This window comes from Streptomyces sp. NPDC002386 (genome assembly GCF_053593175.1).
Map to the genome: position 1 here is coordinate 57,672 of NZ_JBSFBX010000007.1, position 115,343 is coordinate 173,014.

Here is a 115,343-nt window from a genome sequence, read left to right on the forward strand (position 1 = left end):
CGGCGCTGGATTCGCCGGGGGTCCCGTTCCTGCACTGCGGGCCTAACAGACGCGTGACGCGCCGACCTCCACACCGTGTTCGGCGGCGAGGCGGCGCAGGTCGTCGAGCTCGGCCTGTTCCACTTCGGCAAGGAAGTCGTCGCCCTCGTCACGAGCCCGCGACAGGTCGGACTCGGTCGCCTTTATGCGCTGCAGAAGTCCTGCGGTGAATGCGTCCATGCTGCGCCCCCTCGTCCTGGGTCGTGGGTCGGGTGGCACGGGGGTGTGCCGTTCGGAGGGAAACGATCACGTCTGCCGCGGGTGCCCAGCGCAGCCCGGCCGGGCGGCGACGGTGCCGGACACCCACGCCCACTCTGCGGATGCGGAGGCTGATCGCGATGTGCCGCATGGTGCTGCGGCACATGCAGAGCGTGATCGCGGGGTGTACCTGCCGTCCTCCCCCCGCTCTCCCCGCGGGAAACCTTCCGCGCCGGAGAAAATCCCGCGCCGCCGCGCCGTCGCACCGGTCCCTGCGATGCGGGACCCGCCTTACAGCCGACTTATGGCCGAAAAGGGCAGGATGGAGGTCACATCCCACGGACACCCCTGCCCGCGCGCGCCTCACCGCGCGCTACGCGGGTGGACACAGGAAGGACAAGCGACGTGCGCGTACTCGTCGTCGAGGACGAGCAACTGCTCGCCGATGCGGTGGCCACCGGACTGCGCCGGGAGGCCATGGCCGTCGACGTCGTGTACGACGGTGCGGCCGCCCTGGAGCGCATCGGCGTCAACGACTACGACGTGGTCGTCCTCGACCGGGACCTTCCGCTCGTGCACGGCGACGACGTCTGCCGCAAGATCGTGGAGCTGGGCATGCCCACGCGCGTGCTCATGCTCACCGCCTCCGGTGACGTCAGCGACCGCGTCGAGGGCCTGGAGATCGGTGCCGACGACTATCTGCCCAAGCCGTTCGCGTTCAGCGAGCTGATCGCGCGCGTCAGGGCCCTCGGGCGCCGCACGAGCGTGCCGCTGCCGCCGGTCCTGGAGCGGGCCGGCATCAAGCTCGACCCGAACCGCCGCGAGGTCTTCCGCGACGGCAAGGAGGTCCAGCTCGCGCCCAAGGAGTTCGCGGTCCTCGAGGTGCTGATGCGCAGCGAGGGCGCGGTGGTCTCGGCCGAGCAGCTCCTGGAGAAGGCCTGGGACGAGAACACCGACCCGTTCACCAACGTCGTGCGCGTGACCGTCATGACGCTGCGCCGCAAGCTCGGCGAGCCGCCGGTGATCGTCACCGTGCCCGGCTCCGGCTACCGGATCTGATCCGCCGTGGCCACGACGCCCGCGCCGCCCCAGGCGCCACCGAAGCCCACCTGGGACCCCCGGAGGCCGCAGCCCCCCTTCCCGTGGCTGCGCCCGACCATCCGGATACGGCTCACCCTGCTGTACGGCGGCATGTTCCTGATCGCCGGCATCCTGCTGCTGTCGATCATCTACCTGCTGGCCGCGCAGGCCATCACCAACGGCAACGCGCCGCTGTTCAAGATCGTCAGCTTCCAGGAGCTGAAGGTCTCCAGCGACAACTGCCCCGCGATCACCAACCAGGTCCCGCTCGCCGACTTCAACGACGCGATCAGCCGGTGCGCCGACAGCCAGCGCCACGCGGCCCTGGACAACCTGCTCAGCCGCTCGCTGCTGGCCCTGCTGGGCCTCGCCGTCATCGCCTTCGCGTTCGGCTACGCGATGGCGGGCCGGGTGCTCTCCCCGCTCGGCCGGATCACCCGCACCGCGCGCCAGGTGGCCGGCTCGGACCTGTCCCGGCGGATCGAGCTGGACGGCCCGGACGACGAGCTGAAGGAGCTGGCGGACACCTTCGACGAGATGCTGGAGCGCCTGGAGCGGGCCTTCACCGCCCAGCAGCGCTTCGTCGGCAACGCCTCCCACGAGCTGCGCACCCCGCTCGCCATCAACCGCACGCTCCTCGAGGTGCACCTGTCCGACCCGAACGCGCCGGTGGAGCTGCAGCAGCTCGGCAAGACGCTGCTGGCCACCAACGAGCGCAGCGAGCAGCTCGTGGAGGGCCTGCTGCTGCTCGCCCGCAGCGACAACCAGATCGTCGAGCGCAAACCGGTCGACCTGGCCGAGGTGGCCGGACAGGCCATCGACCAGGTGCACGCCGAGGCCGAGGCCAAGGGCGTCACCGTCCGCGGCGAGCGCAGGCCCGCGGTGGTGCAGGGCAACGGCGTCCTGCTGGAGCGGATCGCGCTGAACCTCGTCCAGAACGCGGTGCGCTACAACGTGGCCGAGAACGGCTGGGTGGAGGTGACCACGGAGGTGCTGCACGGCCAGGCGGTGCTGACCGTCTCCAACACCGGCCCGGTCGTGCCGGCGTACGAGATCGACAACCTCTTCGAGCCGTTCAGACGGCTGCGCACGGAGCGCACGGGCAGCGACAAGGGGGTGGGCCTCGGCCTGTCCATCGTCCGGTCCGTGGCCCGCGCGCACGGCGGCCACATCGTGGCGACGCCGCGCGAGGGCGGGGGTCTGGTGATGCGGGTCACGCTGCCGGTGTGACCGGGATCCGACACACGCGGGGGTTGTTCGCTTCGCGCGGAATTTTCTACCCCCGGTCGGCGGTTGATCCTGTGTGATCGATCACATGGACGGATTTCCGGCCATGTACTCCGCGTGATCATGACACGGTGCGTAAAGCCCGGAAAATCCCAGTTTTCAGGGCTCTAGATCACGGGAAGTACACGGTGAGGCGCCTTTGAGGTGCGACATTCGAACCGTGTACGGTCCTCACCGCCATCCAAGCCGATCGCTCGCGAGCGGCCGGCTTGGGTGTCGATTGAGTAACAGACCTTGATGTGAGGCAAAATCTCCGCCTCAGGTCGGGCACAAGTCCGGCCTCTCACGCGTTACGTGCGCTGAAGACACCGCAGACACCCAGAGGGGGAGAGCGACATGGCAACCGATTACGACACTCCACGAAAGACCGACGACGACGTCGACTCGGACAGCCTTGAAGAACTGAAGGCCCGCCGGAACGACAAGTCCACCTCCGCGGTGGACGTCGACGAGTTCGAGGCCGCTGAGGGCCTCGAGCTGCCCGGTGCCGACCTCTCGAACGAGGAGCTGGCCGTCCGGGTGCTGCCCAAGCAGCAGGACGAGTTCACCTGCATGAGCTGCTTCCTGGTGCACCACCGCAGCCAGCTGGCCCGCGAGAAGAACGGCCAGCCGATCTGCCGCGACTGCGACTGAGGACGGGTCGGCCGTGACTGGCTCGACCCCTCCGCGGAAGCGCCGCTTCTCCCTGCGGGGAGCGGACAAGGGGCCGCACGGCGGCCCGCACGGTGCGCGTGACGACGAGCGGGGCTCACCCTCGACGGGGGCCTCGCTCGAACCGGCGTCCGGCCGGGCCGACCACCCGACGGCGCCGGAGCCGCAGCCCCTCGCCAGGCGACGGGCCGCGGTGGTCCGTGACAAGACCCGGCAGCTGGCCCGGGAAGGCGCCCGCAGGGGCGGCAGCCGAGCCCGCGCGGGCCTGGCGTACATCGCGGACCGCATCCTCGACATCGCCCCGCGTGTGCCCGTACGCGACCTCGCGGCCCTGCGCCGCCAGTTCCCCGGCCTCGGGCCCGAGGAGCTCGCCGACAAGCTGGTGGCGGGCGCGGCGGCCGGCACCTCGACGGTCGGAGCCGGTATCGGGGCGGCGGCGATGCTGCCGGTGCCGCCGGCCATGCCGACCGAACTGGCGACCGAGATCACCGGGGTCGCCGCGATCGAGCTGAAGCTCATCGCCGAACTGCACGAGGTCTACGGCGTACGGCCGCCGGGAAACCTCCGGGCCCGCAGCAGCGCGTACCTGTCCTCGTGGACGGGGGAGCGCGGCATCAAGGTGACCGAACCGGCCACCGTCGACGCGGCCCTGGGCGGCCGGATGAAGCGCGAACTGCGCCAGCAGATCATGAAGCGGATGGTCCGGGACCTGCCGAACCTCATGCCGTTCATGGTGGGCGCGGCGGTGGGCGCGGTCATGAACCGCCGGGACACCAGAAGACTCGCCGCCCGGATCCGCGCCGACCTGCGGAAGGTCCAGGTGCCGTGGGACGAGCTGCCCGAACTGCCGCCGCTGGACGAACCCGAGCACCCGATCAGACTCGGTGAGCTGCCCGGGAATCCCGAGGACTGAGGACGCTACGCCGCCGTCCGCCGGGCCGCCTCGATCGCGGCCGCCAGGCGTTCCGGCTCCCGCGTCGACAGGTACAGGTACGGCGTCGGGTCCTGCGGGTCCGTGACCTCCACGCGCAGCGCGGTGGGGATGTAGGAGCGCAGCAGCAGGAAGGCGCGGGTGTCGGCCTTGTACGTGCGCCAGGCGCGGGCCTCCTCGGGGCCGAGGACCTCCGAGTCGCCGAGCGCCGACACCGGGACACTGGCCTCGCCCGCGATCAGCGAGCCGCCCACGACCCGGATCCGCGGGGCGCCGTAGGCACTGGCCACCACGGCCGCGGCGGCCGTACCGCCGACCAGGCCGCCGAGCAGCGGCAGGGTCCCGAACGGCAGCAGGATCAGGGCGAACGAGACGCCCACGAGGAAGCTGATCAGCCACCACGAACGAGGGGTGGTGAGGCGTTCTTCGTAGGGGGTGGCGGAGAGCTGCATGAGCCAAGCTTGGCACGGTGTCGGAACAACGCCGACGCGCGGGTAAGGTCTGCGCCTGTGAGTGGTAGTTCCGCAGCTCTTCAGCCCCCAGCCGACGCGGTGAAACCGGTACGGCACCCCGACGCGCCCGCGCCCGGCGAGCTTCTCGGCGCCCACTACGAACAGTGTTTCGGATGTGGCGGTGGGCAACAGCACGGGCTGCACCTGGAGGCGCGCGCCGGTGAGGGTGTCTCGCTGACCGCCGAGTTCACCGTGCAGCCCGCCCACCAGGGTGCCCCGGGCCTCGCGCACGGCGGCGTGCTGGCCACCGCCCTCGACGAGACGCTGGGCTCGCTGAACTGGCTGCTGCGGACCATCGCGGTCACCGGCCGGCTGGAGACCGACTTCGCGCGGCCGGTTCCGGTGGGCACCACGCTGCATCTCCAGGCCGAGGTCACGGCCGTCGCCGGGCGGAAGATCTACTCCACCGCCACCGGCCGCATCGGCGGCCCCGACGGACCGGTCGCGGTCCGCGCCGACGCCCTGTTCATCGAGGTCAAGGTGGACCACTTCATCGACCACGGCCGCACGGAGGAGATCCGGGCCGCCATGGACGACCCGGACCAGGTCCGGCGGGCCCGCGCCTTCGAGGTGAACCCGTGAGCCGCCCCCCGCTGGACGTGCGGCTGCGCCGCGTCGACCCCGAGGTGCCGCTGCCCGCGTACGAGCACCCGGGCGACGCCGGGGCCGATCTGCGCACCACCGAGGCCCGCGAGCTGGCGCCCGGTGAGCGGGCCGTGCTGCCCACGGGTGTGTCGATCGCCCTCCCCGAGGGGTACGCGGCCTTCGTGCACCCGCGTTCCGGCCTCGCCGCCCGCTGCGGTGTCGCCCTCGTGAATGCCCCGGGGACGGTTGATGCCGGGTACCGTGGGGAGATCAAGGTGATCGTGGTGAATCTCGACCCGCACGAGACGGTGCGGTTCGAGCGCTTCGACCGGATTGCCCAACTGGTCGTCCAGCAGGTCGAGAGGGTCCGCTTCCAGGAGGTGGCGGAACTTCCCGGCTCGGCGCGGGCCGAAGGGGGCTTCGGGTCCACCGGTGGCCATGCCGCGGTGGGCGACGAGAGCGGCACAAGCGGTCAGGCCGCCGTGCGTGGCCTGGCGGGTGGGAATCGATACGCTTCGGTCGTATCCGACCGGGAAGGACAGTGACGTGTTCGGACGTCGCAAGAAGAAGGGTGCCGCCGAGGACGCGGCCGGCGAGGCCGAGCAGGTCGTCGACAGCGTCGACACCGAGGCGGACGAGGAAGAGGCCGAGCGCGAGCGCGTCCGGCTCGAGCCCGAGCCCCGGCCCGACGGCCCGTGGGACAGTACCGAGGTGCGCGACCCGGCCGAGGGCCGTGTCGACCTCGGCGGTCTCTTCGTGCCGGGCGTCGACGGCATGGAGCTGCGGGTGGAGGTCGCGGGTGACGCGATCGTCGCGGCGACCGTGGTGCTGCGTGACAGCGCCGTCCAGCTCCAGGCCTTCGCCGCGCCCAAGCGCGAGGGCATCTGGGGCGAGGTCCGCGAGGAGATCGCGGGCGGCATCACCCAGCAGGGCGGCATCGTCGACGAGGTCGAGGGTCCGCTGGGCTGGGAGCTGCGCGCCCAGGTGCCGGTCCAGCTGCCGGACGGCACCGGCGGCTTCCAGGTCGTCCGGTTCATCGGCGTGGACGGCCCGCGCTGGTTCCTGCGCGGTGTGATCTCCGGCCAGGGCGCGGTGCAGCCGCAGGCGGCCGGTCTGCTGGAGCAGATCTTCCGGGACACGGTCGTGGTCCGCGGCGAGGGCCCGATGGCGCCCCGCGACCCGATCGTCCTGAAGCTGCCGAACGACGCCCAGATGGTTCCCGAGGGCGTTCAGCAGGAGGAGGGCTCGCGCTTCTCCGGCGGCATGGGCCAGCTCCAGCGCGGACCCGAGATCACCGAGGTCCGGTAACAACGGGACGAAAGAGGGCCGTACCCCCCCCGGGGTGCGGCCCTTTCGCATGCGTGCCCCCTTGACGGGCCAATGGTCTGTACCTACGGTCTCCGAGCCAACGTCTGTTCATAAAGGCGCCCTGCGTTCACATACAAGAACGGAGTCACCGTGCGTCGTACCCCACTGCTCGCCGTCGTGGCCTCCCTGCTGGCCGGTGCCCTCGCGGCACCCACAGCGCACTCCGCCCCCGCCGCCTTCGCCCACCCCGGAGTCACCGTCTCCCGGAGCCAGCTGGACTTCGCCCGCGCCGAGGTGCAGGCCGGTGCCCAGCCCTGGAAGAGCGCCTTCGACCAGATGAAGGCGAGCAAGTACGCCGACCTGAACCGCACGCCCAAGCCGCGCGCCACCGTCGAGTGCGGCTCCTACTCCAACCCGAACCACGGCTGCACCGACGAACGCGAGGACGCGATCGCCGCGTACACCGACGCCCTCGCCTGGTACATGACCGGGGACGCGCGCTACGCCCGGAAGGCCATCCAGATCATGGACGCCTGGTCGGGCACCATCACCGGCCACACCAACAGCAACGCGCCCCTGCAGACCGGCTGGGCGGGGTCCTCCTGGCCCAAGGCGGCCGAGATCATCAAGTACACCTACACCGGCGGCTGGGCCAACCAGAGCCGCTTCTCCACCATGCTCCGCGACGTGTACCTGCCGGTGGTGATCAAAGGCTCCAACTCCAACGGCAACTGGGAGCTGTCGATGACGGAGGCAGCCGTCGGCATCTCCGTCTTCCTGGAGGACAAGGCGTCGTACGACACCGCGATGGCCAGGTTCCGCACCCGCGCGGCCGCCTACGTCTACCTCGCCTCCGACGGCGACCTGCCGAAGACCGTGCCCGGCCAGAACCTGAACACCCGCGACAAGATCGTCTCCTACTGGCAGGGCCAGTCCACCTTCGTCACCGGGCTCACCCAGGAGACCTGCCGCGACCTCACCCACACCGGGTACGGCATCTCCGCGATCTCGCACATCGCCGAGACCAGCCGGATCCAGGGGCAGGACCTCTACGGCACCGACGTCGGCGAGCGGCTGCGCCAGGCGCTCGGCTTCCAGTCCAGGTACCAGCTCGGCGCGGCCGTCCCCGACTGGCTGTGCGGCGGCTCTCTGAAGCTCGGCCTCGGTCCCGTCACGGAGGTCGGCTACAACGCCCTGCACAACCGGCGCGGCGTCGCCATGACCAACACCCAGAGCCTGACCCTGGCCAACCGTCCGGCCGGCACCGACAACCTCTTCGTCGCCTGGGAGACCCTCACCCACGGCGACAACCCGAACTGAAACCGTTGAACGGCCGGGCGCCCCGCGGTGATACTGGCGCCCGGCCCGCGTGGGCACGGGGGAGCGACGGGGAGGCCGCATGAACCGGGTGATCACCGAGACCATGGTGCGCGTCGAGGACGTGCACAGGTCCTACGGGCGGGGGGCCGCCGCCGTGCACGCCCTGCGCGGGGTCTCCCTGGAGATCCCGCGCGGCGAACTCGTCGCCCTCAAGGGGCGCTCGGGCTCCGGGAAGACCACCCTGCTGAACATCGTCGGCGGACTCGACAGCCCCGACCGGGGCCGGGTCGAGGTCGACGGGCAGGACCTGGCCGGGCTCGGCGAGAGCGGGCTGCTGGAGCTGCGCCGGGACCGGATCGGCTTCGTCTTCCAGTCCTTCGGCCTCATCCCGATCCTGACCGCCGCCGAGAACGTCGGCGTGCCGCTGCGGCTGCGCCGCGCCGAGCCGCGCGAGCGCGAGGAGCGCGTCGAGCTGCTGCTCTCCCTCGTCGGGCTCGCCGACCACGCGGCCCAGCGGCCCGGCGAACTGTCCGGCGGCCAGCAGCAGCGGGTGGCCATCGCCCGGGCCCTCGCCAACCGCCCCGCCCTGCTGATCGCCGACGAGCCGACCGGCCAGCTCGACGCCGAGACCGGCCACGCCGTCATGGAGCTGCTGCGGGCCGTCGTCCGCGGCTGGGGGCACCTCCCAGGCCCGATGGGGCACTGGGGGAAGGCCACCGCCCTGGTCGCCACGCACGACGCGAACCTGCTGGACCTCGCCGACCGGGTGCTCGAACTGCGCGACGGGGAGATCATCGAGCACTGAGCCGCCCGTGCCGGGCCGTCAGGGTTGCGTCAAAGACCCCCCTTGACCGGCACCTTGCCCGGTTTGTCCGCGTCGCGGGACGTAGGGTCGACGCTGCGTAGGCGGTAGTCGGCGGAAGACAATGGGGCCATGGCACGCGGCAAGCTTCGGATCCACCTCGGCGCGGCACCGGGCGTGGGCAAGACCTACGCCATGCTGTCCGAGGCGCACCGCCGCATCGAGCGGGGCACCGACTGCGTGGTGGGGTTCGTCGAGCACCACGGCCGGCCGCGCACCGAGGTGATGCTGCACGGCCTGGAACAGGTGCCGCGCACTCGGCTGGAGCACCGGGGCACCACCTTCGAGGAGATGGACGTCGACGCGGTGCTGCGCCGCGCACCGGCCGTCGCCCTCGTGGACGAGCTCGCCCACACCAACGTCCCCGGCTCCCGCAACGCCAAGCGCTGGCAGGACGTCGAGGAACTGCTCGCCGCCGGCATCGACGTCGTCACGACCGTCAACATCCAGCACCTGGAGTCCCTCGGCGACGTCGTCGAGTCGATCACGGGGGTGCGGCAGCGCGAGACCGTCCCGGACGAGATCGTGCGCCGGGCCGACCAGATCGAGCTGGTCGACATGTCCCCGCAGGCCCTGCGCCGCCGTATGGCGCACGGCAACATCTACCAGCCGGACAAGGTCGACGCGGCCCTGTCCAACTACTTCCGGCCCGGCAACCTGACCGCGCTGCGCGAGCTGGCCCTGCTGTGGGTGGCCGACCGGGTCGACGAGCACCTGAACGAGTACCGCAGCGAGCACCGGGTCTCCCGGATCTGGGGTTCCCGCGAGCGCATCGTGGTCGGGCTGACCGGCGGACCCGAGGGACGCACCCTCATCCGGCGGGCGGCACGGCTCGCCGAGAAGGGCGCCGGCGGCGAGGTGATGGCCGTCTACATAGCGCGCAGCGACGGCCTGACCGCGGCCTCCCCGAAGGAACTGGCCGTCCAGCGCACCCTGGTGGAGGATCTCGGCGGCACCTTCCACCACGTCGTCGGCGACGACATACCCGCCGCCCTGCTGGACTTCGCGCGCGGTGTCAACGCCACCCAGATCGTGCTCGGCTCCTCGCGCCGCAAGGCCTGGCAGTACGTCTTCGGGCCCGGCGTCGGCGCCACCGTCGCCCGCGAGTCGGGCCCCGACCTCGACGTGCACATCGTCACCCACGAGGAGGTCGCCAAGGGCCGCGGACTGCCCGTCGCCCGGGGCGCCCGGCTCGGCCGGGCCCGGATCGTCTGGGGCTGGCTGGTGGGCCTGGGCGGCCCCGTCGTCCTCGCGGTGCTGCTGAACACCGTCGACCTCGGCCTCGCCAACGACATGCTGCTGTTCCTGGCCGTCACGGTCGCCGCGGCCCTGCTCGGCGGCCTGCTGCCCGCCCTCGCCTCGGCCGCCCTCGGCTCCCTGCTGCTGAACTACTTCTACACCCCGCCCCTGCACCGGCTGACCATCGCCGACCCCAAGAACATCGTCGCCATCGCGATCTTCTTCGGTGTCGGCATGTCGGTCGCCTCCGTGGTCGACCTCGCCGCCCGGCGCACCCACCAGGCCGCCCGGCTGCGCGCCGAGTCCGAGATCCTCTCCTTCCTCGCGGGCAACGTGCTGCGCGGCGAGACCGGCCTGGAGGAACTGCTCGAACGGGTCCGGGAGACCTTCGCCATGGAGTCCGCGGCCCTGCTGGAACGGGCCGGCGACGTGGAACCGTGGACCTGTGCGGGCCGCGTCGGCCCCGGCCCGCGACCGGAGCGGCCCGAGGACGCCGACGTCGACATGCCGGTCGGCGACCACATGGCCCTCGCGCTCACCGGACGGGTGCTGCCCGCCGAGGACCGCCGGGTGCTCGCCGCCTTCGCCGCGCAGGCCGCCGTCGTACTGGACCGCAGCCGGCTCCAGGAGGAGGCCGACCGGGCCCGGGCGCTCGCCGAGGGCAACCGCATCCGCACCGCCCTGCTCGCCGCCGTCAGCCACGACCTGCGCACCCCGCTGGCCGGGATCAAGGCCGCGGTCTCCTCCCTGCGCTCCGAGGACGTCGACTGGTCCGAGGAGGACCGGGCCGAACTGCTCCAGGGCATCGAGGAGGGCGCCGACCGGCTCGACCACCTCGTGGGCAACCTGCTGGACATGTCCCGGCTGCAGACCGGCACCGTGGCCCCGCTGATCCGCGAGATCGACGTGGACGAGGTGGTCCCGATGGCGCTGGGCGGCGTGCCCGAGGACAGCGTGGAACTGGACGTCCCCGAGACCCTGCCCATGGTCGCCGTCGACCCCGGACTGCTGGAGCGCTCGGTGGCCAACCTGGTCGAGAACGCCGTCAAGTACAGTCCCCCCGGCCGGCACGTCCTGGTGTCCGCCAGCGCCATCGCGGACCGGGTCGAGGTGCGGGTCGTGGACCGCGGGCCCGGCGTGCCGGACGACGCGAAGGACCGCATATTCGAGCCCTTCCAGCGGTACGGGGACGCCCCGCGCGGTGCCGGGGTCGGCCTCGGACTCGCCGTCGCCCGGGGCTTCGCCGAGGCGATGGGTGGCACCCTGAACGCCGAGGACACCCCGGGCGGCGGGCTCACGATGGTGCTGAGCCTCCGCGCGGCCCGCGGACCCCTCCGCCCCCTGGAGGACACCGCAGAACCCGAAAGGCAGGCCCTATGACGACCCGGGTGCTCGTGGTCGACGACGAGCCGCAGATCGTGCGCGCCCTCGTGATCAACCTCAAGGCACGCCAGTACGAGGTCGACGCGGCCCACGACGGCAGGACCGCCCTGGAGCTCGCCGCCTCCCGCCACCCCGACGTGGTCGTGCTGGACCTGGGCCTGCCCGACATGGACGGCGTCGAGGTGATCCGCGGGCTGCGCGGCTGGACCCGGGTGCCGATCCTGGTGCTCTCCGCCCGCCACTCCTCCGACGAGAAGGTCCAGGCGCTGGACGCGGGCGCCGACGACTACGTCACCAAGCCCTTCGGCATGGACGAACTGCTGGCCCGGCTGCGCGCCGCGGTGCGCCGGGCCGAGCCGGTCGGACCCGGCGAGGACGACGTGACGACCGTGGAGACCGCGGGCTTCACCGTCGACCTGACCGCGAAGAAGGTCAACCGTTCGGGCAGGGACGTCCGTCTCACCCCGACCGAGTGGCACCTGCTGGAGGTCCTGGTCCGCAACACCGGCCGCCTGGTCAGTCAGAAGCAACTGCTGCAGGAGGTCTGGGGACCGTCGTACGGCACCGAGTCCAACTACCTCCGGGTGTACATGGCGCAGCTCCGGCGCAAACTGGAGACGGACCCGTCGCACCCGGAGCACTTCATCACGGAGCCCGGGATGGGATACCGGTTCGAGAAGTGACCGGCCGGGGGTCCGGGGGTCGGCCCCCGGGGAATGCGGCATCACGGAGCCCGGGATGGGATACCGGTTCGAGAAGTGACCGGCCGGGGGTCCGGAACGGGATACCGATGCGAGAAGTGAGCTGGGCTACGGCGGTGTCGGCGCACCCCGGTACGCTTCCTGTATGAGTGCTGTTCCTCGTTCCCAGAAGCCGGCCGGCCGGTTCCGGCGCATGCTCGACCGGCTCTCGACCTCCCAGGAGGACCTGGAGTCGGAGGAGCTGCGGGAGGATGCCGAGACGACGGGATGCACCCGGATCGGTGACTGCCGCGACCGGCAGATCGTCACCGTAACTGGTACCTTGCGCACGGTCACCCTGCGGCCACGCGCGGGAGTCCCGGCCCTGGAGGCCGAGCTGTTCGACGGCTCCGCGGCCCTGGACGTGGTGTGGCTCGGCAGGCGCTCCATCGTGGGGATAGAACCCGGACGCAAGCTGATCGCATCGGGCCGGATCTCGATGAGCCGGGGCCGCCGGGTGCTGTTCAATCCGAAGTACGAACTGCGACCCCTTGGACGGGAGTAGCCGGTGACGTCCCTCGACAAGCCGACCCAAGACACCGATCAGACCCCGCCGGACGACGCACGCGCGGTCACCGAGGCCGCCCTGTTCGAGGCGTTCGGCGGTGTCCGCGGCATGGTCGAGACGGTGCTGCCCGGTCTCCTCTTCGTCGCGATCTTCACGATCAACAAGAACCTGCACTTCTCGGCGATCGCCGCCCTGGCCCTGTCCCTGGTGCTGGTCGTGGTCCGGCTCGCCCGCAAGGACACCGTCAAGCACGCCTTCAGCGGCGTCTTCGGCGTGGCGTTCGGCGTGGTCTTCGCGATGTTCACGGGCAACGCCAAGGACTTCTACCTCCCCGGCATGCTCTACACGCTGGGCCTGGCGCTGGCCTACATCATCACGACGCTCGCCGGTGTCCCGCTGATCGGCCTCATCCTCGGCCCGGTCTTCAAGGAGAACCTCTCCTGGCGGACCCGCAACCCCGGCCGCAAGAAGGCCTATGCCAAGGCCAGTTGGGCCTGGGGCCTGATCCTGCTCGCCAAGTGCGCGATCCTCTTCCCGCTGTACTGGTGGGCCGACACCGCCCAGCTCGGCTGGGTACTGGTCGCCCTGAAGATCCCGCCGTTCCTGCTGGCGGTCTACCTGACCTGGGTCTTCCTGGCGAAGGCGCCCGCGCCGATCGACGTGTTCGCGGAGATGGAGGCGCAGGAGCAGGCGGAGAAGGCGGAGAAGGAGCGCCTGGCCGCCCTGGCCGCCGAGAACGGCGAGCCCGCCGGCGGACGGCACCGCCGCGAGGCCTGACGAGCCGCCGTACGGCCTTCGTACGAAGAGGAAGGGCGCCCTCGATGCCGAGGGCGCCCTTCCTTCTGTCTTCCGGGCGTCAGTCCTCGCGGCGGACCGACAGCAGTTCCTCGAGCTGCTCCTCGCGGGCCTGCGCGGCCACGAAGAGGAGCTCGTCGCCCGGCTCCAGGGAGTCCTCCCGGGACGGCGTCAGCACCCGGGTGCCGCGGATGATCGTGACCAGGGAGGTGTCCTGCGGCCACTCCACGTCGCCGACCTGGGTGCCGGCCAGGGCCGACTCCTCGGGCAGGGTCAGCTCCACCAGGTTGGCGTCGCCGTGGCTGAAGCGGAGCAGCCGGACCAGGTCGCCGACGCTCACCGCCTCCTCGACCAGGGCGGACATCAGGCGCGGGGTGGAGACGGCCACGTCCACGCCCCAGGCCTCGTTGAACAGCCACTCGTTCTTCGGGTTGTTCACCCGGGCGACGACGCGCGGAACGCCGTACTCCGTCTTGGCGAGCAGCGAGACGACCAGGTTGACCTTGTCGTCACCGGTCGCGGCGATCACCACGTTGCAGCGCTGCAGCGCCGCCTCGTCCAGGGAGGTGATCTCACAGGCGTCGGCCAGCAGCCACTCCGCCTGGGGCACCCGTTCCACCGAGATGGCGGTCGGGGCCTTGTCGATGAGCAGGACCTCGTGGCCGTTCTCGAGCAGTTCGCCCGCGATCGAGCGGCCCACGGCGCCGGCTCCGGCAATGGCGACCCTCATCAGTGACCGCTCTCCTCTTCCGGGCCCCCGGCGAACGCCGCCTCGACCTTCTCGACGTCGTCCGTCCGCATCATCACGTGCACCAGGTCGCCCTCCTGCAGCACCGTCTGCGACGTGGGCACGATCGCCTCGCCCAGGCGCGTCAGGAACGCCACCCGGACGCCCGTCTCCTCCTGCATCGTGCTGATCTTGTGGCCGACCCACTTCGCGGAGGCGTGCACCTCGGCGAGCTGGACGCCGCCGGTGGGGTCGCGCCACAGCGGCTCGGCGCCCGAGGGCAGCAGCCGGCGCAGCATCTGGTCGGCGGTCCAGCGGACCGTGGCCACGGTGGGGATGCCCAGGCGCTGGTAGACCTCGGCCCGGCGGGGGTCGTAGATGCGGGCCGCCACGTTCTCCACACCGAACATCTCGCGGGCCACGCGGGCGGAGATGATGTTGGAGTTGTCACCGCTGGAGACCGCGGCGAAGGCGCCGGCCTCCTCGATGCCCGCCTCGCGCAGGGTGTCCTGGTCGAAGCCGACGCCGGTCACACGGCGGCCGCCGAAGCCCGGGCCCAGCCGGCGGAAGGCGGTGGGGTCCTGGTCGATCACGGCGACCGTGTGCCCCTTTTGCTCCAGGGTCTGGGCGAGAGCGGAACCCACTCTCCCGCAGCCCATGATGACGATGTGCACGACCGTCCTTCCGGTGTCCAAAAGTTACTGCTCAGCCTCAGGGTCTCAGACCGACGCCCAAAGCTACACACGGGCGGTTCGGGGTGGGCACCCCCGGTGCGGAGGTTTCCGGGACCACCGCCGCCGGTCACCGCCGCGGATCTCCGGCGGCGCCCCTGCGGCGCGTGATGCTGCGCACGCTGCACAGGGTCAGGATTCCGAGGCCGACCACGGCGACGGTGGCCCCGATCAGCTCTGCGGGCGCGGTCATGGGACCTCCGAGGTGCGGTGACGGCCGGGATCTGCCATCTAGGCACGCGGAGCGCACGGACCACGGAATCCGCAGTTCAGTGGCCTTACGATTTCACTCGGGAGGCAGAACCGGGATGCCGGGTGGGCGGGTGCCTGTTCGAAGCCCTACGATCCTCTGTCGTGTCCAAACTGACCGACGTGCCCAAACGGATCCTGATCGGGCGCGCACTGCGCAGTGACCGGCTGGGCGAAACGCTCCTGCCGAAGCGCATCGCCCTCCCCGTCTTCGCCTCCGACCCGCTGTCCTCCGTCGCCTACGCGCCGGGGGAGGTCCTGCTGGTCCTGTCCATCGCGGGCGTGTCGGCGTACCACTTCAGCCCCTGGATCGCCGTCGCGGTCGTCGTGCTGATGTTCACCGTGGTCGCCTCCTACCGGCAGAACGTGCACGCCTACCCGAGCGGCGGCGGCGACTACGAGGTCGCCACCACCAACCTCGGGCCCAAGGCCGGCCTCACCGTGGCCAGCGCGCTGCTCGTCGACTACGTGCTGACCGTCGCCGTCTCCATCGCCTCCGGCATCGAGAACCTCGGCTCCGCGGTCCCCTTCGTCGTGGAGCACAAGGTGTTCTGCGCGACCGCCGTGATCGTCCTGCTGACGCTGATGAACCTGCGCGGCGTGAAGGAGTCGGGCAAGCTCTTCGCGATCCCGACCTACGTGTTCGTCGGCGGCGTCTTCATCATGATCGCGTGGGGTGCGTTCCGGGGCCTGGTCCTCGGCGACACCATGTCCGCGCCGACCGCCGACTACCACATCAAGGCCGAGCACCAGGGCCTCGCGGGCTTCGCCCTCGTCTTCCTGCTGCTGCGCGCCTTCTCCTCCGGCTGTGCCGCCCTGACGGGCGTGGAGGCCATCTCCAACGGCGTCCCGGCCTTCCGCAAGCCCAAGTCGAAGAACGCGGCGACCACGCTGGCCATGATGGGCCTGCTGGCCGTCACCATGTTCTGCGGCATCATCGCGCTCGCCATGGCGACGAACGTCCGCATGGCCGAGCACCCGGCCACCGACCTGATCCACAACGGCAGCCCGGTCGGCTCCGGCTACGTCCAGAACCCGGTGATCTCCCAGGTCGCCGAGGCGGTGTTCGGCAAGGGCAGCTTCCTGTTCATCCTGCTGGCGGCCGCCACCGCCCTGGTGCTGTTCCTGGCGGCCAACACGGCCTACAACGGCTTCCCGCTGCTCGGCTCGATCCTCGCCCAGGACCGCTACCTGCCGCGCCAGCTGCACACCCGCGGCGACCGCCTCGCCTTCTCCAACGGCATCGTGCTGCTGGCGGGCGCCGCCGCGCTGCTCGTGATCATCTACGGCGCCGACTCCACCCGCCTCATCCAGCTCTACATCGTCGGCGTGTTCGTGTCCTTCACGCTCAGCCAGACCGGCATGGTCCGGCACTGGAACCGCCACCTCGCGGTCGAGAAGGACCAGGCGGCCCGCAGCCACATGATCCGCTCCCGCGCGATCAACGCCTTCGGCGCCTTCTTCACCGGCCTGGTGCTGGTCGTCGTCCTCGTCACCAAGTTCACGCACGGCGCCTGGGTCGCCCTGCTGGGCATGTGCATCTTCTACGCGACGATGACCGCCATCCGTAAGCACTACGACCGCGTGGCCGACGAGATCGCCGCCCCCGAGGGCCCGAGCGACGACAGCGTCCGCCCCTCGCGGGTGCACTCGGTCGTCCTGATCTCCAAGATCCACCGCCCGACCCTGCGCGCCATGGCCTACGCCAAGCTGATGCGCTCGGACACCCTCGAGGCGCTCACCGTCAACGTCGACCCGGCGGAGACCAAGGCGCTGCGCGAGGAGTGGGAGCGGCGCGGGATCGACGTACCGCTGAAGGTCCTCGACTCGCCCTACCGCGAGATCACGCGGCCGATCATCGAGTACGTCAAGGGCCTGCGCAAGGAGTCCCCGCGCGACGCGGTCTCCGTGATCATCCCCGAGTACGTGGTCGGCCACTGGTACGAGCACCTGCTGCACAACCAGAGCGCCCTGCGCCTGAAGGGCCGCCTGCTCTTCACCCCCGGCGTGATGGTGACCTCCGTGCCCTACCAGCTGGCGTCCTCCGAGGCGGCCAAGCTGCGGGCCCGCAGGCGCCAGGACTGGAACGCGCCCGGCGCGGTCCGGCGCGGCCCGGCGGTGGAACGCCCGAAGGAGCCGGCCGCCAAGGACTGAGGCGTCGAGGCGTCCGGGAGAGGCCGTAGACTGGTGGGCTGTTGTCAGGCCCACCGGCCGCGGCCTCTTCCCCTTCCCGATCTGGAGTCACCCCACCATGCAGACAGAACCGACGAAGTCTCTGGTGGGGGAGGAGTACGAGGTCGAGATCGGCCCCGTCGCCCACGGCGGCCACTGCATCGCCCGTACCGCCGAGGGCCAGGTCCTGTTCGTCCGGCACGCGCTGCCGGGCGAGCGGGTGGTGGCCCGGGTGACCGAGGGCGAGGAGGGCGCCCGCTTCCTGCGCGCGGACGCCGTCGAGATCCTCGACCCGTCCAAGGACCGCGTCGAGGCGCCCTGCCCCTACGCCGGCCCCGGCCGCTGCGGCGGCTGCGACTGGCAGCACGCCAAGCCGGGCGCCCAGCGCCGCCTGAAGGGCGAGGTGATCGCCGAGCAGCTCCAGCGGCTCGCGGGCCTCACCCCGGAGGAGGCCGGCTGGGACGGCACGGTGATGCCCGCCGAGGGCGACAAGCTGCCCGCCGGCCAGGTGCCGCAGTGGCGGACACGGGTGCAGTACGCGGTGGACGCCGACGGCAACGCCGGACTGCGCCGCCACCGCTCCCACGAGGTCGAGCCGATCGACCACTGCATGATCGCCGCGCCCGGCGTCAGCGAGCTCGGCATCGAGGAGCGGGACTGGGCGGGCATGGCCTCCGTCGAGGCGATCGCCGCGACCGGTTCCCAGGACCGCATGGTGATCCTGGAGCCGCGTCCCGGTGCCCGGCTTCCCCTGGTCGAGCTCGACCGGCCGGTCTCCGTGATGCGCGTGGACGAGAAGGACGGCGGCATCCACCGTGTCCACGGCCGCGCGTTCGTGCGCGAGCGCGCCGACGACCACACCTACCGCGTCGGCAGCGGCGGCTTCTGGCAGGTCCACCCGAAGGCGGCCGACACCCTCGTCAAGGCCGTCATGCAGGGCCTGCTGCCCCGCAAGGGCGAGATGGCCCTCGACCTCTACTGCGGCGTCGGCCTGTTCGCCGGCGCCCTGGCCGACCGTCTCGGCGAGAAGGGCGCGGTCCTCGGCATCGAGTCCGGCAAGCGGGCGGTGGAGGACGCGCGGCACAACCTGGCGGGCTTCCCCCGGGTCCGCGTCGAGCAGGGCAAGGTCGAGTCGGTCCTCCCGCGCACGGGCATCACCGAGGTCGACCTCATCGTCCTCGACCCGCCCCGCGCCGGCGCCGGCCGCCGGACCGTCGACCACCTCACCTCCCTCGGCGCCCGCCGCATCGCCTACGTGGCCTGCGACCCGGCCGCCCTGGCCCGCGACCTGGCCTACTTCCGCGACGGGGGCTACCGGGTGCGGACGCTGCGGGCGTTCGACCTGTTCCCGATGACGCATCACGTCGAGTGTGTAGCGATCCTAGAACCCGCCGCGAAGGGCTCCTGACCTGCGGTTTTGTGTGTGCGCATTATGTGCGGTGTGGGCGTTACGGGCGATATCTTGACGCTGAAATGACGCTCGTGACGCTCATTTGACGCTGGTTCTGATGGGGTGTCAGGCGCGTTGGGGCGCTGGTTAAACGGCCGGTAGCGGCGGGGAAATGGGTGGCTCCATGCATAGCAGCGGGCTCGTGCCCGCCGGAACCACCTACCTGACGTCCTGCCGCGCAGGGACCTCACCACCGAGATGCGACGCCCGCCGCTCCGCACCCCTCTCAAGCGATCGGAGCTCCTCCTGCCGCACCTCCATCTCAGTGGGCGGAGCGGCTGGCGGCTGGCCCGTGCGCCAAGCCGAGTACAGGCCCGCCAGGGCGATGGTCACGGCAGCGAGGGACTCCGGTGACAACCCCAAGGCCACCAGCGTGACCCCGGTTGCGAGCACCATGACGAACGCAACGAGGTCCAGGGCGGGGGAGCGGCGGAGCGGGGTGGGACGGCGCACGGGCGGATTCCTCTCGGTTCAGGCTATGGTGATCAGCTTTCCTGAGGGCGCCCTCGCTCGCTAGATTTTCCCAGTTCTATCGGAGAAAATAGCCGTCTTGCCGAGAGAATTGTGAGCCTGATGTCCCCATTCCGCGCCAGCGGACGGCCCACCGTGCCTCCATCGACAGGTTCGGATGCCGTAGATGCGCTTGTGCTGCTCCTGCTGGACATACGCACGCAAGCTCGGCTATCCGTCGAGGACGTCCACGAACTACTCAGGACCAGCGGCCAGTTTGATGGTCAACTGCCCGCCCGATCGACGCTCTACCGCAAGCTGAGCGGCGTCGGGTTGAAGAACGAACGGCGTCTGATCGAGGCCATCGTCAGGGTCTGCATCCCCGACGCCCAGCGTGCCAACACGCTCAGGGAACAGGCCATCTCCCTACTACATCAGGCTTGGTCGGAGGATGCCGAGCCAGATCAGCCGGAGCCCGGAGCGGTTCCGGACGACGGAGGCTCGCTGGCAGAACTGGTCAGGGTTCAGCGCGAGTTGATCGATACTCAGGCCCAGCTCACTGCCGCGCTCCAAACCGCTACCGAGGCTGAGAAAGAATCTGCCAAGTCACGCGCGCTCGTTACCACGCTGTTGGTACTTGGAGCTTTGGGGCGCCCCGCAGCCGGACGAGTCTCGACTCCTTCCCCTGATGGCCCTTCCTATGCCGTCTCCGGAATCGAGCTGTCCAGACTGCGGACCCGCCTCGCGGCCGCCGAGGCCGAACGAGACGAGGCTCAGCAAGTCGCTCGCGCAGCACAACATCGACTGGCCGAGGCAGAGAACCTGCTTACCGCCCACGGCACTGGCTCCACAGACCCCACGGGTCTTTCAGCTCCTACCCCTACAGGTCCCGTGGAATGGCCGACGACTCGGACCGATCCCGCCGGCCAGGCTGCCCCAGCAGATACGCTCCGCAGCTCCCGTCAGGCACTGCCGGACACCACCGCCATCGAGCGGGAGGTAGAGCAAGGGGAGGGGGTGTCGTCGTTCGAGGGGCACGAGCGCGTCCGGTCACTAGAACAGGATCCGGAACTGGCCGAGGTCCTCGCCGAGATGCTGCGTTTGGACCCAGATGGCAGCCGCATGGGATCCGTGATCGACGGAGCGGGACGGCACCTGCTTGACCCCGCACACACCGGCCGCTACCTATGGTCCCAGCTCACCAAGGTCGAGAAGACAGGCTTGGGCACCGCCGTGTATCACCGGATGCAGCGCGAGTTGGGCCTCCCTGACGGACTGCACCTGGACTTCATGGTGGCCGGGCACGACGTCGACATGAAGTTCACCCGGGGCAGTAACTGGATCTTCCCGCCTGAACTGCAGGGTGGCCTGTGCCTGGTCGTACGCGCTGATGACGCCAGTGGCCTGTGGAGCATCGGCCTGCTGCGGGTGAGGGCCGAACTGATGCATACGGGTTCGAACCGCGACGGGAAACGCGGGCTAAGCGCGCAGGGCCGGGAGGCAATCCACTGGATCCACTCCAACCTTCCCCTGCCCGAGCATGCCCTGCGTCGACTGTCTGCTGACACGGTGAGTTCGATCTTCGCCAAGGCTTCAGGGCAGGCTCGGACCGAGGAGCTGTTCCTGCAGGCACAGCTCACTCCGATCACCACTGCGGACCTCTCCGCCGTCACCATGCAGGCTGATGGGGTTAAGCGAGCGCGGGAGGCACGGCGGACGCTCGCGCATCGGGGCGTGCTCGTCCTTAATGGCACTCGCCCCCGCGACGTCGAGTGGGCTTGGGGCCTCGGTCTACCTGCCCTTGAACCAAGCACGTGGATGAGTGTCCGGCTCACCCCGGCACAGCCCGGACACGAAGGCACTCCCACAATCATGCTCGACGGTACCCCGTGGTGCGTGGCTCACCTGGAGGATCTAGAAGTCCCCCTGCCCACAGCTGCCTTCGCATGACTGGCGCCAGCCGGACTGGCGGTGCACACGCTCCAGGGCCTTTTCAAAGGACCCTAGCGGCCCGAAGCACGGAAGGCGTAGAGCAGGCGGGCAGCCAGTTCCTCGGCCAGGTCGCTGCCACGGCTGGCAACCGCCGCCGCAGTGACAGCTTCTTCGGGTTGCACGCGGACAGGACTATCCGACATACGCATCCCGCTGGACCGGTGGGGATCGACTTCGCTCAGACGTTCGACCGTGACCATCATGGTCTTTTCGATACCGGCCGCCGGTGCATACGACGGAGCGACCTGTCCAGCGACAGCTTCCAGCACCTCCAGCAGAGTCGTGATCCGTTCGCGAACATCGTCCTCGTCGAGTACGTACGTGATGCCTGGTTTGGGAAGCGAGTCCCAGGCACTCCTCTGCCCGGATCGAGTGATCGCCAGTCCAGCCGAGCGCCCCCGAGGATTGGCAACGGCGACCACCGTCATCTCAGCGGTGTTGTGGACGTCGACCTCCTCAGCGTTCGTAAACAGCCCCTTCGAACGGCCCAGGTTTACCATTTTCCCGGCCAGCTCCCGCATGCGCGTCGCGGTGATCCTGCTTGTCACCGGAATGGGCACCAAGTGGATCTCCAGCAGGGAAGGACCATTGGTGTAGCCACTCGACGGCACGAGGTCCCTGTACCAAGCCACGCTGGCCGGTTGATCGAGGGGCTGCCAGATCAGCTCGTCTGTGGGCTGTCCGGAAGAAGGCGCCTTCGGCAGGGATGCTGCGTTCGCGGGTTTGAACTGGGTGATCACTTCCGTCAGGAAGAGAGCCGCGTGCTGTGCTGCGGTTTCCTGCATGCCGGCATCGTCGGCGCTCCGCTTGGTTCCGTTCGCCAAATCACTGATCCCCCGGACCAGAAGGAAGGGGACCCCCGCCTTGGTCGCGGCTTGGCGAAACCAGCACCTTCCATCTCCACAGCTACGGCGTCGTTGAAGTTGCGGTCCAAGTGGACTCGGGACGGCGACTCGGCCGGAGCGTCCAGCACGAGGTCGCCCGCCGCGATGGGTTTGAAGTGCACCTTGGTCGTGGCTCGTTCCGCCTCCGACAGGGCTCCCCGCCATTCATCCACGCTGTGGACGTACATGGCCACCTGCTGGAGCGGATGGGAAGTTTCCCAGCTGCGCGGGCGCCCCTTGAACCCTTCCGGACTCTCCTTGCCCCCGTGGTACGCGTACACCTCAAGGGCAACCACCACGTCGCCTGGGGAAACGTCGGACTTGAGCGATCCCGCGATTCCGACGAAGAAGACGGCTTGAGGGCGCACGAAATTGATGGCCCGCTCGGTGATCACCGCCGCAGAGTCATTCCCCGGCCCGGTGGCAGCCAGATACACCGTCCAGGACGTGCCCGGGAGCCGACCTCGCTCGAACACCGTTCCTGCTTGATCGACTCTCTCCAGCCCCTCCAACAGCCGACGCACCGCCTTGTACTCCAGCGGCAGTGCAGTCAGTACAACGAGCGTTTCCCCAGTTGCGTCCATGACCGCCCCCTTGCCGCCACCGCTGTGTGCGTCTCGCGCTCATACCGTACGTAGATCCAGTGAGCCTCACGGAACGGGGTGGTCACCGGCGTGTCGGCGGCCACGCCGATCCCCGACCAGCTGTTGCGCAGGCGCCGACGGGCGGGCATCCCGAACTTCCGCTCACGCAGAACCCCGAAAACGCCACAGCGCCCGACCCGACCGAAGCCGACCCGAGCGCTGCGTAGCAGGTCAGAAGGGGTTTCCCCTCCCCGCATCCGTAGGCCCTGTGGGACTCGAACCCACAACCAATGGATTAAAAGTCCTGGCCAAAGCTTGCTGGGTGGTTCCGGACGGTTCTTCGGTGTCCGGAACCACCAGGTCAGAGCGCATGCGCCGTAAGCGGCGATCCACCTACCGATGGGTCGTGCCACACCGTCCGCTCACGCATCGCTCACGCAGGGCACCCCGCATGAACTGCATGGAACACTCTGGGCGGGCCACGCTTGCGGATCCATCCAAGATCGAAAAAAGTGGGCTCGACCCTACAGACGCCAGCCCGTTCGACGGGCAGCCTGGGTGTATCGGCTCAGCCACGTTCCCGTGGCGCAGATCTTCAAGATCAGCAAAGGCATCAACCCTGATGCTGACCCGCGCCCTCACGGCGGCAAGTGTTGTACGTGGTGCCTCAAAGTGGCTCGGCTCGTTGAGTTCAGCCGCGTGTCCGTCCAATCGTGCGGGTGAAGCCGAGGGTGATCACGAAATGTACCCAGCGGGGTACAGACTTCGCGGTGTGAGACGGAGAGGCTGGTGCCCGAGGTGGGGAGCAGCCGATGAGCGGGCTCGCGGTGGAATTCGAAGTAGCTACTGCCATTTGTGCTGCGCGGGTTCTCATTCGCCAACTTCGAGGGCTGTTGATGGACATCGGTAACGCAATCCGCGCCTGGCGCTCCGTGCGCGACGCCTTGCGGGACGATCAGGAGGAAGACCAGGGCTGACCTCTGCCCTCGCACCGCCTGGGCGGTGACAGGCGGGCGAACGGCGCCAGTCCCAGGGCGCTCAGCAGCCGAGACCGCTGTCACCGCCGAGCTGAATCTCTGCGGCCGGCCTGGTGACGAAAGGGCGCGGCGTTCCGTTTCGGAACAGCCGCAGGTGCTGGTCAGTTCTGAACGGGCACTGCTGATCATTTGCTCCGCGTCTCCGTCGGCAGCGAGTGACGGCGCACGATCATCAAGGGCGTGCGGACGACGGCGACAGCTCGGACTCAACCCAAGCGTCGCCGGGACGCTGCAGAAAACCCGTGGGAGCAGCGCACGGAGCAATCTATGATCGTTCGTCATGGGCGTGTACATAAGCCGACATCGGACAGATGCGACACCGAAGCGAGCATCGGAGTCGGATGCCGAATTCTTCGAACGGATCGCCGGTCCGTTCTGGGACCAGGTTCGAGATGTGATCAACGAGTGGTGGTCACACCTGCCCCCCGATGCTCAGCCCGGCCTGCGCAGTCGGCTACGCGATCGCAATTCCGACGCGAACGTCTTCTCCGCGCTGTGGGAGCTGTACGTGCACGAGATGCTGCGCGGATCCGGTTGCACCGTGGAGATCGAGCAGCAAATAGGCACAGGGGGAAAGTATCCAGACTTCCTGGTCACCCGTGGCGACCAGCAATTCGTTGTCGAGGCGATCTGGACGGCCGAGAATCTGGACGCAACCGGGAGCCGCTCGCTCCCGCCTCAGGTGGTGGACGTGATTGACCGCGTTCCGAGCCCAAACTTCTACGTGGCGTACAAGGTTGACAGCGTTGGCTCGACCACACCGCAGCAACGGCGGTTGAAGAACGAGTTGACACGATGGCTGGCAAGCTTGGACCCCGACCAGGTCACTGCCGAGTATGAGCAGAAGGTGCCGCTACCCAGGCATACCTGGCAGGAGGCAGGTTGGCGCCTCAGCTTCGAGGCGATCCCCCGCAGCCCCGGCAGGCGAGGCGATCCGACGAGCAGGACAATCGGCTTCCATCCCTCGGTGTGGGTCGCCGATGACTCAGATCGGGTACTCAAAGCCGTGAGAAAGAAGGGCAGGAAGTACGGCGAATTGGGGCTGCCATTCATCGTGGCGGTTGGCAATTCAGCGGTCTTTCCCGAGGATGAGGACACCGAAAGCGCGTTGTACGGGACCTCGGTCGAGTACGCCCACCACACCGGATCGACCTTCGGTCGCAATGCCGACGGCTACTGGACTGCTGCGCAAGATCAGACCCATAGCCGGGTCAGCGGCGTACTGACCGTCGACAATCCGGCACCTTGGACATGGGCGAAGAAGGCCCCAGTCCTATGGCAAAGCCCCGCACCTGACTCGCTCCCGGCCCCCGTTCTCCCGACCTGGGAAACAGTACAATTGGTTGATATTCACGTCGAACGTCAGTCAGCGGCTCGCCCCATCCACACGTCTCTTGGTCTGTCTGAGGACTGGCCGATCGGAGATGCTTTCCCCCGGCGTCGGCCAAGCGCCGAAAGCTGAGAGCTCGACGCAAACGGGCGGATGCCCCACGTATGTAGAGTGCCCGGGGACCAGAGCAGGTCCCCTCGTCATACCGAGCAAGGGTGTCTTCACAGCCCAGTAACCGGCTGCCCTGTGGGCGCCCGGGCGATCTGCCAGACGGCAGCATGCTCCTGCACTTTACGTGGGATCGCGGACTTGTCGGCCGGCTACTGCTCACCGTCGTAGGTGCCGACCGCATCTATACCAAGACAGGGGCCACCGTTCCCAATGCGTCGCTACAGGTCGCATCTCCTCCTGTATGCCCTACCTCGCACCCCCCAACTGCCCCACTGCAAAGTTCTGTTGTGCGCCCTCAGCAGGCTGACCTCGCTGCTCGGCGCGACCCAGGCACTGTTCGGCTCGTAAACTTCGCTGTCCACTACTACGGCACCAACTCCTCGTGCATCATGGCCTCTTGTGGATGAGGGAATCGTCGCACTGATAGCGGCAGGTTGCGGGCTTCTCGGCTCGATACTGGGAGCTGCTTTCACGGCATGGGCCACCAAGGCCGGAGCAGACAAGAGTGCTGATGCTGTGCGTGGACAGGCACACGACCAGGCTGCGAACGAACACGCCCATTGGCTACGGCAACAACGTCTTTCCGCCTGCGAGGGATTCCTCGACGCTTGGGACGAGTGCACCCGCAGGCGAAAGGAGCTGGCCCGTCCAGCAGAGGAGGGCCAACATAGGTCCCATCGTACAGAACTGCATCAAGCTGCCACTCGCATGCTGGAACGTGCGCGTCGCGTATCTATTCTTGGCCCTGAAGAAGTCGCTCAAGCCTCTCAGGCGATCTCTGATGCAACAATGGAGAATATCGAGAGAGAAGAAAAGTTCGGCCAATACATCGAGGCAGCTATCGCACGCCTACGGGAGCAGGAAAGACATATCCGCGAACTCTCGCCAGATCTCAAATTTGAGCAGCTGAATCAGGTACTCGCCCACGCTGGCGACCTAGAGAGCTTGCAGGAACTCTATTCCATAGAGGATCTGGAGCGGATTCTGGAAAATGCGGAGCACTCCATGGGAGAGGGGGAAGAGTGGCTCAGCAGGATGACCGCATTCGGGGAACTAGGGGACGAAATAAACAACGAAGGAGCGCGCTTCCTGGAGGACTTTAAACACAACATTCAGGTGACCGAAGAGAATAGGGCGGTATTCGTTCGCACCGTGCGGAACTCAATCGCAAGTCCGCCGATGCCTAACGACTGATCAGCCTCGTTCTGCCGCAGGAGATGAGCGCATACCCATCTCCCTCAACTCGTCGAAGACCACGCGGGAGTCACCCGTGGTCTGTACACGGACACCAGGAACTGGCTCCTGCAGCCCAACGCGCGGCAGCTCGGCGAGGTCGCCGCCACCACGGTCTCCGACCACTGCGGAACACCGGTGTTGTCGAGTTCTCCATGTACGGCGCCGCCGGCAACCTCGCGCTGCACGAGCGCGGCGACTTCCCCGGTCATCAACACGCGCGAACGCATCAGGCACCATCACGACCGTTAGCGGGACTTCGTGATCATCGAGCACCGCATCCTTGCCATCAGCTAAACGGTGAAGACCGCGCTCAGGAAGCTTCGGCGGGCTGGGGATTCCAGAGCTCGGTGTATCGCTCCACTTCCTCGGAGCTCAGTTCATTGTCGCCCTCGGTGCGCAGCAAGGTGGTGTCCCATGGCCGGCTGCCATCGGTGCGCGGGGTAAGCAGCACGCCGAGGGTGGAGCTCTGTTCGGCCAGGCCGGTCTGCTGGTGGAGTTGGTGGTGGCGCAGCAGTACGTACGACTGGAAGGCGGCTTCCACCTCGGGACCGAAGCGCGTGGCACATCCGAAGATGAGCTGGCGGGTGCCGGACGGGTCGATGGAACGGCGCCAGCGCCACTTGGATTCGTCAGCGGGCACCTCACGCACGTCGGCCAGCATGTCCAGCAGCAGTTGTCCCCACTCAGCGCGCGCTCCGACCGGCAGCTTGTCCAGGTCGGAGAGGAGGAGCTGCCGGTTGGGCTCACTCATCTGTGAGCGGATGGCGCTGGTGGCGACGTCCTCCATGATGATTCGCATAACCCGGTGAGCATGATCTGACCCCACCGGAGCCTGCGGGAGCAAGGGGGTGGAGAAGTGGCTCCCGCCGAGTCCGGCGACATCTGGGTTGAGGGGGCCGGGGGGGGTGCCTCGGCGTCGGCCGCGGCGAACTCGTAGTACCGCACGGGCTCTTCGCCCAGGGCTACAGGAGGCTCGACGGCGGCGCGGAAGAGGTAGTCGAGGACAGCGGTGGTAGAGCGCAGCTGGTCGAAGAGGAAGTCCCAGTCCCTCCGTGTCAGGGCGATCGTGGGGATACCGATCGGCTCCAGCGAGCAGATCGTGCCCTCGGGTACTTGCTCGTGATCCAGCAGGAACACCCCGATCCACTCGTAGGCATTGCCGTCGACAGACAGCGTGCGATCGCGGCCGTTGGCCATGTCAGCGGGCAGCATCCGCAACTGACGCACGGTGCCCTTGGCCTGACGTACAGCCTTGGTCGCCACCTTCTGGATCCAGGCCACCTCGCTGTCCGCGTCCTTGGGCTGGATCGTGCGCGCCTTGACCTGGATCACCGCGCCACGCCCTCCGGCGAGCAACAGCCTGTCGCCGAGCTCGCGTCGACCGGAGCCCTTGCTGGCGTAGGCGGACTGGAAGACGAAATCGGGCAGACCCCAGGTGGCGGCAGCGGTGTGTGCCGCCACCTCGGCACCCGGGCCATGCTCCACGCCGGACGGCAGCGGTAGCGCTGGACGTATGCGCCGCACGTACTGCCCGTTCGCGGTTTCCACAATGAGCGTGAACGCGTCGGGGTCGTCGTCCTGGATGAACCGCCACAGCGCGGGAGAAGCCTGATCAGTCACGCCCTCTATTAGACGCAACGCACGGCCGCCGACACCTACCCTTTTCTCGTAGTACGTGTCACTCGGCAGCTTTCCGGCCCGGCATGAAGATGAGGGCCGCCCTGCAGGGCGGTCGTGCGGGCGTCCCAGGCACGCCGAGCAAGGCCGGTGCCCACGGACCCGAAACACGATATGCCCCAGCTGGCGGCACCTCTATCCTGGTCCGTTGCCCACCTGGAGATAGACGCCATGACCGCCCTGACAGACCCGCTCACCGAGGAGCAACGGCTCCTCCTCGACATCGTGTGGACGACGTTCGTCGAACACGAGCGCTTCCCGAACTTTTTCCACGTCGCTTACCGCATGCGAAAGCACGGCCACGACGCCGCGAAGGTCCTCTACAGCTTCCCCGTGATTGGCCACGATCAGGTCTCAAGCGGCTACCGGGCCGTCGGGTGGTGGGGGCACGGCTTCACCCCGCAGTCCGACGGGCCGGTGTACCTGACCATGGCGGGGCTCTACCACCTGCAGCATGATCAGATGGCCCGCGATCTTGCCCGTGGCCTGCTGGCGTATATGCAGCAGATGACCCGGGAGCAGGACAGGATCCTCGACAGCCCCTTCGACCTGCCCGATATCGACGTGAACCTCGGCGAAGTCCTGAAGGAGATCGACGGCACCAGTCCCCTGCTGGAGCGCATGGCGCAGATCGCCGACCGAGAGTGGCCGGGCATGCGCTTCAACAAGACATCCCTCACGGGCCGAATCGGCGCGCTGCCATCCGCCGACTGCGACACCCTCGACCGCTACCTCGCCGATATCGCCGCCCACCTGTCGCCGCCTGCGCCGCCGGAGGCGCTGTCCTTCACCGAGCCGCGCTCCTTGTTGCGCGCGCTGAACTTCCTCGACGTCACCTACGAGCTGGTCTTCGGCGAAGCCCTGGTTGTCCCGCCGCCCATGGACCGATCCAGCCTCCTCGCCTTGGACGTCGACGACGAAGCGGCCTACAACTCCGGGCTGGTCGTCCTGACCGACATCCTGCGCGACTTCAAAGTGCCCGGCCGCAGTCCAGGCTCGGGCCTGCTGCGACTAGAGGAACATCTCGCCGACGCGCTACCCGCGCTCGACCGCAACGCGGTCCACCAAGCCGTGCAGCTCCTGGACCAGATCCGTGTCATCCGCAACTCCGCCGTCCACCCCAAGCCGCGGCCGGAACTCGCCGCCGCCCACCACGCGCTTGGGCTGGGCTTCCCGGTCCGCGACTTCACCGCTGCCTGGGACAGCGTCCGCGCGCACGCTGAGCGGGCCGTGAGCAACCTGCAGGAGGCAATCCAGTCCGCTAGGCCCTAAGGCCAGTCGCCGCGGAGGGTGTTTCTATCTGTTCGGTCAAAGTCTGTGGGCTTGGTCAGGAGAAAAAAGGTAGCCAGAAGGGGCATGATCTTGATGGGTGGTTCCGGACGCTTCTTCGGTGTCCGGAACCACCTCGTCAGGTCAGGTTCGATGTGACCTTCGATCCGATCCCTCGCCGCCGCCGCTGCATCGTCCGCTCACGCATCACTCAAGCACCCAACGCGTTCTACCGTGGTCGAGGGGCCGACTCCGATCACGCCTCGCTGCTTGGGTCAAGGGGGGCGTCCTCTCGCAGAGCCACTCCGAAGGGACCATTACTCGCCAAGTCCGTATCGCCCTGGGCAAACTGCTGATCCGATGGGAAAGCCGCTGGCAAGATGGCCGCTTGGGTGGACTGCGCGGCAGTCGGGGGAGCAAGGAGCAGTGGGTGGGGACGACGATTAACGGCCGGTTTCTGTTGCTCCCTCAGGAGGCCCGCCCGGGAGGGTTGTCCGAGGTCCGCAAGGCCGTGGACATCAAGAGCGCTGGCGGTGACCACGTCGCCGTGAAGCTGCTCAAGCAGCGGGAGGACGACGCGATCACCCGGATCTTCCTGGAGCGGGAGACCTCGGCGCTCAAGGCACTGAACCATCCCCATATCGTGCGGATGCTCGACTCTGGCTGGGATCAAGGGCTGGAGCGGTACTTCATCGCCCTGGAGTGGATTGACCGCAGCCTCAAGGACGAGATGGCAGATGGCCGTCCCCTTGACTGGCCGGCCTACTTCACACGCATAGGCGGACCGTTGGCTTCCGCCCTCGCGTATGCCCACGAGAAGGAGATCGAGCACCGTGATCTGAAACCGGGAAATGTCCTGCTGACCGGCGACGGCACGGTCAAGCTCGCCGACTTCGGGATCGCCAAGATCTTGTCCAAGGCCGCAGCCGTGACCGACGAGACGGTCGCGGACTTCCGATCCGCTCTGTACTCGCCGCCCGAGCAGAGCGAGGCAGTCCCGTACGTCCGTGACGTGTACGCCTACGCGGTCCTGGCCATTCAGGTCCTCTCCCGCAGCCAGGCACGTGACTACCACGATCTGGCGACGGTACTCGACGGTCTGGAACTCGACACCGAGATCCGCAACGTCCTCAGAACCTGCATCGACCTCGACCCGAAGAAGCGGCCAGCCAACGCTATCGTCCTCGAACACCGGCTCCTGGAGGCCGAACGGGTCTGCGAAAACCGTGATGCTCGCCAACGCAACGCGCTCTGGCTGAAGATGACCCGTCGCGCGGCCGAAAGCTTGAGCACCACCCCGGCCGGAGAAGAGATCGACTGGGATGCGGTGAAGAACACGGTGCTCGCGGACATCTCCGGCACGGTTCATGTCGACTACGGCTACAACGCGCAGAGCGACGAAGTCGACACCGGCACGGTGCGGGTGTTCGGCCAGAGTCTGTTCCTGCGCCTGGTCAACGACGAGGATCAAAGCGACCGATGCGTCATCGTTTCGGCCGAGGAACGAGCAGAGGAATGGATGGCCAAGCGCCGTGCGTCCGCCCTCAAACTCGGCCCCATCCTCACCTGGACGTTCAACGATCCGGGCGAGGACCCGGCGTACGACGGCCTCAACCTGCTGCTGGACAGCCTCAACGAAGAACTTGACGCACGCGAGACACAGGCCAAGGAGGGTAAGCGCCAGCAGCTCGGCGACCTGTTCGACGGCTGGCGCCGCGTCCTGGAAGCCCGTGAGGAAGCGGCGGCCAACGGGCGGCAGCCGATCCAGTACGAACGGCTGGAAGGCGGCGGCCGCACCCGAGTCTTCCATCTCGCCGCGCCCGACACTAGCGCCGAAATCGGTGAAGAGTGGTCCGTCGCGGAGTACCCCTACAGTCGGCCCATCGACCGTGGCGAGATCACCAACCGCACTGACGACACCGTCGTCCTGCGAATGACGCGTCCCCAGGCCGTCCTGCCCGCCCGGGGGGTACTGCTCCCCTTCCTCGGACCCAGCCAGAACGCGATCAACCGGCAGCGCGACGCACTTACCGCGGTCGCCGCCGGCCAGACCGCAAATCTCGACCTGCGGCAGATCATCGATAACCCCGGAGTCCTTGAGGTCGGCCCGCCCACCGAAGTCACCACCTGGGTCCGCGCCGACCTCGACCAGAGCAAACGGGACGTCGTCGCCCACGCCCTGGGCACCCAGGACCTACTGCTCGTCGAGGGACCACCCGGCACTGGCAAGACGACCGTGATCGCTGAGATCGTCGAGCAGACCCTCAGCCGGCATCCCACCGCCCGCATCCTCATCGTCAGCCAGACCCACATCGCCATCGACAATGCCCTCAAGCGCCTTGAAGACGCAGGCATCACCGAACTCGTCCGCCTCGGCCGCGTCGACGATCCACGCGTCGCTGAAAGCGCACAGCCGCTGCTGCTCGACCGGCAAGTCAAGAAGTGGACCCAGGGTGTCCGGACGCGCGCAGAACGGCATCTGGAGAGCGTGGCCGCCAACAGCGGCCAGCAGCCCAGCCACCTCAAAGCGGCCCTGGTGCTGGAAGAACTCGCCGCCGTGGCCGCCGACCTCGCCCATGTGACGGCCCGCCTCGACGAGCTGGCGAACCAGCCTGTGCCTGAGCGCACCACCTCCGCCAGAGAGCTCGGCGAGGAAGTCGTCACCACCCGAGCCCGTCGAGAACAGCTCCTCGAACAGCGGGCAGAGCTGTTCGCCGAAGTGCAGACCATGCTCGACGGCGAACTCACCCTCCGCGAGGAAATGAGCGCCGCAGACGCCCGCGACGTGGTCGAGGCGCTCCTCGGCCCGGCCGGGACCGGCAGGGAACTGATGCACCTGCTGCGCCTCCAGGGCGAATGGCTGCAGCGAATCGGCACCGACCAGAACCTGATCGCGGGCTTCCTGCGCACCCGGCGCGTCATCGGCGGCACCGCGCTCGGCTTCCTCGGCCACCCGGCGGCCCGGGATCTCGAATTCGACCTGTGCATCTTCGACGAGGCGTCCAAGGCGACCGCGACCGAGGCGTTGGTGCCAATGGCCAGGGCCAAGCGATGGGTGCTGGTCGGCGACACCAACCAGCTGCCTCCCATCGATGAGGATCTGCTGCGCGATGAAAAGATCATGGCCGATCACCAGCTCATCCCCGAGCTGGTGAAGACCACCCTGTTCCAGTACTTCGCCAACTCCACCAAGGCACCCGTCAAGCACCTGCTGCGCGAGCAGTACCGGATGACCCCGGCGATCGGCAACATGATCAGCAGCTGCTTCTACGACAACAAGCTAATCTCGCCCAACGACCATGTCCTTCCCGGCTACAGCACGGTCAACAAACCCGTCCTGTGGCTGGACACCAGCGCTCTGCCGAACCGCCGCGAGGACGAGCAGTCCGCCGCACAAACCAGCGTTTCAAACCGCCTTGAGGGCCAACTCGCGATGCGACGCCTGGAAGTCATCGACCGGGCCATCGACAAGGGGGTGATCAAGACTCCCGACGGCAAGCGCCTCGACGTCCTGCTGATCGCCCCCTACGGCCGCCAGGTCGAAGAACTCACCAAACGCCTAGCCTCCCTGAGACTCAAGCACATCGCTCCAGAAGTGCTCTCCGTCGACGCGGTACAGGGTCGAGAATGCGATCTCGTCGTGTTCTCCGTGACCCGAAGCAACATCAGCGGTCGCTTCGGATTCCTTGGCCAGCCCTACTGGCGCCGCATCAACGTCGCTCTCTCCCGCGCCCGCTACGGCTTGATCATCGTTGGCGACGCTGGCTTTTGCCGCAGCAAGCCCGGCGCCCTGCGCGACGTCCTCGACTACATGAGCGGCCACCCGGAAGACTGCGAGATCCGCAATGCCTACCTCTAGCCCCACCTTCGGCGACGACAGCCTCCTGGCCCTCCGCTTCCACAACACCCGTCCCGGACTCGAACTCATCCAGATCGCCGACGCCGCACTGCCTGTCGCCCGGATCACCGCCGAGGTCCTCGCCCAGGACAGCAAGGACCTCCCGCTTATGGAGGAATTCGTACTGCGGCTGGTCGACCACAACGTGAGCAACACGCGTGGTATCGCCGGCCTACTCGGCCTGCCCGAAAACATGGTCGACCGGACCGTCGCCGTGCTGTTCGGCTCAGACGACCTCAAATGGGCCCGCCCCACCCCCGCAGACGCAGGCCGGGCTCCCGGCCTGCGGCTCACAGACAAGGGCCACCTCACTGCCCAGAAGGCCGCCGCCGTAGCGCCCGTGCGGGTCAACCAGCCGCTCGTCTACGACCAAATGCTGTGGAAGGTAGCCCCCTACGACCGCCGCACCACCATCCCGCGCGGGCAGGCCGAGGAAAACGGCATGATCATGCTGCCCGCCGCAAGGTCCGGGCCCGTCAACGACGGAGACATCACCGCAGCGGAAATCACCGCTCTGCTCCGCGAGAACGGCAACAACAAACGCGAAGTCCTCCAGGTCAAAGGCATCTCCCAGGCCCCGGCCCGCCGTGTCCTGCCGGTCAAGCTCCTGGTGTATGCCGACGCAGACCGTACCGACGTCGAAGTCGGCATCGTCGTCGACGGCGAACTCAGTCAGGCCCACGAACTCGCTCTCATCGGCCACGGTGGTGCCAAGGCCCTCGGCATCTCTGTCGCGCCGCCCCCCGAACGCCCTCTTCTCGACCCCGACCTCGAAAAGGCCCGCGTACCGCTGCAAGAGGTCACCCAGCACCGTGCAGAACAGGCCGCATTCCAGCTCGGCGCTCACGCCCCCATGCCCGGTCCGCCGGCAGTTCAGCAGCCACAGGCAGACGAGATCCGAGCCATCGGAGTCTTCGAGCATCCGGACGTCCTCGACGACGCACTCACCAACGCCCGCCGCCGACTCTTGATCATCTCCCCGTGGATCAAGAACGCGATCATCACCACCGACTTCCTTAGCAAACTCGAACGCCGGGTCAAACAAGGCGTCAAAGTGGACATTGCCTACGGCTACGAGGAAAACGACACCAAAACCGACCCTGCCTCCGTCCGGAGACTCACCAACCTCGCCGACCGCTACCGCGACAAACTCAGCTTCACGCGTCTGAAGAGCACCCATGCCAAGGTCCTCGTCTACGACGACGTTTGGGTGACCACGTCCTTCAACTGGCTCTCTTTCAAAGGTGATCCCGAACGCACCTACCGCATGGAGGAAGGAAGCCTCGTCCGCAACCGCCAGATCGCCGACACCCAGTACGCCCGCTACCTTGAGCTGATCGCCGACCAGCGCCGATAACTGTCAGCGGTGGTGCCTCCCGCATGCCGCTGCACCTTTGCACCGGGTCTTGTGAGCGTCGGTCAGCCGCTGGCTCGGATCATTACGGTGAGGACCGGTGAGGCCGGTGACGGCTGGCTCTGTCCGATGTCCTGGTACCCCCACAACTTGTAGAGCGCGTGGACCTTTCCGTCGCCAGCGGCCGGGTTGACCATGAGCGTGACGTACGGCTCGTCGCGTGTGGCGAGGAGGGCGTCATGGATACGCCGGGCAGTACCGGTCTTCCGCCAGGTCGGTCGGACGCCGATCTCCTTCAGGGCCACGGCCGGACGCTCGGTGTACATCTCCGCCGGCGTCGGGCTGGTGCGCTGCCAGTAGCGGTCGCCGTGCTCGATGGTGTTGCCGTAGGCGTAGCCGACCGGGTGCCCGTCCGCGTACGCGAGGACGGCCGTGAACCCCGGCTCGGTGCCGTGCCGGTCCAGGCGTTCGCCGAACGCGGTGACCGCGTAATTCGGCAGGTGGAGGAGCGGGGCGCGCACGTCGGCGTACACGTCGAGGAGGTCGCCGCGGGCTGTGTCGAGGGTGGTGAAGGTGCGCAGTTCGATGGCGGGCGCCGTGGTCATGCGGCCATCCTCCAGGTGGCGGTGTGCTCGGTCCAGGTCTGCACGGTGGAGCTGGCCGGCGCGGTGGCGCGCAGTGCGGCCCCGAACTCCTGCAGCATGCGCGTGACCCGGGCGTGCTGGGTGGCAGCCTCAGCGGGGACATTCATCGCGGTGGCCGTGGCGGCTTCGGGGGCGCCCTGGGCGAGCTGGGCGTGGGCGAGCCGGGTGGTGGTGATGGCCCGGGACCGGATCATGTGGGGCCGGAGGGCGGACAGGCAGCGGTGGGCGTGGTACTCGGCGGTCGAGTAGTCACCGAGAGCCAAGTGCGCGGAGAGGGCCAGGGAGTCCAGTTCGGCCTGGTCGTAGAAGGCGAGCATCCACACCGGGCGGTAGTCGGTGGGGTCGGCGCGCACCATGGCGTCCTGGGCCTGTTCGAAGGCACGGCGGGTGCCGGTGCGGTCCTGGGCTGCGCCGTGGATGGCGCCCTGGCGGGCCAGGCCGAGGGAGGCGAACAGGGGGTCACGGCGGGTGAGGTGCAGGTTGCGGGCGACGTCGTTGGCGGCGAACGCGTCCGCCGGTCGGCCCATGTGGCGGTACATGGTGCCGGCGTGGCTCCAGATGCGGAACTTGATGGCCTGGTCGCCGGACATCTCGGCGAGGGCCTGGGCCTCGCGCATGTGTGCCTTGGCGACGTCGTAGCGCCGGCCGTCGATGGCGGCCCACATCGCCGAGGAGCGGAAGGCGGCCGCTGAGGCGTAGAGGTTGCTTCGTACGCGCTGGGTGGCGCTGCCTGCGTTCTGGAGGTTGAGCGCCTCGTCGGCGAGGGCTGCGGCCCGCTGTTCGATGCCGAGCTGTCCGCCGTGGCGGTGGTCGCTGGCGATGATCTCGGCGAAGCGCTTGTTGAGGCGGTTGACGTCGCTCATGCCGATCCGGCGCGGCGATGCTGTACCGGGTGCGGCTGCTGCTGCGGCTACCGCCGCGATGCTGCCGACGAGGGTGCGGCGCTTCATGTCGGGGTCCTCCTGCTGTGGTGGGGCCGGGGTGGACGAAGGCCGGCTCCGTGGCACGAACCCTAAGGCGATGGCGGGTAGTCCGGTGACGTCCTCAAGTGCCTTGCGGGCGGCTGCCTTTGGCCAGGTGACCCGGCCCGATTTCCATGCCCGGACCGATGAGCCGTCGAGTCCTCCAGGGCGCCCGACCAACCGTTCAATGGCCCTGTTCACGGCCTCGGCGAGGTTGTTGGAGCTGTAGCCGTGTTCGGTCATCCACGCCTCAAGAACGGTGTTGCGGGTGGTGTCCATGCGGGCACGGTAGCCCTCGCTATCCCCGCCCGCCAGGTAAAGGGGAAGTCAAAACACCCTAGGTGAGTCCGTCGACTAAGTACCTGAACGTCCTAACCAGCTTGCTGGAAAAAAGCGTTGTCTGGGTGCTGGTCGCCCGCCACGCCCCACCGTGCGGGCGGCTGTTGACGGCCCGGTCCGCCCCTGAGGTTCCCTCGCGAGGGTGGGTCGGGCACCGAGACGACACGAAGGCTCCACCCCAATGACGAGTCTGAGAACACCAGTTGAGGCCCTCTCCACCGGCCACCCCACGTACAGCCAGACCTTCCCGTGCAAGCCGTCCACAGCCGAGCTCGGCCGCGAACTCGTCCGAGACATCCTCGGCGTGTGGCACCTCGACGGTCTCGCCGACCGTGCCGCGCTGATCATCACGGAACTCATCGCGAACGCCTCCAAGCACACGCCGTGTCCCGAGATTCGCCTCACGGTTGGACGGCCAAGCGCGACTCGACTGCGTGTCGGGGTCGTGGACCGGGAACCGTCGCGTCTTCCCATACTCAGCCAGGCGGCTGACGACGACGAGTCGGGGCGCGGGCTGCTCCTCGTCGATGCTGTCGCCGACCGCTGGGGCTACGACCTGCACGGCTCGGACAGACGCCCTTGGGGCAAAGAGGTCTGGGCGGAACTCCGTACCGAGGGCAGCAAGTGAGCATCCCGGCCACGGCATCCTCGCCCCTTCCGGATCTGGCCCGACTCCAGCCCGCCAGCAGATGGCCATGGACTGTGCCCTCTGCACCCGGCCACTGGGAGCGAGCGGTCGATGACTGGGCGAGATACGCCACCGGGGCCTGCCGTTCCAGCTCTGGGCCTGCGCTCCCAACTGCCAGGCCGCCAGATCGACTATCTCGACCAGTTGAGAAGGGGGACGTTCTTCCATGGAGTGGCCGTGGATCACCGGTGACTGCTGGCTCGGCTGCGGGCGTACCGGCGTCCTGGTGATCTGGCTCGGTCCGGTGCAGTGGGACGGGCAGCACGCTCCCTTCTACGCGTGCGAGTCGTGTCTCGATCGTCTCAAGGCCCAGGCGCTCGCCTACTTCATGGAGCGGCGACCGGCATCTGCTTGATCAGAATCCCGGCACATGACTTCCCGGCGTGAGGCAGGCACCCCGCGAGGACTTCTACGCGGACTACGTCCCCTCCTGCCGGGCAGCTAGGGGCCGTCCGGTGAGCAGCCCTCTGGCAACGCTCCCGCGGCGGCACCTGGTGGGCGCTCCAGCCCAGTAACACCACAACGATTACGAGGAGTTGAAGCATGACTCGCAGCACCGTAGTTCCCAGCCGCACCGAAGTACGCCCGCAGATCCCTGGGGCATCGGACGGCTTCGACCTGGACGTCTCCCTCGTCGAGATCGCCGACCCGGCGGGCCTGGTGAACCTGACCGACGACAACTGCGGGTCCACCTGCGGCGCCTGCACCACCAACGTCGCCTGACCCGGTCCCGAGATCACCCCGGTCTGGTGCCGCCGCGTCTCCGCGCGGCGGCACCAGCCGCCGTCCCCCTCACCTACGGAGGTACTTGGTGATTGCTCCGACTGCAGCGTTCCGCACCGGTTCCACCGCTCTGGTGCGCGCCGTGGCCCGGCCCTCGTTGCCGTTCCCTCCGTGCCCTGACCTCGATGACCGCTCACCCAGCGGTTCGTCTGCCCGTTTAGCGTGGCTACGCACGGTATGGGCGGACAGCGACGTCGCCGAGGCACTCCACCACTCCAGCCCGGCCCTGGCCACGCAGGTACGGGCCCTGTGTACGGCCGAACGCCCCGCCCTCCGTGACGTGCAGCGCACAGCGCTGTCCGTGGCCCGCTACCTGCTGCGGGCCCAGCACCGGGCGACGCCCTTCGGCCTGTTCGCCGGCGTGGCCACCGCGGAGTTCGGCCCGCAGGCACGGGCCGACTGGGGCGAGGAACACGTGGCCGTCGGTCGCGCGGGGGCGGAGTGGCTAGCTGCCGTCGTCGAGCGGTTGGAGTTGTGTCCGGACCTGCTCGAACGGCTACCCGTCGTCGTCAACAACACCGTGACGTACCGGGGAGACCGGCTCGTCGTGCCGTTTCAGCCCGACGTCCACGACGACCGGACACGTGCGGTCGAGGCGTCTCTGGCCTTGACCGGACCGGTGCGCGCGGTCCTTGCCGCGGCCCGGCTGCCGATCCGGTTCGGAACCCTGGTGGACAAGCTCCAGGCGGAGTTCCCCGAGGCCGGTCCCGAGAAGGCACGTCAACTGCTGGCGGAGTTGGTCCAGCAGCGGGTGCTGATCACGGGCCTGCACGCTCCGAGCACCGAGACCGATGCCCTCAGGTATCTGGTGGGCCAACTCGACGCAGTCGACGCTGGAAGCCTCGCCCCGGTCGCGGAGACCGTACGCGAACTCCACGCGGTCCGGGCGGGCCTGAAGGAATGTGCCACGCATGGCGGCCGGAACAGCGTCGCGGCGCGGATGCGAGACCTCGTCCCCGGCCTGCGTCGCCACTCCGTCGCGCTCGACCTCCGCCTGGACGCACAGATCGTTCTGTCGCAAGCGGTCGCCCGAGAGATCGAGCGCGCCGCTCTCATCCTGACCCACTTGAGCAGCCGCCCGTACGGGACCGCCGCCTGGAACGAGTACCACCAGCGGTTCTACGAGCGGTACGGCATCGGCACGATGGTGCCGCTCGCGGAGGTCGTCGCGGACAGCGGCACCAGCTATCCCGACGGCTACCCAGGCGCTCCGGCCAGCCCACGCAGGCCCCGCGTCTCCGCTCGGGATGACGTCCTCGTACGGCTGGCCCAGGCGGCCGCACTCGACGGCCGTGACGAAGTGATCCTCACGGACGACCAGATCAAGGCCCTGGAAGTGGGCCCCGACGAGCCTCGGCTGCCGCCGCACTTGGAGATCGGGGTGCGGGTACACGCGGCCAGCCTGGAGGAGTTGCAGCGCGGGCGGTTCCGGCTGGAGGTCATGAGCGTGTCCCGAGGCGCCGGCGTCTCCACGGGCCGGTTCCTCAGCGTGCTGGCCCTCGCGGACCGGGAGGCACTGGTCGCAGAGCTTGCCGACCTCCCGGCCGCAGACGGGAACACCGTGCCCGCGCAGCTGTCTTTCCCGCCCCTGCTCCCGGAGAGCGCCCACGTCACCCGCTCCCCACAGGTTCTCCCCACCGTGATCAGTCTTCAGGAGCACCGCGCCCCGCAGGACACCGTCCTGTCCCCGGAGGACTTGGCTGTGGGGTGCGACGGCCGCCGCATGTACCTCGCTGTCCCCGAGCGAGGCCACCGTGTTGAGACCGTCGGGATGCACGCGCTGAACCTGCGCACCCACACCCCGCCGCTGGTGCGGTTCCTCACCGAACTGTCCCGCGCCCAGTGCGCGCAGGTCACCGTCTTCGACTGGGGCGCCGCAGCTGCGATGCCGTTCCTTCCACGTCTGCGGTACGGCCGGACCGTACTGGCCCCGGCGCGCTGGCGGCTGGAAGCGTCCGAACTGCCCGGCCATGCCCGCCCTCGGGCCGAGTGGGACACCGCGCTCAGCGACTGGCGTGCCCGGCGGAGGCTGCCGCACCGCGTCCATCTCGTTGAGGACGACCGACGCCTCTTCCTCGACCTCGACGAGGCCGGCCACCGTGCGCTCCTGCGCAGGCACCTCGACCATTCGCGCCTGGCCGTGCTCGTCGAGGCCCCGGAACCGGAGGCGTACGGCTGGTGCGGTGGGCGAGCCCACGAGGTCGTGGTACCCCTCAAAGCAACCAGGCCGTCGGCATGGCCGCCACTGCCAGCCCCCACCCGGGCTCGTGCCCTGTCGGTGACCCAGATGCAGACACCTGCCGCTTCCCCGGTTCTTCTGGCCGCCCTGTACGGTGACCCCCGCCGCCAAGACGTCTTACTCTCCCGGTACTTGCCCGGCCTACTCGAACAACTCGGCAACCCGCCATGGTGGTTCATCCGCTTCCGCGACCCGGACCAACACCTCCGCGTACGCATCGCCCTCCCCGCCCTGGAAGCCTTCGCCGACACGGCCCGAACGGTGAGCGCCTGGGCCGACGAGCTACGAAGCATCGGCCTGCTGGCCGACCTGCGCTATCCCACCTCCTACCGGGAGATGGGCCGCTGGGGCTCCGGCACCGCATGGGAGGCGGCCGAGGAGGTGTTCCGGGCGGACTCGCGCGCCGTCCTGGCCCAACTCGCGCAGCCACGGCGTCCGGGCCAGCGCACGCTGGTGGTGGCCCACACGGTCGCCATCGCCTCCGCTTTCCTGGGCACCACCGAGGCTGGGATGCAGTGGCTGATCGACCATGTCTCGCCGATCGCACCCGTGCCCGTTCCGCGCCCGCAGTTCACCGAGGCCGTACGGCTCGCCGACCCGAGCGACGACTGGTCGGCCTTGCGCAGGGTCCCGGGCGGAGACGCCATCGTGTCCGGATGGACTGACCGGGATACGGCGCTTGCCGCGTACCGGCCGCACCTTCCCGGCCCGGACACCCAGGGCATCGCCCTCGACGACGTTCTGACCTCCCTGTTGCACGTCCACTTCGTGCGCCACGTCGCCGTGAACTTCCTGGAGGAAGAAGTGTGCCTCTACCTGGCGCGCGCCGCCGCCCTGGCCTGGACGGCTCGCACTCGGGGGAGAACCTCGTGAACGCCCACCCTGCGCTCGGTCTGGTCGACACCATCGCCGCCCAGCTCGCCGACCCCGAGACCATGCCATGCGGCTCTAGGACGCTGTCCTTGGATCGGCAGCATCTTGCCTACGGGCCGCCCGGCATCGCGCTCCTGCACATTGAGTTGGCCGCGAACGGCCTCGGCCCGTGGCACCGCGCCCACGACTGGCTCACCGCCGCCTCCCGGCAGCCGCTCACCAGCGGCCCGGACAGCCACCCGTTCTACGGAGTGCCTGCCTTCGCCCACGCCCTGTCCTGTGCCGCCGACCACCTTCCCGGCTCCTACCACCGCGCCCTCGACGCGATGGACGCCCAGATCACGGTCGACGTCGGACGCCGTCTCGACGCGGCCCACCGCCGCATCGACGCCAGACGCCTGCCGCAGCTCGCCGAGTTCGACGCCATCCGGGGTCTCACCGGATACGGCGCCTACCTACTGCGCCGAAGCCCCGGCAGCTCCACGACGCGCGCCGTTCTCGACTACTGCGTGCGCCTCACCGAACCGATCACCCACCACGGCGAGACCCTTCCGGGCTGGTGGGCGGAGACCGGGCCCTCGGGCAGCCCGGACGACCGATTCCCCGGCGGGCACGCCAACACCGGTATGGCGCACGGCATCGGCGGCGTCCTCGCACTCCTAGCCCTTGCCGCTCGGGACGGCTCCGTCACCGATGGGCACCACGCAGCACTGCACACCATCCTGGCATGGCTGGACCGCTGGAAGGAGGAGGTCGACGGCGGACCGGTCTGGCCGTACTGGGTCACTCAGGGCGAGCTGCGAAGCTGGCATCTCGCCCCGTCCGCACCCCGGCGGCCATCCTGGTGCTACGGCACCGCCGGCCTCGCCCGCGCCGAGCAACTTGCCGCGCTTGCCCTCGGCGACACCCGCCGCCAGATTGCCGCGGAGAAAGCACTCGTGGCCGCCCTTACCGCCCCCGAGCAGCTGAAGGCCACGACGGACAACGGCCTCTGCCACGGGTTCGCCGGCCTCGCCCACGTCGCCACGCGTACGGCCGACGACGCCCACCCCTCGACCGCGGAGAAACTCCGCGCCGCGATCCCGGCCCTCCTGGCTGCGGTCATGCCACCGGGCACCGACCCCGAACTCACGGCCACGGCGCTCATCCAGGACGAGGAAGGCGGCCCCGGCTTCCTCGACGGCGCCGCCGGCATAGCCCTGGCCCTCCTCGCGTCCAGCACCGCCGCACCACCCCGGTCCGCCTGGGACGCATGCCTCCTCATCGCTTGATCCACCGACCGAAGGACCTCAATGCCTCCCGACCGCTGGCAGCAGCACAACATCGCCTTCGCCGACCGCGAGATTGCCCGACGCACCATCGCCGAACGCCTTGGCCCCGCCCTGATCGAGGCCGAGGCCGACGGCCAGCTGACCGGCTGGTGGTTCATGAACAAACAGCCCTGGCCGCTGCGTTACCTCGCGGACAAGCCCTCAGCAGCCATCGAGTCGCTCCTGAGCGATCTCATCGGCGACGGCGTGGCCGTGTCGTGCCTGCCCTGCGTCTACGAGCCCGAGACCGACACCTTCGGCGGCCCGGAGGCCATGGACACAGCCCACGAACTGTTCCACAGCGACTCCCGCCACCTGCTCACCTACCAGCCGAGCCCGATGCACCTGGGACGCCGGGAATCCGCCGTCCTGCTGGCGAGCGTCATGATGCGCGGTGCCGGACTCGACTGGTTCGAACAGGGCGACGTATGGGCGAAGGTCGCGACCCTTCGACCAGCCACCGCTCCACAACCGTCCGAACGAGCCGCCGAACTGGCTCCGGCCATGCGCAAGCTCATGACCGCAGACGCCCACAGCCTCTGCCGCCCTGGTGGCCCACTCCACGCGCACGAGGAATGGGTGACCGCCTTCGAACGGGCCGGCGCCACGCTCGCCGACCTCGCAGGCCGCGGCGCCCTCACCCGCGGCCTGCGAGCCGTCATCGCCCACCACGTGATCTTCCACGCCAACCGCGCCGGTCTCCTCCGGTACGACCAGAGCGCCCTGTCCCACATCGCACGAGAGGTAGTCATGGGAACGAGTGACCACACCGAGTCGCCCACCGAGGCAACGGTCGACATCGATAGCGTCAGCGCGATGAACACCGACGCGATCACCACCCCGAGGGCGGACGCCGAGCGCCTCCGCAACGCCCTGGTCGACCAGCTTCGGGCGGACGGACCCGCCCGCACGCCCGCCGTCGAGACCGCGTTGCGGACCGTTCCCCGCCACGTGTTCGTGCCCGACGCGTCACTCGAAGACGCCTACGCCAACGCACCGGTGCACATCAAGTACGACACCGACGGCACATCCATCTCCTGCGCCTCCCAGCCGGGCGTCGTCGCCCTCATGCTGGACCAGCTCGAAGCCCAGCCCGGCGAGCGCATCCTCGAACTCGGCGCAGGCACCGGCTACAACGCCGGTCTGCTCGCCCACCTGGTTGGCGAGAGCGGACACGTGACCACCCTCGACGTCGACGACGACCTCGTGGAGGGCGCCCGTGCGCACCTCGCCGCCGCCGGGATCACCAACGTCGAGGCCGTGACCCGCGACGGAGCACTCGGCTACGCCGAAGCAGCGCCGTACGACCGGATCATCGCCACTGTGGGCGCGCACGGCGTGCCGCACGCCTGGCTGCAGCAGCTCGCTCCCGGCGGTCGGCTCCTCGTCCCCCAGCGCCTGAAGGGCACGGTGTCCCGCTCCATCGCCTACGAGCAGCGCGACGGCCGGTGGGTCTCCCTCGGCAGCGAGATGAACACCTTCATGCCCCTTCGGCGGGGCATCGCCGATGACGACCGCCGAGTCATCCCGCTCAGCACGGACGGCACCGTACGACTCCAGGCCCCCGCCGGGCTCAGCATCGACGCCGATGCCCTCGCAGGTGTACTCGCCCAGCCGCGCACCGAGGAGTGGACCGGCATGACGGTCCGCGCCATGGAGTCGCCGGAGTGGATGGAACTGTTCGTCACCTGCTCCCTCCCCTCTGGTCTGATCCGGATGCTGTTCCCCCAGAGCGCCAAGGGCACGCTGCTCACCGAGGACCCCTACCCCTCGTCAACTGCGGTCGTTGACAAGGGTGCCGTTACCTACCTCGCCCGGCGCGTGTCCAATCAGAAGACCCCCGAGGGCGACAGGCTCTGGGAGTTCGGCGTCATCGGCCACGGCCCCGGCAGCGACGAGCTGGCCGCGAAGGTCGCCGACACCATCCGTACCTGGGACAGGGAGTACCGAGGTCGTGAGGCCACGTTCGAGATCCAGCCCCTCGACACCCCCGCCATCGAGCAGCGCCCCGGTCTCTTTGCCCTCGACACACCGCTGAACCGCATCGTCGTCGACTGGCGATGACGCCCCACGCGTAGCGGACGGTGCCCGTCGGCGTACAGCTGGCGGACACCGGCGCCTCATCAGTCCTCGCTCTCGACCTGGGGGATCCATGGACCCATACGGCCCCATAGCCCAGCGTTTCCCGCTCGTCGCCCGCTTCCGCCCCGCCTGCCTGCCCCTGCCTGAACGCGTACGCGCACTCGTCGACCTGGCCGACAACGCGGTGAAAAGGACCGACCAGGGGCTCGCCTCGGCCGTCTACAACCAGGCCGCGCTCATCGCCTCCGACCTCGACCTCCCCGAGCTCGCCCGCGAGATGTGCCACCAGCACGCCGCCGCCTACCTGTACGCCTGCCCCCTGCCCGGCATGAGCGCAATCCGCGGACTGGAACCGGTCGTCAACCTCGCTCGCCTCCAGATCCGCGCCGGCCACCCCGACGAGGGCCGTCAGCGACTCCTCAACCTGTACAAGGCCATCGAGACGGGCACAGCCGCCCGGTTCGAAGGCGTCAACGTACCTGCGAACCTCACTGCGACCGGCGAAGACCGCCAGGAGGTTCGCGCGTGGCTGTGGCGCGTCCTCCTCGCGGACGGCACGCGCACCCTCACCGCCGAGGGGCGATGGCCCGAGGCGCTGGCGCACATCGGAGCCCACCACGGCATCGGAAAGCGAATGCTCGACGGCCGACAGGTCGCCGTACTCGCCGCCCTCGTTGCGGGTGACACCGCGCGGGCCGCTGCCCTCCTTGCCGACACGATGCCCGGCGACCCGTGGGAACAAGCCGTCACGGCATGTCTGACCGTTCTATGCCGCCGCGACGCCGGGCAGCCGACCGACGGCCACCTGGCGGATCTGGTGACGGCCTACCTCGGACGGAAGGCCGAACCCGGGATGACCGTCTTCGACACCCGGCTCGGACTTACGGTCCTCGACGCATTCGGTTCCGCCGATGCGCTCGCCGCGCATCGCATCGTCGAGGGCCTCCATCGCAGGACGACGGACACCGAAGACGGCTATGCGGCCCGCGAGACCCTGGCTCACCCTCTGTTCACCGAGATCGCCACGGACCGGCAAATGCAGGACTGTCGCGTGCTGGTGCGCGCCTGCGCCCTCGGCTCAGGGACCCTTCCGAACGAGCTGCGAGGAAAACTGACGGCGGCTCTGCGCACCAGCGACCGCGTGATCCGGGAAAGCCTCGCACGTCCCTCAGATCCCGGAGGGACGCAGCCCCTGCGGCTCTGACGTCGTTTTACCGCCGCCGCCCTCGCGGTGCTTGCGGAACAACCGGGGCAGCCGTTGCCGTCGTCGGCAATGGCGCAGCGGACCGTTGTGTTGCGCTCCGGGCCTGCGCTGCCAGGGCTCGTGCAGTGGGCGCCGGCCTTGCGCTGAGGCGTTCGATTCGCCACGCCAGGGTCCTTGCGGGGGATCGGGCGTCCTCCAGGGTCCGCTGGTCGACAGCCTGCTGGAGAAGCTGCTCCGGGTTGTGGCCTGCTGCCTCGGCTTCGGCGAGGGCAGTGGTCAGGGCACCGAAGGCGGGATCTTCGGTGATCTGCTCGACGTGATCGGGCACGACTTGGTGCAGGTGGAGGATGTGCCTGTCCGCCGCCTGCTGAGGCGGTCGGCGCTGAGCGAGGGCGGCCAGTGGTGCGGCGGCTGCCTGGTCGTAGGCCGCCTGGAGGTGCAGCAGGGTCTGCTGGGCGGCGGCAACCTGCTGGTCGTGGTGGCGGAGCTGGTGCCAGCGAGCGGCGGCGATGACGACGAGGATCGCGGCGTCGAGGAACATCGCCAGGGCGGCGCCGTCCCTGGGTACCGGATCGCGGAGCATCGCCCGCACGGCACCACGCAGGGCGCGGGCGTGCTGGTGTTCGGCCTGGATGCGGGAGCGTGTGGCGCGCTCGAACGCCGTTGCCGCCTCTCGGAGCTGAGGCCGAAGAGCCTGGGGCGCGAGGAGAGGAAGGGCGTCGAGGGCTTCACCGAAGGCGGCGAGGTGGGCCTGGGAGGCTTCGTCGTCGGTCCGGTCGAGGTGGCGCGGGATGCGTTCTGCGGAAGCAGTGGCCTGGTGCCACGTGTTCGGCCTGCGCCGACCCGGCTGGGCGCCTGCCTGCGGTTCGGTGTTCCCCAGGCGTTCTCGGATCTTGGGGAAGGACAGGTCGGGGGCGAGTTCGGAGCCGGAGTACCAGACGGGCCTGTTGTCGGCGGTGGTGGTGTCTTCGGCAGCGACCTTGTAGCCGCGGACGTCGCCGGAGGGGAAGTGCACGATCTCGACGAGTACGCCGTCGATGTGGCTGAGCAGGTGGACGAACTCCTCCATAGTGGAAGCAGCGGCCACAGCGGTGCGCACGGTGGTACGCAGGCGCTCGCGAGCGGGCATTCGCTGGCCGGTACGGCGGGCCTTCTCCTGCTCGGCGCGGGTGGTCCGCTTGGCGGCGGTGCGGTCGCCGCGGGCGACGCGGAAGAGGCCGTATTCCTTCTCGATGGCGGCGAGTTCGCGGTCGGCGGTGAGGTAGTCGTTCCAGTGGCGTGCGGCGTGCAGATCTGCGCGGACCTTGGTGGCGGCGATGTGGATGTGGTCGGGGGCGTGGCGGACGGCGACCCAGCGGCAGCCGTCCGGATCACCGGCGGGCGCGATGCCGGTGGCCTCGACGACCCGGCGGGCGATGGCGGCCCACTCCTCGTCGCTGAGGTGGCGGTCGCTCTCGGCGGCCCGGATCGAGCAGTGCCACGTGTGCCGCTCCGGGGCACGGCCGAGCCGCCGGGCCTGCTTGACGTGCAGGTCGAGGTCGGCCACGAGGAGCCTCCTGGCCGCGTCAGGGTCCTCAGCGCGGCCGGGGTCGGGGGCGAAGCCGTCCCAGGAGGCGACCAGATGCGGGTCGGTGTGGTCCTTGGCCTTCTTCGTGTCGAACAGGTACCGGATCAGGCCCGCGGTCTCCTTGCCACCGCTGATCTTCGCGATCACCGGGCCGCCCGCTTGGCGACGGCCTGGTTCGCGGCGGCCGCGATGTGGCGGACGGCCGTGCCAACCGCGTCCAGGGTGCGCTCGGTCTGGGCCAGGACAGCGGTGTCCCCAGGGTGCGGGGGGCCGCCGGAGTTGAGCTTCTTGGTGATCTGGTTGAGGTTGCGGCCGATCCTGGCGACCTCGCTGCGCAGGGCGGTGAGCTCGTCGATGTAGTCGTCGAGCTCGGTGCGCTGGCCGGGCAGGGCGAGGTCGCCGTGGACGTGGGCCATGACGACGGCTCCAACGTAGTGGGCGCCGGCGATGTTCAGCGAGCGGGCCATGCGCTGGATGTCGACCTTCTCCTCGACGCTGTAGCGGGCGTCGACTCGCTCCTTGCGTTGGCCGTTCGGATCGGGCTTGCGGCGTCGGGCGACGCGGTGCAGCGCGGCGGCCTCGGCGGCACGCGGCAGCGCGACGGCGGCGGTGTCGACGGGCTGTTCCTGCTCGGGCACCCCCTGGTGCCCGAGTGCCTCCGCCACCCCCGGGGCGGAGGCGTCCCCGCTGCGGCCGTCCCTGGACGGTCCAGCGGGATACCTTGCTCCCGCCGAGGTGGGGGTGGTCATCTCTGTTGGAGCGACCGGCAGTTCGTGGTGCGAGTCGTGCATTGATCGGTCTTCCATGAGGTTGGGGGCGGGGGCGGTCTCAGTGAGGGTGGTCGGCGCGCGCGGCCTGTTCCCTGGCCTTGACGGTGCGGACGACTTCTCCGGCGATGTCGCTGCCGACGCTGTAGCCGTTCGCGCGCACGGTCTCCTCCAGCAGGTCACGGGAGAGACGTCCGTGCTCGTCGTAGAGGTGATCTGCGTAGTCGATGAGGAGCTCGCGTGTGGCGCGCGGTTTGCGGCCCTGGCCATTCGGCTCCGCCCGCGAGGTCTTGCCCGGATCGTCGCCCTGCGGCTCCCCGCCCGGTTTCGATTCCGGGCTGGAGGTCGTGCGGGCGGGCTGCTGCGGGCGGTTCTCGGGCTGAGGGCGGGCTGCCCGGTCGGCAGTGTCACCGCCCGCGACCTTGGCGGGCGGGCGGCCCGGAGCCTCTGCCCGCTTCGCTGCCGTGGCCCGCGGGCGGGCGGTCACGGTGCCGCCCGTCGTGCGCTCGGCAAGATCGGGCCAACGGGCGGGCAACGGGACGGTGACCAGGGCGAGGGCCTGTTGGCGGGTGGCGAGCTTGCGCAGCAGCAGCTCGTCCTGGCGTTCGTCGCGGTCGACGTCGGCCTGCTCCAGGGCCTTGTGCAGGCGGCGGGTGAGGCGTCGGCCTCGCGGTTTGCTGCGTTTCTCGGGCTTCATGGTTTCTGCCCGGAGGATCAGGGTGACCGCCCGGTCGAGGGCGCGCTCGCGGATGATCCGGGCGGAGTCTGCGTCCCGGTCGGCGATCCCCAGGCGGGCCAGCAGCCGTTCGCGTGCCTGTCGGGTGAGGACGGCGGTCAGGCTGCGGGAGTCGGCGTGCGGGCTGCGGTTGCGTAGTTCGATGCCCATGGCCAGGTGCCACAGCACGGCCGCCAGCACCGGGCCGACGAAGGCGCGCACGGTTCCGCCGATCAGTCCGGACTCGGCGAAAGCGGGCACGATCTGCACGCCGGTGATCACCCAGGTGAGGGTGCCGGGCGCTCCGGGTGCCTGCTTGGGGCCGTTGAGGTTCTGCCGGGCCATCAGGGCGGTGGCGAACAGGGTGAGTTCGGCGGCGGCGAACATCGCGGCGCGCTCGACGGTGCCGCCCATGTCGAGGTAGTCGGCGGCGAACCGCCAGCTCGTGTCCGCGCTGTAGGCGGTGCAGCCGATCGCAGCGACGGCGGCGACCGGGACGGCGGCGGTGACACGTTGCTGCCTGTTGCCACGCTTGCGGGCGCGCTGCCACAGCCATCCAGCGGCCAAGGCGAGGGCAACGAGTGGGGCTACGGCTGCTGTGGGTGAGGGGATCCAGTGCGCCAGGGACGCTGCCTGGGACTTTGCGGCGCTTGTGGCCACGATGCTGCCGGATGTCATGCAGGGGCTCTCCAAGGGCCCGCGCGATCGAGGGCATGCCTGTGCGCGGGCGGGTGAGGTGAAGGCAGGGGGGAGGGAGACGCGCGGCTGCCGTCAGGCGGCGGGCGCAGTACGGCGTCGGTCGGGGCCGGTGAGGATGACGCGTTCGGTCATCTCGGCGAGGCGGGAGGCGACGCGGTCGCCGAGCGCGGTGCGGAGCTCGGCGGTGGGGAGGTTGGTGGTGATGAGGGTGGGGAGCATGTGCTCGTACCGGTGGTTGATCAGCCGGTAGGTCAGCTCCTCGGTCCACTCGCTGGTCTTGGCCGCGCCGAGGTCGTCCAGGAGCAGAAGCGGGCAGCGGGCCAGCGTCTGCAGTTCCCGTTCTCCGTCGTGGCCGGCGCGGGGGCGGAGCCGCGCGTGGAGGTCGGCGGAGGTGGTGGCCTCCCAGCGCAGGCGGACGCCTCGGGTGAGGAGCGCGCGGACGGCGCCGTACGCCTGGTGGGTTTTGCCAGTGCCGGTGGGGCCGGCGATCAGCAGCGACGGGCCCTCGGCGATGCCGGGTCCGGTCGGGCCGGGGCGTCCGGCGCGGGCGATCTGGTCGGCCCAGGCGGCGATCTGGGGGTGGTCGGCCAGGGCGCGGCGGTAGCGGGCGGGGATGCGCGCGTCGGCCAGCTCCAGGGCGGTGACGCGCTCGGCAGGTGGTTCCTGGGCGGCAGCGGCGGTGGGGTCGATGCCGCGGCTGGCCAGGATGCCGTTGAGCCGGTCGGCGAGTGGGCCGAGCTGGCGAGGCTCTCGGCTGAGGGTGGCGGTCAGAGCTCATCTCCGTAGGCGGCGACGACGTCGGTGGGGTTCGTCCACGCCCGGTGGGCGGCGGGCGTGGCGGGGGAGGCGGCGTTCATGACCTCGTGGACGAGGCTGGGCAGGACGCTCGGGGACAGGCCCTTGACGCGATGGCGTTCGAGGGCGGCCCGGAGATGGGTGGGGGAGATGCCCTCGTCGAGCAGTTTGCGCACCTGTCCGCCGAGCTGGTTCAGAAAGGCATCCGGCGGGCGGTGGGTGCACGCAGCGACGTACTCGCCAAGGAGCTGCTTGGCCGAGACGGTGTCAGGCGCGAGGGCGCTTGCGCCCCCCGAAGGGGTATCTCCTAGATCCATGATCCTAGGTCCTAGATCCGGGCAGTGAGGCTTCACCGACGGCTCCGGGAGCTCTCCGTGAGTCCTCACTGAGGACGCCGTGAATCTGCCCTGACCTGCGACTTCGTCATCGGTGTCCGGATTCACTGCGGGCTCGCACATCTCCCCTGAGCCCTCACGGAGAGCTCCGCGAGGCGACAGTGAGGGCTCCGTGAAGCCGACCCCTGCGGCGCTTGGCATGGCTCCGGCGGCCGGGGTGTCGTGGTGCGGGCAGGAGGGGAGGCGGCTCTTGCTGGGCCGGTTGATCTTCTGGTGCCGGCTCCAGGTGACGATGTGCAGGTACCGCTTGTCGTCCGGCCCCGTGTAGCGGCAGATCAGCCCGGCGTCGGCGAGCTGGGCGAGGTCAGTCTCGACGTCCGAGGGCCCGTGTTCAGGGCGAAGCACCCACAGTTGTCCCGCGATGATCGCGGCGTGGTCGCGGTGGCGGCCCTGGTCGTCGGCCTGGGTGAGAAGGCCGAGGAAGGTGCGCTCGGCGGTCAGGGAGACGGCGGCCAAGGACTCGGAGACGAAGGCTTCGGGCTTGATGGTGCGGATTCGGGCCAAGAGGGGCGGTTCCTCACTCGGTTGCAGATGGGCGGGCACCCATTGCTCACCGTCGATGTGCGGTACGGGCTTCAGGGGTGGGAGAGTTGACTGGTTCTGCCGCGCGGGGCGCGTCGATGGCCACTCGCGCTTTCCGGGGGTGTCGTCAACATAGCCACACCCATGCGGCGCAAGTCCAGCCCTTTCCCGCGCAATCTCTCACGGCAGAAAGGCGCAGAGAAAGGAGTCGGGAAGGGGAGGTTGCAAAACTGTAGGGCACGATCGGCGGTTGACGAAATAGTTGCCTTGGTTGCCGAGCCAGAAGCATCACATAGAGAAGCCGTTGACGCCCCGCCGAGAGGGAAGCTACAACACAACACCCCACGTCAGAGCACTCGCAGAGTGGCAGTAGATGTACCGGATTTCGATACATCCCGACCTTCCGCGGTCGCTTACCCGGCCAACCGCGCGAGCGCAACATAGACGACGATCGCCGGTTCACCAAACCGGCGAATGCGAGCTACAAATGGAGCCATGGCAGCACGACCCCTGGAAATCGGTCCGTACGGAATACGGGCCGCCCGCACCATCGAAATCCTCCGCACGGAACGCGGCCTCGCTCAACGCGAACTCGCCGCCCATGTCACCGCCCTCGGCCGCCCGATGTCCAACACGATGCTGTCCCGCATCGAACGCGCCCAACGCCGGTGCGACGTCGACGACCTAGTCGCTCTCGCCCAAGCCCTGGATGTCCCTCTCCTCACCCTGCTCCAGTGATCGGCTCGTGAGGCGAGAGGCAGCCGACTCCTGCGTGTCCGGCCCCCTGCCCTGTCGGCTCGTGAGCTGAGTCTGCCGGGGGCTCATAGCACCCGATCCCCGGTTACCGAAACCGGGGATTCTCCGGATGGTTTGAGGTGTCCAACGGGACCGACCCCTCTGTCCCACGTGGCTAGACGCGCCCCAACCCAACCAAGGGAGTACACGAAGTGCCTGCGCTTTCCCCGCGCTGCCGTACCGAAGAGTCGGCTGTCGCAGAGTTCCGCCCCCACTCCAGCGTCCTCCGACCGACCGTTTCGGCTCTTCCCCACGCCTTCAAGGCGTGAGATCAGCCCGAGGCCCCGCCTGACAACGGCGCGGTTGCCAGACGCCTGCCCCGCACATCGCCAGCCCTCGTGCCCACGACGCGTCACGCCGTAACCCCTGACGCCTCGATGCCCTGGCAAGGCTGATTGGCCTTCTGCTGAACCGGCCTACAGCCCGGCTGCCGAATCGCCGGGCCACTCATCCCACCCCACCTGCACCGCCAAGGACTCCCCATGCCTGCCCGCTTGCTCTCCATACCCGCTGTCGCCGCCGCTCTGGACGTCGACCGCCGCACCGTCTACCGCTTCATCGCCGCCGGCGATTTGCCCGTCGTCGATCTCCGTACCGGGCCCGGACGTTCCCGCGTGCGTGTACCCGCTGCCGGTCTGGAGGAGTTCATCAGCAGCAGGACCGTCACCCCGGCCATGGCCCGTCGCTGACCCACACCAGTTTCCGAATCCCTCGGCAGTCGAACAAGGAGTAGATCCACGTACCTCCGGAAACTGGCATCCGGCAAGTGGCAGGCGACCGAACGCAACAGAGCGGGAGACCGGTTCAGCGAGTCGTTCCCCCTCAAAGCACAGGCCCGAGCCTGGGGCGCCGACATGGAGACCCAGTTCTCTCGCGGCGCCCTGCGCGACCCGCGAGCGGGCGAGATCTCCTTCAGCGACTGGCACGACCGGTGGTGGAACGCCCGCATCGTCGAGCCCCACACCTTGCGCGGCGACGCCTCCTCCATCAAGAACCATGTCCTGCCCTACTGGGAGGGCTGGGAGATGCGGGCCATCACCCGCATGGACATCCAGAGCTGGATCCGCGCCCTGGTGGAGAAGGGCGCGGGAGCCTCCGCGATCAAGAGGGCGTACAACCTGAGGTCCTCCATGATGCGCGCGGCGGTCGACGACGACATCCTCGCGGTGAGCCCTTGCCGCAACATCGACCTGCCGGCCATCGCGGTCAAGCCGCCGCAGTGGTTCACGCTCGATCGGGCGCAGAGCATTCTGGACGAACTCCCCACGCCCTGGCGGACTATGTGCTTGCTCGGCTTCTACACCGGGCTGCGCTGGGGCGAGCTCTCCGGCCTTCACCGCCACCGCATCGACCAGCGCCGCTCGCGCCTCTTCGTCGTGGAGGTCAACACCAAGTGCGGCATCAAGGAGTATCCGAAGAGCTCCAAGAGCCGTCGCGAAGTCCCGCTCCCGAGCCACGTCCTGGAGACCCTCGAACGCCACATCCACCGGCTCGAACGGGACGCCGTGGTGTTCACCACCATCACCAAGGGTCGCGCCGGCCGCCTCCTCAGCGACAGCAACTGGCGCACACAGACGTGGTGGCCGGCCGTCGACGGCGCCCGCTACTTCGACGGCGACGGCGAGCAACAGCCTGTCCCGCACTACCCGCCGCACTCCATGCGCCACACCTGCGCCTCATGGCTGGTCCAGAAGGGAGTCTCGCTCTACGAGGTCCAGCACCTCCTCGGACACGAGAGCTTCCAAACCACACCCAGCGCTACGCCCACCTGCAACCGGACGCGCACAAGGCCGTTCTCGGCGCCTGGGAGCGTTTGGACGCGCCCCTGACCATTGCCGCATGAACGTCCTTCGCCCTGTCCTCATGGACAGGGCGAAGGTGTTTGTGTGTTTGCAGAGACGTCGGTCAGGCGCGCCGGTCGGTCGGCTCGTCGTTTCTCGGCGCGGCCAAGCGCGACTGAGCACTGGATGCTTGGTCGGGTGCGGTGGCTCGGTGGCCGTGTAGTCGATAGACCATGTCGTCGGGACAACGGTCCAGGCGGGCCCGGCGCCAGGCGACGTCGTAGGACAGGGGTGTTGCGCTGCGCCGTTGAATGAACAGGGCTCGGAGGCTGGTCAGGGGTGCCAGCAGCATCCGCCACAGGGCGAGCTTCATGGGTGCGCCCTTCGGGGTGCTCCGTCAGACCCGGACATGTCCACTGCTGCGATGCCGCTGGGGAGACTGCCGCCGTTGAGAGCCTTAAGGGAGTCGGACAGCACGAGCATGGCCTGCTGTCGCTTCTCAATGTTCGTGAACCCTTGGCCGACCTGCTCCCATTGCTGCAGGAGCGGGAACCACCAGCGGTCGCAGGAGCAGATCAGGCGCGCAAGGCGCTGGAGTTCGGCAACATGCTCGTCGCCCAGGGCGCCGGGGGCGTGGTGTTCGAGTTGGTCCAGGACGACGAGGTCCGGGTGGTCGTAGAGGTTGTCCTTCAAGAAGCGCAGGCGGCGGACGCGTTGCTCGTCCGCTGCCCGCTGCGCCAGCAGCTCCTGTGCTGCGCTGGGCAGACCGAGAGTCGCCTTGACGTTCAGCAGGCAGTAGTTCGGGGCACGGCGGGGCAGAGTGCCGAGAGCCGCGTTGACGACGTCCTGTGCGGCGGGCACGTCCGAGGCGCGCAGACGTACAGCTGTCTCGGTCGCCGTGGCATGCACGGTGGCGCGTACCGTCTCCTCCACGCTGGGAGGCACCCGCCATAGTGGTCGCCAGGTGATTGTGTATAGGGCCTCGAAGGCGATGCCATCGGTGGCACTGGGCAGCAATCGTGGCTGGGCAGACCTGCTTGTACGGACGGCGCGGCGCCATGGCCACCTCATACGAGGTTCTCTTCGAGCGGGAAGACCGTGCGCACACGGCTGTCGACGAGGTGGTTGTAGAAGTCGTCGGCCACGCTGAAACCCTCAACGGTGGAGATGCCGCGCAGCCCGCTCATGAACCTCCAGCCGGCCTCGAACATGTTGTGGCCCCGCAGCGCCGGCAGAAGCTGGTCGCGCAACTGCATATAGGCGCTGGGATCGTCGGCACAAGCACGGATCCAGTCCGTCAGACGCGAGGTGACCTCGGCGGCGGTCTCCGAAGAGGACAGCAGGTCGTGGACGCCGCGCTGTACGTCGATGTCCGTGGGAGGGGTGTCCACGAGCCACGGCGTGCCGTCGTGGCCGAGGGTCATCAATGCTAGGAAGGCCAGGGCGCCGCTGCGAGCGGAGGAGACCTTGCCCCGCTGCCAGCTCACGACTTCACCGGCCAGTCGCAGGGCGACGGTGGGGTGAAGGACCAGAGAGTCGAAGGCAGCCTGGACTTGGCCGATCACGGTGCCGGAGGTGTTCTTGTGCGTGACCCGGCGCAGGCGCACCATTGCCCGCTTGGCCAGAGAAGTGGCGACGGAGGAGTCCTCCAGGATGCGTCGGCACAGTGTAATCACCGCGGGCGCGTAACTCTCCTTCTCTGCCCATCCGTACAGCGCCTCCCACGCCAGGCGTCCCACGTGTTCGTTATGCACGGCACGTTCCATGACCGCACCAAGCACCTTGGGATGACTGCTGCCGACCAGGCCGCCTAGTGTCGTGAGGTAGTCCACCGATCCGTGCCGCACGGTGAGCTCGGCCAACGCAGCCACCGCGTTGTCTTCCGGATCGGCGCTTTGAGCCGTCGCGACGAGCCAGGTCAGCAAGGGCTCACGCATGACGTCGTAGTTGTCCCAGACATACTCCAGCACGGCGCGTCCATAAGCAGGCCGGTCGAAGACCACGGTGTCCTGCAGGTCGACTTCACCCCCGACATCCTGGATGCGCCGACGCATTCCCCGTCCGGCCAGCGCACTGAGGGGCGGTGAGAATTTTGCTGCTGCGCCGGGAGCGTCGGGGGCGTCGCCGATGGCTTTCAGCAGAGCGGCCGCACTGCGCGCGACGACGGGCATGGGTGCCGTCTGCTGCACAGCTAGGGCCAGCAGCAGACAGCGGTCCTCCACGGTGAGTGAGGGGTTGTCGTGGGCGTACAGGCTGTTCATCTCGCCGAACCGGCCGTCGAGTTCGCCGCGCCAGTCGGTCAGAGCCGCGATGAAGCGTTCTTCCAGCGTGGCCGGGGTTCCGCTGTCGGAGTCTGCCCGCACTCGCGACTGCTGGGAGCCGACGTGGATATGTTCCTTCCAAGCCGTCACGGCGGAGTACGCGGCCCGTACGGCGGCCACCGCCGTCAGTCCGCGCAAGGAAGCCGTGGCCTTGGGGAAGGAGCGAAGCGATGTGACCAGCTGTCCGTAGCCGTTGGCGTCCAGATGCGCCTCTACGACTTCCTGGGCATCGGGAGCCTCGTGCAGACGAACCACTTGGATGCCGTCGCGATCGCTGAGACGGTGATCCTTCCACAGGTCCTGTGCCACGGTCAGCGCCAGATAGGAACCGCAACCCCGGAGGTGGGCGGCGTGTTCCGACAGCGCGTCGAGGAAGTCGGCCGATACCTGATCTTTCTCCGGGTGCTTGAGGTCAAGCTGGTAGGCGTGCGCGATCTCCAGCGGCAGGCGTCCTTTGCTGGGGATCTTCCAGTCTGCGTCCAACTTGACCAGGGTGGCGTCGTGAGCAGTGTGCTCGGCCAGAAGCCGCAGTGCGAGGGTTGTCGAGCCGTATGAGCGGGGCGCGACGATGATGATCACGGGCTGGTGGGGGCGGCTGGTGGCGGGATTGACGATCTGCTCCCAGATCGTGTTCCAGTGCGCGCTGCGAACGAACGGCTGATCGAGCAGTCGCTCGCGACTTTGCTCGACGCCCTCCAGTAAGTCCTGCTTTCGGGTCTCAAGGATCAGCTGTTTGATGTGGTGGGCGACGACATCGGGGTTCCCATACACGTGTGTCGCCCGGTCCTGCGTTTCATGCACGCGATGCGCGGGAGAGGCGGCATCCGGTGGTAGGGGAGCGAGGGAAGGAGATGGGGCGTCAGGGGTCGCGTCCCGTCGGTCGGGAGCGCCGGATCCGGGGCGCAAGCGATGCAGCCAGCCGCCGGAGCCGTTGGCCTGGTTCTCGGTAGCTTCGCTGGTCGGTTGGATGGGGTCGAACGGCACGTCAGACATACGAGTGCTCCAGGGTGAGTGTGGGAAGAGTGGGAGGGCGGAAGGCCAGGCGACTCACCGCTGGCGGCGATCGATTCGCAGGGTGTCGATGCTGTTGGCGATCGTGGGGTCGCTGACCTGACCGTGGAACTGGAACGTGCCGCCGCTGCCGGAAACCGGTGTCACTGACGCGTCGCTCGGCTGCGTGGTGGAGGAGGGAGCAGCGGCCGGTGATGCGGCGTCCGTGACGTAGGGGCGTACGGCCGGCCCGGTCAGGCCCGGCACATGAATCCGGCAAGGCTGCTCGAAGCCGGGCTTGTCGCCGACGCGGGCAACCGCCTCAAGGAAGTGGTGTGGGCCCAGATCCTGCGTGCGGCCCGCGTGCACGGTGCGCTGGTAGACGATCTCGGAGAGCGCGGCAGCAAGGAAGCCGCCACTGTCCTTCGCGGCGGACAGCGCCTGGCGGTTCGCCTGGCTGTCGAGCAGCCGGGTGGTGTCATTGATGGCGTCACCGCGGTGGTCGGGCAGGGACAGCGGGCCGACGTGCACACTGGCCCGCAGCCGCAGGACGGGACTACAGGCCAGCCGCTGCCGCTCGTAGCGCACCAGAGCCGCATCGAGCCGGCCGAGCAGCGGGTCCACGAGACGTGCCAGCACCGAGGGCGGGAACAGCAGGATCGCCCCGTCGCCACTGTCCTTGTAGCCGCCGGGGAGTTCCTGTGGGTCGGGCAGCTGACATTCGGCGAGCACAGTCGCCACGATGTCGTCCACGTCGCACCGGGCGGCGGCCATCTTCGCCTCGGGGATCTGGCTGTACTTCTCCATGTCGATCGCCACAAGGGCGAGTTCGGCGGGCACATCCAGGGGCTCTGCGTGCAGCGGCGCATCCATTGAGCACCGTCCTTTCAGCACAGGCGGTCAGGGAAGTGCCCATGCTGATCGGGCGGGACGGCCGCCGCTGCCCAGTAGTGGGCACGCCTGAAGTGCGGCCCGTCACGCCTGCGTACGCGCGTGCAACTGAATCGAATGGATGTCGCGAACGAGGAGCCCACCGCTGGAGGTGGTGCGGACCCAGTCCTGCTCACGCCAGGGCTTGAGTGCGTTGACCACCGCGTTGCGGGAAGCGCCAATCATCTGAGACAGCTCCGTCTGGGTCAGACGCACGGCAAGATCCGAAGCCGAAGCGGATGCGGCCTCGACCAGCCGCGACAGAGCCGATGCCAGACGGAGCGGCACAGACGCAGTGGCCAGTTCGAGCCGCACGGCCTCGGATTCCCTGACTCGGGCGATGGCATGGCGCAGGAGCGGGGCCAGCAGATCATGCTCCTCAACGAACGTGAGGAAAGCGGCAGCCGGGATGATGCGGATCTGACAGGACTCGGCGGCGATGACCGTGGCCGTGCGAGGCTGGGAGTCCAACACGGCCAGTTCACCGAGTAACTCACCGGCGCCGCGCACGGCAAGAAGCGTCCTTTCTCCGCAGACCCCGGCCAGGGTGATCAGCGTTGACCCGGACTCCAGCACGATCACGTGAGTTGCTGGATCTCCCTGCCGGAGCAGCACACTCCGAGCCGGCCTGACGCGCTGCGGTGCGAGCGCCTTCAGGCGTGCCCATAACTTGTCGCCGATCACCGTGGCATGCGGCTGATACACGCGTCCCCCTGCTATGCGGCCCCAACACACTTAGGTGATCGTCTCAACTAACCAGAATGTTGCTCAATAGACACATTCCAGCCATCAGGAGTGCTGCTAGGGCAAAGTCGACGGCCAGGCGGGCCGCTCGCAGCTTCCTGTCCGCCAGCCAGGCCAGCACTTGTAGTCGGCGGCCCTCGACATGCCGTTCAAGCTCCCCACGAGCAGTCGTACTCACACCGGCCCGGTCGTGTACGAGTGCCTCGCCCATCAATTCGGTATGCAGCCCCGCCCTTGGGACCACGGGCCGCAGCGCGAGCAGCGCAGCCCCTATCGCGGCCATCAGCAACAGGCACATCAGGACAAGGGAAAACACCGCGATGGGGGGCATGCCGTGTGCACTCGACAGCACGGCAACCCCTGCAGCCAGCAGGCCACCGGCTATTCCGCACAACGCCGTTGCTTTTGTATCGGCCCTCTGCACCTCGACGAAGGCGCGTTCAGCGTGCCCTCTCAGCCGGTCCATCTCCGTCGGAATACTGCCTGGCTCGCGCATGTCGTCCCACACCCCTCCGCGGCCGTCGCCTGCTTGTCGTGGCAGTTGCCAGCCTGCTCTCAGCTGACGAGGATTGATGCCAACCGCAGGGCATGAGGAGGGGTAGGTTCCTCACTCCATGGCCTTCCGTGGGGCGTAGCCACGGGGATGTGGGTCGACGTCGGCGGGGCGGCGCCAGCGCCTACCGCTGGCTGAGCCTCGTTGGGCGGAGGCCAGCTCATGCCTCGGCCGTGACGCTCGTTTGACGCTCCGGGCGTCCGTGGGGTCCTTCGGCGGGGCTACAAATGGCGGCTGACCTGCGAATACGTCAGGTCCTCCCCCTTCTGACGTCTTTCCGATGACGCATCATGTGGAGTGCGTGGCGATTCTTGAGCCCGCTAAATAGAGCGTCTGACCTACGGTTCTCCTGAGAGCTTCAGGCGTGGCCGGTTCCGCTCGCCCTGTTTCCCGAAGTGCAAGAGGTCGGTGGACAGCGGCAGTCGAATCTCGCCGATGTTCTCTTCAACGCGGGACAGGCGTCGTGTTCCCGGGACGATCGACGGGTGCTGTGCGAGGAGCAAGGGGAGAGGCCACCTGGCCGGGTGTGGAGCCCTTGGCCTCGGCGAGCGTCGGGGCAGGGTCCACGAGAGCCTGGTTCGCCGCGCGGTTCCCTGCGGAGAACCGGGGGATGGTGGTGCGGACATCGCCGTCCGTGAACGACGTGGACGCGTCGACAGTCCCGGTCAGGAATCCCTTGCCGAGCGGGCTGAACGGCGCAAACCCGAGGGCCACGCAGGTCGGCAGCACCTCCGGCTCCGGGTCCCGGGTCCGTGCGCTGGCCTCCGAGAGCCCGAAGCAGCGCACCTCGCCCTCCTGAACCAGTTTGCCCACTGTGTCGGCGACGTCCTCGATCGGTACGTCCGGGTCGACACGGTGCTGGTAGAACAGGTCCCTCCGCGGTGTCGAAGAAGGCGACACCGGAGCCGGCGATCCTTCGATCGCGCTCTGGCTGCCGCCCTGCGGGAGTTCTAGACCCGCGGTTACGACACGAGCGACGCAGCAAACCCTGGAGCGGGTCGTCTACGCGGCGATGGCCGCCTGGCCGGGGGCACCGCACCGGTCAGACTGGGCATAGCCGACCCACCCCGTCGGGCGATCATCTGCTCCCCGACCGGTCGCCCCGAGCACCACGAGGATCGGCATCACAAGCTCCCGTTCACGCCCGATCCGCCGGCCGCAGGCCGAGGTCACAGTTTCAGGAACACCGTCAAGGCCATGAAGGCGGCGAACGCGATACCCAGGGCCGGGATCAGGGCCGGGTACGCAACAGCGATCAGCCCGGCGAGCGTCGTGCCCATTAGGGCGATGGCTGCGGAGTGGCGGTCTTGCGGGTCGTTGGACATGGAGTCGACCTCCTGTGGGCGTAGTCCGCGGGTCGGAAATGTCTGCCCGTCCCGGCATGGCGGGACTGGGACAGAACGTGTGGCTCGGCGAGCAACCGGGACCAGGACAGCAGAGAGCCGACCCCCCGGACCCCCTCATGGCATGGCAACTGTGAACATCGCCGCGTTGCCGTGAAAGCCCCTGCTGGGAAGGCTCGTTCAACTACGGTGTTGGCCTACTGCTGAGGGGGATTCATGATGACTTATCCTGCTCGCCCGCTGCCGGATCCGGCGCACGTGACGTCCTCGCTGCAGCTCGCGCTCGCCGCGAAGGAGCTCATGACCTGCCTGGACCTGAGCGGCAGCCAGGTTGCCAAGAAGGGAAGCCTGTCGACCGGGACCGTCTCCGGCCTGGTCAACGGCAGGGTCTTTCCCCGGGAAGCCACCTTCGAGGCGTTCATCGCGGAGGGATGCGGACAGAGCTGGGAGCCGTGGCGTCAGGCATGGCAGCGTGCTCATCAGGACGACCTGCGCCGGCGTCCCGGCGAGAGCCTGGCCGCAGAGGTTCACGAAGCCCGAAGCAGGATCGAGGTGCTCGAGCAGGCCCTCGCAGCCGCGGCCGAAAGGCTCTCGGAGCTGGAAGAGCGTGTCACTGCCGACCTCGACGCCCGTCATACGGACGAGGCTGCCGAACGCGAAGAGGCACGCTGCCGGACCGACGCCATGGACCAGTTCCTCGAAGCCGTGCCGGCGCCCCGGTTCCAAGTGGAGCGCTGGGACCATCGCGACACCGGAGGCCGGCCGCTGTACGACATTTCCGCAGTGGACAAATTTCTCCAAGAGGTACGGACGCGGTCGAATGAAATTCTGCTGAAACACCTGCTGCGAACGCATCCTGGGACGTTCAGGGATCCAGGCGGAGGCCAGACCTGCGGATATCGCGCCTTCGAGGTCGACCTCTACATGTCACAGCTTCGCCTGGCACTGGGCATCGACCGCCCCGTCCCGTACCGGCTCCCAGGCTCCGCCCGGCAACTGCGCCACGGGCAGCAGCAGCCGCAGACAGGCCGGGGCCTGGAGCCGGAAACCGAGGCGGCGGGGCTCTCCGATTGACCGCCCGCGGTCGGCCCGGGATGCGTGGCCGCGGTGATCGTCGTCCGGGCGTGCCTGCCGTGCCGTGTTTCGCAGCGCGCCCAGGTGGCTGGAGCCGCGTGAGGGTTGTGATCAGTTGATGTCCGGATCATCCGACTCTCCGAGGATGCGGGTCGCGAGGTCGTCGGCCCACTCCACGGCCCAGGTGCGAAGCGCAGTGATCTCGAAGCGGCCACGCGCGTGTCGGCGGCCGAACTCTTCGAGCTCGGTATCGGTCCATCGCCGCGAGGCTGCGAACACGTCGATGTCGACTTCTCATTCCTCCTCGGTGGCCGGGTCGGACACGGTGAAGCGGGCGGACAGCGGGGCGGTCTCCAGCGCGTGCACCTTCCAGCCGCGGGCTACCAGGCCGACGCGGAGCGCGGGGGCGATGTCGGCCATGCAGCCGGGTTCTCGGTAGCGACGTCGAGGTCCTGGCTGGGGCGGTTCACGAAGCGGTGGGCCCGCACGGCGTATCCACCGGTGAGAAGCAGTGGATATGGGGAACCTAGCGCGATCACATCCGCCAGGAACCGCGCGTGCAGCTCCGGCATGTCCGTCACGCGGCTGCTCGGGTGCGGGAGGCGAGCTGGGGGAAGGCGTCTTTCCATACGGCGCGCACGGTGCGACCGAGGAGGGTGCGCAGCACAGGCCACAGCTGGAGGAGCAGGTCCCGGTTGAGGTACTGGGGCAGGTCATCGCGCAGGCCGTCGTGCAGGACAGTGCGGTACAGGCCCGGGCATGAGTCCATTTTTGTGGGGGCGCCTGTTCTCGGCCTGTTTCCGCTCGTCCAAGGGTGAACGTGGCGATCGTCTGTGAAGGCCGCCCGGCCTGCGGGTTCAGACGGGAGTTGCGACAGTGGTGCAAGCACGACGCTCGTTCCGAAGCCCCGTCGCATCAGCAGGTTGCGTTCGACGGGTTGCTCCCTTCGCGGCGACCATCGGCCGCGAACCGCAACGCCAAGTACTTGATCCCCTGCATCGCGGTGCGGGATACGACTGTCCGTACCTGGGCGGGATGCATCGCTGCGCGTCCGGACGGCACGGACATACATCATGTTGGTACATGGGATAGTGTTGGTACATGTCGATGAAGCGCACCAATGTCTACGCCGATCCGGAAGACCTCGCGATCATCAAAGAGGCCGCGAAGCGGCGCGGCGTCAGCGAGGCCGAGATCATCCGCCAGGGCATTCATCTCGCGGCCATGGCCAACCGCGTATGGGACGAGCCTCTCTTCTCCCGCACCTTCCAGGGAGCGGGCCGCACTCCCGGTAAGCCTGACGTGCGTGATGCCGTCGCCGATGCCGTGCGCCGCGAGACCGGGACCGCTGCGTGATCATCGTCGTCGCGGACACCTCCGGGCTGCTTGCTGCGCTCGACTCCGCCCACCCCGAGCATCAGGCGTCGAACGAAGCGATCATGGCTGCTGGGCTCCTGGTGATGTCCCCGCTGCTGCTCGCGGAGATCGACCACGTCGCCACGCGCGAGCTCGGCCGTGAAGCGGCGCTCAGTGCGGTCGACGACATCCGGCACTGGATGCGCAGAGGACGTATCGCTCTGCCCGAGATCACGGAGGACCATCTGGGTGCCGCCCAGTCGGTGCGCGCCCGCTACCGGGACCTGGACCTGGACCTCGCGGACGCGGTGAACGTGGCCCTTGCCGCCGAGTACGACACCGACGCCGTACTCACGCTCGACCGTCGCGATTTCCGGGCAGTGCGCCCATTGGGCCGGCACAAGGCGTTCCGGGTACTGCCCGACGATCTTCCGATCTGACGTCTGGACGACGCCCAGCCGTGTCGTGAGATTCCGTCGATTGCGACGCCCGCGGTGCTCGTGGAAGCTCCGGCGGGGCGGGAAAGTCTGCCTGACCTGCAGTTTCCTGGAGAAGGTTCCGGCGGACATTTCCCAGTGACACATCATGTGGAGTGCGTGGCGATTCTGGAGCCGGTGGCGAAGGGGCGCTGACCCGCTGGTCCTTCGTGTCTCGTGGTAGGCGTTCCCCGGCTGCTGCGGAGCGGGTCGGCGCGACCGCCGCCGTCTCGGAGTACGTGCGAGGCGTCGTCCGCGGCGCCTTCCCCGGCGCCGATCCGGACGTGCTCTCCACCACGGTCTGGGCCCTCGTCCACGGTCTGGCGTTCCTGCACCTCGACGGCAAGCTCGACGCCTCCACCCCCGAGGGGGTCGCCGACCGGGTGGGCGCCGCCGTCCGCGCGCTGTTCACCGTCCCGGCGGCGACGTCCCCGACGGCACCGGCCGAACCGGGCGGGCAGGCCGAGGCGTAGCCGTCGCGGGTACCGGCGTGGTCGGTCCCCTGACGGCCGGGCCTGCTCCCGGTGTGCCGGGGGCCGTACGACGGAGCCGGGACGAGCGCGGGACGCGGATGTCCGGGAGACACCAAGCCGCCCCCCCCCGGTCAGGACCCCGGTCAGGACCCCGGTCAGGACCCCTGGTCTGCTCTGCGGCCCAGCGGGCATACGGCGAAGAGCCGGAGCGGACAGCGTCCGGTGAACTCCGTCGCCAAGCGCCGAACCAGAGGGGGACTCATGTCGACTGCCGCACCCGGAAGACCCGCCGGGCTTTCCGGGGAGAGCCCCGGCGGGGAAAGCGGAGCCGAGGGCGGGGGCCGCCGCGTGCTGCCGCGCGGAACCGGCTGGTCCATCAGGTCGATCGGTGCCTTGACGGTCTGTCAGGCCACCCTGATGGTGGGCCTCGGACTGCTGATCACCGGCCCCGCCCGTCACCTTTGGCCGCTGACCGCCGAGGACGGCGTCAACGAGTCCCTGGCGCACGCCCGTACGGCCACCCTGACCACCCTGTCCTCCATCGCGTCGGAGGCCGGGAACACCATGACGGTGATCGCCGTCACGCTGGCGACGTGCCTGGGCCTGATCCTGATACCCCGGCTGCCGAGGTGGCGGGAGTCCGTCTTCCTCGCCGTGGCCGTGTCCCTGCAGTCGGCGGTCTTCCTGGTCATCACGTTCGCGGTCGACCGGCACCGCCCCGAAGTGCACCGGCTCGACGGCTCCCTGCCCACCTCCAGCTACACCTCCGGCCACACCGGAGCGGCCACCGCTCTCTACGGCGGCCTGGCCGTGCTGGCGGCGTCCCGGCTGCGCGGACCGTGGCGTACCGTCGTGGTCTGCCTGCTCTGCGCCGTCCCCCTCCTGGTCGGACTCGCCCGCCTCTACCGGGGCATGCACCATCCCACCGACGTCGCCGGCGGCCTCGTCAACGGAAGCCTGTCGCTGCTGATCGTGGGACGCGCCCTGCTCACCGAAGGACGCGTGACCGCTCCCCCCGCCGGCACGCCCGTACCGGCCCCCGCGGCCGGCGAAGCGCGGCGCGATCCCGGCAGCACCGCCGTGATCTTCAACCCCACGGTCACCGACCGGGCCGGTCGCGAGGCGCTGCGCCGGGTCCTGGAACAACACGGCCACCACGCGCCGGTGTTCGTCGAGACGACCGCCGACGACCCGGGAGGCGGCCAGACGGCCGGCGCGATCCGCGACGGCGCGACCCTCGTGGTGGTGTGCGGCGGCGACGGCACCCTTCGCGCGGCCGCCGAGGCCCTGGCCGGCAGTGACGTGCCGCTCGCCCTGGTGCCCTGCGGTACCGGCAACCTGCTGGCCCGCAACCTCGGCCTGCCGCTGGCGCCGGCCGACGCCCTCGACGCCGCGCTGCGCGGCACGGCCCGTCGCGTCGACCTCGGGCGCATCGAGGGCGACGGCCTGGCCCCGGCGCACTTCGCCGCCATGGCGGGCGCCGGACTCGACGCCGCGACCATGCGGCGGGCCAACGCGAACGACCGCGCCAAGTCCCTCCTCGGCTGGCCCACCTACGTGCTCGCCGTGCTCCGCGAGATGCGCGGCCCGCGCACGGGTGTCAGCGTCCGTCTCGACGGCGCGCCCGCGCTGCGCCGCACCGCCCGCATGGTGCTGGTCGGCAACATCGGCAGCGTCCAGGGCGGGGTGACCCTCCTTCCGGCCGCCCGGCCCGACGACGGACGGCTGGACCTGCTCGTCCTGGACCCGCGCGGGATCGCCGGCTGGCTGCGCGCCGTACGGACGCTGCTGCGTCCCGGGAAGGCGGCGTCCGAGCGGCACGGGGACGAGGCCGGCGTGCCGGTGGAGTTCCACACCTTCCGCCGCGCCGAGTTCGTCTTCGACGACCCGCAGCCCCGCGAGCTGGACGGCGACCCGGTGGACTCCGGCCGGCGCCTGACCGTGGAGGTCCGTCCGGGAGCCCTGACCATGCTGCTGCCTTCGCGGGAGAAGTGATGGGCACCGCCATGAAGGTCCCGGAGACGCGGGACATGAGCGGGGAGGAACTGTCCGGCGACGAGGCATGGGCGGCGCTGCGCCGCTACGGCGGCTGGTCCCTGCTGCGGGACGTGTTCCTCCGCTTCCGGTACGCCGACGGCTTCACCCACTCCCGGGCCCTCGCCCTGCAGACGGTGCTCGCCCTCATACCCCTGAGCATCGCCTTCGTCGGGCTCTCGACCAGCCTGCACACCGAGAACGTGGGCAGGCTGGCCGAGCTGACCATCCACCGGATCGCCCAGGGACCCAGCGCCCACGTCGTGGACGACGCCCTCGACCGCAGCCGGCGCACCGCGGGTGACGGCGCCGCCGTCGCCCTCTGGTTCGGCGCGGTCTTCTCGCTGGTCAACGTCACCACCGCGATGTGCCAGATAGAGCGGGGCGCCAACCGTATCTACGGCAACGAACGCGACCGCCCCTTCCACCGCAAGTACCTGCGCGGGCTGCTGATGTCCGTCGGCGCGGGCCTCCCGCTCGGCCTCGGCTTCATCGTCATGATCGCCGGGGACGACCTGGCCTCGGCGGCGGTGACCGTCTACCACCTCGGCAGCGGCACCCGGGCGGCCTGGGACATACTGCGCTGGCCCTTCGGGCTGCTGCTCGCGCTCATCTCCGCGAGCACCGTCTTCCGCCGCTCACCGCGCCGCAAGCAGCCCGGCTACACCTGGCTGGCCTTCGGCGCCGCCGTCTACCTGGTGCTGTGGATGACGCTGACCTGGCTGCTGAGCCTCTACCTGGACCTCAGCGGTTCCTTCGACACCATCTACGGCCCCCTGAGCGCCTTCATGTCCCTGCTGCTGTGGGCCTACCTGACCTCGATCGCCCTCTTCCTCGGGCTCACCTTCGCCGCGCAGCTGGAGGCGGCGCGCGGCCGCCGCCCCAGCCCGGTCCAAGCAGACCCGGGAGTCTGAATGCTCAAGCCGACCGCACTCCGCACCACCCGCGAACGCCGCGTGCGGGCCGACCGCAGGTACGGCGCCCGGCTGCTGGGCGGCGCCGCCCTCGCCGCCGTCGCCGCGGTCGCCTTCGGGCTCCTCCTCACCCTGGTCGAGGGCCAGTGGCGGCCTCTGCGGCACCTGGACACCTCCGCCGCGCGGGACCTGCACGCGTACGCCCTGGGCCATCCGGGGTGGACGGACGTGCTGCACCTGCTGTCCGACCGGATCTGGGATCCCGTCACGCTGCGCGCGGCCGTCGCGCTGCTGACGGGGTGGCTCCTGTACCGCCGGGCCTGGCGGCTGGCGGCCTGGGCGGCGGTGACCGCCGTGGCCGGGGGACTGGTCGGACTGCTGGTGAAGATCGTGGTGGAGCGCGCCCGGCCCGCTCTGGACGACCCGGTGGCGCACGCCGCGGGCTACTCCTTCCCGTCCGGCCACGCGATGACGGCGACCACGTCCTTCGCCGTCTTCATGCTGGTCCTGGCGCCCCTGGTGCCGCGGGCCTGGCGCATCGCCGGCTGGTGCGTCGCCGTGTTCTCCGTCCTCGGGGTCGGTTTCACCCGGGTCGCCCTCGGCGTGCACTGGTTCAGCGACGTGCTGGGCGGCTGGCTCCTGGGCGTGGCCGTCGTCGCCCTCACCGCCTGGGCCTTCGAGGCCTGGCGCGCCGACGCCGGGCGGCGCCGCACCCCGGTGAGCCAGGGGCTGGAGCCCGAACTCGGCGAGGCGGAACCCGAACCCGGACCGCCGGGCCGCTGACCGGCCCGCCCCCGCGCGCGACGGGCGCGGGGGCGCGACCCTACGCTGTCAGTCCGGGTCCAGGGCGCCGAGCGCCTCCTCGACGCTGGCATGCAGGGTGAGGAGCTGGTCCAGCCCCGCCACCCGGAAGAGCTGGGCCATGACCGGGCTGAGCGCCGCGACCGAGAACGACGAGCCCGCCTCCGCGGCGCGATGGTGCGCGGTGATGATCTCGGTCATCCCGGTGGAGTCGCAGTAGTCGAGGCCCGAAAGGTCGGCGATGACACCCGAGCCGGGGCCGCGCAGCAAGTCCGCGACGGCCGCACGGAGACGGAGGCCCGTGTAGTGGTCCAGCTCTCCCGCCAGACGCAGCACCACCAGCCCCGACGGGTACGGTCGTGTGCTGATGGAGAGAGCGCCCTCTGTCTCGTTCAACGGGTCCCCTGTGAGGTGAGTCGGACACGCCGGGGCGACGGACCGCGTTCCGGCGGCCGACGCGTGCGAGGGGTGCGACTCCCGCGTCCCGTGCGCATCCATGGCCATGCGCTACCCGCACAGGTATCCCGATTCGCCTGGATCATCCTCCGGGATCCCGGCCGATCGCCTCCCGGTACCCGGACCGCCCCCGCGGACCGGGCCTTCCCGGCGTCTGAGAGACTGCCTGCGAGGTGCGGAAGCCGGCACCCACGAGAACCGGCGGGAAACCCACCGGGGTGGGGCGGCGATCACGGGGCAGACAGGACATGGGCACGCGGTCGGTTCGCCCCGCGTGCGCGTTCGGCATGATTCGGCCCGGTCACGGGCCACCATGAGGGGACGGGTCGCGTGGGTCGTTCGGGCGAGGCTGGGCACGGACCGCATCCCGCGGGTGAGGACGGCGTGTTCGCCGCCGACCGCGAGGTGGGCGCGGACCTGGCCGACGTGGACTGGGCCGCCACGCCCCTGGGCCCCCCGGGGCAGTGGCCGCAGAGCCTGCGGACGGCCGTCAGCATCCTGCTGTCCTCGCGTTTCCCCATGTGGATGGCCTGGGGCGAGCAGCTCACCTTCTTCTGCAACGCCGCCTACCGCCGTGACACGCTGGGCCGCAAGTACCCGTGGGCGCTGGGGCGGCCCGCGAGCGAGGTGTGGGCGGAGGTCTGGGCCGACGCCGGCCCGCGCATCGAGTCCGTGCTCAGTACGGGCGAGGCCACCTGGGACGAAGGACTGCTGCTGCTCCTGGAGCGTTCCGGCTACAGCGAGGAGACGTACCACACCTTCTCCTACAGCCCCCTGCGGGACGACACCGGCGATGTCGTGGGCATGCTGTGCGTGGTGAGCGAGGACACCGACCGGGTGATCGGCGAGAGGCGCATGGCCACGCTGCGCGACCTGGGCTCCGATCCGAGCGTGATCCGCACCGAGCAGGAGGCGCTGAACTTCGCCGGCCTGCAGCTGCGCCGCAACCGCAAGGACCTGCCGTTCACCCTGACCTACCTGTTCGACGGCGACACCGCCCGGCTGGCCGGAGCGAGCGGCGTCCTGGCCGGCCACCCGGCCGCGCCGGCCGTCCTCGCGGTCGACGAGCCGGGCGGTGTGTGGCCGGCCGCGGCTCCGGCCGCCGGCGAGGCGGCCCTCGTACCCCTGACCGGGGACGCCTTCGCCGGGCTGCCCACGGGTGACTGGCCCGAGCCCCCCGTGCGGGCCCTCGTGGTCCCGCTCCTGCGGCAGGGCGACGCCCCCTACGGGTTCTTCGTGGCGGCGCTCAACCGGTACCGCCTACTGGACGAGGGCTACCGGGGGTTCGTCGAGCTGGCCGCGGGCCACATCGCCTCCGGCATCGGCAGCGCCCGCAGCTACCAGGCCCAGCAACGGCGCGCGGAGGAACTGGCCGAACTCGACCGGGTCAAGACCGCCTTCTTCTCCAACATCAGCCACGAGTTCCGTACTCCGCTGAGCCTGATCATGGGCCCGGTCGAGGAACTGCGCACCCGGCTCGCCGATGCGCCGGACCCCGTGCGCCAGGAACTCGACGCCATCCACCGCAACGGGCTGCGGCTGGGCAAGCTGGTCAACACCCTGCTGGACTTCTCCCGCATCGAGGCCGGCCGGATGCAGGCCCGGTACGAACCCGTCGACCTGGCCGCGGTCACCGCCGAGCTGGCCAGCGTCTTCCGCTCGGCCATGGAGCGGGCCCAGCTCGCCTTCGACGTGGACTGCCCGCCTCTGCGCGAACCGGTGTACGTCGACCGCGGCCTGTGGGAGAAGGTGGTCCTCAACCTGCTGAGCAACGCGCTGAAGTTCACCTTCCACGGTGCGGTGCGCGTCGCGGTGCGCGAGACGGGCGGCCACGCCGTGGTCACCGTCGCCGACACCGGGACCGGCGTGCCGGAGGAGGAGATGCCGCGGCTGTTCGAGCGCTTCCACCGCATCGGCAACGCCCGCTCCCGCTCCAACGAGGGCAGCGGCATCGGGCTGGCCCTGGTGCAGGAACTCGTCGGTCTGCACGGCGGCACGATCGGCGCCGAGAGCACCGAGGGCGAAGGCACCACCTTCACCATCCGGCTGCCCTTCGGCACGGCCCATCTGCCCCCGGACTGCGTGTCGCCGGAAGCGGCCGGGGCCGCGGAGCCGGCCGGCGCCGCCGACCCCTACGTCCTGGAGGCCCTGCGCTGGCTTCCGGGCGGCGGCACCGAGGGGACGGCCGACGGCCGGGCGGACCGGGCCCGGACGGACACCACCGGGTCCGCACCCGCGGACGCGCCGCGCACCCGGGTGCTCGTGGCCGACGACAACGTCGACATGCGCGAGTACCTGACGCGCATCCTCGCCGGAGCGGGGTACGAGGTCACCGCCGTCACGGACGGGGTGGAAGCGCTCGCCCGCGCCCGCCGCGACCTCCCCGACCTCGTCGTCAGCGATGTGATGATGCCCCGGCTGGGCGGACTGGAACTGGTGGCGAGGCTGCGCGGTGACACCCGCACGGCCTCGGTGCCCGTGCTGCTGCTGTCGGCCAGGGCCGGGCAGGAGGCCTCCATCGAGGGGCTGGGGGCGGGCGCCGACGACTACCTGGTCAAGCCCTTCGCCGCCGCGGAACTCCTGGCCCGCGTGCGCGCGAACGTCGAACTGGCCCGGCTGCGCGGGCACCACGTCCGCTGGCGGACGGCGCTCATCGACTCCCTGCAGGAGGCCTTCTTCGTCTGCGACGAGTCGGGGGCCGTCGTGGAGCTCAACGCCGCGTTCACCGACATCCTCGGGTACGGCCCGGAGGACCTGCCCTACGCGCCCGTCCAGCCCTGGTGGCCGCGGGCCACCGCCGACCCCGAGGCACACCGCCTGGCCGCGGACGCCTTCGCCGGCCTGCTGGAACGCGACCAGGGCTCCTACACCGTCCCCGTCGACCACCGGGACGGCCACCGGGTGTGGATCGCCGTCACCTACAACAAGGCCGAGGACCCCGACACGGGGCGGCGGGTCACCGTCGGTACCTTCCGCGACGTCACCGCCGAGCACTACGCCGTGCAGCGCGACACGGCACTGGCCGCGCTGAGCACGTCGCTGTCCACCGCGGCGAGCCTGCCCGAGGCGCTCGCCGGGGCCCTGGGGCAGCTCAAGACCCTGTGGCGGGCGCGGAACGTGTTGGCCGCCGTCTTCGGGCACGACGACCCGCCGGTCGTCACCGCCACCGACGCGGACACACGGTGGGAGGACGTGCCCGAGGAGCGGCGGGACGCCCTCGCCGCGCTGCGCCGTCAGCCCTCACTCGTCCCGGTGCCCGAGGACGGCGGTGCCGGCGTTCTGCTGGAACACCCGGACGGGCCGCTGGTCCTGTGGATCGACCTCGGCGAGCACCGGCCCTTCACCGCCGAGGACCAGCTCCTGCTCTCCCTGCTGGCCGGGCACCTCGCGCAGGGCCTGGTCCGGGCGCACCAGATCGACCAGCAGCGGGAGACCGCGATCGCGCTGCAACGCGCCATCCTCGGCCCGGCCCGGCTCCCGGACGGCTTCGCCGTGCGCTACGAGCCCGCCACCCGCCCGCTGGAGGTGGGAGGCGACTGGTACGACACCGTCGCGCTGCCGGACGGACGGATCGGCATCGTGGTGGGCGACTGCGTCGGACGGGGCCTGCAAGCGGCCGCCGTCATGGGCCAGCTCCGCAGCGCCTGCCGCGCGCTGATGCTGCGGGACGCGGGCCCGGCCCGGACGCTGATGGCCCTCGACCAGTTCGCCGCGAGCGTTCCGGGCGCGCTGTGCACCACCGTCTTCTGCGGTGTCCTCGACCCCGGAACCGGAGAGCTGGTCTACTCCAGTGCCGGACACCCGCCGGGCATCCTCGCGCAGCCCGACGGCGTCACCCGGCTGCTGGACGCGGGGCGCTCCCTGCCGCTGGCGGTACGGCCGGGCAGGGAACGCCCGGAGGCCGCGTGCACCCTGCCCGCGCGGGCCACGCTGCTGCTGTACACCGACGGACTCGTGGAGCGCCGCCGGCGCCCGCTCAGCGCGGGGATCGACGAGGCCGGCCAAGCGGTGCAGGACGGCCGCGACGCGCCCGTCGACGATCTCGCCACGCAGGTCATGGCGAGGCTCGCGCCGGCCGGCGGCTACGACGACGACGTGGCCCTGCTGCTCTACCGCCATCCGGCGCCGCTGGAGATCTCCTTCCCGGCCGAGTCCGCCCAGCTCGCCCCGGTCCGCAAGGCGTTGCGTAGCTGGCTCGCGCAGTGCGGTCTGCCACCGAACACCGTGCAGAACGTCCTCGTCGCCGCCGGGGAGGCGTGCGCCAACGCGATCGAGCACGGGCACCGGCAGGCCCCGGGAGAAGCCGTGCGGCTGCGGGCCGAGGCACGCGTCGACGACCTGCGGCTGACGGTGGCCGACAGCGGCCGCTGGAAGGTCCCCGAGCCCGACCGGAGTGCCCACCGCGGCCGGGGCGTCGGCCTCATGCGCGCCATGATGCAGCACGTCAGCATCACCCCCGGCCCGTCCGGCACCACCGTCGACATGCAGATGAGGATCCCCTGATGACCGCACCCCTCACCCTCACCGCCGGCAGACGCCCGGACGGCACTCCACGGCTCACGGTCGGCGGCGAGATCGACATGAGCAACGTCGGCTCCCTGGCGGAAGCCCTGGACGGCGGCACGGGCCCCCTCGTCCTGGACCTCACCGCCGTGGAGTACCTCGACAGCGCGGGGCTGAGCGTGCTCTTCGCCCACGCCGACCGGCTGGAGCTCGTCGTCACGCCGCTGCTGGAGCCCGTCCTCACCGTCTCCGGCCTCTCCGACCTCGTCACCGTCCACGTCCCCGGCGACGACGCGCCCCGGCCGTGACCCGCGACGCGGCGGGCCCCGGCTCCGTGGATCCCGTCCCGGCCGCCGACGAGGGCGTGACCGCCCCCGCGCACCCCACCACCGCCCGAGCCTCCAGACAGGAGTGATACCGACGTGACCGACATCCTCGACGTGACCGTCCGGCACACGAGCGACGACACCGCCGTCGTCACCGTTTCCGGAGACGTGGACCTGCACACGGCGGCCACCCTGCACACGCATGCCGTGACCCTGGTGGCACAGGGCGTCCCGCACCTCGTCCTCGATCTGGCACGGGTGGACTTCGTCGACTCGACCGGCCTCAGCACCTTCATCGGCCTCCTGCACACCACCCGGCAGGCGGGCGGCTCCCTCCGGCTCGCCGACGTACCCGACCGCCTCGCGCGCATGGTGACCATGACCGGCATCTCCGAACTGCTCCCCGTCCACGCCACCCTCGCCGAGGCGCTGGCCGGGCGGGCCGCCGAGGGCACCCCGGCGCGCGCCGGGGAAGGCGCCGGTGCCGGTGGCTGACGCCGGCCGCCGTGCCACGACCGTGCCGCGGACGCCCGGCCGCCGCGTCCCACGGCCCCGGTGCCCGTGCCCGGACGCGCCCGGGTTCCGCCCCGGGACGCGTGGACCGGGCCTCACGGTGCATAAGACCCTGCGTGGGGCTTTCACCGGTGCGGTGGGAGACGATGGTCCGCAGGGGATCCAGGACGACCGGCGAGGGGGGCGAGATGACGATCGAGCGTGAGCGGCGGTCGGCGGGCGGCGAGCGCCGGCCCGAGGCGGCGCTCGACCCGGGCGACGACCTGTCGCTGCTGTTCGGGACGTCCACCGCGCTGTTCGCCTCCATGGCGGGGCCCGCGCACGTCCTGGAGGCGGCGAACCCGGCCTTCTTCGCGGCCATCGGCGGCGGGCATCGGGAACGCACCGGTGTACCGCTGGCGGAGCTGATGCCCGAGCTGGCCAACCAGGGGTTCATCGGACTCCTGGACCAGGTGTACCGGTCGGGTGAGCGGCACGTCGGCACCGACGCCCGTGTCGTCATCGGCGTCGGCGACCACGCCGCCGAGGCGTTCTTCGACTTCACCTACGAGGCGCGCCGCGACATCGGCGGCAACGTCATCGGCGTACGGATGATCGGCGTGGAGACCACCCAGGTCAAGCACGCCCGGCGACTGGCCGCCGAACAGCGTGCGCTGCTGGAGCAGATAGCCCGGCAGGCGCCCTTGCACGACGTGCTGGACGGTATGTGCGGGGCGATCGAGGAGCTCTGCCCCGATGTGATCGTCTCGGTCCTGCTGGCCGACGAGGACGGGCGCCACCTGCGTCACGGTGCGGCTCCCAGCCTGCCGGACTTCTACAACCAGGCCATCGACGGTATCGCCGCCGGCGAGGGCGTCGGCTCCTGCGGCACCGCGGCGCACCGGCGCCGGGCCGTGATCGTGCCCGACATCGCCGCCGACCCGCTGTGGGACGACTTCCGCGGCCTCGCCGGCCGGGCCGGGCTCGCGGCCTGCTGGTCGACGCCGATCCTGGCCCGCGACGGCCGGCTGCTCGGTACCTTCGCGATGTACCACCGCACACCCCGCGCGCCCCAGGACACCGACCTGGCGCTCGCCCGCGCCTTCGCCGACACCGCCGCCCTCGCCATCGAGCGGCACCACATCGAACAGGCCCGGCGGGCGGCGGACGCGCGGGAGAAGGCGGCCCGCGACGACCTCGCCTTCCTGCTGACCGCGAGCACCGCGCTGTCCGGCGGACTGGACGAGCGGCAGACGCTGCACCGACTGGCCACCCTGGCCAGTCCGGCCCTGGCGCCGCTGGTCGCGGTGGACGTGGTGGAGAGCGGACGTGTGGTGCGGGTGGCCACCGCCGCCCCGACCGAGCAGGCGCGCACCCTGCTCGCCTCCCACGCCCCGGCCCGCTGCGCCGAGGACGACGCCGTCGCCCGGGTCCTGGCCTCCGGTCTGACCGAGGTGGCCCGCCGCACCCCCACCGGCCCCGGCCCCTGGCGCGACCTGGGCGTCACGGGCTACGTGTGCGTGCCCCTGATGGACCGCGGCCGACCCTTCGGCGTGCTGACCCTGCTCTCCACGGACGGGCACTGCTTCGACGGACACCGGGTCGCCCTGGCGGAGGAACTGGCCCGCCGCACCGCCTCGGCCGCCCGCGACGCACGCCAGTACGCGCAGCGTGCGGCCCTCGCCCGCGACCTGCAGACCGGCCTGCTCCTGCCCGACCTGCCCGACGTCCCCGGCGCCCAGCTCGCCGCCTTCTACCACCCGGCCGGTGAGGGGCTGGAGATAGGCGGCGACTTCTACGACGTGTTCGACCGCGGCGACGGCAGCTGGGCCTTCATCCTCGGGGACGTCTGCGGGCGCGGTGCCAAGGCCGCCACCACGACCGCGCTGGTCCGCCACACCGCGCGCGCCGTCGCCCCTCTGCTGGACGACCCCGTCCACGTCGTCCAGGCCGTCGACAAGGCGCTGAACGACCGCCACAGCCACCAGAACAACGGTTTCGTCACCCTCGTCTACGGCCACCTCGTACCGGCCTCCGACGGGCTCGACGTCACGCTCGTCCGGGCCGGTCACACGCCGCCCCTCCTGCTGGACACCGGTCACGCGGTCGGCACGGTCGAGGCGTCCGGCGGGCTGCTCGGTATCGGCATCCCGTCCAGGCCCACCGCGCGCCGCCTCACGCTCCGCCCGTCCGAGAGCCTGCTGCTGTACACCGACGGCATCACCGAGTGCCGGGCCGCCGGCACCGAGCAGTACGGCGACACCCGGCTGGCCAAGGCCCTGGCCTCCGCTCCGCGCCGGCCGAGCGCGGCCGACGTCGTGCGGACCGTGGCGGACGACGTCCGCGGCTTCATGGCGGGCCGGGACGTGGAGGACGACCAGGCCGCTCTCGTCATCACCGCCGCCGGACCGGAGCCGTACGGCGGCTGACGCGCCGGCGCCGACTGCCGGCCGGTCGGCCTTCTGATCCGCCGGTCACGGGTTGACCCTGACATGGTGACAAGGTGTCCCCTGGGTGCAGGAGGTGGTCCCGATCGACCCCACAGACGGAACCCCGCGGCGCACCCGCGTGGACAGTGCCCTGAGCGCCGAGGACTCCTCGGTCCGGCTGCGGGCGGCCCTGGCGGCCGGTACGAGCCCCGACCCCGGTCTCCTGGAGACGCTCGTCGCGCGGTGCGCGGTCGAGCCGGACTTCTTCGTGCGGGACATGCTGTCCTGGGCGCTGACCCGCCTGCCGCCGGAGAGCACCCTGCCGCGGATCCGGCGGGAGCTCGGCTCCGGGCGCGCCCAGGCCCGCGGTCAGGCGCTGCACACGCTGTCCAAGATCGGCGACGGGAGCGCGTGGGCCTGGATCACCCGCGACATGCTGCGCGACGCCGACGACGAGGTGGCGCGGACCGCGTGGCGCGCCGCCGTCGTCCTCGTCCCCGGGGACGAGAAGGAGAGCCTGGCCGGCGAACTGCTGACGCAGCTCGGCCGTGGTGACCGGGAGGTGCGGCTCAGCCTGAGCCGCGCCCCGGTGGACCTGGGAGACGTGACCGCGCCCCTCCTGGAGCGGGCCGCCGCGCACCCCGACCCGGTGGTGGCCACGCACGCCCGCGCCACCGAACTGCTCCGGCGGGCCCCGGAGACCGGATTCGACGCGGCCGTGGAGGAGGCGGCACGAGTCGTCGCTCTCGGCCCGGCACGGGCGGAGGCCCTGGCGGCCGGGAAGGACGCCGGGAAGACCGGGGAAACCGGGAAGACCGGGGAGCCCGTCGCCACCATGGGACCCGTGGAGAACGCCGAATGCTGATCGGCGAGGTCGCCCGGCGCTCGGGCGTGAGCACTCGTATGCTCCGGCACTACGACGCCCTGGGGCTGGTGCGGCCGACCGGTCGCACCGTCGGCGGCTACCGCGAGTACTCCGCCGAGGACGTCCGAAGGATCTTCCACGTGGAGAGCCTGCGGTCCCTCGGGCTCTCGCTCAAGCAGATCGGGCGCGCGCTGGAGGACCCCGCCTTCACACCGTCCGCCCTGGTCGGCGACCTCATCCGGTGGACGGAGGACCGCCTGGAGCGGGACCGGGAGCTGCTCGAACGGCTCCGCGCCGTCGACGCCTCGGCGCCCACCGGCTGGCGGGACGTCCTGCGCATCGTCGAACTGATGCAGGGCCTCGGCTCGGCCAGCGCAGCGCGCAGGCAACAGGCCGTCCTGGCACGGCCGGAGGACGGGCCCGTTCCCGCCGAGCTGCTGGCCCGGGCGGTCCTCGCCGAGTCCGACCCCAACGTCGCGGGCGCGCTGCGCTGGGCTCTCGCCCGGTCCGGCGGCGACGGCGTGGCGGCACTGGCCGCCGGCGCGCGCTCGGAGGACGCGGGCGTGCGGCGGCGCGCGGTGCTCGCGCTCGCCGGGACGCCGAAGGCCCCGGGCGCGACAGCGGTGCTCGTGGACGCGCTGGCGGACCCGGACACGACGGTGCGCGGGCACGCCGCTCTGGCGCTGGGCAGGCAGGGCGTCGCCGGGACCGTGCCGGTGCTCGTCGGCATGGTGGTCGAGGGCGCCAACGACGTCGACGCGGCGGAGGTCCTGGGCACCCTGTCCCGGGACTTCGGACACGAGAACCGGATCCTGACCGCGCTGGTCGGCGAACTCGCCGCGCCCACCGCGGACTCCGCCACGCGGATACGCCTGACCCAGGCGCTGGTCGAGCTGCCGCGGACCGTCGCGCAGGAGCCCCTGCGCCGACTGGCCCGTGACGACGACCCCGCCGTCGCCCTCGTCGCCTCGGCCTTCGTCACCGTGCTCGACGAGCGGTGCCCCGAGAACCCGGCGTGACCGAACCGGTGCGGCCGCGATCATCCGTAGCCGAACACCGCCGCCGCGCCACGGCCCGCCCGTACGTCCAGGCGGTCGGCGGCACGGGCGTCCTCCAGGCCGTCGGCCGTGCGGACGTCGGCGTACGGGGCGTGGGCGCCGACCCGGTACCGGGAACCGGACGGCACCGTGACCTGCACCGCCCCTCTGCCGATGACCACGGAGAGGGTGTGCGGAGCGCGGGTGAAGCGCATGCTCGCCGAACCCGCCCCGACCGTCGCGCGGACCGTCGGTGAGGTCAGCCCGCTCGCCCGGATCGCGCCCCGGTCCGTACCAACCCGCAACGGCCCGTGCGCGTCCGTCACCCGCAGGGTCGCGGTGCCGCCGCTGAGGTCCAACGGTCCCCGCAGGCCCCGCAGATCGGCCAGTCCCGAGGTGAGCCGGGCGGTGACCGGGACGCCCGCCGGGATGTGCAACTCCACGACCAGCGCGGGGGAGAGGCCGTCCAGCCAGCTCTGCGCCGGCTCCGCCAGCCGCACGTGCAGCGTGTCGCCCTCCCAGGTCCTGTCCACCCGGGGCGCCCGGCGCGTCCACGACCGGGTGCTGCGCATCGTCACCTCGTCCGCGCGGCCGGGCCGCACCAGCACGGAACCCCCCGCGCCGTCGATCCGGACCGCCGCCACCCGGTGCCGCACGCGCACCTCGTCCGTACGCGTCGTGGGGTGCAGCCGCAGCCAGCCCCACACCACGAGGGGGGCCAGGACGACCAGAGCGGTCAGTACGGCCGCCACGCGCCAAGTCCCGCGCCGCGTCGGCCAGGAGAGCACGTCCGGTGACGGTCGGTCGTCGGCGGGCATGCGCACGATGATAACGGCCCTCCCACCCGGCCCCTGGCGTCGGCGCAGGTCAAGTCCATGGTGAAACCAGTACCACCATCAAGTCGGGTAGCGGGGTTACTGTTTCCGGCCGCCCCGCGGAGCATCCTCGATCACGTAACCGGGAACGAGCGGAAGCCCGATCCCCGCGGTGTCGAGTGAGGAGCGGCTGTCGTGGTCACCACCGAGCAGATCATGGGAACGGCCGGCGTCCTCCGCACCGCCCGCACGCCGGCCGGACGGCGGCGCCCGCGAGGCGCCGCCTCCCCTGGGCCGGTCGCGGCCCGGCGCGGGGTGTCCCCCGTCACCTCGCGCCGGGCCGGTCCCGTCCTGCTGGGCCTCGGCCTGGCGATGATCCCCTGGGTCGTGTGGCTGCACACCGAGCTGCCCGCCACCGCGCACGCCGCGCACTGGGCCTGGACCTGGACCGGCCTCGACGTCCTCGAAGGCCTCGGCCTCATCGCCACCGGACAGTTGCTGCGCCGGGGCGACGCCCGCGCCTCGCTCACCGCGGCGGCCACCTCGGCGCTGCTCGTCATCGACGCGTGGTTCGACACGATGACCGCCGCCGGCGGGCAGGACCTGCTCACCGCGGTGGCCATGGCCCTGGGCGCGGAGCTGCCGCTCGCGGCGGTGTGCGCGTTTCTCGCCTGGTCCAGGTTCCCGCGGGTGAGGTGAGCGGCCGAGGAGTGCCGGGTCCGCCTCCTCACCGACGCAGGCTTCGGCCGCCGCTGCCGGGATACCGTGTCGTCATGCCATCCACGTCCGGGTTACGCGGCCGACTCGGCAGGATTCGCCGGCACACCGCGTTCCTGACCGCCGGGGTGCCCCTGCAATTGACGGCCTTCTGGCTGGCGTTGGCCGTCCTGCCGGCGCCCCCGCTGACCGAGGTGCACCGCCACCGGTTCCGGGCGATGCTCGAGGTGGCCATCCCGCCCGCGACGAGCCCCGGGCACGCGCCGCGCGGGCTGCGCGAGCGGATCGCCTCACCCCTGATCCGGCGTCAGCTGACCTACCACCTGTTCGTCGGTCCGCTGGTGGCGCTCGGCGCCCTGGCCGTGCTGGCCCTGTGGGCCGTCGGCGTCACGGCGATCACCGTCCTGCTGTGGATATGGGCCCTGCCCCCCGAGTGGCGCATCGACCACCGCGGCTACCTCAACAAGGCCGCCTACGTCTCGGCCGGCGGCCTGCTGGTCCTGCTCACCGCGGTGTGGCTGACCGGGATACTGGTGCGCGCCGACACCTACGCGGGCACACAGCTGCTCGGCCCGAGCCGCACCGAGCTGCTGCGCCGCCGCATCGAGAACCTCTCCGAGAGCCGGGCCGGCGTCGTCGACGCCGCCGACCTCGAACGCCGCCGCATCGAGCGGGACCTGCACGACGGCGCCCAGCAGCGGCTCGTCTCCCTCGCCGTCAACCTGGGCATCGCCAGAGCCACGTTGCGCGATCTGCCGCCCGAGGCGTTGAAGGTCATCGACGAGGCCCACCGGGAGGCCAAGGAGGCCATCACCGAACTGCAGGACCTGGTGCGGGGGCTGCACCCGGCGGTACTCGAGGACCGCGGCCTGGACGCGGCCCTCACCGGTCTCGCCGCCCGCGTGCCCGTGCCCGTGCGGCTGTCCGTCCGGCTGGAGCCGCGCCCGCCGGCGACCGTGGAGGCCGTGGCGTACTACGTCGTCTCCGAGGCGCTGACCAACGTCGTCAAGCACGCCCGGGCCTCCCAGGTGGCCGTGCGTGTCGAAGGAAAGGCAGACACCATGTCCGTGACCATCGTCGACGACGGGGTCGGAGGTGCGGACCCGTCCGGCGGGACCGGGCTGACGGGCCTGGTCAAGCGGGTCGCCTCGGTGGACGGCACGCTGTCCATCGACAGCCCCGCCGGCGGTCCCACCACGCTGGAGGTGGAGCTGCCGTGCGCGCGGTGATCGCGGAGGACTCCGTGCTGTTGCGCGTGGGTCTGGTCAAGGTGCTGGAGATGGCCGGCTTCGACGTCGTCGCCGAGGCCGGGGACGAACCCGGCCTGCTCGCCGCCGTCGAGGAGCACCGCCCCGACATCGCCGTCACGGACGTGCGGATGCCGCCCGACCACAGCTCGGAAGGGGTCCGCTGCGCGCTCGCGATCCGTGAGCGGTGGCCCGGCACGGCGGTGCTGCTGCTGTCCCAGTACGTCGAGGAGCAGTACGCCACCGATCTGCTCGCCAAGGACACGGCGGGGCTCGGCTATCTGCTCAAGCAGCGCGTCGCCGACGTCGAGGAGTTCGTGGAGGCGCTGCGCCGGGTCGCCGCGGGCGGCACGGCCCTCGACCCGCAAGTGGTCTCGCAGCTCCTGCTGCGCCGCCGCAGCGACCCCCTGGAGCGGCTGACGTCACGGGAGCGGGAGGTGCTGGAACTGATGGCCGGCGGCCGCTCCAACCTCGGCATCGCCCAGCAACTGGTGGTGAGCGAGAGCACGGTCGCCAAGCACATCAACAACATCCTGGCCAAACTCGACCTCCCCAACGCGGACGCGGACCACCGGCGGGTGCTGGCCGTCCTGCGCTTCCTCGGCATCGGGGAGTGACCGCCTCACTCCGGGGCGCACCGCGCGGCGACCAACTCCAGCAGCGGCCCGGGGGAGGCGGCGAGATACATGTGCTCCCCGGGCAGCTCCACGGCCTCGAAGCCACCGGCCGTGGCCGCCCGCCAGCCGTCCATGTCGTCCGGTGAGGCGAGCGCGTCCTCCTCGCCGCGCACCGCGGTGACCGGGACCGTCAGCGGCTCGCGGTCCCGCCACTCGTAGGTCTCGTGCATCCGCACGTCGGCCCGCAGCGCGGGCATCATCAGCTCCCGCAGCTCCGGGTCCCCGAACGCCTCGTGCTGATACCCGGCGAATTCCTTGACCCGCTCCAGGAACGCCTCGTCGTCCCGGATGCCGGTCGCCCGCAGCTCCGGGGGCGTGCGGGGTACGACGGGCGTCCCGCTGACGAACAGGCGCACCACCCGCGGTCCCCCCACGCCGAGGAGCCGCCGGGTCAGCTCGTGCGCGACCAGCGCGCCCAGGCAGTGGCCGAACAGCGCGACCGGACCGCCGTCCGGCAGCAGTTCGAGCACCTGCGGGACGAGCCCGTCGGCGGCATCGTGGACGTCGGTGTACGGATCCTCCAGGATCCGCCGTTCCCGGCCCGGCAGGAGGAGCGGGAGGACGTCGACGCCGGGGACGCCGACGGCGTCCCACGCGGTGTAGAAGCTGGCGCCGGCTCCGGCGAACGGCAGGCACAGCAGCGGCGTGTTCATGAGGCAACCTCCGCGGGGGAGTTCGGGTCGGGGGACGTCGGGGGAGGGCGCCGGGGGAGGGCGGGGAGCCCCGGCGCGCCGGGGAGCGGACGGCCGTACGGTCACGGCAGCCGTACCACCTGCGCCGCCCAGGAGAGCCCGGCGCCGAACCCGGCGAGCAGCGCCCGGCCGCCCGGAGGCACCTCGCCGGTCTCGCGCAGCCGGTCCAGGGCGAGGGGTACCGAGGCGGACGAGGTGTTGCCCGCGTGGGTCACGTCCCGTGCCACGGCGACGTGGGACGGAAGGCCGAGCCGGTCGGTGAGTGTGTCCGTGATCCGCAGGTTCGCCTGGTGCGGGACGAACGCCGCCAGGTCGGCGGCCCGTACGCCGGCCGCCTCCAGGGCCCGCCCGGCGACCTCGGGCATCTTTCCGACGGCCCAGCGGAACACCTCGGGCCCCGCCATCCGCATCGTCGGCCAGGGAACCCCCGGATCGTCACGGTGTTCCACCCAGGTCGCCGAGTGCTGGATGAGATGACGCCGCTCACCGTCGGTTCCCCACACGGTGGGGCCGATGCCGTCCTCGGGGCCCGGCCCGACGACCACGGCGCCGGCACCGTCGGCGAACAGGATCGCGGCGGAGCCGTCGTACGGGTCGACGATGTCGCTCATCTTGTCGGAGCCGATCAGCAGCACGTGCTCGGCCGTGCCGGCGCGGACCAGCCCGTCCGCCACTCCCAGCCCGTAGCAGAAGCCGGCGCAGGCGGCGTTGAGATCGAGGGCGGCCGACCCCGTGCCGAGGCGGTACGCCACCTCGGGGGCGCCCCCGGGGCTCTGGCGGACCTGGGACATGCTGGTCAGCAGCACCATGTCCACCCGGCCGGGGTCGATTCCGGCGTCGGCGAGCGCCTTGCGGGCCGCCTCGGCCGCCATGTCCGTCACCGTCTCGTCCGGCTCCGCGTAGCGTCTTTCGACGATGCCGGTACGGCGCCGGATCCAGGAGTCGGCGCGGCCCGTACGCGCCTCGATTTCGGCGTTCCCGACAATCCGCCGTGGCCGGTAGGCGCCGATTCCCAGGATGCGGGCGCCTCCGACGGGCCGTTGAGTCGTCATGGCGACCGAGTGTGGGAGCCGTCCCTATCGCGCTCCTATACGCCGGCCGCCTCGGCGCGTCCGTGTTCCGCGCCGCCCTCCCGGACGGTCTCGCCGCGCCGGGCCGGCACGGCGAGGTGCTCCACGGAGCCGTCCGCGCGCGTGACGGCGACCCCGGCGAAACGCCCTTCCGCGGCGCTGATCCAGAACCCGCCGCCGACCGGCACGGTCGCGCCGGCCCGGTGGAGGTGCCGGCCCGTCCATCGCCGTCTGCCGAACAGCACCCGGGGCAGCTCCGCCCCGGTCGCGCCGAGGACGCCCCAGGCGAGGGAGACCGGGGGACGGCCGTCCGCCACGACCGAGCAGGCGCCGCGCAGCGCACCGGTCACGAGTGCCGTGGGCACCACGACGTCCGCGAGGGACGCGCCGACGTACACCTCCAGAGCGGGACGCCCCCGTGAGGCCTGGCTGACGCGTACCGACCAGGTGTCGTGCCGGATCCGTATCGGGGCGTCGGGGCGCGTCCCGGACGGTGCCTGGTTCCGCAGGATGGTCACAGTGCTGGTCCTCCGCTGACTGCCCGACGGGTGCACGACCGAGTCTGCGCGACCGGGCTCCCGTGGTCTCCCACGTCAGTGCCCGACTTCATGGTGGTCCTGGTACCACCATGAAGTCGGAAGCCTGGGTTGAGGTGGCCGGTCCGGCGGCCCGGCATCGTGGACGGGGCGGCGCCGGCACCGTGACGCCGCCCGACGACCCGCCTAAGGAGCCACCGTGTCCGCGATCACGCACTCGGTACCGACCACGTCCCGGCGCGGCCTCAAGTGGTCCCTCGCGGCAGGCCTGGGAGCGGCGGCGATCGGCGCCTGGTGGATGTCCGACTCCGCCCCGTACCCCTACTCCCAGCACCGCCTGCTCGACCTGCCCCTGCCGTTCCTGACGCTGCGGCGCCTGGACGGGCTGCTGGAGGCGCGGCCCGGCGAACGGGTGCTGGAGATCGGGCCGGGCACGGGACTGCAGTCCCTGCACGTCGCGCCGCAGGTGGAGCAGTTGGACATCGTCGACGTCCAGCAGCCGATGCTCGACCACGTGATGCGCCGGGCGAAGGACAGCCACATCGCCAACATCGTGCCCACGCTGGCCGACGCGCACCGCCTGCCCTTCCCGGACGCGACGTTCGACGCGGCATACCTGGTCACGGCGCTGGGCGAGATCCCCGACCCGGTGGTGACGCTGAGCCAGTTGCGCCGGGTGCTCAAGCCCGGCGGGCGCCTGGTCGTCGGGGAGTTCTTCGACCGCCACCAGGTACGGCCCGCCCACCTCATCGGCCACGCGGGCGCCGCGGGGCTGCGGGTCAGCAGGTTCGTCGGCCCGCCGTTCGCCTACTACGCGCGGCTGCATCCCTGCGCGGCGTGACCGGCCCGCACGACCGCGGCGGCGCGGTCGGTCACCGCCGACGCGTGTGGGCCGGGTGAAGGCAGGTGTGAGAATGGTGGAGAGTCGGACGAGGAATGAGGAAAGTCCGAGGAATGCCTCCCAGGGGCCGGGGTATGCGCCTGCTTGCCGGGCGATGCGCCGGCGCAGGCAGGCATGACCCACAGGGAGGGGCGCAGGATGGTGGCGACGGCTGTACGGGCCGCTGGGCGGACGGTGGACGTTCCGGAGATCGCGGACCCTTCCAGGGTCGCGCCGAAGGACGCGCGTGAGCTGTCGAAGCGGTTCTTCGACCGGCTGGCGGTGCTGGAGGAGGGGACTCCCGAGTACCAGTACGCGCGCAACACGCTGATAGAGATGAACATGTCCCTCGTCCGCTACGCGGCCGGCCGGTTCCGCAGCCGGGGCGCGGAGGAGATGGAGGACATCGTCCAGGTCGGCATGATCGGCCTCATCAAGGCGATCGACCGGTTCGAGCTGACCCGCGAGGTCGAGTTCACCTCCTTCGCCGTCCCCTACATCGTGGGCGAGATCAAGCGGTTCTTCCGCGACACCTCGTGGGCCGTGCACGTCCCGCGCCGGCTCCAGGAGGCCCGCGTCCAGCTCGCCCGCGCCAACGAGGAGCTGCGCAGCCGGCTGGGCCGTACGCCGACGACCAAGGAGCTGTCGGAGCTGATGAGCCTGCCGGAGAGTGAGGTGATGGAGGCCCAGCTCGCCTCCAACGGCTACACCTCGGCCTCCCTGGACGCCACGATCGGCGGCAGCGAGGACGGCGAGGCCGCGCTCGCGGACTTCATCGGCAGCGAGGACGCCGCCCTCGGCCTGATCGAGGACTTCCACTCCCTCGCCCCGCTCATCGCGGAGCTCGACGAACGCGACCGCAAGATCATCCACTGGCGCTTCGTCGAGGAGCTCACCCAGGCCCAGATCGGCGAGCGCCTCGGCGTCTCCCAGATGCACGTCTCCCGGCTCATCTCCCGTCTCCTGGGCCGGCTGCGCGAGGGCATGCTCAGCACCGTCTGACGTCCAGGGACCCGTCGGCCGCCCGGCCGGCGGGTCCTGTCGTCGCGCTCCGCGCGCTCACTTCCCCGTCACGAACCGGTCGCTCCGCACTCCCCAACAGTTGCCGTTTGACAAGTATGGCCGTGAGGCAACAAAGTAGCCCAGTCGTACCGCACGGGGAAGGATCCGCAATGTTCCGGTGGGCGGAGATCGCTCCGTGTGCCGACCAGCCGAGCCCCGTCATGCCGGAGCGGCCGGCGGCCGGATCCTGCGCTCAGGCCGTCCGGCCGTCGGCGCGCGGGGCGTCGTCGTGTATCTGCGACGCCGCCGTGTCGCAGAACGCCTCGAGTCCTTCGAGGAGGGCGGTGCGCTTGACCGCGGGCATCCGCTCCAGCACCGCCTGCAGCTCCTTCTCCCGGCGTGCGCGCAGATCGTCGAGGAAGGCGCGGCCGCGGTTGCTGAGATGCAGCCGTACCTCGCGCCGGTCGGCGGGGCTGATCGCGCGCTCGACGAAGCCGGCGGCGACCAGCCGGTCGCAGAGCCGACTGGTGGACGGGGGCGTGGAGGCGAGAGAATCGGCGAGTGTGCGCAGATTGATGCCGTCCTGGTGCTCGAGCATCAGCAGGACGCGCATCTGGGACGGAGACGCCGGCGCTGTCGACGCCCGGCCCCACAGCACTTCCAGCAACTCCACGGCCGTCAAGGTCACGTGGGCGACCTCGACAGGCTCTGGGCGGGGGCGGAAGACAGTCACCGTCACACTCTCGCAGGCACCTGGGACGGTTGTCAGCGTACTAGGTGCCCGTCTTGGCAAGAGATGGTTCGGACGGCCGACGCGGTTCGGCCCGGGCGGTATCCGTGTATGTCCGCCGAAGGATGGGTGTATCTAAGATCGTGAACAGATTTGTGACCGCTGAGCGCGCCCTGCGCACGGCGGCCCCGGACGAGCTGCTCGACGCCGTGCGCCGAGTGCTGGCCGATGAGTACGCGGCCGAGTCCGTCGACCTGCTCCTGGCCGACTACGGTCTGACCGTGCTGCAGCCGGTGTCGGTGCTGCCGCACACCGAGGAGCCGGTGTCGCTGCACAACAGCACCGCCGGCCGTGCCTTCGGCGCCCAGGAGTCCTTCGTGGAGAGCGCCAAGGACGGTTCCACGCGCGTCCACCTGCCGGTCACCGTGCGCGGAGACCGGCTGGGCGTGCTGTCGGTCGCCCTGCCGGACGGGGACGTCGCGCCCGACGTGCTCGGGGAGCTGGCGGACATCGCCGAGGTGCTCGGGCACGAGGTGGTCGTGGCCGAACGCGACACGGACGTGTACATGCAGGCGAGGCGCAAGGACCGGCTGACCCTGGCCGCCGAGATGCAGTGGCAGCTGCTGCCCGGCCGCTCCTGCGCCCGGCCCGAGTTCGAACTCGGCGCGCAGCTCGAGCCGGCCTACGCGATCTACGGCGACAACTTCGACTGGTCCGCCACGGCCGACCGTCTCATGCTCTACGTCACCAACGGCATGGGGGAGGGCATAGAGGCCTCCCTGCTGACGAACCTCGCCATCAACGCCCTGCGCAACGCCCGGCGGGCCGGTATCTCCCTGCCCGACCAGGCCGCGCTGGCCGACCAGGCGGTGTACGCCCACTACCGGGGGCGCTGCTACCTCTCGGTGCTGATGTTCGACTTCGAACTCTCGACCGGCCGGGCGAAGGTGGTGGACGCGGGGTCCCCACAGCTGCTGCGGCTGCGCGACGGCGTGGTCGAACGCGTCACCTTCGAGGCGCAGCTCCCGCTGGGCATGTTCGAGGAGACCGACTACGTGACCCAGGAGTTCCAGGTGGAGCCCGGTGACCGGCTGGTCTTCGTCAGCGACGGGGTCTACGAGGTCGCCTCGCCCCTGGGGGAGGCCTACGGGGACGCCGCGCTGGCCCGGGCGGTCACCTCCACCCGCCTGCTGTCGGCCGCCGAGGTGCCGCGTGCCATCCTGAGAGAGCTGACCGGCCATCGCGGACAGCCCGCCCCGGAGGACGACGCCCTGGTCGTCTGCCTCGACTGGCGCGGACGCTGAACGGCCGGAGAAGGCGTGCCACCGGAACACCGGCGTGAATGTGTCGATGCTGTGTCGTTTCCGGGGCACGTGCGGCGTTAATGCTTGTCATGTGGCAATAATTGGCGAAGTTGTGCCGGTCCGGGCGCGGCCGCCTGTTCCAAGTGGGAGATGATGCGAGTGTCGGAGCAGGCGACGGCCGAGGCGGCGGCGCGGGAGCTGGGAGGCTTCCTGGAGCGCCGGCGCGAGCAGATCGCCCAGCGCTGGGCGGACGCCCCGCTGTTCCGGACCGTGTTCACCGTCTCCCGCGACGAGGCCGTGGAGGCCTGCAAGGCCGTGGTGGACGCCCTCGCGGACGTGGCCTCGACCGGCAGGCTGGAGGACGTGGCGGCCCCCGGCTTCGACTCGGCGCGTGAGCAGCTCGGGCGCATGGCCGCCTCCCGGGCGCGCAGCGGCTACAGCCCCGCCCAGATCGCGGACGAGGCCGCGGCCCTGCGGCCGGTGACCGCCGAGCTGCTGCACGGCGAGGTGTCGGACCCGTCCGGCGACGAGGCGCGGGACGTCCTGCTGGCGCTCACCGTCCTGATGGGCACCCTGCGTCTGGTGATCATGGAGACGACGATCAACGCGGGTGAGGAGCTGATCGCACGGCAGCGGCAGCAGCTCCTCGAGGTGGCCACCCCCGTGATCAGCCTGTGGGAGGGAATCGTCGCGGTTCCCCTGATCGGCACGCTCGACAGCGCCCGCAGCCAGGTCGTCATGGAGTCGCTGCTCCAGGCCATCGTGGAGCAGCGGGCCCGCTACGCGATCCTCGACATCACGGGCGTGCCCACGGTCGACTCGCTCGTCGCGCAGCACCTGATGAAGACGGTCGCCGCGGCCCGCCTGATGGGCGCCGAGTGCGTCGTCTCCGGCATCCGCCCGGCCATCGCGCAGACCATCGTGCACCTCGGCATCGACCTGGGCTCCGTCGTCACGCGCAGCACACTGGCCGACGCCCTGGCCCACGCCCTCTCCCGGCAGGGCATCGAGGTCTCCCGGCGTACGGCCGGTGTGAACCCGCGATGACCATCCCCGCCCCCCTCCCGGGCAGCCTGGCCGCGGTGCCGGTCCTCGCAATGGGGGACATCCTGCTCATCTCCCTCCAGGGGGAGCTGCACGACGGCACGGCCGAGCAGCTCCAGCAGGACATCGCCCACCGCGTGGCCCACAGCGAGGCCACCGGCGTGGTCATCGACGTCTCCGGCGTCGACGTCGTCGACTCCTTCCTCGGCCGCGTCATCGCGGAGATCGCGGCCAACGCCCGGCTGCTGGCCGCCCGTACCGTCCTGTGCGGCATGGGGCCCGCCGTGGCGATCACCCTGGTCGAGCTGGGCCTGGCCCTCCCCGGCGTGGCGACCGCGCTCGACGTCGACCGCGCCTTCGAGCTGCTCCGGCAGGACGTCTCAGCGGCCGGCCCGGTCGAAGTCGCGGGGCGCACATGACGCCGGCCGCCCCCGACCCCGCCACCGCGACGAGCCTGCCCATCGGCTCGGACGCGGATCTCGCATGGGTCCGCCACCAGGTGCGGCGGTTCGCGGCCGAACTCGGGTTCGGGCTCGTGCAGCAGACCAAACTCGTCACCGCGGCCAGCGAGCTGGCCCGCAACACGCTGATCCACGGCGGTGGCGGCGAGGCGCGGATCACCCCCGTGACCAACGCCACGACGCGCGGACTGCGGCTGTCCTTCATCGACACCGGCCCCGGCATCCGCGACGTCGAACTGGCCACGACCGACGGCTACACCACCGGCGGCGGCCTCGGACTCGGTCTCAGCGGCGCCAGGCGGCTGGTGGACGAGTTCGCCATCGACACCACGCCCGGTGTGGGCACCGTCGTCACCCTCGTCGCCTGGGTCACCGGCGTGCCCGCCGTCCGGCCGGGGTCCTGATGACACGCGTCTGGACCGTCCCGGTGCACGACTCCACCCGGGTGCGGGACGTCCGGGTGGCGACCGAGGAGGCGGGCTCCCACGCCCGCCTCGACGCCCACCGCACCGCCGTCGCGGCCCTGGTGGCCACCGAGCTGGCGACCAACCTGCTCAAGCACGCCGGTGGCGGCACCGTGCTGATCAACCTCGTCGACCGCGGCGTGACGGACGCCCGCGGTCCGGCGGTGCAGCTCGCCGCCCTCGACCACGGCCCCGGCATCCCCGACGTCGCCGAGGCCCTGCGGGACGGCCACACCACCAGCGAGGCGTCGCTCGGCGCAGGCCTGGGCACCTGCCGCCGCATCGCCGACGTGTTCGACCTGTACAGCACCCGCCGGGGAACCGTCGCGGTGGCCCGCGTCCACCAGAACCCGAACCCGGGGCCGCGGCAGACCCACGACACCTGCGCGGCCGGCGGGATCAACATCCCGCTGGCCCGGGCCGAGCACTCCGGGGACACCTGGAGCCTCGCCCGGTCGGACTCCCGCACGACCCTGATGCTCGCCGACGGCCTCGGCCACGGAGCCAGGGCCGCCCACGCCTCCGACGCGGCGGTCGAGGTCCTGCACGACACCGGGCACCTGCCGCCCGACGAGATCCTGCGGCTCATGAACCCCGCCCTGCGGCCCACCCGCGGGGCCGCGGTCGCCGTGGCCCAACTGGACACGGACCGCGGGGAACTGGCGTTCGCCGGCGTCGGCAACATCGGTGCCCGGCTGCACACCGACGGTTCGTGGGAGCACCTCGTCTCCCACCCCGGCATCGTCGGCGCACAGTTCCCCGCGACCGTACCCGTGCACCGCCTGCGCTGGCGGCCGGGCAGCCTGCTCGTGCTCCACAGCGACGGACTGCCCAGCCGGTGGGTGCCGCCGGAGGACCCGGGGCTCCTCGGACACGATCCGGCCGTGGTCGCGGCGACCGTCCTGCGGGACGCCAGCAGCGCCGCCAACCCCGTACGCGACGACACCTGCGTGGCCGTCCTGGCCTGCGAACGCCCGGCCGGACGCCGGTGACCGCGCCGGACGCCCGCCCGGCGGTCCCCGACGACACCCCGCACGCCGAGGCGGTCCTGGCGGCGGACGCCGAGACGGCGGCGATACTGCGCCGGCTGGACGAGACGGAACGTCAGCTCCGCCTGCACCGCGAGGAACTGCACCAGACCAACCAGGGCGTGCTCGCCCTGCACGCCGAACTCGACGCCGCCGCGCGCACCCAGCGGGAACTCCTCGACGCCGAACGCGCCGCCCGGGGCGAGGCCGAGAAGGCGCGGCGGCTGCTCACCTTCCTCGCCGACGCCAGCGCGGCCGTCACCGCCTCCCTCGACCAGGAGGACATCCTGCGGTGCCTCCCGGAGCTGCTCGTCCCCGAGTACGCGAGCGGCGTCGACGTGTGGCTCTTCGACGAACCGGCCAGCCCGGACGGCGCCCACTCCGCGGCGGCGGTCGCGGCCGCCCGCCACGACCGTCCCCAGCACGCCGGACCGAGCCCCGGCGGCCTGCCCGGCGTCGACGACCTGCCGCCCTCCGTGCTGTCCCCGGACCGGCCGCTGCTGAGCATCCCCCTCACCGTGCGCCGCACCTCGGGCGTGCTCACCCTGACCGCGCCCGGCGACCACTTCGACGCGGACACCAGCGTGATGCTGGTCGAACTGGCCCGCCGCACCGCCATCGCCCTGGACAACGCCCGCCGCTACGAACAGCACCGGGACACCGCCGAGGCCCTGCAGCGCGCCCAGCTCACCGACCTGCCCCCCACCGAGGGGCTGCGCCTGGCGGCCCGCTACCTGCCCGCCACCCGGGGGCTCAACATAGGCGGCGACTGGTACGACGCCTTCCCGCACCCCGACGGCAGCCTGCTGACCGTGGTCGGCGACGTCACCGGACACGGGCTGCGCGCCGCCGTCATGATGGGCCAGCTGCGCACCGCCCTGCGGGCCTACGCGCTCGAGGACGACAGCCCCGCCCGCATCCTCACCCGCCTGCACCGCATGCTGCGCCACCAGCAGCCGAACCTCTACGCGACCGCCGTGATCGCCCGGTTCCGGCCCGGCGATCCCCACGTGGTGTGGGCCGCCGCCGGACACCCCCCGGCCGTGGTCCGCGCGCCCGACGGCACCGTACGCGTGCTGGACACCAGACCCGGCGTCATGCTCGGCGTGCCCATACCGTTCGAGTACGCGGATCACACCGAGGAACTGGCGCCCGGCTCGACGCTCGTCCTGTACACCGACGGGCTGGTGGAGCGGCGGGCCCAGGGCATCGACCCGGGCATCGAACTGCTCGGCCGGACCCTGGCCGCACTGGACGAGTCCGTGCTGGAGGACCTGGACGGGTGCGCCGAGTCGCTGCTCAAGCCCCTGGTGCACGACTCGGAACGCGACGACGACGTCTGTATCCTGCTGTGCCGCACCGCTCCGTCCTGACACCGGGGGGCCGCTCCACGCGCGGGGGCGATAGCGTGGAGGTCACAGGGGAAGAGGATGGAGACGTCGTGAATGCCGCCGAACCGGTCCCGTCCGCGGAAGCCCAGCTTCGCTCGGCACCGCCGCACGCCCTGGTGGCCACCGCCGGCCGGCTGCTGGCCGAGCGCTTCGGCGCCCGGGACGTCACGCTCCTGCTCGCCGACTACGGCCTGACCGTCCTGCAGCCCGTCACCCACCTGCCGCTGACGGGCGAACCCGTCTCCGCGCACGACGGTCCCCCCGGTACCGCCTTCACCACCCAGAACCCGGTGGTGGAGGTCACCGCCGACCCGGCCACGCAACTGGTCCACCTGCCCATCACCGTCCGCGGCGACCGCCTGGGCGTGCTCTCCGTCCGGGTCCCCGGCTCCGGCGCCGACCCGGGCACGGTGCTGCGGCTCGGCGACTTCGCCACCGCCCTCGGCCACGAGGTCGCCACCGCCGGCCGGGACACCGACCTGTACCTCCAGGCCCGCCGCACCCGCCGGCTCACCCTCGCCGCCGAGATGCAGTGGCAGCTCCTGCCGGGCCGCGGATGCGCCCGCGACGAGTACGTCATCGGCGCCCACCTGGAGCCGGCCTACGCCATCGGCGGCGACAACTTCGACTGGTCCACCAGCGCCGACCACCTCACGCTCACCGTCACCGACGGCATGGGGCAGGGCATAGAGGCCTCCCTGCTCACGAACCTCGCCGTGAGCGCGCTGCGCAACGCCCGCCGGGCCGGCATCAGCCTCGCCGACCAGGCCTGCCTCGCCGACCAGGCGCTCTTCTCCCAGTACGGCGGCAAGTCCTACGCCTCCACCCTGCTGCTCCGCTTCGACCTGGACACCGGCACGGTCCGCGCCGTCGACGCCGGGTCGCCCCAGCTCTACCGGCAGCGCGGAAGGACGATCGAACGCGTCGAGCTCGAGGCCCAGCTGCCGCTCGGGATGTTCGAGGAGACCCTCTACGAGGAGCAGACCTTCCAGGTCGAGCCCGGTGACCGCCTGGTCGCCATCAGCACCGGCGTCCACGGCACCCGGTCGGCGACCGGGGAGGTGTTCGGAGAGGGCGTGCTGCGCCAGGTCCTGGGCGCGACCCGGCAGACACAGCCGCACGAGGCCGCTCGGTCGGTCGTCGCCGGGCTGATCGAGCACGTCGGGGACGAAGCGCTCCTCGCCGACGCCGCCGTCGTCTGCCTCGACTGGACGGGGCGCACACCGGGCGGGGCGGACTCCGGCCGCTGACGCTACGGAGTCTCCGGCGGCGGGGGTGACGTCTCGGCCCGGGCGCCGAGGAAGGCCCGCATGCCGCGGACCAGTGCCGACCGGTCGGCGGGCGTCATGCCCGCGAGGACGCCGGTCAGGGCCTGGGCACGCCGGCGCGCGACGTCAGCCAGCACCCGGCGCCCCTGGACGGTCAGCCTGAGCTGCACCTCGCGCCGCCGGTGCGGGTGCAGCTCGCGCTCCAGCAGACCGGCCGCCTCCAGCCGGTCGCAGAGGCGGCTGGCGGTGGGCAGCCCTATGTCGAGACTCTCGGCCAGGCCCGTGAGATTCGACTCAGGCGCCCTCTCCAGCGCCCGCAGAGCACGCAACTGGTGGAGGGACAGCCGTACGGCCGCCTCCTGGGCGGCCACGGACCAGAGATTCGCGAGACGCTCCACGGCATCGGCGATCGCCTGCGCGTCGGCGCTCGGATCGTCACCCGAGCTCCTGGCGCGGTCGTCGTCGCCGCCGGGAAGAGTCACGACACATCACTTTCAGTAAGGCGCGGTTGTGTGGGGACAACCCATATCTCATCGCTGTACCCGGGGATCCGTTCCGCAACCAGTGTCCGCTCAGGGTTCCCGAGCGCGGGCCGGCGGCGCGGCGCGTCCACCGCGCCGCCGGACCCGTCGGCTACTTCAGGTACGGGCCGTCCGTGCCGATCTTCCCGGGCGCCGCGTTGGCGCCGCCCAGGTCGAGGACGTAGACGCGGAGGTTGCCCTTGCCGGAGGCGGGGACGGACAGCGTGCCGTCGCTGACGGTGACCGTCGTTCCGGTGACGGCCTCCTTGTAGGTGCCGTTGAGGACACCGGTGAAGGTGGCCGCCCGGCCGACGGCGACCAGCGCGTAGCTGTCGACTCCGGTGGCGCTATCGGTGTAGCGCCGCTTGAAGGCCATGTCGCCGCTGACGCCCGCGGTGGAGTACTGGCCCATCTGGAGGGCGGGCACGGCCCGGCGGATCTGGTTGAGCCGTTGCAGGTGCTTGACCAGCGGCTGCTGGAGGGTGGTGGCCACGGCCCCGCTCGCGCTCGTGACCTCGGAGAAGCCGCCCGCCGTGACCTCGCCCGCAACCTTGTCGCCGTAGTAGGCGCGTCCGGTGGAGGCCAGGGGGCAGGTGGGTCCGCAGTCGATCCGCTTGCCGGCCTGGAACTCGGTCTCCGATCCGTAGTAGAGGGTGGGGATGCCGCGGAACGTCCACATCAGGGACATGTTCTCGGCCCAGGCGTCGGTCCCGCCGTTGTAGCGCGTGCTCGACTTGTTCGGGCCGTAGTCGTGGCTGTCGACGTAGACGACGTCGTAGGTGGCGTCGTTGGTGGAGTCGTCGGAGTCCTTGCCGTTGTTGAAGGCGTTGGACGCGTCGCCGAAGTTGTTGTGCATGCGCATGTCGATGATGTTCATGCCGCTGAACCGGCTGTGGTCCGGTGTGTGGTAGCTGTTGCCGTCGAGGAAGGCGTTGGCCGACGCCGGCTGCCCCGCCGGGCCCAGGTTCTCCTCGTAGTCGTACTGGTCGAGGGCCGCCTGGACGTCGTCGGAGGTGTACTCCTTGCGCTCCTTCCACGTGAAGAACTGCGCGGAGTGGTTGACCGAGCCGTGGTTCCACTTGTCGTTGACGAAGGCGGCGACCTCGCCGAAGACGAAGAAGTCCCTGGCCCGGTCGGCGCCGAACCGGCGGGTGACCTCGTCGTGGATGGCGGGCAGGAAGCGTCGGTTCCAGGTGACGCGCGGGACGTGGACGGCGGTGTCGACCCGGAAGCCGTCCACGCCCATGTCGATGTACTTGTCGTAGGCGCCGATCAGGTACTGCTGGACGGCGGGGTTCTCGGTGTTGAAGTCGGCCAGGTCCTCGTGGATCCAGCAGGAACGGGAGTCCTCGCCCTCCCAGTTGCCGAGCCAGCACTGGTGGTAGAGCGCCGCGGGGAACAGCTTGTTGGTGGGGCTCGGCCACTGGCAGTTGTAGAGCGTGTAGCCCTCGGCGCTCTTCTGGCCGGTGGGCCTGCCCCAGTTGAGGCAGGTGTTGCCGACCGGCTCGGCCGTCGACCACAGGTCGCCGTTGTAGTACGACTTGCCGGAGACGGGTTCGACGGTCAGGCCGTCGTACGCGAAGTCGCTGTTCGGCGCGTCGTAGTACCAGCTCCACTGCGCGTCGCGCACCCCGTACACCGTCGGCGTGAACAGCCCCTTGGCACCCCACCGGGAGGAGTGGTTGTAGACCACGTCCTGGTAGATCTTCATGCCCTTGGCGTGGGCCGCGTTGATCAGGTCCTGGTAGGAGGCGCCGGCCGACTCCAGCCTGGGGTCGACCTTGTAGAAGTCCCAGCCGTGGTAGCCGTGGTAGTCGTAGTCCGAGCGGTTGAGGACGACCGGGGTGATCCACACGGCGGAGAAGCCGAGGGCCTTGATGTAGTCGAGCTTCTGGACCAGGCCCTTGAAGTCGCCCCGGAACATCGGGTCGTCGTTGGCGGCGTTGCCGGACTTCACGTGCTGGCTGCCGCCGCGGTCGTTGGAGCTGTCGCCGTCGTAGAAGCGGGCGGTGAGCACGAAGTAGACCGGGTCCTTGCGCGGGTCGCCGCCGAGCGGGGCGCCCGCGGCCGCGGGCGGCGGGGTGTCGCCGGTGGTGGCGCACCTCTCGGTGCTCGCGGCGGAGAGGTTGCCGGCCGCGTCCAGGGCCCGAACGGTCCAGCAGTAGGCGGTCCGCGCCTCCAGCCCGCTCACGGAGAGCACGGTGGAGGAGGTGTTGCCCACCGCCGTGCCCCGGCTGCCGCCGGTGCGGGTGACCTGGTACCCGGTGACACCGGTGTCGTCGGTGGCGGCGTTCCAGGTGAGCACGACGGAGGTGCCGGTGACGCTCGCGCTCACGCCGGCCGGCGCCGACGGCGCGGTGGTGTCGGGTTCGGCGGCCGCGCAGGGGTCCGTCGCGTTCGCCGTGACGGTGTGGTCCTTGACCCGTGAACCACTCTTGGTGAGCGAATAATTCGCGCCGTTGTTGTTGTCCCAGACGCCGTTGCCGTCGTTGAAGGTGGCCTGCCAGGTGGTGGCGGTGCCGAGGTCGACGGTCTTCTTCACCCAGCCCGTGCAGGCGGGCTCCATGCCGGTGCCGGGGGCGGTGGTCCAGCTTCCGCCGGTGGGTGCCCAGTGCAGGTTGACGGTGGACCAGCCGACCGCGGCCGTCGAGTACCAGACGGTCGCCGCGTTGCCCTGCGGGGTTTCGGCCGTGCCGCACGGGTCGCTGTGGGCGATCACGCCGTCCTTGACGGTGATCGGGCCCGTGCCGAGCCGGTAGTCGGCGCCGTTGTCGTTGTCCCAGACGCCGTCGCCGTCGTTGAAGGCGGCCTGCCAGGTGGTGGCGGTGCCCAGGTCGACGGTCAGTTCCACCCAGTTGGCGCAGGCGGCGGTCATACGGGTGCCGGGGGCGGTGGTCCAGCTCCCGCCCGAGGGTGCCCAGTGGAGGTAGTAGGACGGCCAGTTCTTCGTCGCCGTCCAGTAGTAGACCGTCGCCGAGGTGGGGGTGGCCGAGGCGCACGGGTCGGCGGTGGTCACCCGGCCGCCGGACACGGCGGAGACGCCGTCGCCCAGGCGGTAGTCGGCGCCGCCGTTGTTGTCCCAGGTGCCGGCGCCGTTGTTGAAGGCCGCGGTCAGCCCGGACGCGCCGCCCAGGTCGACGGTCCTGCGGTACCAGCCGGAGCAGGCCGCCTCCATGGCCGCACCGGGGGCGGTGGTCCAGCTCCCGCCGGTCGGGGCGTAGTGGATGTCGACGGTGGTCCAGCTCGCGGCGGGTCTGTAGTACACGGTCGCGGTGGTCGCGGCCCGGGCGGCGACGGCCGGCAGCAGCGCGGCCAGCAGGCCGGCCAGCGCCGCGAGGACCGCGGTGAGCGGCCGGCCGCGTCCGAGGGGGCGTCTCGCGCGGACACGGGTGGGGGTGGGTGAAGACACGGCGGCTCCTGACAACACAGGGGGGAACCCCGGTGCTGGTCCCGAGCGCCGGGGGGCGTGCAAGGAGTTGCTGAATCTTGCGGCAAAGTAGTGCAACGTTGGATGGCCGTAAAGACCCGGCGCGCGATCCGTGCGGGGGCCGGCGGGGCCGGTGGCCCCCGCGGGAGGGGAAGCGGAACGCGCCCGCGGGACCGCGCGGTGCGTGGCGTGAATTCGACGGCCGACTTGATTCCATGCCGTATAGGGGAGCGGCCGGCAACTAGTTAGATGGTCAAGGAACGGTTGACGGCTCAGAAGAGGCTGCTCTAAGCTCGAACTCAATTCGATCACGGTTCCGATCCTCTCCAGAGTGAATCGACCGTGATAGCAGGGGCAACGGGGGATTTCGTGGGCGCGAGAGCGACTTAGGGCGAGGCGTGTCATCGCGCCGTTCACTCACTATTCAACTTCTGACATCTGGCGTTGGTTGCTGACCAGGAACGCCATGGCGTCTGCTTCCGCCTGCCCATGCACCGGAAGTAGATGAAAATTGAATTTCCCTTGCCCGTATCACGCCTGAGCCGGTCCGCACGGTTACCTTGCCACGACGGAGGACGACGCATGCGCTCCCACATACTCGGCCGCATCGAACTCGACCAGGAGCGGCTGAGAAAGGACCTCGACTACCTCGCCGCGGTCCCCACTGTGGAGGAGGAGTACGACGAGTTCAGCAACGGGTTCTGGAAGAACATCCCGTTGTACAACGCCAGCGGCGGCAGCGAGGACCGGCTCTACCGGGACCTGGAGGGCGCACCCGCCCGGCCCACCCGGCACGCCGAACACGTCCCCTACCTCGACGAGATCATCACCACGGTCTACGACCAGGACCGGCTGCAGATGGCCCGCACCCGGAACCTGAAGAACGCCGTCGTGATCCCGCACCGCGACTTCGTCGAGCTCGACCGTGAACTCGACCTGTACTTCCGCACCTTCATGGTCCTTGAGGACAGCCCGCTGGCCTTCCACTCGGACGACGACACCGTCATCCACATGCGGCCCGGCGAGATCTGGTTCCTGGACGCGGCGGCCGTCCACTCCGCCGTCAACTTCTCCGACATCAGCCGGCAGGCGCTCTGCGTCGACCTCGCCTTCAACGGCTCCTTCGACGAGAAGGAGGCGTTCGCCGACGGCTCGGTCTACGCCCCCGGCGAGCCCCCCGAGCTGCCGGACCGCAAGCCGTTCACGAAGGAACGCGCGGAACGCATCCGCTCACTGGCCGATGTCATCGAGCGGGAGAATTTCCGGGACATTCTCTTCCTGCTCTCCAAGGTGCACTTCACCCACGACGTGCACCCCAGCGAGACCTACGAGTGGCTCATCGCCATCTCCAAGAAGGCGGGCGACGACAAGATGGTCGAGAAGGCCGAGCGGATCAGGGATTTCGCGATCGGCGCCCGTGACATGGGAGAGCGGTTCTCACTCACCGCCTGGTGAGGCAAGCGCTCGGTGCGGCGTGCAGGGGTGGCAGGAAATAACTGGGGGAGAAAGTGATCGAGGAGATACTTCCGCGGGAAGTGGCCTCCGCGGAAGCATTCGAGGACGACCGGGGAAATCATCTCTTCAGTGAAGAGGAAGCGGCCGTATCAGGGGCCGTTCCCGCCCGGCGTCGGGAATTCACCACGGTACGGCAGTGCGCTCGTGCCGCGCTCGGTGACCTCGGCATACCCCCGTTCCCCCTGCCCCCCGGAACGCAGCGCGCACCACGCTGGCCGGCCGGAGTCGTGGGCAGCATGACGCACTGCGCCGGATATCGCGCCGCGGCCGTCGCGCGGACCAGTCGCGTGCACTCGGTCGGCATCGACGCCGAACGGGACGAGCCACTCCCGGAGGGCGTGCTGGAGATGATCGGGCTGCCCGAGGAGCGGGCCATGGTCGGCCGGCTCGCCGCGCGGAACCCCGCCCTCTCCTGGGACCGGCTGCTGTTCAGCTGCAAGGAGGCCGTGTACAAGGTCTTCTTCCCGCTCGCCCGGCGCATGCTCGGGTTCGACGCGGTCCGGGTGGACATCGCCGGTGGCGGCCGCTTCGGCGCACGCTTCCTGGTGCCCCCGCCGATGGCCGCCGGCCGGGCCGTCCCCCGGGTCACCGGGCGGTGGCTGCGCCGCGACGGGCTGCTCCTGACCGCCGTCGCCCTGTGCTGAGCGCACCGGCACGGACGCCGTGAGGGCGCCGGGGACCACGTGTCCCGGTCCGCCCCCGGCCGCGCCCCGGTCTGCCGGAGACGGCACTCGGACTCCTCTGCTCGTGCAACTCCGGCTGACTCGCGACGGCTGGGCCCCGCCGGGCCGCCCCGCCGGCCTGACGCTCCTTCTGGACGGACACCGATGATCGAAACGACCACCTTCACCGAGACCTTCGCCGTCACCGCCGACAACCCGCTGCTGCACGGTCACGTCGTGTACGGCCGCAGCCTGCTGCCCGGCGTCGGCTACGTGGACCTGGTCCTGCAGGTCCTGGCCCGGCACGGGCATCCCATGCCCGAGGTGGAGTTGCGCGATCTCGCCATTCTCGCCCCGCTGGTCGCCGCCCCCGGGGAACGGGTGCTGACCACCGTCGCGGGGCGCCCGGCATCGCACGGCGGCTGGCGGGTCGAGGTGCGCAGCCGCCGCCCCGAGGACACCGCCGAGGTCCTGCACGCCGTCGCGAACGTGCGCCGCCGCCCGCGCGTCACCTTCGGTGAACGGCTGGCGCTGCCCGTGGAGGGCGCCACCCGGCGCACCACGCTCGACGAGATCTACACCTGGTGCCGCGAGTACGACCTGCAGCACTCGGGACTGATGAAGCTCCGGGGAGTGGTGCACCACCGCCCCGGCGACTGGATCGCCGAGATCGAACTCGCCCCCGAGCACCAGGGGTCCGTCGCCGGGTTCCTGTTCCACCCCGCGCTCTTCGAGGCCGGCCTGCTGGGCGGTGGCGTCGCCCTCGGCATGCTGCACGGCGACAACGACGGCCCCGGCCTGTACCTGCCGCTGATGTTCGAACAGTTCCGCGCCGCCGGATCACTCGGCGGCCGCTGCTACGTCCGTGTCCCGGTCGACTCCGTACGCCGGGACGACGAGCTGATCCGGCTGGTCGTGGAGTTCTACGACGCCGACGGCGCGAAGGTGGCCGAGGTGGGCCGGTTCGTCGCCAAGCGGATCCACGCCGCGGCCTCCCTCGACGTACGCGGGGACACCGCCGCACCGGCCGGTCCGCTCCCCGCCGCACCGGCCGCCGCCGCGTCGCCCGGTGGTCTGGTGGATGTGGTGCGGGGGGCGGTGGCGGCCCGGTTGGGGGTGGCCGTCGACGGGGTGGACGTGGGTTCGGGTTACTACGAGTTGGGGTTGGCGTCCGCCGATCTCCTGTCGTTGGTGGCGGAGTTGGAGGAGCGGCTGTCGGTGGAGTTGTCGCCGACGGTGATGTTCGAGTACCGGACGGTCGCTGAGCTGGCGGAGTGGCTGGTGACCCAGGTCCCGGCCGGTGTCCCGGCCGCCGCGGCTGAGCCGTCGGTGCCCGCCCCCGCCGCGATCCCGGTGACGCCCGCCGTGGCGGCGGGTGGTCTGGTGGATGTGGTGCGGGGGGCGGTGGCGGCCCGGTTGGGGGTGGCCGTCGACGGGGTGGACGTGGGTTCGGGTTACTACGAGTTGGGGTTGGCGTCGGTCGATCTCCTGTCGTTGGTGGCGGAGTTGGAGGAGCGGCTGTCGGTGGAGTTGTCGCCGACGGTGATGTTCGAGTATCGGACGGTCGCTGAGCTGGCGGAGTGGCTGGCGACCCAGGTCCCGGCCGGTGTCCCGGCCGCCGCGGCCGAGCCGTCGGTGCCCGCCCCGGCGGTGTCCCTTCCGGCTGAGCCCGTTCCCGCCGCCCCTGCCCCTGCCGCGCCCGCCTTTGTCGCGCCGGCCCCCGTTCCGACGGAAACCGTCGCGCCCGCCGTCCACGAACCGTCGTCCGACCCGGCCGCCGCCGCGGTGCCGTCCGCCGCCGCGGAGCACGACGCGCTCGGCGGCATCCGCGCCGCCCTCACCGACGAAGTGGCCGCCCTCCTCGGGGTCGACACCGCCGATGTGCACGCCGACGCCGAGCTGACCGAGTTCGGGCTGGACGTCACCGGGCTCGCCCGCCTGGCCGACCGCGTCGGCATGCGCCTGGGACTGACGCTCGCCCCGGCGGCCCTGCGCGAGCACCGCACCCTGAACGCCCTCGCGGCGCACCTGGCGCCCGAGCACCGGACCCCGGCGGCACCGGTGCCGCACGCGCTGCTCCTCGGGACCGGCGCCGAGGGCGACGGGGACGTGAAGACGTACGAGACCCGCTTCAGCGGGGACGAACCGTTCCTGCGGGACCACCAGGTGCACGGCGACCGGATCCTGCCCGGTGTCGCCCACCTGGAGATGGCGCGCGTGGCGGTCGCCCGGGCCCTGGGCCGGGACGACGCGACGGCCGTCCGGCTGACCGACGTGGTGTGGCTGCGGCCCGCCGTCTGCGGCCCCGGCGGGCTCACCCTGCGGGTCAGGGTGCGGAAGTCCGCGGCGGGCGGCTGCGCCTACGAGATCGAGAGCGTCGGCGACCACGGTGAGAGCACGCTCTGCGGCCAGGGCCGTGCGGCCGTCGGCCCGGACCGTGCCGGCCGGACGCCGCTCCTCGCCGAACTGCGCGCGGCCTGCGCCGACACCTTCCACCCGGCCGAGCGGCTGTACGGCCTGTACGACGGCATGGGCATGGCCTACGGCCCCTCCCAGCGGTCCGTGACCGGACTGCGCACCGGCACCGACGCCGAGGGGCGCACCCAGGTCCTGGCCGAGCTGCGGCTGCCGGACGCGGCCGAGCCGCTCGGCACCGGTGCGCTGATGCACCCGAGCATCCTCGACGGCGCCCTCCAGGCGACGATCGGCCTGTGGCTGGACCAGGCGGCCGAAGGCCGGTCCGCCGCTCTCGCCCTGCCGTTCGCACTGGACCGCGCCGAACCCGTCGCCGCCACGCCCGCCACGGCGTACGCCTGGATCCGCCACCGGCCCGGCTCGGACACCGGTGACGGTACGGTCCGTCTCGACGTCACCGTCCTCGACGAGCACGGCCGGGTGTGCGTGGAACTGACCGGTCTGTCGACCCGCCTCCTGCCGGCGACGGCATCCCGGCCGGTGACCTCGGCCGTGACCGCGACCGCGGTCGTGGCCGACCCGGAACCGGAGTCCGCGCGTGATGGTGACATCGCGGTCATCGGGGTCAGTGGGCGTTATCCGGAGGCCGCTGATCTGGACGAGTTCTGGCGGAATCTGCGGGCGGGCCGGGACTGTGTGCGTGAGGTTCCGGCCGACCGCTGGGACCGTGAGCGTTACGCGGCGGCCGGGGCCGGTTCCTGGGGTGGCTTCCTCGACGACATCGACCGCTTCGATCCGTTGTTCTTCCAGATCTCGCTGCTGGAGGCGGACCATCTCGACCCGCAGGAGCGGCTGTTCCTGCAGTGCGCCCATCACACCCTGGAGGACGCCGGATACACCGCGGACCGGTTGTCGAGGGGCGGCCGGGTCGGTGTGTACGTCGGGGTGATGTACCAGGAGTACCAGCTTCTGGGTGCTCAGGCGCAGGAGCGGGGGGCGGCGGACGCGCTGTGGGGCAGTGCGTCCACGGTGGCGAACCGGGTGTCGTACTTCTACGACTTCCGTGGTCCGAGTCTGGCCGTGGACACGATGTGTTCGTCGTCGTTGACGTCGATCCATCTGGCGTGCGAGGCGATCCGCAGCGGTCAGTGCGACACCGCGCTTGCGGGTGGTGTCAATCTGACTCCGCACCCGAACAAGTACCTGGTCCTGGGCCGTCGTGACTTCCTGTCCAGTGACGGCCGCTGCCGCAGTTTCGGGGAGGGCGGTGACGGCTATGTGCCCGGTGAGGGTGTCGGTGCGGTGCTGCTGAAGCCGCTGGCGCGAGCCGTCGCGGACGGTGACCGGATCCACGGCGTGATCAAGGGCACCGCTGTCAACCATGGTGGGCGCAGCTCCGGTTATTCGGTGCCGACGCCGGTGGCGCAGGGTGAGGTGATCGCCGACGCGCTGTCCGCCGCGGGTGTGGACCCGGGTGCGCTGGGTTATCTGGAGGCGCACGGCACGGGGACGTCGCTGGGTGATCCCATCGAGGTGGCCGGGCTGCAGCGGGCCTTCCGCCGGGTCGGTGGCCCTGAGCGGCTGGCGGTCGGTTCGGTGAAGTCCAACATCGGGCACTGCGAGAGCGCGGCCGGTATCGCGGGCGTCACGAAGGTGCTGCTGCAGATGCGGCACGGCGAGCTGGTGCCGAGCCTGCACTCGGCCACGCTCAACCCGCACATCGACTTCGACCGCACCCCGCTGCGTGTCCAGCGCTCCCTGGAACCCTGGCAGCGGCTCGTCGTCGACACCGAGGGCGGACAGCGCAGCCTGCCCCGGCTCGCGGGTGTCTCCAGTTTCGGCGGCGGCGGCTCCAACGCCCACGTCGTCATCGAGGAGTATCCGGAGCCGGTCCGCCCGGAGACCACCGCGGACGGGCCGTTCCTGCTCGTGCTGTCCGCCAAGAGCGAGGGCCAGCTCGTGGAGCAGGCCCGCCGTCTGCACGCGCGGCTGGGCGAGTTGTCCGACGCCGACCTCCCGGCCGTCGCCTTCACCCTGCAGACCGGCCGCATGGCCCTGGAGGAGCGCCTCGCCTTCGCCGCGACCTCCCTCACCGAGGCCCGCGACCTGCTCGCCGCCTTCGCCAACGCCCCCGCCACGCCCGGGCCCTGGAACCGGGGGACCGCCCGTCCCGACCGTCCGGCGGACGGCGCCGCCGTCGGCGCCGCCGTGACCGCCTGGCGCGAACGGCGCCGGCACGAAGCCCTGCTCGCGCTCTGGGCCGAAGGCGGCGAGGTGGACTGGGATCTCGTCGGTGGCACGGCCACCGGCCCGCGCCGCATCAGCCTGCCCGGCTATCCCTTCGCCCGCGAGCGCTGCTGGTTCGACATCGACACCGAGGGCGCACCCCGGCGCTCCGCGGGCGCCGACGGCGAAGTCGTCCTGCTGCGGCCCCGCTGGAGCGACCTGCCCGCCACCGGGCCCGCCGCCCCCGGCGAGACGTTCGCCGAACGGCACGTCGTCCTCCTCGGCCGGATCGGCGGCGCGGACCGCGAGGCCCTGATCGCGGCGCTGCCCGCCGGCACGCACTGCACCGTCGTGGAACCGTCCGAAGGCCCCCTCCACCAGCGGTACACCGACGCGGCGAGCCAGGTGTTCACCCTGATCCGCGATCTGCTGCTGCGCGGTGTCCGCCGGCCCACCCTGCTGCAGGTCGCCGCCGTGGGCACGGCCGGCGACGACACGGCCGCCTGCCTCGGCGGACTGGCGGGGCTGTTGCGCACGGTCCATCTGGAGAACCCGCGGCTGCACACCCAGTACGTGGAATGCCTGGACGGTGCCTCGCCCGCAGCCGTCGCCGCCCGCCTCGCGGCCGAGGCGGTCACCGGCCCGGAGCCGGAGGTGCGTCACCGGGACGGCCGCCGACTGGTCCGCCGCCCCACCGAGGCCCGGCTGCGTCCCGCGCCCACGCCGTGGCGGGAGGGCGGCGTCTACCTCGTCACCGGCGGGGTCGGCGGACTGGGCCTGATCGTGGCCCGGGACATCGCCGCCGCCGTCGGAACGGCCACCGTGGTGCTCACCGGCCGCTCCCCGCTGACCGACGCCCAGCGCACCGAACTCGACGCGCTGCGCGCCGCCGGTCTGACCGTCGACCACCAGCGTGCCGACGTCACCGACCGCGACGCCGTGGCCCGTCTGCTGGCCCATGTCGCGGACGAGCACGGGCCGCTGACCGGGGTGCTGCACTCCGCCGGTGTCGTCCACGACAACTTCGTCGTCCGCAAGAGCGCCGATGAGCTGGAGCGCGTCCTGGCCCCCAAGGTGGCCGGGCTGGTCCACCTCGACGAGCTGACCCGCGAGCAGCCGCTGGAGCTGTTCGTCTGCTTCTCCTCGATCGCCGGCGCCTTCGGCAACCCGGGCCAGGCCGACTACGCCGCCGCCAACGCCTTCATGGACGCCTACGCCGCCCACCGCAACCGGCTGGCCCACGCGGGCCTGTGCCACGGCCGCACGGTCTCCGTCGGCTGGCCGCTGTGGGACGAGGGCGGCATGGGGGCCGGGGACACGGTGCGGGAGCAACTGCGCGCCACGGGGCTCGTGCCGCTCGACACCCCGCGCGGGCTCGCGGCACTGCGGTTCGCCCTGGCCGACGAGGACGTGACCGCGGACGGCGGGCTGCTGGTCGTCGCGGGTGACCGCACGGCCCTGCTGGCCAGGCTCACCCAGGACGCCCGGAGCGCTCCTCCGGCGCCGGTGGCCGACACCGCCGCGCAGGCCCCGGTGACCACCGCCGTCCCGGACCCCGGTACCGGCACCGAAGCCGTCACCGCCGTACCGGCCCTCGAGGAGCGGGCCGTGGCCCACCTGCGGCGGGTGCTCGCGGCGGCGCTGAAGCTCGGGCCGGAACGGCTCGATCCCGAGACGCCGTTGGAGCGGTACGGCATGGACTCGGTGCTCGCCGTGACCATGCTCCAGCCGCTGGAGGAGACCTTCGGCCCGCTGTCGCGCACCCTGCTCTTCGAGGTGCGGACCGTGCGCGGCCTCGCCCGTCACCTGGCCGCCGATCACCCGGAGGCCCTGCGCGCCCTGGTCGGCGAGCCCGCTCCCGCCCCCGCGCCGGCGGCGGCCCCGGCCGAGGCCGTCGCGCCCCGGCTCCCGCAGGCCCCGGCGCCGGCCCGGCGCGGAAGCGAGCGGGGCACGGACGCCGTCGCGATCATCGGGATCAGCGGCCGCTACCCGCACGCCGACGACCTGGAGCAGTTCTGGGCCGCGCTGCGCGAGGGCCGGGACTGCGTCACCGAGGTGCCCGCCGACCGCTGGGACAGCGGCGGCAAGGCCCAGTGGGGCGCCTTCCTCGACGGCGTCGACCGCTTCGACCCGCTGCACTTCGGCATCGCGCCGAGCGAGGCCGCCGCCATGGACCCGCAGCAGCGGCTGTTCCTGGAGACCGTGTGGCACCTGCTGGAGCAGGGCGGCGTCACCCAGGAGGTCGTCGAGCGACGGCACCGTCGGCGCGTCGGCGTCTACGTCGGCGCCGCGTACCAGATGTACCGGGCCGACGCGGCCGCCGATCCGGCCCTGGCGGCGCTCACCGCCTCCGCCTCCTACAACCTCATCGCCAACCGCGTCTCGCACTTCTTCGGCCTCGAGGGCCCGAGCCTGGCCGTGGACAGCATGTGCACCTCGTCCGCGATGGCCGTACATCTGGCCTGCGCCGACCTGCTGCGCGGCGAGTGCGAGCTGGCCGTCGCCGGTGGTGTCAACCTCAACGTCCACCCCGACAAGTACCTGGCGCTCGGCGAGATGGGGCTGCTCGGCACGCATCCGGGCGCACGCAGCTTCCGCGACGGCGACGGCTACCTGCCGGCCGAGGCGGTCGGCGCCGTCCTGCTCAAGCCGCTGGACGCCGCCCTGCGCGACGGCGACACCGTGCACGCCGTCATCAAGAGCACCGCCTCGCTCCACGGCGGCCGCTCCAACGGCTTCATGACACCCAGCCACGGCACCCAGGTCGCCGCCATGCGACGGGCTCTGGAGCGGGCCGGCACCGCACCGGCCGACATCGGCTGCGTGGAGGCCGCCGCCAACGGCACCGCCTTCTCCGACGAGGTCGAAGTGCGCGCCCTGCGCGAGGTGTTCGCCGGTGTCACCGAACCCGTTCACGTGGGCACCGTGAAGTCCAACCTCGGCCACCCCGAGGCGGCCTCCGGCATCGCCCAGCTCACCAAGGTCGTCCTGCAGCTCCGGCACGGGCAGATCGCCCCGCTCGTCACCACCGGGACCGCCAACCCCCGCCTGGACCTGGAGGGTTCGGCGCTCCGGCTCACCGACGAGCCGACCGGCTGGGAAGCGCGCGGCGACGCGCCCCGCCGCGCCCTCATCAACTCCGTCGCTGCGGGCGGCAGTCACGTCAGCATCGTCGTCGAGGCACCGCCCGCTCCCGTCCGCACGGTCCCGGCGGACCCGGCTCCGCAGGTCGTGCTGGTCTCCGCCCGCACCCCCGAACTGCTGCGCACGGCCGTGGGCCGTCTGCGCGACTTCCTCGACCGCGACGGCGACGCCACGGTGAGCCTCGCCGACCTCGCCTACACCTCCCAGCTCGGCCGGGAGCCCCAGGCCGAGCGGCTCGCCGTGGTCGCCGCCGACCGCGAGCAGCTCGCGCACGCCCTCGCCGCCGAGCTCGCCGAGGGCCCGGTCACGTCGGCCGCAGGGGCGAGCGCGCACCGCGGCAACGCCGAGGAGGACGCCGGACCGCTCGCCGCGGTGCTGACCGGCGCCCGCGGCGAGGCCTTCCTCGCCGGGCTGGTGCAGGACCGCGCGCTGGAGCAGCTCGCCGAACTCTGGGCGCGCGGTGTCCGGGTGCCGTGGGCCGGCCTGCACGACGGGCCCCGCCCCATGGCACCGCTGCCGCCCACGGCCTTCGAGACGGGCCGCTACTGGGTCGGCCGCACCCCCGAGCAGCCCGCCGCCGCCCGGCGGACGGCGACCGAACCGCCCGCGCCGGGCACACCGGCCGGGAACGGCACGCCCGCCGACTCCCTGCGCACGATGACGCTCGCCTGGGCCGACGTCCTGGGCGTCGCCCCGGAGCGGCTGGACGGCCGCAGCGACTTCTTCGCCCTGGGCGGCAACTCGCTGCTCGCCACCCGCCTCATCAACCGGCTGACCGAACGGGCCGGTGTGGAGCTGCCGGTGGAGGCGGTCTTCAGCGCGCCCCGGCTCGCCGACATGGCCCTGGAGCTGGGGCGGCGCGCCGCCGGCACGACGGAGGCGGGCACGCTCGACGTGGACCTGATCCTCGAAAGCATCGACCTCGTCGAGCACATGAGCGACGAGGAGCTGGACGCCCTGGACATCGAGAGCTGAGGCAGAGGTTGACGATGGACATCACCAGTCAGGACACCGGACTGGACCTCGTCCGGAGGATCCGCTCCCTGCCGGCGAAGCGGCAGCGCGCCGTGATCGCGCTGCTGCGCAAACAGGGCGTCGACCTGTCCGCGCTGCGGACCGTGCCGCGCCTGCCGCGTGACACCGGCGAGCCGCTGCCGCTGTCGTTCACCCAGCAGCGCCTGTGGTTCCTGGAGAAGCTGGGCGGGACGGGCGCCGCCTACAACATCCCGGTGGCGATGCGGCTCGGCGGGCGCCTCGACCGGCCCGCGCTCCTGCGCGCCCTGGCCGAGGTCGTCCAGCGGCACGAGGTGCTGCGCACCCGGTTCGCCGAACACGAGGGCGTGCCCGGGCAGATCGTCGGCGACGGCGGCGACTTCACCGTCACGCAGGAGGACCTCGACGACCCCGCGCGCCTGCCCGGGATCTGCCGGGAGGAGGCGGCCGCCCCGTTCGACCTGGAGCGCGGGCCGCTCATCAGGGCCCGTCTGCTGCGGAGCTCCGACCAGGAGCACCACCTCCTCGTCACGACCCACCACAGCGTCTGCGACGGCTGGTCGGTCGGGGTGTTCTTCCGCGATCTGGTCGCCTGTTACGAGGCGTTCGGCACCGGACGGCCGGTGCCGCTCGAACCCCTGCCCGTGCAGTACGCCGACTGGGCGCACTGGCAGCGGGAGTGGCTCGCCGACGAGGTGCAGGACCGCCAGGTCGGTTACTGGAAGCGTCAGCTGGCGGGTGTCGACCCGCGGCTCACCCTGCCCACCGACCGGGAACGCCCCCGCGTGAAGACGTACGCGGGCGCCGGCGAGACCTTCCACTGCCCCGCCGATCTGCTCGGCACGCTGCGCGAGGTGGCCAAGTCCCACGACGCCACCCTCTACATGACCCTCCTGGCGGCCTACGACGTCGTCCTGAACCGCTACACGCACCAGAGCGACATCGCCGTCGGCACCGTGGTCGCCGGCCGCAACCGGCGCGAGGCGGAGGACCTGGTCGGCTTCTTCGCCAACACCCTGGTGATGCGCACCGACCTGTCCGGCGACCCCGCCTTCCCGGAACTCCTCGCACGCGTCCGGAAGACCGCGCTGGAGGCGTACGACCACCAGGACGTGCCGTTCGAGGCCGTGGTGGACGCGCTCGACACCGAGCGCAGCCTCGCCCACTCGCCGGTCTTCCAGACCCTGTTCGTCCTCCAGGAGGCGCAGACCGGGCGCTCCGCGTCCCTCGGCGACCTCGACGTCACCCCGGTCGACGTCGATCTGAGTTTCACCAAGTTCGACCTCACCGTCGACCTGCGCGAGACCCCCGACGGGCTGGCCGGCACCGTCGAGTACAACACCGACCTGTACGACCGGGAGACCGTCCGTCGCTTCATCGGCCACTACACCCGGCTGCTGGAGGCCGTCGCGGCCGACCCGTCCCGCCCCCTGTCCGGGCTGAGCATGGTGGACGCCGGGGAGCGCCACCAGGTGCTCAAGGAGTGGAACGACACCGAGCGGCCGTACTCCGCCGACCGCTGTCTGCACGAGCTGTTCGAGGACGCGGTGGGCCGCCACCCGGAGCGCACCGCACTCGTCGACGCGGACGGCTCCTGGACCTACGGCGAACTCAACGCCTGGGCCAACCGCGTCGCCCACGGTCTGCGCGGGCACGGCGTCGGCCCGGACACCCTCGTCGGCCTGCACGCGCACCGCTCCGCCGAGATGGTCGCCGGCATCCTCGGCACCCTGAAGGCCGGCGGCGCCTACCTGCCCATCGAGCCGACCCACCCCGACGCCCGGCGCTCCGCCCTCGTGGAGTCCACCGGCGTCCAGGTGGTCCTCACCCAGCCGGACCTGGACACCGAGCCCCTGCGCGGCGCCGCCCACCTGCTCGGCCTGCACCGCGACGGCACCCTGCGCGACCGCGCCGGCCAGGACGTCACCGGCGGCCGCGAGGACGACCTGCCCGCCGGTGAACTCGGCCTGACCAGCGAGCACCTGGCCTACGTCATCCACACCTCCGGCTCCACCGGCCGCCCCAAGGGCGTCATGATCGAGCACCGGGCGGCGGTCAACCGCATCGAGTGGATGCAGAACGAGTACCGCCTCGGCGCGGACGACGTCGTCCTGCAGAAGACCCCGTACAGCTTCGACGTGTCGGTGTGGGAGTTCTTCTGGCCGCTGCTCTTCGGCGCCCGGCTCGCCGTCGCCGAGCCCGGCGGCCACCGCGACCCCGCCTATCTGGTCTCCGCCGTCCGCCGGTTCGGCGTGACCACCCTGCACTTCGTGCCGTCCATGCTGCGCACCGTCGTCGAGGAGCCGGGCTGGAGCGAGTGCACCACGGTCCGCCAGGTCTTCTGCAGCGGCGAGGCCCTGCCCCCGGACCTGTGCGCCCGCCACCAGGAGCGCCATCCGGCGCCGCTGCACAACCTGTACGGCCCCACCGAGGCCGCCGTCGACGTCAGCCACTGGACCTGCCCCGCCGGTCCCGCCCCGCGCACGGTGCCCATCGGCCGGCCCATCCAGAACATCCGGCTGTACGTGCTGAACGAGGCCCGCGAACCGCAGGGCGTCGGCTGCGCCGGCGAGCTGTACATCGCCGGCGCCGGCCTCGCCCGCGGCTACCTCCACCAGCCGGAACTGACCCGCGAACGGTTCGTGCCCGACCCGTTCGGCGCGCCCGGATCGCGCATGTACCGCACCGGCGACCTGGCACGGTGGCTGCCCGACGGCACCCTGGAGTTCCTCGGCCGCGCCGACGGACAGGTCAAGCTGCGCGGCTTCCGCATCGAGCCGGGCGAGATCGAGCACCGCCTCGCCGAGCACCCGGCCGTGCGGGCCTGCGCCGTCCTCGTCCGCGAGGACCAGCCGGGCAGCCCCCGCCTCGTCGCGTACACCGTCCTGGACCCCGCTCACCCGAGCGACGACCACCGTGCCGAGCTGACCCGGCACCTGGCGGGCACCCTGCCCGACTACATGGTGCCCAGCGCCTTCGTCGTCCTGGACGCCCTGCCCGTCACGGCCCACGGCAAGCTCGACCGGGCGGCCCTGCCCGCCCCCGGCACCGACGCCTTCGCCCAGCGGGCCTACGTCGCCCCCGCCACCCGCACCGAACGGCTGCTCGCCCAGGTGTGGGCCGAACTGACCGGGTTCGACGCCGAGCGGATCAGCGCCGAGGACAACTTCTTCGCCCTCGGCGGCCACTCCCTGATGATCACCGTGCTGGTCGCGCGGCTCAAGGAGCACGGCCTGAACACGGCCGTGCAGGACGTCTTCGCCGAGCCCGGCCTCGCGGCCCTCGCCGCCCGGATCGACGACACCCCCGGGACGGACGGGTTCAGCGCCCCGCCCAACCTGATCCCGGCCGGCTGCACCCGGCTCACCCCGGAACTGCTGCCCCTGATCGACCTCACCCAGGACCAGCTCGACACGATCACCGCGGCCGTGCCCGGCGGCGCGCCCAACGTGCAGGACGTCTACCCGCTGCTGTCGACGCAGGAGGGCATCCTCTTCCACCACCTGATGGACCCGGACCACGACCCCTACCTCGTCACCACCCTGTACACGGCCGACGACGAAGCGGCCTGCGCCCGGTTCACCGCCGCCCTGCAGGCGGTCGTCGACCGCCACGACGTCATGCGCACCGCCGTCCTCACCACCGGACTGCCCGAACCCGTGCAGGTCGTGCACCGCACGGCGCGGCTGCCGCTGCGCCGCGTCCGCCTCGAACCCGGCGGGGACGCCGAAGGGCAGGCCCGCGCCCTGCTGGCGGGGCCCGAACGGATGAGCCTCGACAGCGCGCCGCTGCTGCGGCTGACGGTCGCCGAGGACCCCGACTCCGAGCGCCGGTACCTGCTGCTGACCGCCCACCACCTCATCGAGGACGCCACCTCGCTGCGGCTCACCCTCGGGGAACTGGCCCTGCACATGTCCGGCCGCGCCGACCTGCTGCCGCCCCCGCCGCCGTACCGCGACTTCGTCGCCCACACCCTGGGCGCGCAGGCCGGCGACGAGGCGGAGGAGCACTTCCGCGCCGCGCTCGGCGACGTCACCGAGCCGACGTTCCCCTTCGGCCTGGCCGACGTGCACGGCGACGCCCGCCGCGTCACCCGACTGCGCCGCACCCTCCCCGCGGAACTCACCGGCGAACTGCGCGCCCAGGCCAGGCGGCTGCGGCTCAGCCCCGCCTGCCTGTTCCACGCGGCCTGGGCACGGGTCGTGGCCGCGTGCAGCAACCGCGACGACGTCGTCTTCGGCTCGGTGATGTCCGGACGGCTCCAGGGCGTGCCGGGCGTGGAGCGGATGCTCGGCAACTTCATCAACACCCTGCCGCTGCGGGTCCGGCTGGCCGACCGCACCGTCCGCGAGCTGATCGACGACGTCGACCTCGCGCTGCGCGGCCTGGTCGCCCGCGAGCACACCCCGCTGGGCCTGGCCCAGCGGTGCAGCGGCATGGACGGCGACGCGCCCCTGTTCAGCGCCGTCGCCAACTTCCGCCACTTCGAGCCCGGTCACGGCGATGCCGAGGTCCCGCGCATCGAGGACGCCGGCGTGCGGTTCACCGCCGCCGCCGACGGCATCAACTACCCGGTGTCGGTGTCCGTCGACGACTTCGGCAGCGAACTCTCCCTCGACCTCCAGGTCGACGACTCGCTGTCCGCCGACGCCGTCGCCGGCTACCTGCTCACCGCCCTCACCGGTCTCACCGAGGCCCTCGCCGCCGACGACGGCACCGGCACCCGCGCCCTGGACCTCGACGTGCTGCCCGACGCCGAACGGCGGATGCTGCTGACCGAGTGGAACGACACCGGCACCCCGATGCCGGCGCCCACCCTCACCGCCGCCTTCGCCGCCCAGGCCGCCCGCACACCCGAGGCGACGGCACTGGTGCACGAGGACCGGTCCCTGACCTACGCGGAGTTCGACGCTCGCGCCAACCGGCTCGCGCACTGGCTGATCGAGCGGGGCGCCGGCCCCGAGCGGATCGTCGGCGTGAGCATGGTCCGCTCCTTCGACCTGCTCGTCGCGATCTACGGCATCCTCAAGTCCGGCGCCGCCTACCTGCCGCTCGACCCCGACCTGCCCGACGAGCGCCGCGAGACGATGGTCGCCGACGCCCGCCCGCTGCTCGTCCTCGACGAGCTGCCCGACACCACCGGTACGGCCGACACCGACCCCGGTGCCGGGGTCCGGCCGGACCACCCCGCCTACGTGCTGTACACCTCCGGCACCACCGGCCGGCCCAAGGGCGTGGTCGTCACCCACCGCGCCAGCATGAACTGGCTCGCCTGGGACCAGGGCGTCTACCGGGGCGGCGAGGGCGACCGGATCCTGTTCAAGACCTCCATCGGCTTCGACGTCTCCGTCAAGGAGCTGTTCTGGCCGCTCCAGGTCGGCGCGACGATCGTCATCGCCCGCCCCGGCGGCCAGAAGGACCCGGAGTACCTGGCCTCGGCGATCCGGGAACACGGCGTCACCGACATCGACTTCGTGCCCTCCATGCTCGCCGAGTTCCTCTCCGAGCCGGCCGCCGCCGAGTGCACCGGCCTGGTCCGGCTGGAGGCCACCGGTGAACCGCTGTCCGTGGAGCTGGCCGAGCGGGTGGCGCGGGCCCTGCCCGGCACCCTGCTGTTCAACCTGTGCGGCCCCACCGAGGTGGGCGGCGCGCTCGGCCTGTGCGGCCCGTACACCCCCGAGCCCGGCGCCACCCGCGTGCCCATCGGCGCGCCGGTGTACAACACCCAGGCGTACGTCCTCGACAACGCGCTGCGGCCGCTGCCCGCCGGCGTCGCCGGCGAGCTGTACATCGCCGGTGACCAGCTCGCCCGCGGCTTCCTCGGCCGGCCGGGACTGACCGCCGAGCGGTTCGTGGCCAACCCGTTCACCCCGGGCACCCGCATGTACCGCACCGGCGACCTGGTGCGCTGGCGTTCCGACGGGCTGATCGAGCACCTCGGCCGGGTCGACGACCAGGTCAAGATCCGCGGCTTCCGGGTCGAGCCCGGCGAGATCGAGAACGCCCTGCACGGGCACCCCGCCGTGCACCGGGCCGTCGTCCTGCCGCGCGGCACCGGCGCCGCCCGTTCCCTCGTCGCCTACGTCAGCCCGGTGCGGGCTCCGCGCGGGGCGGCCGAACCGGACGTACCGCTCGCCCGGCGGCTCAAGGAGCACCTGGCCGCGCGGCTGCCCGACTACATGGTGCCCACCGCCTTCGTCGTCCTCGACGAACTGCCCGTCAACCGCAACGGCAAGGTGGACCGCGGCGCCCTGCCCGAGCCGACCGAGGCCGACCTGGCCCGCGAGGAGTACGTCGCCCCGCACACGCCCACCCAGCGCGAGCTGTGCCGCATCGTGTCGGAGGTGCTGGGGGTCGCCCGTGTCGGCCTCAACGACACCTTCTTCGACCTCGGCGGGCACTCCCTGCTGGCCACCCGGCTCTCGCTGCGGGTGAAGAAGGAGATGGGCGCGGACCTGCCGCTCCAGGCCGTCTTCACCGCCTCCGGCATGGCCGAGATGGCCGCCGCGGTGGACGACCTGCTCGGCGGACAGCCGGCCCCGGCGCGAGCCGGTTCGGCCCCGGCGCCCGCCGGCGTCACCCCCGCGGCGCCGACCACCGGCCCCGCCGCCGAGGACCCGGTGCCGGGCGGCCGGGAGAGCGCGGCGCCCGCCGATCCGGCCGGCGTGCCGGTGCTGGACACCGCGCCCCTGTCCCTGCAGCAGCGGGACCTGTGGTTCCGCGACCGGCCCGGCCATCTGGCCGCCGCGCACGACAACGTGCAGCTCGCCTTCCGGCTCGACGGGCCGCTCGACCGGGACGCCTTCGTCCGCAGCGTGCGCGCCCTCGTGGAGCGGCACGCCGTGCTGCGCACCGGCTACCACCGCCACCCCGGCGGCGGGCTCGCCCAGCGCGTGCACGACGCGTCCGGCTTCGCGGTCACGGTCGCGGCCGCCCCGCGCGACGAGGCGGGCCTCGCCGCCTGGCTGCGCGCCGAGCGGGCCCGGCCCTTCGACCCCGAGGGGCCGTACGCGCTCCGCTCCCACCTGCTCACCCTCGCCGACGACCGGCACGTCGCCGTACTGACCCGCCCGTGGGGCGTCTTCGACGGCTGGTCGGTGAACATCGTCCTGACCGAACAGCAGGCCCTGTACGCGGCGTTCGCGCGGGACGAGGAGCCGGGGCTCGCGCCGCTGCCGACGACCTACG

The 115,343-nt window shown here is 70.9% G+C and carries 92 protein-coding genes and 3 pseudogenes (1 of these 95 only partly in view); 61 read left to right on the forward strand and 34 right to left on the reverse strand.

Annotated features, from left to right (window positions below; all coding sequences use genetic code 11):
- Positions 1-42: 42 nt before the first annotated feature.
- Positions 43-219 (reverse strand): hypothetical protein, encoded by a 177-nt coding sequence (locus ACWCPN_RS16075; protein ID WP_451206192.1) that lies wholly within the window; start codon positions 217-219, stop codon positions 43-45.
- Positions 220-642: 423 nt separating this feature from the next.
- On the opposite strand from ACWCPN_RS16075, the gene ACWCPN_RS16080 reads away from it, so the two are divergent.
- The 4 genes from ACWCPN_RS16080 to ACWCPN_RS16095 all read left to right on the forward strand — a co-directional run bounded on the left by ACWCPN_RS16080 (position 643) and on the right by ACWCPN_RS16095 (position 4,168).
- On the forward strand, positions 643-1,296 hold the full coding sequence (locus ACWCPN_RS16080) for a response regulator transcription factor (protein ID WP_003993508.1): 654 nt from the start codon (positions 643-645) through the stop codon (positions 1,294-1,296).
- A gap of 6 nt (positions 1,297-1,302) precedes the next feature.
- A complete protein-coding gene (locus ACWCPN_RS16085) occupies positions 1,303-2,547 on the forward strand; it encodes a sensor histidine kinase (protein WP_365130456.1) in 1,245 nt (414 codons plus the stop codon).
- 393 nt (positions 2,548-2,940) lie between these two features.
- A complete protein-coding gene (locus ACWCPN_RS16090; protein WP_005481602.1) occupies positions 2,941-3,237 on the forward strand; it encodes a DUF4193 domain-containing protein in 297 nt (98 codons plus the stop codon).
- A 13-nt stretch (positions 3,238-3,250) separates the two neighbouring features.
- Positions 3,251-4,168 (forward strand): hypothetical protein, encoded by a 918-nt coding sequence (locus ACWCPN_RS16095; protein WP_451206196.1) that lies wholly within the window; start codon positions 3,251-3,253, stop codon positions 4,166-4,168.
- A 5-nt stretch (positions 4,169-4,173) separates the two neighbouring features.
- Here the strand turns inward: ACWCPN_RS16095 and ACWCPN_RS16100 are convergent, their stop codons facing one another.
- On the reverse strand, positions 4,174-4,638 hold the full coding sequence (locus ACWCPN_RS16100; protein ID WP_392293266.1) for a DUF3093 domain-containing protein: 465 nt from the start codon (positions 4,636-4,638) through the stop codon (positions 4,174-4,176).
- 57 nt (positions 4,639-4,695) lie between these two features.
- Here ACWCPN_RS16100 and ACWCPN_RS16105 point away from each other — a divergent pair, with 57 nt between their 5' ends.
- The 9 genes from ACWCPN_RS16105 to ACWCPN_RS16145 all read left to right on the forward strand — a co-directional run bounded on the left by ACWCPN_RS16105 (position 4,696) and on the right by ACWCPN_RS16145 (position 13,420).
- On the forward strand, positions 4,696-5,280 hold the full coding sequence (locus tag ACWCPN_RS16105) for a PaaI family thioesterase (RefSeq protein WP_199212323.1): 585 nt from the start codon (positions 4,696-4,698) through the stop codon (positions 5,278-5,280).
- A complete protein-coding gene (dut, locus tag ACWCPN_RS16110) occupies positions 5,277-5,828 on the forward strand; it encodes a dUTP diphosphatase (protein ID WP_392293267.1) in 552 nt (183 codons plus the stop codon). Before ACWCPN_RS16105 ends, dut begins: the two co-directional genes overlap by 4 nt.
- A 1-nt stretch (position 5,829) precedes the next feature.
- Positions 5,830-6,591: a DUF3710 domain-containing protein gene (locus tag ACWCPN_RS16115; protein ID WP_451206201.1), complete on the forward strand. Its 762-nt coding sequence runs from the start codon at positions 5,830-5,832 to the stop codon at positions 6,589-6,591.
- 150 nt (positions 6,592-6,741) lie between these two features.
- Complete coding sequence (locus ACWCPN_RS16120; protein ID WP_451206204.1) at positions 6,742-7,911, forward strand: alginate lyase family protein; 1,170 nt, start codon at positions 6,742-6,744, stop codon at positions 7,909-7,911.
- 79 nt (positions 7,912-7,990) lie between these two features.
- Positions 7,991-8,716, forward strand: a complete 726-nt coding sequence (locus ACWCPN_RS16125; protein WP_451206206.1) for an ABC transporter ATP-binding protein — start codon at positions 7,991-7,993, stop codon at positions 8,714-8,716.
- 129 nt (positions 8,717-8,845) lie between these two features.
- Positions 8,846-11,392 (forward strand): ATP-binding protein, encoded by a 2,547-nt coding sequence (locus ACWCPN_RS16130; RefSeq protein WP_451206209.1) that lies wholly within the window; start codon positions 8,846-8,848, stop codon positions 11,390-11,392.
- Positions 11,389-12,078 (forward strand): response regulator, encoded by a 690-nt coding sequence (locus tag ACWCPN_RS16135; protein WP_451206212.1) that lies wholly within the window; start codon positions 11,389-11,391, stop codon positions 12,076-12,078. The genes ACWCPN_RS16130 and ACWCPN_RS16135 overlap by 4 nt, the downstream gene beginning before the upstream one ends.
- Before the next feature lie 163 nt (positions 12,079-12,241).
- The gene (locus ACWCPN_RS16140; protein WP_451206215.1) at positions 12,242-12,640 is read left to right on the forward strand and encodes an OB-fold nucleic acid binding domain-containing protein; all 399 of its coding nucleotides are present in this window, start codon (positions 12,242-12,244) and stop codon (positions 12,638-12,640) included.
- A 3-nt stretch (positions 12,641-12,643) separates the two neighbouring features.
- Positions 12,644-13,420, forward strand: coding sequence for a DUF3159 domain-containing protein (locus tag ACWCPN_RS16145; protein WP_451206218.1), 777 nt, complete (start codon positions 12,644-12,646; stop codon positions 13,418-13,420).
- 79 nt (positions 13,421-13,499) lie between these two features.
- Here ACWCPN_RS16145 and ACWCPN_RS16150 read toward each other — a convergent pair whose 3' ends face one another.
- The 3 genes from ACWCPN_RS16150 to ACWCPN_RS16160 form a co-directional block, all read right to left on the reverse strand.
- Positions 13,500-14,168: a potassium channel family protein gene (locus ACWCPN_RS16150; protein ID WP_199212330.1), complete on the reverse strand. Its 669-nt coding sequence runs from the start codon at positions 14,166-14,168 to the stop codon at positions 13,500-13,502.
- Complete coding sequence (locus ACWCPN_RS16155) at positions 14,168-14,839, reverse strand: potassium channel family protein (RefSeq protein ID WP_199212331.1); 672 nt, start codon at positions 14,837-14,839, stop codon at positions 14,168-14,170. Before ACWCPN_RS16155 ends, ACWCPN_RS16150 begins: the two co-directional genes overlap by 1 nt.
- A 127-nt stretch (positions 14,840-14,966) precedes the next feature.
- On the reverse strand, positions 14,967-15,089 hold the full coding sequence (locus ACWCPN_RS16160) for a hypothetical protein (protein ID WP_451206222.1): 123 nt from the start codon (positions 15,087-15,089) through the stop codon (positions 14,967-14,969).
- 161 nt (positions 15,090-15,250) lie between these two features.
- On the opposite strand from ACWCPN_RS16160, the gene ACWCPN_RS16165 reads away from it, so the two are divergent.
- The 3 genes from ACWCPN_RS16165 (at position 15,251) to ACWCPN_RS16175 (ending at position 21,167) form a co-directional block, all read left to right on the forward strand.
- Positions 15,251-17,299 carry an APC family permease gene (locus ACWCPN_RS16165; protein WP_451206225.1) on the forward strand — a complete coding sequence of 683 codons (2,049 nt, stop codon included), beginning with the start codon at positions 15,251-15,253 and terminating at the stop codon, positions 17,297-17,299.
- 97 nt (positions 17,300-17,396) lie between these two features.
- Entirely contained in the window at positions 17,397-18,725 is a 1,329-nt protein-coding gene (locus tag ACWCPN_RS16170; RefSeq protein ID WP_451206227.1) for a class I SAM-dependent RNA methyltransferase, read from the forward strand.
- Positions 18,726-19,412: 687 nt separating this feature from the next.
- Complete coding sequence (locus ACWCPN_RS16175; RefSeq protein ID WP_451206229.1) at positions 19,413-21,167, forward strand: NaeI family type II restriction endonuclease; 1,755 nt, start codon at positions 19,413-19,415, stop codon at positions 21,165-21,167.
- 53 nt (positions 21,168-21,220) lie between these two features.
- On the opposite strand, the gene ACWCPN_RS16180 is transcribed toward ACWCPN_RS16175, so the two are convergent.
- On the reverse strand, positions 21,221-21,994 hold the full coding sequence (locus ACWCPN_RS16180; RefSeq protein WP_451206232.1) for a hypothetical protein: 774 nt from the start codon (positions 21,992-21,994) through the stop codon (positions 21,221-21,223).
- Complete coding sequence (locus tag ACWCPN_RS16185) at positions 21,955-22,677, reverse strand: 5'-methylthioadenosine/S-adenosylhomocysteine nucleosidase family protein (RefSeq protein WP_451206234.1); 723 nt, start codon at positions 22,675-22,677, stop codon at positions 21,955-21,957. The genes ACWCPN_RS16180 and ACWCPN_RS16185 overlap by 40 nt, the downstream gene beginning before the upstream one ends.
- An 812-nt stretch (positions 22,678-23,489) precedes the next feature.
- Here ACWCPN_RS16185 and ACWCPN_RS16190 point away from each other — a divergent pair.
- The 3 genes from ACWCPN_RS16190 to ACWCPN_RS16200 all read left to right on the forward strand — a co-directional run bounded on the left by ACWCPN_RS16190 (position 23,490) and on the right by ACWCPN_RS16200 (position 26,409).
- Positions 23,490-23,654, forward strand: a complete 165-nt coding sequence (locus ACWCPN_RS16190; protein ID WP_167444140.1) for a hypothetical protein — start codon at positions 23,490-23,492, stop codon at positions 23,652-23,654.
- A gap of 340 nt (positions 23,655-23,994) precedes the next feature.
- A complete protein-coding gene (locus tag ACWCPN_RS16195; protein WP_245236951.1) occupies positions 23,995-25,176 on the forward strand; it encodes a hypothetical protein in 1,182 nt (393 codons plus the stop codon).
- Positions 25,177-25,923: 747 nt separating this feature from the next.
- Positions 25,924-26,409, forward strand: coding sequence for a hypothetical protein (locus ACWCPN_RS16200; RefSeq protein ID WP_451206237.1), 486 nt, complete (start codon positions 25,924-25,926; stop codon positions 26,407-26,409).
- Positions 26,410-26,761: 352 nt separating this feature from the next.
- Here ACWCPN_RS16200 and ACWCPN_RS16205 read toward each other — a convergent pair whose 3' ends face one another.
- Complete coding sequence (locus ACWCPN_RS16205; protein ID WP_451206239.1) at positions 26,762-27,238, reverse strand: hypothetical protein; 477 nt, start codon at positions 27,236-27,238, stop codon at positions 26,762-26,764.
- Positions 27,199-28,071, reverse strand: a complete 873-nt coding sequence (locus tag ACWCPN_RS16210; RefSeq protein ID WP_451206242.1) for a hypothetical protein — start codon at positions 28,069-28,071, stop codon at positions 27,199-27,201. The genes ACWCPN_RS16205 and ACWCPN_RS16210 overlap by 40 nt, the downstream gene beginning before the upstream one ends.
- Positions 28,072-28,299: 228 nt before the next feature.
- Between ACWCPN_RS16210 and ACWCPN_RS16215 the strand changes: the two genes are divergently transcribed.
- From ACWCPN_RS16215 to ACWCPN_RS16225, 3 genes are all read left to right on the forward strand, one after another.
- Positions 28,300-29,400, forward strand: coding sequence for a hypothetical protein (locus ACWCPN_RS16215; RefSeq protein ID WP_451206245.1), 1,101 nt, complete (start codon positions 28,300-28,302; stop codon positions 29,398-29,400).
- A gap of 427 nt (positions 29,401-29,827) precedes the next feature.
- On the forward strand, positions 29,828-33,256 hold the full coding sequence (locus ACWCPN_RS16220) for an AAA domain-containing protein (RefSeq protein WP_451206247.1): 3,429 nt from the start codon (positions 29,828-29,830) through the stop codon (positions 33,254-33,256).
- Positions 33,243-34,652, forward strand: coding sequence for a phospholipase D-like domain-containing protein (locus ACWCPN_RS16225; protein WP_451206250.1), 1,410 nt, complete (start codon positions 33,243-33,245; stop codon positions 34,650-34,652). The genes ACWCPN_RS16220 and ACWCPN_RS16225 overlap by 14 nt, the downstream gene beginning before the upstream one ends.
- A gap of 62 nt (positions 34,653-34,714) precedes the next feature.
- Here the strand turns inward: ACWCPN_RS16225 and ACWCPN_RS16230 are convergent, their stop codons facing one another.
- Both ACWCPN_RS16230 and ACWCPN_RS16235 read right to left on the reverse strand, forming a co-directional pair.
- A complete protein-coding gene (locus tag ACWCPN_RS16230) occupies positions 34,715-35,254 on the reverse strand; it encodes a GNAT family N-acetyltransferase (RefSeq protein ID WP_033308375.1) in 540 nt (179 codons plus the stop codon).
- Positions 35,251-36,534 carry an XRE family transcriptional regulator gene (locus ACWCPN_RS16235; protein ID WP_451206253.1) on the reverse strand — a complete coding sequence of 428 codons (1,284 nt, stop codon included), beginning with the start codon at positions 36,532-36,534 and terminating at the stop codon, positions 35,251-35,253. Before ACWCPN_RS16235 ends, ACWCPN_RS16230 begins: the two co-directional genes overlap by 4 nt.
- 241 nt (positions 36,535-36,775) lie before the next feature.
- On the opposite strand from ACWCPN_RS16235, the gene ACWCPN_RS16240 reads away from it, so the two are divergent.
- From ACWCPN_RS16240 to ACWCPN_RS16270, 7 genes are all read left to right on the forward strand, one after another.
- On the forward strand, positions 36,776-37,222 hold the full coding sequence (locus ACWCPN_RS16240; RefSeq protein ID WP_451206255.1) for an ATP-binding protein: 447 nt from the start codon (positions 36,776-36,778) through the stop codon (positions 37,220-37,222).
- A gap of 226 nt (positions 37,223-37,448) precedes the next feature.
- Positions 37,449-37,637, forward strand: a complete 189-nt coding sequence (locus ACWCPN_RS16245) for a hypothetical protein (RefSeq protein WP_033308377.1) — start codon at positions 37,449-37,451, stop codon at positions 37,635-37,637.
- Between the two features lie 188 nt (positions 37,638-37,825).
- A complete protein-coding gene (locus ACWCPN_RS16250; protein ID WP_016825826.1) occupies positions 37,826-38,005 on the forward strand; it encodes an FxLD family lanthipeptide in 180 nt (59 codons plus the stop codon).
- 157 nt (positions 38,006-38,162) lie between these two features.
- Positions 38,163-41,177, forward strand: coding sequence for a lantibiotic dehydratase (locus ACWCPN_RS16255; protein ID WP_451206644.1), 3,015 nt, complete (start codon positions 38,163-38,165; stop codon positions 41,175-41,177).
- A complete protein-coding gene (locus tag ACWCPN_RS16260; RefSeq protein ID WP_451206258.1) occupies positions 41,174-42,448 on the forward strand; it encodes a lanthionine synthetase C family protein in 1,275 nt (424 codons plus the stop codon). The genes ACWCPN_RS16255 and ACWCPN_RS16260 overlap by 4 nt, the downstream gene beginning before the upstream one ends.
- A 21-nt stretch (positions 42,449-42,469) precedes the next feature.
- Positions 42,470-44,551 (forward strand): methyltransferase, FxLD system, encoded by a 2,082-nt coding sequence (gene fxlM / locus ACWCPN_RS16265; RefSeq protein WP_451206261.1) that lies wholly within the window; start codon positions 42,470-42,472, stop codon positions 44,549-44,551.
- A gap of 88 nt (positions 44,552-44,639) precedes the next feature.
- Entirely contained in the window at positions 44,640-45,773 is a 1,134-nt protein-coding gene (locus ACWCPN_RS16270; RefSeq protein ID WP_451206263.1) for a hypothetical protein, read from the forward strand.
- Between the two features lie 7 nt (positions 45,774-45,780).
- Here ACWCPN_RS16270 and ACWCPN_RS16275 read toward each other — a convergent pair whose 3' ends face one another.
- From ACWCPN_RS16275 to ACWCPN_RS16295, 5 genes are all read right to left on the reverse strand, one after another.
- Positions 45,781-47,487, reverse strand: a complete 1,707-nt coding sequence (locus tag ACWCPN_RS16275) for a relaxase/mobilization nuclease domain-containing protein (protein ID WP_451206266.1) — start codon at positions 47,485-47,487, stop codon at positions 45,781-45,783.
- On the reverse strand, positions 47,484-48,131 hold the full coding sequence (locus ACWCPN_RS16280) for a MobC family plasmid mobilization relaxosome protein (RefSeq protein ID WP_451206269.1): 648 nt from the start codon (positions 48,129-48,131) through the stop codon (positions 47,484-47,486). The genes ACWCPN_RS16275 and ACWCPN_RS16280 overlap by 4 nt, the downstream gene beginning before the upstream one ends.
- 37 nt (positions 48,132-48,168) lie before the next feature.
- Entirely contained in the window at positions 48,169-49,500 is a 1,332-nt protein-coding gene (locus ACWCPN_RS16285; RefSeq protein WP_451206271.1) for a hypothetical protein, read from the reverse strand.
- A gap of 93 nt (positions 49,501-49,593) precedes the next feature.
- Positions 49,594-50,292, reverse strand: a complete 699-nt coding sequence (locus ACWCPN_RS16290) for an ATP-binding protein (protein WP_451206647.1) — start codon at positions 50,290-50,292, stop codon at positions 49,594-49,596.
- Entirely contained in the window at positions 50,289-51,215 is a 927-nt protein-coding gene (locus tag ACWCPN_RS16295) for a hypothetical protein (RefSeq protein ID WP_094216375.1), read from the reverse strand. The genes ACWCPN_RS16290 and ACWCPN_RS16295 overlap by 4 nt, the downstream gene beginning before the upstream one ends.
- A 513-nt stretch (positions 51,216-51,728) precedes the next feature.
- On the opposite strand from ACWCPN_RS16295, the gene ACWCPN_RS16300 reads away from it, so the two are divergent.
- The 3 genes from ACWCPN_RS16300 to ACWCPN_RS16310 all read left to right on the forward strand — a co-directional run bounded on the left by ACWCPN_RS16300 (position 51,729) and on the right by ACWCPN_RS16310 (position 53,857).
- On the forward strand, positions 51,729-51,971 hold the full coding sequence (locus ACWCPN_RS16300) for a helix-turn-helix domain-containing protein (protein WP_033308385.1): 243 nt from the start codon (positions 51,729-51,731) through the stop codon (positions 51,969-51,971).
- Between the two features lie 539 nt (positions 51,972-52,510).
- A complete protein-coding gene (locus ACWCPN_RS16305; protein ID WP_094216373.1) occupies positions 52,511-52,717 on the forward strand; it encodes a helix-turn-helix domain-containing protein in 207 nt (68 codons plus the stop codon).
- A gap of 165 nt (positions 52,718-52,882) precedes the next feature.
- The gene (locus tag ACWCPN_RS16310; RefSeq protein ID WP_451206274.1) at positions 52,883-53,857 is read left to right on the forward strand and encodes a tyrosine-type recombinase/integrase; all 975 of its coding nucleotides are present in this window, start codon (positions 52,883-52,885) and stop codon (positions 53,855-53,857) included.
- A gap of 76 nt (positions 53,858-53,933) precedes the next feature.
- On the opposite strand, the gene ACWCPN_RS16315 is transcribed toward ACWCPN_RS16310, so the two are convergent.
- The 8 genes from ACWCPN_RS16315 to ACWCPN_RS16350 all read right to left on the reverse strand — a co-directional run bounded on the left by ACWCPN_RS16315 (position 53,934) and on the right by ACWCPN_RS16350 (position 60,672).
- Positions 53,934-54,182, reverse strand: a complete 249-nt coding sequence (locus ACWCPN_RS16315; protein WP_143684107.1) for a hypothetical protein — start codon at positions 54,180-54,182, stop codon at positions 53,934-53,936.
- Positions 54,179-54,742 carry a hypothetical protein gene (locus ACWCPN_RS16320; RefSeq protein ID WP_451206277.1) on the reverse strand — a complete coding sequence of 188 codons (564 nt, stop codon included), beginning with the start codon at positions 54,740-54,742 and terminating at the stop codon, positions 54,179-54,181. The genes ACWCPN_RS16315 and ACWCPN_RS16320 overlap by 4 nt, the downstream gene beginning before the upstream one ends.
- Positions 54,743-54,876: 134 nt before the next feature.
- Complete coding sequence (locus ACWCPN_RS16325; RefSeq protein ID WP_451206279.1) at positions 54,877-57,123, reverse strand: hypothetical protein; 2,247 nt, start codon at positions 57,121-57,123, stop codon at positions 54,877-54,879.
- A gap of 54 nt (positions 57,124-57,177) precedes the next feature.
- Positions 57,178-57,993 (reverse strand): hypothetical protein, encoded by an 816-nt coding sequence (locus ACWCPN_RS16330; RefSeq protein ID WP_451206282.1) that lies wholly within the window; start codon positions 57,991-57,993, stop codon positions 57,178-57,180.
- 102 nt (positions 57,994-58,095) lie between these two features.
- Positions 58,096-58,785: a Crp/Fnr family transcriptional regulator gene (locus ACWCPN_RS16335; RefSeq protein ID WP_450167724.1), complete on the reverse strand. Its 690-nt coding sequence runs from the start codon at positions 58,783-58,785 to the stop codon at positions 58,096-58,098.
- Positions 58,786-58,798: 13 nt separating this feature from the next.
- Positions 58,799-59,290, reverse strand: a complete 492-nt coding sequence (locus tag ACWCPN_RS16340; protein ID WP_451206285.1) for a hypothetical protein — start codon at positions 59,288-59,290, stop codon at positions 58,799-58,801.
- A gap of 501 nt (positions 59,291-59,791) precedes the next feature.
- Positions 59,792-60,247, reverse strand: coding sequence for an aldo/keto reductase (locus ACWCPN_RS16345; RefSeq protein ID WP_451206287.1), 456 nt, complete (start codon positions 60,245-60,247; stop codon positions 59,792-59,794).
- 269 nt (positions 60,248-60,516) lie between these two features.
- Complete coding sequence (locus ACWCPN_RS16350) at positions 60,517-60,672, reverse strand: hypothetical protein (protein WP_451206290.1); 156 nt, start codon at positions 60,670-60,672, stop codon at positions 60,517-60,519.
- A 234-nt stretch (positions 60,673-60,906) separates the two neighbouring features.
- On the opposite strand from ACWCPN_RS16350, the gene ACWCPN_RS16355 reads away from it, so the two are divergent.
- Positions 60,907-61,764, forward strand: a complete 858-nt coding sequence (locus ACWCPN_RS16355; protein WP_451206293.1) for a hypothetical protein — start codon at positions 60,907-60,909, stop codon at positions 61,762-61,764.
- A 111-nt stretch (positions 61,765-61,875) separates the two neighbouring features.
- Here the strand turns inward: ACWCPN_RS16355 and ACWCPN_RS16360 are convergent.
- Together ACWCPN_RS16360 and ACWCPN_RS16365 are read right to left on the reverse strand one after the other, a co-directional pair.
- A pseudogene (locus ACWCPN_RS16360) lies at positions 61,876-62,336 on the reverse strand (hypothetical protein).
- Between the two features lie 5 nt (positions 62,337-62,341).
- Complete coding sequence (locus tag ACWCPN_RS16365) at positions 62,342-62,533, reverse strand: hypothetical protein (RefSeq protein WP_451206296.1); 192 nt, start codon at positions 62,531-62,533, stop codon at positions 62,342-62,344.
- Between the two features lie 332 nt (positions 62,534-62,865).
- On the opposite strand from ACWCPN_RS16365, the gene ACWCPN_RS16370 reads away from it, so the two are divergent.
- The 6 genes and pseudogenes from ACWCPN_RS16370 (at position 62,866) to ACWCPN_RS16395 (ending at position 67,800) form a co-directional block, all read left to right on the forward strand.
- A complete protein-coding gene (locus ACWCPN_RS16370) occupies positions 62,866-63,120 on the forward strand; it encodes a ribbon-helix-helix domain-containing protein (RefSeq protein WP_451206299.1) in 255 nt (84 codons plus the stop codon).
- On the forward strand, positions 63,117-63,560 hold the full coding sequence (locus ACWCPN_RS16375; protein ID WP_451206302.1) for a PIN domain-containing protein: 444 nt from the start codon (positions 63,117-63,119) through the stop codon (positions 63,558-63,560). Before ACWCPN_RS16370 ends, ACWCPN_RS16375 begins: the two co-directional genes overlap by 4 nt.
- A gap of 227 nt (positions 63,561-63,787) precedes the next feature.
- Positions 63,788-64,069: pseudogene (locus tag ACWCPN_RS16380) on the forward strand (TetR family transcriptional regulator); the annotation flags it as partial.
- 261 nt (positions 64,070-64,330) lie between these two features.
- On the forward strand, positions 64,331-66,064 hold the full coding sequence (locus ACWCPN_RS16385) for a diacylglycerol kinase family protein (RefSeq protein WP_451206306.1): 1,734 nt from the start codon (positions 64,331-64,333) through the stop codon (positions 66,062-66,064).
- The gene (locus ACWCPN_RS16390; RefSeq protein WP_451206308.1) at positions 66,064-67,017 is read left to right on the forward strand and encodes a YihY/virulence factor BrkB family protein; all 954 of its coding nucleotides are present in this window, start codon (positions 66,064-66,066) and stop codon (positions 67,015-67,017) included. Before ACWCPN_RS16385 ends, ACWCPN_RS16390 begins: the two co-directional genes overlap by 1 nt.
- Positions 67,018-67,800: a phosphatase PAP2 family protein gene (locus tag ACWCPN_RS16395; RefSeq protein ID WP_451206311.1), complete on the forward strand. Its 783-nt coding sequence runs from the start codon at positions 67,018-67,020 to the stop codon at positions 67,798-67,800.
- 48 nt (positions 67,801-67,848) lie between these two features.
- Here the strand turns inward: ACWCPN_RS16395 and ACWCPN_RS16400 are convergent, their stop codons facing one another.
- A complete protein-coding gene (locus ACWCPN_RS16400; RefSeq protein WP_451206313.1) occupies positions 67,849-68,214 on the reverse strand; it encodes an STAS domain-containing protein in 366 nt (121 codons plus the stop codon).
- A gap of 390 nt (positions 68,215-68,604) precedes the next feature.
- Between ACWCPN_RS16400 and ACWCPN_RS16405 the strand changes: the two genes are divergently transcribed.
- The 6 genes from ACWCPN_RS16405 (at position 68,605) to ACWCPN_RS16430 (ending at position 77,908) form a co-directional block, all read left to right on the forward strand.
- Complete coding sequence (locus tag ACWCPN_RS16405; protein WP_451206316.1) at positions 68,605-72,777, forward strand: SpoIIE family protein phosphatase; 4,173 nt, start codon at positions 68,605-68,607, stop codon at positions 72,775-72,777.
- The gene (locus ACWCPN_RS16410; protein ID WP_199212340.1) at positions 72,777-73,085 is read left to right on the forward strand and encodes an STAS domain-containing protein; all 309 of its coding nucleotides are present in this window, start codon (positions 72,777-72,779) and stop codon (positions 73,083-73,085) included. The genes ACWCPN_RS16405 and ACWCPN_RS16410 overlap by 1 nt, the downstream gene beginning before the upstream one ends.
- A 114-nt stretch (positions 73,086-73,199) precedes the next feature.
- On the forward strand, positions 73,200-73,598 hold the full coding sequence (locus ACWCPN_RS16415) for an STAS domain-containing protein (protein ID WP_451206319.1): 399 nt from the start codon (positions 73,200-73,202) through the stop codon (positions 73,596-73,598).
- Positions 73,599-73,804: 206 nt separating this feature from the next.
- Entirely contained in the window at positions 73,805-76,024 is a 2,220-nt protein-coding gene (locus ACWCPN_RS16420; RefSeq protein ID WP_451206322.1) for a SpoIIE family protein phosphatase, read from the forward strand.
- 85 nt (positions 76,025-76,109) lie between these two features.
- On the forward strand, positions 76,110-76,889 hold the full coding sequence (locus ACWCPN_RS16425) for a HEAT repeat domain-containing protein (RefSeq protein WP_451206324.1): 780 nt from the start codon (positions 76,110-76,112) through the stop codon (positions 76,887-76,889).
- Positions 76,883-77,908 carry a MerR family transcriptional regulator gene (locus ACWCPN_RS16430; RefSeq protein WP_451206326.1) on the forward strand — a complete coding sequence of 342 codons (1,026 nt, stop codon included), beginning with the start codon at positions 76,883-76,885 and terminating at the stop codon, positions 77,906-77,908. Before ACWCPN_RS16425 ends, ACWCPN_RS16430 begins: the two co-directional genes overlap by 7 nt.
- 20 nt (positions 77,909-77,928) lie before the next feature.
- Here the strand turns inward: ACWCPN_RS16430 and ACWCPN_RS16435 are convergent, their stop codons facing one another.
- Positions 77,929-78,744, reverse strand: a complete 816-nt coding sequence (locus ACWCPN_RS16435) for a hypothetical protein (RefSeq protein ID WP_451206330.1) — start codon at positions 78,742-78,744, stop codon at positions 77,929-77,931.
- Positions 78,745-78,936: 192 nt separating this feature from the next.
- Here ACWCPN_RS16435 and ACWCPN_RS16440 point away from each other — a divergent pair, with 192 nt between their 5' ends.
- The 3 genes from ACWCPN_RS16440 to ACWCPN_RS16450 all read left to right on the forward strand — a co-directional run bounded on the left by ACWCPN_RS16440 (position 78,937) and on the right by ACWCPN_RS16450 (position 81,322).
- Positions 78,937-79,440, forward strand: a complete 504-nt coding sequence (locus ACWCPN_RS16440; RefSeq protein ID WP_451206332.1) for a hypothetical protein — start codon at positions 78,937-78,939, stop codon at positions 79,438-79,440.
- 74 nt (positions 79,441-79,514) lie between these two features.
- The gene (locus ACWCPN_RS16445; protein WP_451206334.1) at positions 79,515-80,687 is read left to right on the forward strand and encodes a histidine kinase; all 1,173 of its coding nucleotides are present in this window, start codon (positions 79,515-79,517) and stop codon (positions 80,685-80,687) included.
- Positions 80,675-81,322 carry a LuxR C-terminal-related transcriptional regulator gene (locus ACWCPN_RS16450; protein WP_451206337.1) on the forward strand — a complete coding sequence of 216 codons (648 nt, stop codon included), beginning with the start codon at positions 80,675-80,677 and terminating at the stop codon, positions 81,320-81,322. Before ACWCPN_RS16445 ends, ACWCPN_RS16450 begins: the two co-directional genes overlap by 13 nt.
- A 5-nt stretch (positions 81,323-81,327) precedes the next feature.
- On the opposite strand, the gene ACWCPN_RS16455 is transcribed toward ACWCPN_RS16450, so the two are convergent.
- From ACWCPN_RS16455 to ACWCPN_RS16465, 3 genes are all read right to left on the reverse strand, one after another.
- Complete coding sequence (locus tag ACWCPN_RS16455; RefSeq protein WP_451206340.1) at positions 81,328-82,035, reverse strand: thioesterase II family protein; 708 nt, start codon at positions 82,033-82,035, stop codon at positions 81,328-81,330.
- A 101-nt stretch (positions 82,036-82,136) separates the two neighbouring features.
- Positions 82,137-83,126 (reverse strand): beta-ketoacyl-ACP synthase III, encoded by a 990-nt coding sequence (locus ACWCPN_RS16460; RefSeq protein WP_451206343.1) that lies wholly within the window; start codon positions 83,124-83,126, stop codon positions 82,137-82,139.
- Between the two features lie 35 nt (positions 83,127-83,161).
- A complete protein-coding gene (locus ACWCPN_RS16465; RefSeq protein WP_451206346.1) occupies positions 83,162-83,662 on the reverse strand; it encodes a hypothetical protein in 501 nt (166 codons plus the stop codon).
- Between the two features lie 217 nt (positions 83,663-83,879).
- Between ACWCPN_RS16465 and ACWCPN_RS16470 the strand changes: the two genes are divergently transcribed.
- Together ACWCPN_RS16470 and ACWCPN_RS16475 are read left to right on the forward strand one after the other, a co-directional pair.
- The gene (locus ACWCPN_RS16470) at positions 83,880-84,521 is read left to right on the forward strand and encodes a class I SAM-dependent methyltransferase (RefSeq protein ID WP_451206349.1); all 642 of its coding nucleotides are present in this window, start codon (positions 83,880-83,882) and stop codon (positions 84,519-84,521) included.
- A 198-nt stretch (positions 84,522-84,719) separates the two neighbouring features.
- The gene (locus tag ACWCPN_RS16475; RefSeq protein WP_451206352.1) at positions 84,720-85,562 is read left to right on the forward strand and encodes an RNA polymerase sigma factor SigF; all 843 of its coding nucleotides are present in this window, start codon (positions 84,720-84,722) and stop codon (positions 85,560-85,562) included.
- Between the two features lie 253 nt (positions 85,563-85,815).
- On the opposite strand, the gene ACWCPN_RS16480 is transcribed toward ACWCPN_RS16475, so the two are convergent.
- The gene (locus tag ACWCPN_RS16480) at positions 85,816-86,250 is read right to left on the reverse strand and encodes a MarR family winged helix-turn-helix transcriptional regulator (RefSeq protein ID WP_365130496.1); all 435 of its coding nucleotides are present in this window, start codon (positions 86,248-86,250) and stop codon (positions 85,816-85,818) included.
- A gap of 167 nt (positions 86,251-86,417) precedes the next feature.
- Between ACWCPN_RS16480 and ACWCPN_RS16485 the strand changes: the two genes are divergently transcribed.
- The 7 genes and pseudogenes from ACWCPN_RS16485 (at position 86,418) to ACWCPN_RS16515 (ending at position 93,234) form a co-directional block, all read left to right on the forward strand.
- Positions 86,418-87,596 (forward strand): PP2C family protein-serine/threonine phosphatase, encoded by a 1,179-nt coding sequence (locus ACWCPN_RS16485; RefSeq protein ID WP_451206355.1) that lies wholly within the window; start codon positions 86,418-86,420, stop codon positions 87,594-87,596.
- A gap of 153 nt (positions 87,597-87,749) precedes the next feature.
- The gene (locus tag ACWCPN_RS16490) at positions 87,750-88,643 is read left to right on the forward strand and encodes an STAS domain-containing protein (protein WP_451206650.1); all 894 of its coding nucleotides are present in this window, start codon (positions 87,750-87,752) and stop codon (positions 88,641-88,643) included.
- Entirely contained in the window at positions 88,640-89,059 is a 420-nt protein-coding gene (locus ACWCPN_RS16495; protein WP_451206357.1) for an STAS domain-containing protein, read from the forward strand. The genes ACWCPN_RS16490 and ACWCPN_RS16495 overlap by 4 nt, the downstream gene beginning before the upstream one ends.
- Positions 89,056-89,505 carry an ATP-binding protein gene (locus tag ACWCPN_RS16500; RefSeq protein WP_392293314.1) on the forward strand — a complete coding sequence of 150 codons (450 nt, stop codon included), beginning with the start codon at positions 89,056-89,058 and terminating at the stop codon, positions 89,503-89,505. The genes ACWCPN_RS16495 and ACWCPN_RS16500 overlap by 4 nt, the downstream gene beginning before the upstream one ends.
- Positions 89,505-90,557: a SpoIIE family protein phosphatase gene (locus ACWCPN_RS16505; protein ID WP_451206360.1), complete on the forward strand. Its 1,053-nt coding sequence runs from the start codon at positions 89,505-89,507 to the stop codon at positions 90,555-90,557. The genes ACWCPN_RS16500 and ACWCPN_RS16505 overlap by 1 nt, the downstream gene beginning before the upstream one ends.
- A pseudogene (locus ACWCPN_RS16510) lies at positions 90,539-91,966 on the forward strand (PP2C family protein-serine/threonine phosphatase); the annotation flags it as partial. The gene ACWCPN_RS16505 and the pseudogene ACWCPN_RS16510, both read left to right, overlap by 19 nt.
- A 68-nt stretch (positions 91,967-92,034) precedes the next feature.
- Positions 92,035-93,234, forward strand: coding sequence for a PP2C family protein-serine/threonine phosphatase (locus ACWCPN_RS16515; RefSeq protein WP_451206363.1), 1,200 nt, complete (start codon positions 92,035-92,037; stop codon positions 93,232-93,234).
- Between the two features lie 2 nt (positions 93,235-93,236).
- On the opposite strand, the gene ACWCPN_RS16520 is transcribed toward ACWCPN_RS16515, so the two are convergent.
- Together ACWCPN_RS16520 and ACWCPN_RS16525 are read right to left on the reverse strand one after the other, a co-directional pair.
- Positions 93,237-93,734 carry a MarR family winged helix-turn-helix transcriptional regulator gene (locus tag ACWCPN_RS16520; RefSeq protein WP_451206365.1) on the reverse strand — a complete coding sequence of 166 codons (498 nt, stop codon included), beginning with the start codon at positions 93,732-93,734 and terminating at the stop codon, positions 93,237-93,239.
- A gap of 151 nt (positions 93,735-93,885) precedes the next feature.
- Positions 93,886-97,182 (reverse strand): carbohydrate binding domain-containing protein, encoded by a 3,297-nt coding sequence (locus ACWCPN_RS16525; protein WP_451206368.1) that lies wholly within the window; start codon positions 97,180-97,182, stop codon positions 93,886-93,888.
- Between the two features lie 600 nt (positions 97,183-97,782).
- On the opposite strand from ACWCPN_RS16525, the gene ACWCPN_RS16530 reads away from it, so the two are divergent.
- From ACWCPN_RS16530 to ACWCPN_RS16545, 4 genes are all read left to right on the forward strand, one after another.
- Complete coding sequence (locus ACWCPN_RS16530; RefSeq protein WP_451206371.1) at positions 97,783-98,655, forward strand: aspartyl/asparaginyl beta-hydroxylase domain-containing protein; 873 nt, start codon at positions 97,783-97,785, stop codon at positions 98,653-98,655.
- 80 nt (positions 98,656-98,735) lie between these two features.
- A complete protein-coding gene (locus tag ACWCPN_RS16535) occupies positions 98,736-99,359 on the forward strand; it encodes a 4'-phosphopantetheinyl transferase family protein (protein WP_365130520.1) in 624 nt (207 codons plus the stop codon).
- Between the two features lie 183 nt (positions 99,360-99,542).
- A complete protein-coding gene (locus ACWCPN_RS16540) occupies positions 99,543-108,137 on the forward strand; it encodes an SDR family NAD(P)-dependent oxidoreductase (protein ID WP_451206373.1) in 8,595 nt (2,864 codons plus the stop codon).
- A gap of 14 nt (positions 108,138-108,151) precedes the next feature.
- Positions 108,152-115,343 carry the 5' portion of an amino acid adenylation domain-containing protein gene (locus ACWCPN_RS16545; RefSeq protein ID WP_451206376.1) on the forward strand. Its footprint extends 905 nt past the window's final position, so the window shows 7,192 of its 8,097 coding nt (coding positions 1-7,192); the start codon lies at positions 108,152-108,154; its stop codon lies off the right edge, out of view.

Bases quoted from the DNA above. Each gene is read 5' to 3' on its own strand.
- ACWCPN_RS16160 (WP_451206222.1), bottom strand. From the start codon at position 15,089: ATGACCGCGCCCGCAGAGCTGATCGGGGCCACCGTCGCCGTGGTCGGC.
- ACWCPN_RS16270 (WP_451206263.1), top strand. From the start codon at position 44,640: ATGGACCCATACGGCCCCATAGCCCAGCGTTTCCCGCTCGTCGCCCGC.
- ACWCPN_RS16225 (WP_451206250.1), top strand. From the start codon at position 33,243: ATGCCTACCTCTAGCCCCACCTTCGGCGACGACAGCCTCCTGGCCCTC.
- ACWCPN_RS16215 (WP_451206245.1), top strand. From the start codon at position 28,300: ATGACCGCCCTGACAGACCCGCTCACCGAGGAGCAACGGCTCCTCCTC.
- ACWCPN_RS16325 (WP_451206279.1), bottom strand. From the start codon at position 57,123: ATGTCTGACGTGCCGTTCGACCCCATCCAACCGACCAGCGAAGCTACC.
- ACWCPN_RS16240 (WP_451206255.1), top strand. From the start codon at position 36,776: ATGACGAGTCTGAGAACACCAGTTGAGGCCCTCTCCACCGGCCACCCC.
- ACWCPN_RS16395 (WP_451206311.1), top strand. From the start codon at position 67,018: ATGCTCAAGCCGACCGCACTCCGCACCACCCGCGAACGCCGCGTGCGG.
- ACWCPN_RS16190 (WP_167444140.1), top strand. From the start codon at position 23,490: ATGAGCGGGCTCGCGGTGGAATTCGAAGTAGCTACTGCCATTTGTGCT.
- ACWCPN_RS16305 (WP_094216373.1), top strand. From the start codon at position 52,511: ATGCCTGCCCGCTTGCTCTCCATACCCGCTGTCGCCGCCGCTCTGGAC.
- ACWCPN_RS16370 (WP_451206299.1), top strand. From the start codon at position 62,866: ATGTCGATGAAGCGCACCAATGTCTACGCCGATCCGGAAGACCTCGCG.
- ACWCPN_RS16500 (WP_392293314.1), top strand. From the start codon at position 89,056: ATGACGCCGGCCGCCCCCGACCCCGCCACCGCGACGAGCCTGCCCATC.
- ACWCPN_RS16490 (WP_451206650.1), top strand. From the start codon at position 87,750: ATGCGAGTGTCGGAGCAGGCGACGGCCGAGGCGGCGGCGCGGGAGCTG.
- ACWCPN_RS16135 (WP_451206212.1), top strand. From the start codon at position 11,389: ATGACGACCCGGGTGCTCGTGGTCGACGACGAGCCGCAGATCGTGCGC.
- ACWCPN_RS16310 (WP_451206274.1), top strand. From the start codon at position 52,883: ATGGAGACCCAGTTCTCTCGCGGCGCCCTGCGCGACCCGCGAGCGGGC.
- ACWCPN_RS16540 (WP_451206373.1), top strand. From the start codon at position 99,543: ATGATCGAAACGACCACCTTCACCGAGACCTTCGCCGTCACCGCCGAC.
- ACWCPN_RS16100 (WP_392293266.1), bottom strand. From the start codon at position 4,638: ATGCAGCTCTCCGCCACCCCCTACGAAGAACGCCTCACCACCCCTCGT.
- ACWCPN_RS16420 (WP_451206322.1), top strand. From the start codon at position 73,805: ATGACGATCGAGCGTGAGCGGCGGTCGGCGGGCGGCGAGCGCCGGCCC.
- ACWCPN_RS16485 (WP_451206355.1), top strand. From the start codon at position 86,418: ATGGGTGTATCTAAGATCGTGAACAGATTTGTGACCGCTGAGCGCGCC.
- ACWCPN_RS16140 (WP_451206215.1), top strand. From the start codon at position 12,242: ATGAGTGCTGTTCCTCGTTCCCAGAAGCCGGCCGGCCGGTTCCGGCGC.
- ACWCPN_RS16185 (WP_451206234.1), bottom strand. From the start codon at position 22,677: ATGGACGCAACTGGGGAAACGCTCGTTGTACTGACTGCACTGCCGCTG.
- ACWCPN_RS16090 (WP_005481602.1), top strand. From the start codon at position 2,941: ATGGCAACCGATTACGACACTCCACGAAAGACCGACGACGACGTCGAC.
- ACWCPN_RS16435 (WP_451206330.1), bottom strand. From the start codon at position 78,744: ATGCCCGCCGACGACCGACCGTCACCGGACGTGCTCTCCTGGCCGACG.
- ACWCPN_RS16475 (WP_451206352.1), top strand. From the start codon at position 84,720: ATGGTGGCGACGGCTGTACGGGCCGCTGGGCGGACGGTGGACGTTCCG.
- fxlM (WP_451206261.1), top strand. From the start codon at position 42,470: ATGCCTCCCGACCGCTGGCAGCAGCACAACATCGCCTTCGCCGACCGC.
- ACWCPN_RS16150 (WP_199212330.1), bottom strand. From the start codon at position 14,168: ATGAGGGTCGCCATTGCCGGAGCCGGCGCCGTGGGCCGCTCGATCGCG.
- ACWCPN_RS16250 (WP_016825826.1), top strand. From the start codon at position 37,826: ATGACTCGCAGCACCGTAGTTCCCAGCCGCACCGAAGTACGCCCGCAG.
- ACWCPN_RS16340 (WP_451206285.1), bottom strand. From the start codon at position 59,290: ATGCGCGAGCCAGGCAGTATTCCGACGGAGATGGACCGGCTGAGAGGG.
- ACWCPN_RS16390 (WP_451206308.1), top strand. From the start codon at position 66,064: ATGGGCACCGCCATGAAGGTCCCGGAGACGCGGGACATGAGCGGGGAG.
- ACWCPN_RS16235 (WP_451206253.1), bottom strand. From the start codon at position 36,534: ATGGACACCACCCGCAACACCGTTCTTGAGGCGTGGATGACCGAACAC.
- ACWCPN_RS16505 (WP_451206360.1), top strand. From the start codon at position 89,505: ATGACACGCGTCTGGACCGTCCCGGTGCACGACTCCACCCGGGTGCGG.
- ACWCPN_RS16495 (WP_451206357.1), top strand. From the start codon at position 88,640: ATGACCATCCCCGCCCCCCTCCCGGGCAGCCTGGCCGCGGTGCCGGTC.
- ACWCPN_RS16280 (WP_451206269.1), bottom strand. From the start codon at position 48,131: ATGCACGACTCGCACCACGAACTGCCGGTCGCTCCAACAGAGATGACC.
- ACWCPN_RS16245 (WP_033308377.1), top strand. From the start codon at position 37,449: ATGGAGTGGCCGTGGATCACCGGTGACTGCTGGCTCGGCTGCGGGCGT.
- ACWCPN_RS16075 (WP_451206192.1), bottom strand. From the start codon at position 219: ATGGACGCATTCACCGCAGGACTTCTGCAGCGCATAAAGGCGACCGAG.
- ACWCPN_RS16410 (WP_199212340.1), top strand. From the start codon at position 72,777: ATGACCGCACCCCTCACCCTCACCGCCGGCAGACGCCCGGACGGCACT.
- ACWCPN_RS16445 (WP_451206334.1), top strand. From the start codon at position 79,515: ATGCCATCCACGTCCGGGTTACGCGGCCGACTCGGCAGGATTCGCCGG.
- ACWCPN_RS16285 (WP_451206271.1), bottom strand. From the start codon at position 49,500: ATGACATCCGGCAGCATCGTGGCCACAAGCGCCGCAAAGTCCCAGGCA.
- ACWCPN_RS16195 (WP_245236951.1), top strand. From the start codon at position 23,995: ATGGGCGTGTACATAAGCCGACATCGGACAGATGCGACACCGAAGCGA.
- ACWCPN_RS16460 (WP_451206343.1), bottom strand. From the start codon at position 83,126: ATGACGACTCAACGGCCCGTCGGAGGCGCCCGCATCCTGGGAATCGGC.
- ACWCPN_RS16170 (WP_451206227.1), top strand. From the start codon at position 17,397: ATGCAGACAGAACCGACGAAGTCTCTGGTGGGGGAGGAGTACGAGGTC.
- ACWCPN_RS16350 (WP_451206290.1), bottom strand. From the start codon at position 60,672: ATGTCCAACGACCCGCAAGACCGCCACTCCGCAGCCATCGCCCTAATG.
- ACWCPN_RS16230 (WP_033308375.1), bottom strand. From the start codon at position 35,254: ATGACCACGGCGCCCGCCATCGAACTGCGCACCTTCACCACCCTCGAC.
- ACWCPN_RS16180 (WP_451206232.1), bottom strand. From the start codon at position 21,994: ATGCAGGAAACCGCAGCACAGCACGCGGCTCTCTTCCTGACGGAAGTG.
- ACWCPN_RS16300 (WP_033308385.1), top strand. From the start codon at position 51,729: ATGGCAGCACGACCCCTGGAAATCGGTCCGTACGGAATACGGGCCGCC.
- ACWCPN_RS16205 (WP_451206239.1), bottom strand. From the start codon at position 27,238: ATGGAGGACGTCGCCACCAGCGCCATCCGCTCACAGATGAGTGAGCCC.
- ACWCPN_RS16430 (WP_451206326.1), top strand. From the start codon at position 76,883: ATGCTGATCGGCGAGGTCGCCCGGCGCTCGGGCGTGAGCACTCGTATG.
- ACWCPN_RS16365 (WP_451206296.1), bottom strand. From the start codon at position 62,533: ATGGACTCATGCCCGGGCCTGTACCGCACTGTCCTGCACGACGGCCTG.
- ACWCPN_RS16130 (WP_451206209.1), top strand. From the start codon at position 8,846: ATGGCACGCGGCAAGCTTCGGATCCACCTCGGCGCGGCACCGGGCGTG.
- ACWCPN_RS16455 (WP_451206340.1), bottom strand. From the start codon at position 82,035: ATGAACACGCCGCTGCTGTGCCTGCCGTTCGCCGGAGCCGGCGCCAGC.
- ACWCPN_RS16530 (WP_451206371.1), top strand. From the start codon at position 97,783: ATGCGCTCCCACATACTCGGCCGCATCGAACTCGACCAGGAGCGGCTG.
- ACWCPN_RS16125 (WP_451206206.1), top strand. From the start codon at position 7,991: ATGAACCGGGTGATCACCGAGACCATGGTGCGCGTCGAGGACGTGCAC.
- ACWCPN_RS16355 (WP_451206293.1), top strand. From the start codon at position 60,907: ATGATGACTTATCCTGCTCGCCCGCTGCCGGATCCGGCGCACGTGACG.
- ACWCPN_RS16385 (WP_451206306.1), top strand. From the start codon at position 64,331: ATGTCGACTGCCGCACCCGGAAGACCCGCCGGGCTTTCCGGGGAGAGC.
- ACWCPN_RS16330 (WP_451206282.1), bottom strand. From the start codon at position 57,993: ATGGATGCGCCGCTGCACGCAGAGCCCCTGGATGTGCCCGCCGAACTC.
- ACWCPN_RS16315 (WP_143684107.1), bottom strand. From the start codon at position 54,182: ATGAAGCTCGCCCTGTGGCGGATGCTGCTGGCACCCCTGACCAGCCTC.
- ACWCPN_RS16200 (WP_451206237.1), top strand. From the start codon at position 25,924: ATGCTGGAACGTGCGCGTCGCGTATCTATTCTTGGCCCTGAAGAAGTC.